Source organism: Enterococcus sp. DIV0703 (assembly GCF_051711065.1).
Lineage (GTDB): Bacteria > Bacillota > Bacilli > Lactobacillales > Enterococcaceae > Enterococcus_B > Enterococcus_B hirae.
In genome coordinates this window covers 2,143,601-2,258,943 of the sequence record NZ_JBIOLX010000001.1, presented here as the reverse complement: position 1 = coordinate 2,258,943, position 115,343 = coordinate 2,143,601, and the positions used below count along the sequence as shown (strand labels likewise).

The window sequence follows — 115,343 nt, the reverse complement described above, 5'->3', positions numbered from 1 at the left end:
CGGCTGTCGGAATCGCTGCACTTATTTTAGTTGTTGGTGGTGCTTTTGGAATTATCATGCGCACCGGGGCAATTGATGCAGGGATCTATGCTTTCATCAGTAAGACAAGGGGACTGGAGCGTTTAGCCTTACCGCTATTATTTTTTGCTTTTTCATTCGGTGGCGCGACATTCGGCATGGCAGAGGAAGTCATTCCTTTTTCTATGGTGATGGTCCCATTTGTGATAGCTCTTGGTTATGACTCGATCGTTGCAGTAACAGTCACGTATGTCGCCTCTCAAGTCGGAAATGCGACTTCCTGGATGAGTCCGTTTAGTGTAGCAGTTGCTCAAGGGATCGCTGGCATTCCAGTGTTATCGGGTGCGACGTTCCGATTGATCATGTGGGTCGTTATCACAGCGTTATCTGCTGGCTATTTGATGATTTATGGGGAGAAAATCCGTAAAAACCCTGAAAGCTCATTGACGTATAAATCAGATGATTATTTCAGAAGTCATTTGAAAAAAACAACCGACGAGAAAAAAGCGTTTATGTTGGGACACAAATTGATTTTACTTGAAATGCTCATCGTATTGGTTTGGATCGTTTGGGGTGTTACGCAAGAAGGGTATTATATCCCAGAAATTGCTTCACAATTTTTTGTTATGGGATTAGTCGCAGGGATCATTGCAGTAATCTTCAAATTGGATGGCATGCGGATCAATGATATTGCCTCTTCTTTCCAATCGGGTGCTGCTGATCTAGCTGGAACAGCAATCGTTGTAGGGATGGCAAAAGGGATCTTATTAGTATTAGGTGGCTCAGATGCTTCTGTTCCTTCTGCTTTAAACACCATTCTACATGGTATCGGTACAGCTTTAGCAGGAGTACCAGCGGCTATCGGAGCGTGGGCAATGTATATTTTCCAAAGCCTGTTTAATTTAGTCGTGACATCCAATTCTGGTCAAGCGGCGTTAACGATGCCAATCATGGCACCACTTGCTGACTTAGTAGGGGTCTCTCGTCAAGTAGCTGTATTAGCTTATCAATTAGGCGCTGGATTTATGGATGCCTTTACCCCTGTATCAGCTAGTTTGATTGGTGTCTTAGGTGTTGCACGTATCGAGTGGGCAAAATGGGCAAGATTCCAAATCAAAATGCAAGGATTCTTTTTTGTCCTAGGTACTATCTTTATCATGATTGCGATAGCAATCGGCTTACAATAGCGAAGCAATAAAGTTAAGGCTAGTGAAGAATACACGAATCGTGTTTTTTCTGATGACAGAGGAACTCGATGCTTTTTCAAACTTACTAGCCAAAAAGTTGACTTATAGAAAGCAAGCCGAAGAGACTGAAAATAGTTTGTCTTATTTTCATTATTCTTCGGCTTTTTTATACTAAAAATAGTTACTTTTGAAACAAAGAAAACCAAAATATCGGTATCAGAAAGGATGAAGTCAAATGAAAATCATTCGTCAAATTGAGGTCTATGCACCAGATTATTTAGGGGTCATGGATGTATTGATTGCCGGGGATAAAATTATTGCGCTTGAAGAAGCGTTGACCGGTGGCTATGCTGAGTTAGAAGTGGAAGAAATTTCCGGTAGTGGGAAAGTGTTGACACCGGGCTTTATTGATTGCCATTTTCACCTTTTAGGTGGAGGTGGAGAGGGCGGTTTTCAAAATCGTACGCCAGAAGTAACTTTAAGCCAATTGACGACAGCGGGTGTAACAACAGTTGTTGGGTGTTTGGGAACAGATGGTGAAGGTCGTGACATGACTGCGCTTATCAGTAAGGCAAAAGGCTTAGAAGCAGAAGGAATTTCAACTTACGTCTATGAAGGTTCTTATCGGTTACCACTCAAAACGGTTACGGACTCAATCATCAAAGATTTTTTGACAATTGATAAAATCATCGGAATTGGCGAAATTGCTGTTTCTGACCATCGATCATCTCAGCCTACATTTGAAGAATTTTCTCGAGCAACTGCTGATGCCCGAGTAGGAGGTATGTTGTCTGGTAAAGCTGGTATCGTCAATGTCCATTTAGGTGGAGGAAAACGTAAACTAGAGTTATTAACACGGGTAGTTGAGGAAACCGAGATTCCGATTACGCAATTTTTACCTACCCATGCCAACCGCACGCCAGAACTTTTAACAGCTTGTATCGAATTTGCGAAAAAAGGTGGGACAATTGACTTCACAGCGAGCGAAGATCCTGATTTTTGGGAACGAACAGATGGGGAAGTCCGCTTTAGTAAAGCTTTAAAACAGTTGATCGAAGCTGGAGTTTCCCTTGATCATTTTACAATGTCATCTGATGGACAAGGAAGTTTACCTTACTTTGATGAAAAAAATCACTTTCTTGGTATGGGTGTCGGAAGCGCAAAATCACTACTGGTAGGTATCAAAGAAGCGGTAGAAAAAGAAGAGATTCCACTTGAAGTAGCCTTGCGAGCAATCACAGTCAATCCCGCTCGTGTGTTAAAGCTGGAGCGAAAAGGAACAATCAAAGTAGGGAACGATGCTGATTTATGTATACTTGACAAAGAAACCTTAGCCATCGAAACAGTGATCGCCAAAGGACAAGTAATGGTTGAAAACAAAGAAGTTAAAGTGTGGGGAACCTTTGAAAAAACGATCTAAGAGCATACTGTTTGTCTGTTTTTCAAGTTGATGATACCCTGATAATAGTTAGATAGTTAGAAATGAGAAATTCAAGGGAGGAATTAAGATGGCAGATTTAAAAGGACGTTCTGAAGATGCAAAAGACAAAGTAGTTGGTAAAGGAAAAGAAGCTTACGGTAAAGCAACAGATGATAAAAGCAAAGAAGCAGAAGGAAAAGCACAATCACTTGGTGCAGATATCAAAGAAAAAGCTCGTAATTTAGGCGATGATATCAAAGAAGGCTTTGAAGATGTCAAAGAAAAATTCTCCAAAAAAGATGATAAAAAATAGTTTCTCCAAAAGAGAAGTTTGGTTAAAACTTTGAGAATGATCCTCTGGTTTTGTCCAAAGCGAGTTCTTAAGGAAGATTGATTGTAAAAGACGATAGATTGGTTTATTGTGTTTTGCACCTCTTATAGTTAGTAAACGAACTTTTGAGGTGCGTCACGATACCAATTCTACCGTCTTTTTTAGTATGCGTTCCAGCAAATCTATCGATGTACTCTCTCGAATTATGATAAGTATAATTATAAGTCAATGAACTTAATAGAGCTTTGAAGTGATTTGTAGTAAGAAAGCTTTTATTGAGATCGAAAATCCTACTATAGTTATTTCTAAAAATATGGTAAAATAGACGGAGTATGTTTGTAACAGAAGAACGGATAAAAGTAGACAGTTTGTTAAATTGAGACTGTTTTAATCAACGACTTGAGGCAAGATTGGTTGTGCTGTATAAAACCAGGCTTTTTTTCTTGAAAATAGCAGATGCTAGCGATTTATCTAATTTGTTGTATAATGATGGGGAGTAGTCGAATCCATTGCTTTCGACTTTTGTGTTAAAAATAATCGATTCATCGCTTTAATGAAACTTATTCAAAAATGGCAGAAGATAAACAAGAGGACTGTCAATCAGCTGCTTTTTCTTGCTAAGCAATAGAAGAAGTCAGCTAAAATTTTGTGAGTTGCTCATTGAGATGAATCATCTATTTAGTTAAAGAAGAGAATCGATGTCTTTAAACTTGGGCATCATAAGAAGAGGTGAAATTTGTGAGTACCATTAAAATTATCCCTTTAGGCGGCGTACGTGAAAATGGAAAAAATATGTACATCGCTGAAGTGGGAGAAGATATTTTTGTTTTAGACTGTGGTTTAAAATATCCTGAAAACGAATTGTTAGGTATTGATGTAGTCATTCCTGACTTTACGTATCTGGAAGAAAACATTGATCGGGTAGCGGGAGTCTTTTTGACACATGGACATGCAGATGCGATCGGAGCGTTACCTTATTTACTTTCTAAGCTCTCTGTACCAGTATTTGGAACCGAGTTAACGATCGAGCTTGCTAAATTGAGTGTGGGACGAAATGATGCAGCAAAAGGTTTCAAAGATTTCCATGTAGTCGATGAACACACGGAGATTGATTTTGGCGAGACGATCGTCAGCTTTTTCCGAACCACCCACACGATTCCAGACTCAGTCGGGATCAACTTGAAAACCAAAGAGGGCAGTATCGTCTACACAGGCGATTTTAAATTCGATCAGACAGCTATTCCAATGTATCAAACTGATTATGCTCGTTTGGCAGAAATCGGTAAAGAAGGCGTATTGGCATTACTTAGTGAATCAGCGAACGCTGAAAACCCAGTTCCTGTAGCATCAGAGCTACAGATTGCGGATGAAGTCTTCGATACGATCAAGTATTGGGAAGGTAGAATCATCGTTGCTTGTGTGGCAAGTAATCTACAGCGGGTTCAACAAGTCTTGGATGCAGCCGAAAAGGCACAAAGAAAAGTAGTATTGACAGGGCAAGATTTTGAGCGGATCATCCGAACAGCAATGCGTCTGGAAAAACTACAACTTCCGAGTGAAGATTTGCTTGTGACCTTGAAGGACATGAAGAAATACAAACCAGAAGAAATCATCATTTTAGAAACTGGACGGATGGGTGAACCAATTAAGTCATTGCAAAAAATGGCCAATAAAACCCACCGTAATATCAAAATCGAAGAAGGCGACTTAGTCTATATCACAACTACTCCAAGTATTGCGATGGAAACGATGGTAGCTAAAACAGAAGATATCATTTATCGTGCAGGTGGTACGGTCAAATTGATCTCTGAGAACATGCGAGTGTCTGGACATGCGAACCCTAACGATCTTCAGTTGATGCTTAATTTGATGAGACCAACTTATTTTATTCCTGTTCAAGGTGAATATCGTGAATTAGCTGCTCATGCTGATTTAGCTCATGCCGTCGGGATCCCTTACAAAAACATTTACATCACAGGACGTGGTGATGTGTTGGAATATAAAAATAAACGGATGAGTGTCGCTGGAACGATCAGTGCTGAAAATGTGATGATCGATGGTTTAGGAATTGGTGATATTGGTAATATTGTGTTACGTGACCGTAAAATCTTGTCAGAAGATGGTATTTTTGTAGCTGTAGTTACTATTAGTCGCCGTGAAAAGAAAATTGTCTCAAAACCACAAATCACATCTCGCGGTTTCGTTTATGTCAAAGCTAGTCGTGATTTGATGAAAGAAAGTGGGACGATGATCGAAGAAATCGTGGAAAAACACTTGGAAAGTAACGACTTTGAGTGGAGTAAATTAAAACAAGACATTCGAGATCAATTAGGACGCTACCTATTTGAACAAACAAAACGTCGTCCAGTGATTTTACCAGTGATCATGGAAGCAACACAACGTAGAGGCAAAAAATAATTGAAACAATAATGGTGTGGAAAAGGTCGTAATCTTTTAAAGAGGCGACTTTTCCATACCATTTTTTGTATCAGTTGAACCAAAGTTCTTGCTCGTTCTTTTTTTTCTATTTTTTTGTAAAATAAAAGAGAAGGAAATGGAAGGAAGATAGTAGATGAAAACAAAAGTAGAAGAATATTTAGAAAAAGAAAGAATTTCTTACGAAGCTCTGACATTTAATCAGACAGAATGGAATGATTTTCAAAAAATACTCAAGCAAAAACAGATTGATCAAAACAGTGTTTGTAAAACATTAGTTTTGAAAGGGGATAAAACAGGTGTAATCATTGCTGTTGTTCCATTGTCGGAACATTTAGATTACAAAAAAACCAGGAAAATTTCTGGTGATCACAAAGTCGGTTTTCCCGGAATGGATTTTGTGATGGCATCTACTGGTTATCCACATGGTGCAAATACACCGATCGGCATTTATCGTAAACACCCAGATTATCTTTTTTTAGTTGATGCATCTTTCAAAGAAAAGCAAATGTTGGTCATGTCAAGTGGCGAAATTGGCAGAAGCATTAAGATCGCTAGAACAGACTTCGAAAAAATAGTTCCTTTTACGTATGCAGAGTTAGTGGAGTAGCGTACTTAGAGTGGTTTGAGCTGATTTGCCACTTGGTACAAACTGTATTATCTGTTACAATGATTACGTATGTACTGTACTATTATTTAGGATTATTCTCTAAATGAAATCGGTTTATTTAATGTATGAAAGAAAGTAAAAGGAGTGAGAAAAGTGAAAATTACTTATCACGGACATTCATGTGTGTCGATCGAAATGAAAAATGGTGAACGCTTGATTATCGACCCGTTTATTACAGGCAATCCGTTAACAGATTTAACAGTGGATAAGGTAGAAGTAGACTGGGTTTTAGTTACTCATGGGCACAACGATCATGTAGGAGACATGGTGCCGATTGCTAAACAAAATGATGCAACGATTATCAGCATTGTTGAGATTACAAATTATGCGGAACAGTTAGGTGCCAAAGGACATGGGATGAATATTGGTGGAAAATATGAATTTCCATTTGGGATCGTAAAATTTGTTCCTGCCCAGCACAGCTCAAGTTATGAGGTAGCTGGCACACCGCTTTATATGGGCGAACCTAGTGGGATTGTGATCCAAGCAGAAGGAAAAACGATCTATCACGCAGGAGATACCGCTGATTTTAGTGATTTGGCTTTACTTGCCGAACAATTTACCATTGACGTTGCCTTTTTACCAATTGGTGATAATTTTACAATGGGACCAGAAGATGCAGCGAGAGCAGCAAAACGGATTGGCGCTAAGCTAGTCGTTCCTATCCATTACAATACATTTCCTGTTATCCAACAAGATCCTCAACTATTTATTGAGAAGTTGGCAGGGAACGAAGGAAAAATAATGAGCGTTTCTGAAACGCTGGAAGTGTAGGTTAAAGATATGGCGACGAAACATGACTTGATTTTAGAATATATCGAAAGCTTACCGGTTGGAAATCGTATTTCAGTCAGAAGTATAGCAAAAGAATTAAACGTAAGTGAAGGAACGGCCTATCGTGCCATCAAGGATGCTGAAAATATCGGATTAGTTTCAACGATCCAACGTGTCGGAACAATCCGGATTGAGCGGAAATTGAAAAAACATATTGAACGACTGACGTTTGGGGAAGTCGTCAGGATCATTGAAGGAGATGTATTGGGAGGCGCAACAGGATTAGACAAAGTATTGAATAAATTTGTGATCGGTGCGATGACGAAACATGCGATGGAACGCTATATCACACCAGGATCACTGATGATCGTCGGTAACCGCTCGGAAGTTCAAAAATTAGCTTTAGAAGATGGAGCCGCCGTGCTGATTACTGGTGGATTTGACACTACCCCCGAGATTGCTCGCTTAGCAGACAAATTAGCGATGCCGATTCTTCGTACGACTTATGATACCTTTACCGTAGCAACGATGATCAACCGTGCTTTGAGTGATCAATTGATTAAAAAAGACATTATGCTTGTCAGTGATATCTATATGTCAGCAGAAAAGACACACTACCTGCTACAAACAGATACGATCGCCGATTATCAAAAACTATCAGAGGAAACGCACCATTCACGATTTCCAGTAGTGAACCGTCACATGCGCTTGATGGGAATTATTACTGCTAAAGATGTACTTGGTAAAGCAGATACACAAGTAATTGAGCGGGTCATGACAAAAGACCCGATCAGTGTGAAAAAAACCATGAGTGTTGCTTCTGTCAGCCATCAAATGATCTGGGATGGTTTAGAAGTCATGCCAGTCGTTTCGGATGATTTGACACTTGAAGGGCTGATTACTCGGCAAGATGTGATGAAAGCCATGCAGTTAGTTCAGCGACAACCGCAAATTGCAGATACGATCTCTGACCAAATCTCAGGAGGAATCCAAACGATCGATCGAGACCGAGACGGGAATCTTTTGGCAAATCCAAAGTTTAAATTTGTGGTTACCCCTCAAATGGTCAATGGGGTCGGTACGATTTCATTTGGTGTATTAAGTGAGATCCTTTCTGATGTTGCACAAAAAACCATGGTATTAAATCAACGCAGAAATATCATGATCGAACAGATGAGTCTCCATTATCTGCGTTTAATCCAACTTGAAAGCGAATTGGATATTCGTCCAAGAGTGCTTGAAATTGGTCGGAGATCAGCCAAACTAGACATTGAAGTATATATCGAAAATACGATCGTTTCCAAGGCAATCGTTGTTTGCCAAGTAATGGAACGTTCATAGAAAGCAGGGAAATAATGACTGTCCAATCTGAAATTTTAGCAGAAATAAAAACATATGATCGAATCATCATCCATCGACATCAACGTCCTGACCCAGATGCTTTAGGTTCTCAAGTAGGTTTAGCAGAGATTTTAAGAGCAACGTTTCCTCAAAAAGAAATTTACCAAGTCGGGGAAACTGTGGAGGGCTTGCGCTTTTTAGCAGAAATGCAAATAGTTGATGATCAAGTGTATGAAGGAGCTTTGGTCATCGTCACTGATACAGCAAATGCGCCTAGAATCAGTGATAATCGTTTTAAGTTAGGTGAGAAATTGATAAAAATTGATCATCATCCAAATGATGAACCGTATGGTGATCTGGTCTGGGTCGATACGAAAGCTAGCAGTTGTAGTGAGATGATTACGGAGTTTGCCCTCATGTTTCCAAATGAGTTAACGTTGAATACCAGTGCAGCGCGTTTGCTTTATGCTGGGATTGTAGGAGATACAGGACGCTTCCTATATCCAGCTACAACCGCCAGGACGTTGGAAATTGCAGCAGATTTAAGACGTTATTCTTTTGATGCCAGTGCATTGAATCGTGAAATTGAACAAATGCCGATGAAAGTTGCTAAACTTTCAGGTTATTTATACCAAAATATCCAGGTTGATGAAAATGGCGCAGGAAAAGTGATTTTATCACAAGAACTCCTTTCGCAATACGGAATTGATGATTCTGAAACAGCAGCTGTTGTTTCCTTGCCTGGTGTCATTGATGAGGTATTAGCTTGGGGAATCTTTGTGCAACAACCAGAAGGATATTACCGTGTACGGTTACGTTCGAAAGGTCCGATCATTAATGAATTAGCGAAAAAGCATCATGGTGGTGGGCATCCGCTCGCAAGTGGCGCAAGTGCGAAAGATTTAGCGGAAGTGGCAGAAATTTATGACGAAATCAAAGAGATTTGTCATGCGTATCAAAGATAGTAACTATTTTAGAAGAGAGAGTTGTTCGTTGTAAAAATGATTTTTACTAAACTTTGTTTTAAAAATCACAAGTCTCTCTTTTCAAAAGACACGTTATCCGTTACAATAATGCTCAACGCTATTTTTAAAGGAGAAAGAAGATGACATTACCAAACTGCCCACAATGTGGCTCTGAATACACTTACGAAGATCGAGGATTATTTATTTGTCCTGAATGTGCAAATGAATGGACAAATGAAGAACAGGACCAAGTAGATGGCTTGATCGTTCTTGATGCTAATGGTAATCCTTTGGCAGAAGGCGATAGTGTGACAGTGATCAAAGATTTAAAAGTGAAAGGTGCATCTGGTGCCATCAAACAAGGAACAAAAGTGAAAAATATTCGTCTAGTGGAAGGCGACCATAACATTGATTGTAAAGTCGATGGATTTGGACCGATGAAATTAAAATCAGAATTTGTTAAAAAACTCTAATACACTCAAGGTATTTTCACCTTCTTTTTAGATCACTCATGGTAAAATAAGTTAAAATAAAAAGGAGTGGATTTATCATGTATGGATATGGCATGTATGGCTTTTTTGATCCTACATTTTTGTTAGTGATCATCGGATTAGTTATTTCCGGTATTGCCTCAGCTTATGTGAACAGTACTTTTCGTAAATATGACAAAATCAGAAGTAAGAATAACGTGACGGGTACTCAAGCAGCGCAATACATTTTACAAAGTCAACAAATTAATGATGTCGGTGTCCAACAAATTGCAGGAGATTTGACCGATAATTATAATTCAGGAAATAAAATGTTGAGCTTATCACAAGCAACGGCACAGTCTACTTCGGTAGCTGCAATTGGTGTTGCTGCCCATGAATGTGGGCATGCGGTACAAGATGCTGTTGGTTATGCGCCACTAAAGATTCGTGCCGCACTGGTTCCAGTGGCTAATTTTGGTTCGATGATTTCATTTCCATTGATTTTGATTGGTGTTTTACTGAGCTGGAATGATACATTGATCAACATCGGTATTTTTGCTTTTTCACTTGCGCTTTTGTTTCAGCTAGTTACATTACCAGTCGAATTTAATGCATCCAGACGAGCCATTCAAATTCTAAGCGAAGGTGGTCTTCTGACAGCAGAAGAAGTACCAATGGCTAGACACGTACTCTTTGCCGCAGCATTGACATACGTAGCTGCAGCACTTGCCACTTTCTTACAATTGCTTCGTTTGATCTTATTATTCGGTGGTAATCGTAGAGACTAGTACATGGGACATTATTAAGGTCCTTACTAGCAATGAAAAATCGTAAGTAATTATCGTTAAACCGCTTTGACCTGGTTCAAACGCGAAGAGTTGAATAAGATAGGGCTATCTATCAAGATAATAGTTAAGTATAGGACAACAGGCTGTCCTATACTTTTTTGGCTTGTTTCAGCTATTTTCCAGCTTAAGGAAACAAAAGGATTATTTTTGGTGGAGTCTTTGTATTAGATGGAATAAATGGAGCCAAAGTTCATCTTCACGTTCAGGGTCAAGATAAAAGATATCTGCCGTTTGTTGTTGGGTATCGAACCAATCAGTGACGATTAAATCAGCTTCTTCAGGGTTTTCGGTGATTTGTAAAAACTGATGATTAAAAATATTTTTTAATAATTTTTCGATGTGGTAGTTTCCCGAAAAGACCTTGCTTATCTGTAGATGTATTGCTAATTTTTTATTTTCTTCCGATTTTAAAAGTGTATAGATCAGGCGACTAAGATGTTCGTGCAGTAAATTTTGGCTTGGTTGAGAAGTAAACGTGTCAGCGATGATCATTTGTATTTTTTTTAATCGTTGATCCGAGGCATCGATTTTCATATTTTCAGAAGGATAATAAAGTGCATGGAAGTAATCGATTTTTTCTTGGAATAAAAAAATAAACGTCGTCAGCATCATAATCAAATAATGGTAATAATATTTCTTTTCACCAGCAGATATCGAAGGGAATGACTCAGCTATTTTTTTGATCAGAAAAGAAACTTGTCGACAAAGCGAATGATTACTTTTAGAAAACTCATAGCCAAAGAGTGTTTTTTGTTGTTCGGGAATGAGGTTAGGAAAAAAATAGCAAAGTAAAAAATTAAAGTATAGTACTTCATTTTGGACAAGACTTTCAGGCAAGGATTGGGACAATTGTTTTTTCAATTCGCCGCTAAAATCTTTTGTAGAAGTTAAAATTTTCATTGTTTCATAGCTTTCTAAGAGGCTAGCATCTGGTAATTGATGATGAGCAGATCGCATTAAAAAGATTGCCACTAATAAGTAAACTTTTTCTTGTATCTTTGATGTTTTCTTGGTCATCAAAAGCTCATTGGATAAATGAGTATGCTTTACTTGGGAAAGTTTCATATTTGTCAAAGGCCAATCAATCCCCTGAAAAGCATCAGAAAAAAAGAAATACATATAAATTCTAATCGATAATTCATCGCCTTTCAAAATGTAACAATTTTGGCGAGAGATGATTTGCAGATGGAACTTTTTAAGTGATTTGTTTAATTGATTAGTTAGTTTTTCTAAATAAGAAGGAGATATGTACAACTTTTCCAATAATATTTTTTTTGAAACACGACTGTGTGGCGAATCAAAAAGTAACAATAAAAAATTAAAACGATTTGATTCGCGTAGAAAAAACAATTTTATATAATGAAAGATCGCCATTTTTTCATCTTTATGTTGTGAATCTAATTTCAATTCGCCTTTGGCAGTTGAGTAAATGAATCTAGGGATACTTAGTTGTTGAAAAATAGTCCCGTTTAATTTGCGGATGATTTCTTTGATCGTTCTCTTAGGGATTGATAGAACCTGAGATAATTCACGTAAGGAACATTTATTGGTTTGAACAATGGTATAGAATACTAACAATTCTTTCTTTTTTGCGTCCGTTAACATAAGTTGCTCCTTTTCCTTTTATTTTTTGTCCATGGGAGGACATAAACTGTGAGTGGAAAGAGTTTTTAATGTATGTTATTCTCACATAGTAGTAGTTGTTGTATGTACATGTTGTTATTTAAATGGTATATAACAATCGTTTATTCTATTGTTGTTTTTTTCGCTCATTTTGTCAAGTTATAACAGATTAAATAATCAATTTATATAACAAAAACATTGTTATTTAGCTGATTTTGTTATGTTGGGTTTTGAGTATTGAAGAAAGTTATTAATAAAATAAGCTTCTTGTTGAAATTGTACCTAAATATATTTTTTTGATGTTATGTTGTTATTTTTAATGGGGGATTATTACTGTCCTCTAAATAATAATACCTTTAATTTAGAGATGACTAAAAATAATGTCTTTTTAAAAAAAATGATCAAAAGTGAGAAAGGAAGAATTGTATGAGTAGAGTAACAAATTTTAGCAAAGAGTATTTACTCTTTAAAAGTATGGTATATGCTGAAGAAAATGGCTTATCAAAGATAACAGCTAGGAGTTTAGCTTCTTTTTGTGGCTGTTCCACTTATCCGATTTATGCCCACTTTAAATCAATACGTATATTAAAAGAAAAAATACTTGAAGAAATAACGATCTGTTTTGATCGCTATTTATCAGAATATGTCATTGATGATTTCTTCAGTATCGTCCATCTACTAAAAGAGTTCTTTTCAATCCATGAAAGTATTCGTGGAGTAGTGATTAAGTCTGAGTTAGATATGGCTTCCTTATTTAAACGTGCGTTTTCAGAATATGTCAAAGAACATACTGGGATCAAAGAGCCTTACTTATTAGAATTACTTTGGCTCAATGCATTAGGCAGTTTGAACTCAGATCGATCTTCTCATGAATTTTTTGAAACAATGACATTGATTTGGAATAAATTGGCTGAGTTGGAAGAGAACTTGCCTGAAGTATTAACAAATATTGAATATTCCCCTAAGTAAATGGATGAAACGATGCTGAAGCGTCCTTTCATATAGATGATTAGAAAAATTGGTGGTAGCGTTTTATCTTTCGGCGATTTTGAAAGTGAAAAAGGGTAAATAGTTCGTTTATCTTTTTATCTATGCTATGATTAATATAGATAAAAGGAGCTGATAATGATGAAAACATCAACAAAAGTAACAATTGGATTAGGTGTCGCAGCAGCAGCAAGCGTAGCGACAGCAGTAGTTGTTTCGGGAAAAGTCATTGAAAAAATCCATCATTTGACGAACCGGGCAAAAGTAAAAAAGTTCGTTAATGAGACATTTGATGGAAACGAAAAGCTACTAGATATCGTTGAACATTTATCGGATAGTGATTTAGATTCTTTGATGGGAATCCTGGCGAAGATCAAGTCAGGCAAAAAGAAAATTTCTGTCTACGGAGATTCTCTAAAAGGATCAACGGAAGATGTGAAAGACCGTTTACTCCATTACGTTGATAAAATCATGTGATGCAACAAAAAAAGTAAAGTTAAAAGTACAAAAAGAGCGAAAGTATTAGAAAATGGGACAAACATTATTGGTTTGTCTCATGAACGAATACTTTCGCTTTTTGTGTTCAATGTGTTTGTTCTTGCAGTAAGAGCAAATGACAAAACAGTAAATCATTTGCTTCTTTTAAGTTGAACCCAGTTTGTTCTTGGAATTTTTCGATTTTGTATTTCAATGTATTTCGATGAAGAAAGAGTGATTTAGCTGTCGAACTAATATTACCTAAATTTTTCCATAACACTGAAATGATCTCTTCCATTTCTGTCCGTTTGACCATCTCCTGATAACTTGCAATTAACTGATTGTTGTTCATTGTTCCTTTTGTATAATGATGTAAAGCCACCTCCGATAATGAGATTGCGCCACCATGTAAAGCAAAGTGCTTTTTTTCTTCAAAAAATATTTTCCGCTCTTCAAAAAACAGTTCTGAAAAATTGGGAGAAGGCAAATGAAATGAGCCAATAAATACTTGGGTAGTAATTTCAAAGTCTGCATCTAATGAAAGAAAAATACCTCTTAGCTCAGAAATTTCTAGATAACTAGGACATTTTTTTTCAATCAGTACAGCATCGGTTTCTGTATAAAAGAAAAAATCTTCTAAGTGGAAAAACATTTCACCGATTGTTTCTTGCCATTGGCGCTTAAGAAATTCTCCTCTTGGATCAATGTGAAATTGAATCATGCGAAAGCTTTCTTCTGCTACTAGCGGTTTATTTTCAAATAGATAATGATACCATGGATGATTATCTTCGACAGTAGCTACAGGGAATAACGCTTTCAAAATATTTGTTTCTTGTGTCGAAATCGTCGATTGATCGATCCATAAAAAATAATCATCAATTGCTAAAGAGAGAATTCCTTTATCGGAAGCAGGGGAATTTTTTTTCTGTGCATTAGGATAAAGTGTTATCAGTTTTGTCAAGTCCATCAAAGTCACCTCATGTTTTATTTTACCATAAGACAAAAAGCTAGTTACAACCTTTTTGACTTATGCTAAAGTTAAGCAAGAAAACGAAAAGTAGGGGATCGATTGGAAATGAAGGAAATCGATAATGAAAAACATGAAAAATGGATGCGTTTAGCCATTGAAGAAGCTCAGAAAGCCCAACAATTAGCGGAAGTACCAATTGGAGCGATTGTTGTTTTAAATGATGAAATCATTGGAAGAGGCTACAATTTAAGAGAAACCACGCAAGATGCAACCACGCATGCGGAAATGATTGCGATCCGTGAAGCTTGTCAAAATGTTGGAAGTTGGCGTTTAGAAGAAGCCCAATTATATGTGACACTCGAGCCTTGTCCTATGTGTAGCGGTGCGATGATTTTATCTCGAGTCAAAGAAGTATACTTCGGTGCGTATGATCCAAAGGGCGGAACAGCGGGAACATTAATGAATTTGTTGACAGATGAACGCTTTAACCACCAAGCCCATGTAGTAGGAGGCGTTTTGGAAACGGAATGTGGCCAACTTTTAACGGATTTTTTTAGAGAGTTGCGCTTAAGAAAAAAGAAATTAAAAAAAGGCTAGCCAAATAAAAAAAAATCAGGTATACTATTATTTGCCGAAAGGCTAGGACAATGGCGGGCTTGTGAAGCGTGTCAGATCTGGAAGGAAGCAGCACTAAGCAGGATCCGCCATGTGTCTGATTAAAACGAATCTTAAAAGCGTGATAGGTAGTACTTTACTACTTGTTACGTTTTTTTTGTCTAATGAACCAGAGCCTCTTTAGTTTTTTAGGTACTTTATTTGTATTTTATAGAGAAGTAAATAGCTATAGAGAGTATAATTGTTATTGGCAGAAAGATACAGTTTCATACCAATGACCTAAAAATAAATAATCGAAAGAGGTACATATTGATGGTATTAACGTATCCAGCTGTTTTTTATTTAATGACCGATGATAAAGAACCATACTATTTTATACATTTTCCTGATATTGATGGAAACGGAACACAAGCAAATGATATAAACGACGGTATACAGATGGCTAGTGACTATCTTGGGCTACAATTGTCTTATTATATTGAGGAAGAAAATAAATTGCCGTCTAGCTCAAGTGTAAACAATATTAATGTAGAAAACTATTTCCCTTTTGAGCAGACGAATACATACAATAAAGAGGATTCATTTGTCACGCTTGTTTCAGTTAATATAAAAGAATATCTGGACATGGAAAAGAGAGAACGTAAAAATGTGTCTATTCCTAAGTGGGCAGATAAATTAGGCAAAGAATTGAAGATCAATTTTTCTGAAACATTGACACATGCGATTTTAAAGAAAGCAGAAGAAGTAAAAAATAATTAAAATAAATGACAAGAAAAAAGCCTGGAATAAAATTTAACTTTAGTCCAAAATATGGATTTTACAAATATTCACAACGAATATTTTGTAAAATTCTTTTTTTGAATAAGCAGAGAACTTGATAAAATGACAGCTCTAAATTTAATAGTGAACGAATAAATTGACTTAAGAACAGTGAAAAGTTGAAAGAATCATTTGAGTGATTTTGCTCAAATGATTCTTTTTTTTGTCACAAATTTTATTATTTTCCAACATATCTAAATGGAAACAAAAATCTTTAGCAAAGTAGTGAAAGGAAGGTCTGACAATGTAAAAAGAAGAATAGTGTATCAAACAAATGATGAAAGCTAAAAGCAAGGGACTCAAAACTGCAAACTAATGTCTGTTATGGAGGGCATTTCTTTCGCAGTCATTACGTTTAAAAGGAGGTGTTAGTATGACGGCATTAACGAAAGTCTTTGCTAGTGATCAAGCATTAATTCACAGTTTTTTTCTAATGGTTCTATTAGATCTCATAACAGGTTGGCTTAAAGCAAAAGTCAATCATGTTTGGTATTCAACGCTAAGTCGGCGAGGACTTTGGAAAAAACTCAGTCATTTTGTGTTATTGATCCTGACGGGAGTCGTTGATTTTGTGTTGATCCAAAACGGCGTTCATTTTGAATTTACGTTAGTAAAGGTTTTTACGACTTGCCTGATTTTCACTGAGATTGGGAGCATTTTGACTAATATTGCTGAGTCAGAAGTAACGACTTATTTTGAGGGGATTTTAAAATCAATTCAAGACAAAATGAAACCAAAACAATAACGAAATAGAGAACGATTAGGAAGAATCAAAGTGAATTTACCGAGATACTACGTGATAATGACTTTTTTATTTACTAACAAAGCAACCTAGGCACAGCTTTTTAGAAAAAAGTGAAAGATTTTATTTTTTCTGTCACAAATCACTAAAATAGCTCACATATCTATGTGATTCGAATCAAATGATCAAAATAATTTTTTAGGAGGATGAAAGATAACAGTAAGTAATAAGCTGTGTACATTTAAAGGCGCAACTAATATGAAAAAATGATTGAAAGTAAGGAGCGAACAACTATTATGGGACAATTTGAAACAGCAAAAACAATTTGGGATTACTTGGTCAGTCAAGGTTGGTCAAAAACCGCAGTTGCTGGATTATTAGGGAACATGCAATCAGAAAGTGGCATTATTGCCGACCGATGGGAGAGCGACATTGTCGGAAATATGTCTGGTGGATACGGACTAGTGCAATGGACACCAGCATCTAAATATATCAATTGGGCAAATGCGAATGGATTAAATTACAAAGACGTCATTTCTCAATGCAAACGTATTGAGTGGGAGGTAGCAAACAATCAACAATTTTATAATATATCTATGACGTTTCAACAATTTAAGACAAGTAACAAATCTCCAGAAGAACTGGCGAATATTTTCATTCAATACTATGAAAGACCGGCAAATGCAAACCAACCAGCAAGAGCGCAACAAGCTAGATACTGGTACCAACAATTAAACCGAACAAAAGTCGTGGATTGGTTCAATAAACATCGTGGACAGATAACCTATTCCATGACTGGCTCAAGAAACGGTACAGATGGAACGGCAGATTGTTCTGGAAGTATTACTCAAGCAGTCAAAGACAGCTCTGGAATTCCTTATAGCTATTTATATAATACGGTTACCCTTGGTGGTTATCTCCAAAGATGTGGTTATATATTAGTTTTAGTCGGAAATTCAAACGCTTCCAATCTCTCTCAGCTGAAAGATGAGGATATTGTTTTACTTTCTGGTGGGTCCTCGATGGCTGATTCAGGTGGTGCGATTGGACATACAGGTGTGATTACTGGTGGTGGTAAAAACATCACTTCAACTTGTTACTATACGCAAGGAGAAAAAAATACTGCGATTCAAGAATTACGTTTTGATAAAAATTATATCGTTGCAAATGGGTTTCATTATTATGAAGTTTGGCGTTTTTCTGGCGGTTTTAATCAATCAAGTTCAACAGGAATAACTAATGACCCAACGCCACCTTCATTTTCGACAAATGTTCATTATAGTTTACGAGTGTTGGGGGGAGCTTGGTTAGGAGAAATCACTAACTTTAACAATTCAGATTCTAATGGTTTTTCAGGATTACCGAATCATCAACACGATATGCTATACATCAAGGTTGATAAAGGAACATTACGTTATCGAGTACACACGATGACAAGCGGTTGGTTAGATTGGGTTAGTAAAGGTGATCCAAATGACATGGTCAATGGATGTGCAGGGAATCCTGGAGAAGCGATTGATGGTGTACAAATTTATTACACAACACCTGCTGGAGAAACTTATTCACAAGCATATTACCGTTCACAAACGACCGCTCGTGCTGACTGGTTACAAACTTGTTGCGATGATGGAACATCGATCGTCGGTTATGATGGTTGGGCGGGGATGTTTGGCGAACCGCTAGACCGTCTGCAAATCGGGATTGCGAAATCCAATCCTTTATTTACTTATTCACCAGGGGTAAATAATGGGGGAAGTTTTTCTACCAATGTTCACTATGGGTTACGTGTGTTGGGCGGAAGTTGGTTAGGAGAAATTACCAATTTCAATGATGTCGATTCCAACGGTTTTTCAGGATTGCCAAATAATCAACATGACATGCTTTATATCAAAGTAGATGCGGGAACGATTCGTTATCGAGTCCATACGGTAAAAAGTGGTTGGTTAGATTGGGTCAGCAAAGGTGATCCAAATGATATGGTCAATGGATGTGCAGGAAATCCTGGTGAAGCCATCGATGGTGTGCAACTTTACTATACAACACCTACAGGTAAGACATTATCGCAAGCCTACTACCGTTCCCAAACGACTGCCCGAGCTGGTTGGCTAGGAGTATGTTGTGATGATGGCACCTCTATTGCTGGCTACGATGGCTGGGCAGGAATGTTTGGCGAACCATTGGATCGTCTACAAATCAGCATAGCTGCATCTAATCAATTTTTTGATTAAAAAAACTTTAATTAGTTGTCTGAAAAGAGAAAAATGAGAAACTGATTGCTACTTGATTACTACTTGATTATTACTGAAGAAGTAGTGATAGAAGAGTTAGTTTTAAGAAATAAGCCGAAGAATTCCGACATTCGTCCTGCGTATATTGGAAATTCTACGGCTTATTTCTGTCGATTTGATTGAACGTTGGTTGACGAATAAATGGGCAATACCGATAGAATTATATCTATTGATCATGTTTTGCTGTAACGTATTTTTTCATCACTTTTCTACCCCGAATCGCTAGCTAGAGATAGACTGATTATTAGCTTGATCCGATATTATCCACAAGGCTAACGTTTAGAATGGAGTCTATTCACAGCGGAGGAATTTGATTTTCTTTAAAATCTTTCAAAGTGAACAAAGAAAAAGCCTATGGTATGATAAAGAAAAGTGAGGCGAAAGAATAAGATGGAAAAAATAGTTCTATTACATACGAATGATTTACACTCGCATCTAGAAAACTGGCCTAAAATCAGAAGGTTTATTGAGCAAAAAAAGCGTGAAAACGAAAAAAAAGAAAATACCACGACCATCACTGTTGATTTAGGTGACTTTGTTGATCGCTGGCACCCGCTATCAGAAGCAACCGATGGACAAGCAAATGTTGAACTAATGAATAACGTAGGCTATGATGCTGTGACGATAGGTAATAATGAAGGCGTGGGAAATGCCAAGGATCAATTGAATCATCTTTATGATCAGGCAAACTTTGATATTTTATTGGATAATTTGTTTGATAAACATCTGTTGCAACCGCCGGAATGGGCAAAAAAGTACAAGATCATTGAAACTCCTCAACAGACTAAAATCGGCTTACTGGCTTTGACGGCTCCTTTTCCCTTAACATATAGTCCAAATGGTTGGGATATCAGAAACCCTTATGATATTTTGCCTGAATTGGTGGAAGAACTAAGACCAAAAGTAGACATCTTGGTATTGATGAGCCATCTAGGTATCCAAGACGATCGTCAGATTGCCCAAGAACTTCCGTCAATCGATGTAATCTTAGGCTCACATACGCATCATTTGCTGATTGATGGTCAAATCGTTAATGGTGTTCAGCTTGCAGCAGCGGGAAAATATGGACAATACGTTGGAGAGGTTCACCTCACCGTTGATGAGCATAAAAACATCATCCAAAAATCAGCTCGGGCTATCCCAACAGAAACGATGACGACGTTTATTGAAGATGAGCAGGAAAGCCATGATTATTTAACTAAAGGGCACGAACTATTAGCGGCAAAAAAAGTAGCCAAGTTACCTTATGATTTATCAGTAGATATTTTTTCGGAACATTCTTTTATCTATGAGGCGTTAGAAGCAGTCAAGTATCGTGGGCAAACACAAGGCGCAATGCTAAATAGTGGGTTGTTTTTAACTGGATTACCAGCAGGGCTGATCAATCAGGATCAACTGCATACGGCATTGCCTCATCCAATGCATTTACTGAATGTCACACTTAAAGGAAGTGATTTGATTCGATTGGTATTAGAAATCGAAAAAAATCGTGCCTTTTTACGCAATTACCCAATCAGAGGTATGGGATTTCGGGGAAAAATTTTTGGACAAGTAGTTTATAGTGGGATCTCTTATGATGCAGTGAATCATCAAGTTCACTGGCTGAATCAGCCGATAGATAACGAGCGTCGATATACATTTACAACAGTGGATCATTTTATGTTTGTACCTTTCTTTCCAACGATTGAGATTGCTGGTGAAAATGAATTTTTATTTCCGGAATTTATTCGTAGCGTAGTAGGGGAATACTTAAATGCTCACTATCCAATAAAATAAAAACAAGGTATAATAGGAACGATAGGTGGTGAAAGCATGTCGGCAAAACAAAAAGAGCAACACGCCGTTGAAGCTAAAACAAAAGAAAAACAGACAGCGAAAAATGTCGAGGACCATACGGTGACAGAAGAAATCACCGCCGTGTTAGAAGAAATTATCGAAGAACCCAAACCGGAGAAAGTAAAGGGAGAAATCATTACTTTCATCGATGAGAAGAATTTTTTGATTGGCGAACAGCACTATCGCCTAGTAAAGGATCATCGAGAGGGGTTCAATCCAGAAAAACTTGGCGAAAGATATAGTGAAGTCTTGTCGCGTTATGACTATATCGTTGGTGATTGGGGCTATGAACAATTAAGATTAAAAGGATTTTTCCGAGTAGATAACAGACGTGCTCATCCCGACCAACGAATTGATGCTTTGGAAGATTATTTGTATGAGTATTGTAATTTTGGTTGCGCTTATTTTGTGATTGAACAAATCGGAGGTAAGAAGGAAAAAAATACTCCTCGCCGAAGAAAAAAGAAAAATCAAAACCAACATCGTGCGTACATTGATGAGAAAAAAGGACCCGTTTCTTCAAATCACAAAAAACCGGTCATCAAAAAAAGAAAAACAGAACAAAAAAAGACTGAAAAAACATCAACTAAACCAAAAGCCAACACTAATTTTACGATAAGACAAAGGGAAGAGTAAAGATGGATTATAAAGGATATTTGATTGATTTAGATGGAACGATTTATCGGGGGACTGAACCTATACCTGCTGGGAAACGTTTTGTGGAGGCTCTTCAGGCAAAAAAACAGCCTTTTCTGTTTGTTACGAATAACACCACAAAAAGTCCACAGGCAGTAGCCAATCGCTTGGCAGATGAATTTGATATACACGTTAGCCCAGAAACTGTTTATACAGCTTCTTTAGCAACGATCGATTTTATGCACGCTGCCGGGAAAGGAAACACGTTTTATGCCATAGGTGAAGCTGGTTTGATCGATTTGATTTTAGAAGCAGGGTTTGTCTGGAACGAAGAAAATCCCGATTATGTAGTAGTCGGTCTAGATAATTATCTGACGTATGAAAAAGTAGTCAAAGCGACTCTTGCGATCCAAAAAGGGGCAACATTTATTGGAACAAATCCAGATAAAAATATTCCAACTGAGCGTGGGTTGTTGCCAGGTGCAGGATCGGTTATTTCGTTTGTGGAGACAGCTACGCAGACGCCGCCGATTTATATTGGCAAACCAGAAGCGATCATTATGGATAAGGCGGTAGAAAAATTAGGTTTAACGAAAGCAGATGTCATCATGGTTGGAGACAACTATGAAACAGACATCCAAGCAGGGATTCGAAATGGGATTGATACGTTGTTGGTGCTCTCAGGATTTACGAAAGCTGAGGATGTACCTTTATTACCGGTACCTGCTACACACGTTCTCTGTTCGTTAGATGAGTGGAGTTTCTAGAATGAGAAAAACAAAATGGGTGTGGGGAGAATATGCTGGTTTGGTTTGTCTATTCTTCATGCTGATCAGTCTGGCGATCGCGATAACAATCAATTTTCGCTTTCTCTATGAACTAGACATCAAATATCTGAACATATTGGATCATACTACGCTTGATCAAGAAACTTTATTGAAAAATTTTGATCAATTAATGGCTTATTTAAATAATCCTTTTCAGAAGGAATTAAGTCTGCAAAATTTTCCTATTTCTGCAAGTGGAGCACATCATTTTTATGAAGTCAAAAAACTTTTTTTACTTAACTATTTTGTGCTGCTGTTGACGTTGATACCTAGTATCTACTATCTCTTTTATCTGAAACGTCATAAGCGTTTTTGGCGTTTAGTTCAACCGTTTAAGATTGGAATGCTCGTACCGATTGTTTTTGGCTTTTTTATGTTGGTAGGATTTGATCGCTTTTTTATCTTGTTCCATGAAACATTTTTTAACAACGACGATTGGCTGTTTGATCCGACAACCGATCCAATCATTAACGTCTTACCAGAACAATTTTTTATGCATAGTTTTATTTTATTTTTTATTTTAATTGAACTCTTTTTTGCTTTTTTTGTGATCATTGGAAAAAGAGAGCTAAAAAGAAGTTAAAATCAAACATAGAATAGAACAAATCATAATGCCTATTTTGTTTCAATAGAATAAAAAAAGCCCGAGACAAGGAGATTGTCTCGGGTTTTTGCTTTAAACGGTGTTCAAAGAGCTGTCCTTCGGTATTAAGTCAAAAAATCTCAAAACATGAAAAGCTGTTTCGAGATTTTCGTCCTTAATACTCAGGACAAAACGCTCTTTTCACAACCTCTTTCTCTAAACGGTGTTCAAACATCAGCTCCTTGAAATAAGCCTGAATTTTTCAAAATATGAGAAGCTATTTTAAAAAATTCTTTCTTATTGTCATCGGAGCTATACGATGTTTTCACAACCTCTGATTCACGGTGTTCAAAGAGCTGTCCTTCGGTATTAAGTCAAAAAATCTCAAAACATGAAAAGCTGTTTCGAGATTTTCGTCCTTAATACTCAGGACAAAACGCTCTTTTCACAACCTCTTTCTCTAAACGGTGTTCAAACATCAGCTCCTTGAAATAAGCCTGAATTTTTCAAAATATGAGAAGCTATTTTAAAAAATTCTTTCTTATTGTCATCGGAGCTATGCGATGTTTTCACAACCTCTGATTCACGGTGTTCAAACATCAGCTCCTTGAAATAAGCCTGAATTTTTCAAAATATGAGAAGCTATTTTAAAAAATTCTTTCTTATTGTCATCGGAGCTATACGATGTTTTCACAACCTCTGATTCACGGTGTTCAAGAAGCAACTCCTCAGCAATAAGCGATGATTTTCTAAAATATGAGAAGCTATTTTAAAAAATCCTCTCTTATTCGCTCGGAGCTGATCGCTTCTTTCACAACCTCTTATTGAGTCAAACGACTGCGTTTTTCTGGCTCTTGGTGAGCAAGACGACTGGCAGCAGAGGCAGCGATTGCACCCACGATGTCATCCAAGAAAGTATGCACATTTTTTCCGTCATGGCTATTTAATTTTTGTAAAATACCAGGCTTTACTTTATCGATATAGCCATAATTAGTGAAACCGATTGTCCCATAGACATTTACAATTGATAAGGCTAGTATTTCATCGATCCCATACAGTCCTTCATCATCTTCAATGATATGTTGGAGCGGTGACATCAACTTATTTTCTTCTGCTAAAATATCTAATTGAACCCCAGTTATGATCGCGTTATGGACTTCACGTTTGGTTAAGACAGCGTGAACACTTTGGATACAATCTGCTAAAGTAAGATCAGTAATGTAATCTTTTTGTAAAAACATCACTAGCTCAGCAATGTCTTCAAGGGTTACTCCACGCTCATTGAGCAATTCACGTGCTTTTTCTTCTAGCGTTTCAGTTTTGATAACCATTTTCTTCCTCCTTTTGCTTCTGTGAATCAACTATATTGTTAGCCTACCAAATAAAAAAGCAAGAAACAAATGTTGTCTCCTCTGCTTTGGACAAAATGGTCAAAAATCATACAAGCTATCCTATTTAGGAGGAACTTTTTTATCGTATAAACTGGTACTGTGTCCAGGTTGTGTGCGTTCTTTAGGGTTAATAAAGTGTAACGCATTATTGACAGCTGTAGGTGCTTCGCCAAATCCAGTAGCGATCAATTTTACTTTTCCTTTGTAAGAACAGATATCGCCAGCAGCATAAACGCCTGGTATCGAGGTTGACATATCTGAGTTTACTGAAATTGCATTTCTGGTACTTTCAAGTCCCCATGTTGAAAGATGTTCTAGATTTGAGGTGAACCCATAATTAACAATCAATGAATCAATCAGTAACTCAATTGTTTCCTCGCTTTTTACCCGTTTTAAGCGAACAGCAGTCAATTCCCCATTTTCTCCAGATAATTCATCAATGAGATAGGGAGTTAAAAGATTGACTGATGAAGCTTTCAATAAGTTTACACTATGCTCATGAGCTCTAAATTCTGGCCGGCGATGGATAAGATAAACTTCACTCGCAATCGGTTCTAGCATCAACGCCCAATCAATTGCTGAATCACCACCACCTGCAATTGCTACTTTTTTACCAGCATATTTCATTAAATCGTTCACAAAATAATCGAGACCGTGATGCTCATAAGTTGTTGCTTCTGGTACATTTAATTTTCTAGGTTGAAAAGAACCGCTTCCTAAAGTCAAAATGACTGCTTTTGAATAGTGGATTCCTTTAGTAGTTGTGATCTCAATTATTTCATCTTCTTTAGTAATAGAAAGAACTTCCTCATTCAAATGAAAAGAGTGATTGAATGTGGTTAACTGTTTTTCCAGATTTGCTACTAAGTCACTGGCTTTCACGGCGGGGTAGCCGGGAATATCATAAATATATTTTTCTGGGTAAAGCGTTGCTAATTGCCCACCTAGTTGAGGTAAACTGTCAATGATCTTAGTTTTTGCTTGACGCATACCTGCGTAAAACGCTGCAAACATCCCTACTGGTCCTGCACCGATAATTGTAATATCATAGATTTCCATAGAAAACTTCCTCCTCATACCCACACTATAGCAGAATTTAATTGAGAATACTTCTCAAACAAATGATTTATTTCTAATTCTTAAGGAGGTTGGGGCAGAAGCGAAAACGATCTCTCGTGAAATCTACTGGTTCACATATTTAAAAATACTCGTGGATTATTTTTTAAGTCAGAGAAACGCAGAAAAGTATCTATCATTTGATAAAAAGTATATAATCATTTTTACATAAGGATGAGTCTTTTTGTTTTCTTAAGTTTCATGTAACAGCGAATAGAGAGAATATGTTATTATTACCAATGAAGGAATAATTTTTAGGAGGAAAAAGATATGGTATTCCCACAATTAAGCTTAGAAAATGAAAAAGGACCAAAGGCAGTAATAAAAACAAACCGTGGTGACATTACGGTCCAATTATTCCCAGAATTAGCGCCTAAAACAGTTAAAAATTTTATTGAACTTGCTAAAAAAGGATATTACGACGGAGTAATTTTCCACCGTGTCATCCCTGATTTTATGATTCAAGGTGGCGATCCAACTGGTACAGGTATGGGTGGCGAAAGCATCTATGGTGAAAGTTTTGAAGATGAATTTAGTCGTGAGTTGTTCAACTTACGTGGGGCGTTATCGATGGCTAACTCTGGACCAAATACAAACGGTAGCCAGTTCTTTATCGTGAATAATGAAAATGTACCAGCGAATATGCTAGATCAATTAGAAGGTGCAGGCTTCCCGGCTGAAATCATCGAAGCATACAAAGGTGGTGGGACACCTTGGCTAGATTTCCGTCATACTGTATTTGGTCATGTGATTGATGGCATGACTACCGTAGATGAAATTGCTAACGTACAACGTGGTCCACAAGATCGTCCAGTACATGATGTAGTGATCGAGAAAGTTGAAGTATCAGAATAATCACTCGCAATAGTAAGGCATCTTAATTACTAACTAAGCACAAAATAAACCAACTGGTTTCAATCATTGACCCAGTTGGTTTATTTTATTTCTAATTAGAATAGAACCTCGTTTAAAAGTCGTCAAAAATGCTTTTGTTTTTTTATGTGAAGGCTTTTTTTATCCGCATCAATCCATCTAGTAGTGTTTCTTCCGGACAAGCTAAATTCAATCGCATATGAGCATGACCGGCAGGACCAAATGAGATGCCAGGATTTAAAACAACTTTTCCTTTGGTAATCAATGTTTGTTCTAGCAACTCGTCATTCGCTTCATAAGCAGAAAAATCTAACCACATCAAATACGTTCCTTCAATCGTCATCACACCTAGTTGAGGTAAATGTTTTTCAAAAAAAGAAGTGGCAGTGGCCGCGTTTTTTTCTATATAAGGAAGCAGTTGACTAAGCCATTCTCTACCCGTTTCGTAAGCAGCTTGTGTACCGATTAGACCAAAAGTATTTATATCTTGTTGCTGATTCATTAGTAACCGCTGTTCAAATTGTTCTTTTAATTTAGGATTTTTTATAAACACCATTGAGTTTTTAATCGCTGCTAAATTAAAGGTCTTGGTTGCCGAAGTAAACGTGATTAAAGACTGACTTAGTGTTTCATCAATCGTTAACATCGAGTTAAAATGGTTCGTTGAAAAAACTAAGTCTTGATGAATTTCATCACTAAAAAGCAGCACTTTGTGTTTCAAACATAGTTCGCTTAGTTGTGATAATTCTTCTTTAGTCCAAACACGCCCCCCTGGATTGTGGGGATTACAAAGGATTACCACTTTTACTTGTTGTTCAACGATCTTTTTTTCCATATCTTGAAAGTCCATCATGAATTTATTGTTTTGTTCAATTAATTGACTCCGTATAAGCTGACGGTGATTACTCTCGACGATTGCAGAAAAAGGTGGGTAAACGGGGTCATGGATCAGCACACTGTCACCTGGTTCAGTAAAAGTTTGAATTGCAACAGCTAAACTAGATAAAACACCGCTAGTAAAGACAATGTGTTCTTTTGTTAAAGATACCTGATGCTGTTGTTTTTCCCAATTGATGACTGCGTGATATAATTTTTCTGAAACGGTAGAGTAACCAAAAAGACCTTGAGAAACATAATTTTCAAAAGCTTTTTTTACTCCAGCAGGTGATAAAAAATCCATGTCTGCAACCCATAAAGGCAATAAGTCGTCTCTTTGATAGGTTTCTTTAATTGAATCCCATTTTACGCTATCGGTATGTCTTCTTGAAACTTTCTTGTCAAATTCACTCATCTAAAGGACCCCTTTTTCTATTGAGTATTTTCAAAACTTCTTTTTTTAAATCATTTACAGTATAATGATAAATGCAAAGAGAGGGAAGTACATGACATATAAAATTGGACAAATAATTAAAGGAAAAATAACTGGAATACAGCCTTATGGTGCATTTGTGTCTTTAGACGAGGAAACACAAGGCTTGATTCACGTATCAGAAGTACAATCAGGTTACACGAAAAGTATTCACACATTGTTAAAAGTTGGTCAACCAGTAACTGTTCAAATCATTGATATTGATGAATATTCAAAAAAAATTAGTTTGTCGTTACGTACGTTGGAGAAGAAGAGCCCTGTTATTCCTTATCGAAGGAAAAGATACTTTACGAATAAAAATAAAAAGATCGGGTTTGCCACGATTGCGGAACAACTACCAAAATGGGTGGACGAAGCACTAGAAGAACTAGAACAGAAAGAAAATAAGAAATAAAAAGTGTATTTTTTCTGAAAATGTGCTAGAATTTTTATGTAAACCACAGAACAAGTTGATCGAGGTGGAAATTTTGGCAAGCAAAAAAGTAGCTGGTACAATCATGTTGCATTTGGAGGATGGATCAAAAAAATTTTTAGTCCATTCAATTGATGACAAGCTGGAGTTTGCATTAGCAGAGCTTTCAGAAGAAAAGACGGGGTTAGCAAACATACTTAGCTTTTTAAAAGAAATCGTTCATATTGATGTTAGCAAAATTAATTTGATGGAGTTGACCAATACACATATTAATCACGAAAATGTTCCATTGTTTGTTTTTGAAACTGAGCAAAAAAGTCAAAGTGAAGACTTAGGTAAAGGCTATCTTTGGGAAGACCCAGATCAAATGCGCTCTGTCCTTGGCACTTACGAAGTGGAAGGAGTTCCTTTCTTTTAATGTAGAATTAGACACCAAAAGAAACTTGAAAAAAAATTCAAGTTTCTTTTTTTATGGTAACCGACCCTCCTTAAAGGATGAAACGTTCAGTTTATCATGGATTATATTCGATAATGCAAACTTTTTTATGCTTCTTTTGAAGTAAAAGCGAATGATGATCTTTTGCTTGAATATTTTTTTGAAAAATTAAGTGAAAATGCTTGTTGACGTACCTTGGTTTACGTGATAAATTTATTAACGTTGATTTAAGAAACAGCGTAATGAAACTTTCTAAAAAAATAGCAGAAAAGTTCTTGACGTTTCTAAAAACACATGATAAGATAACTAAGTCGTTAAAAAACGACAGCTTACGAAGCTTGATTCTATCGAAAAAAACTTCAAAAAAGTTGTTGACAAATAACAAACGACGAGTTATGATAAATGAGTTGCTGAAACACTTCTAAAAAATGAAGTCGAAAAAAACTTTTAAAAAAGAGTTGACAAACAAACGTCACTCTGATATGATATAAAAGTTGCTACGGCAATCTCAACTGATTAGCTTTTAATCAAGTAGACCTTTGAAAACTGAACAAAGCAAAGACAAACCAAATGTGTAGGGCGTCTTGATTGATTCAAGACAACAAACATTTTTAACAAGCAAGCAATATGCTAGCAAACAATTGAGCTTAACAATCGCAAGATTGTTCGAACTTTTTATGAGAGTTTGATCCTGGCTCAGGACGAACGCTGGCGGCGTGCCTAATACATGCAAGTCGAACGCTTCTTTTTCCACCGGAGCTTGCTCCACCGGAAAAAGAGGAGTGGCGAACGGGTGAGTAACACGTGGGTAACCTGCCCATCAGAAGGGGATAACACTTGGAAACAGGTGCTAATACCGTATAACAATCGAAACCGCATGGTTTTGATTTGAAAGGCGCTTTCGGGTGTCGCTGATGGATGGACCCGCGGTGCATTAGCTAGTTGGTGAGGTAACGGCTCACCAAGGCGACGATGCATAGCCGACCTGAGAGGGTGATCGGCCACATTGGGACTGAGACACGGCCCAAACTCCTACGGGAGGCAGCAGTAGGGAATCTTCGGCAATGGACGAAAGTCTGACCGAGCAACGCCGCGTGAGTGAAGAAGGTTTTCGGATCGTAAAACTCTGTTGTTAGAGAAGAACAAGGATGAGAGTAACTGTTCATCCCTTGACGGTATCTAACCAGAAAGCCACGGCTAACTACGTGCCAGCAGCCGCGGTAATACGTAGGTGGCAAGCGTTGTCCGGATTTATTGGGCGTAAAGCGAGCGCAGGCGGTTTCTTAAGTCTGATGTGAAAGCCCCCGGCTCAACCGGGGAGGGTCATTGGAAACTGGGAGACTTGAGTGCAGAAGAGGAGAGTGGAATTCCATGTGTAGCGGTGAAATGCGTAGATATATGGAGGAACACCAGTGGCGAAGGCGGCTCTCTGGTCTGTAACTGACGCTGAGGCTCGAAAGCGTGGGGAGCAAACAGGATTAGATACCCTGGTAGTCCACGCCGTAAACGATGAGTGCTAAGTGTTGGAGGGTTTCCGCCCTTCAGTGCTGCAGCTAACGCATTAAGCACTCCGCCTGGGGAGTACGACCGCAAGGTTGAAACTCAAAGGAATTGACGGGGGCCCGCACAAGCGGTGGAGCATGTGGTTTAATTCGAAGCAACGCGAAGAACCTTACCAGGTCTTGACATCCTTTGACCACTCTAGAGATAGAGCTTCCCCTTCGGGGGCAAAGTGACAGGTGGTGCATGGTTGTCGTCAGCTCGTGTCGTGAGATGTTGGGTTAAGTCCCGCAACGAGCGCAACCCTTATTGTTAGTTGCCATCATTTAGTTGGGCACTCTAGCAAGACTGCCGGTGACAAACCGGAGGAAGGTGGGGATGACGTCAAATCATCATGCCCCTTATGACCTGGGCTACACACGTGCTACAATGGGAAGTACAACGAGTCGCAAAGTCGCGAGGCTAAGCTAATCTCTTAAAGCTTCTCTCAGTTCGGATTGTAGGCTGCAACTCGCCTACATGAAGCCGGAATCGCTAGTAATCGCGGATCAGCACGCCGCGGTGAATACGTTCCCGGGCCTTGTACACACCGCCCGTCACACCACGAGAGTTTGTAACACCCGAAGTCGGTGAGGTAACCTTTTGGAGCCAGCCGCCTAAGGTGGGATAGATGATTGGGGTGAAGTCGTAACAAGGTAGCCGTATCGGAAGGTGCGGCTGGATCACCTCCTTTCTAAGGAATATTACGGAGACTACACTGTTTGTTTTTCACTTTGTTCAGTTTTGAGAGGTTTACTCTCAAAGATATATTTTTGTTCATTGAAAACTGGATATTTGAAGTAAATTAGTAATACAAACCGAGAACACCGCGTTGAATGAGTTTTTTAATAAGTTCAATTGCTTATTTTCTTGATCGGACTTCTATCGCTAGAAGAAAGATCAAAACCCAACCGTAAGGTTGATAAGGTTAAGTGAATAAGGGCGCACGGTGGATGCCTTGGCACTAGGAGCCGATGAAGGACGGGACTAACACCGATATGCTTTGGGGAGCTGTACGTAAGCTATGATCCAGAGATTTCCGAATGGGGGAACCCAACATCTTTTATAGGATGTTACGTTTGCGTGAATACATAGCGCATTCGAGGTAGACGCAGAGAACTGAAACATCTAAGTACCTGCAGGAAGAGAAAGAAAATTCGATTCCCTGAGTAGCGGCGAGCGAAACGGGAAAAGCCCAAACCAATGAGCTTGCTCATTGGGGTTGTAGGACTCCAATATGGTAGTTCTTTCAGATAGTCGAATGACTTGGAAAAGTCAGTCAAAGAGGGTAAAAACCCCGTAGATGAAATTTGGAAGGCACCTAGGAGGATCCTGAGTACGGCGGAACACGAGGAATTCCGTCGGAATCCGGGAGGACCATCTCCCAAGGCTAAATACTCCCTAGTGACCGATAGTGAACCAGTACCGTGAGGGAAAGGTGAAAAGCACCCCGGAAGGGGAGTGAAATAGAACCTGAAACCGTGTGCCTACAACAAGTCAAAGCCCGTTAATGGGTGATGGCGTGCCTTTTGTAGAATGAACCGGCGAGTTACGATTGCATGCGAGGTTAAGTTGAAGAGACGGAGCCGCAGCGAAAGCGAGTCTGAATAGGGCGTTTGAGTATGTAGTCGTAGACCCGAAACCATGTGATCTACCCATGTCCAGGTTGAAGGTGCGGTAAAACGCACTGGAGGACCGAACCCACGTACGTTGAAAAGTGCGGGGATGAGGTGTGGGTAGCGGAGAAATTCCAAACGAACTTGGAGATAGCTGGTTCTCTCCGAAATAGCTTTAGGGCTAGCCTCGGAATTGAGAATGATGGAGGTAGAGCACTGTTTGGACTAGGGGCCCATCTCGGGTTACCGAATTCAGATAAACTCCGAATGCCATTCATTCATATCCGGGAGTCAGACTGTGAGTGATAAGATCCATAGTCGAAAGGGAAACAGCCCAGACCACCAGCTAAGGTCCCAAAATATATGTTAAGTGGAAAAGGATGTGGGGTTGCACAGACAACTAGGATGTTGGCTTAGAAGCAGCCACCATTTAAAGAGTGCGTAATAGCTCACTAGTCGAGTGACCCTGCGCCGAAAATGTACCGGGGCTAAACATATTACCGAAGCTGTGGAGTACACCTTTAGGTGTATTGGTAGGAGAGCGTTCTAAGGGCGTTGAAGGCAGATCGTGAGGACTGCTGGAGCGCTTAGAAGTGAGAATGCCGGTATGAGTAGCGAAAGACAGGTGAGAATCCTGTCCACCGAATGACTAAGGTTTCCTGGGGAAGGCTCGTCCGCCCAGGGTTAGTCGGGACCTAAGCCGAGGCCGACAGGCGTAGGCGATGGACAACAGGTTGATATTCCTGTACTCGTTGTTTTTGTTTGAGCAATGGAGGGACGCAGGAGGCTAAGGAATGCAGACGATTGGAAATGTCTGTCTAAGCAGTAAGTCTTGATAGGAGTCAAATGCTTCTATCTGTACGGATAAGCTGTGATGGGGAGGGAAATAATAGTACCGAAGTTCCTGATGTCACACTGCCGAGAAAAGCTTCTAGTGAGAAAACAACGACCCGTACCGCAAACCGACACAGGTAGTCGAGGAGAGAATCCTAAGGTGAGCGAGAGAACTCTCGTTAAGGAACTCGGCAAAATGACCCCGTAACTTCGGGAGAAGGGGTGCTGATCTAAGATCAGCCGCAGTGAATAGGCCCAAGCGACTGTTTATCAAAAACACAGGTCTCTGCAAAATCGTAAGATGAAGTATAGGGGCTGACGCCTGCCCGGTGCTGGAAGGTTAAGAGGAGTGCTTAGCGTATGCGAAGGTACGAATTGAAGCCCCAATAAACGGCGGCCGTAACTATAACGGTCCTAAGGTAGCGAAATTCCTTGTCGGGTAAGTTCCGACCCGCACGAAAGGCGTAACGATTTGGGCACTGTCTCAACGAGAGACTCGGTGAAATTTTAGTACCTGTGAAGATGCAGGTTACCCGCGACAGGACGGAAAGACCCCATGGAGCTTTACTGTAGTTTGATATTGAGTGTCTGTACCGCATGTACAGGATAGGTAGGAGCCGTAGAAATCGGAACGCTAGTTTCGATGGAGGCGCTGGTGGGATACTACCCCTGCGTTATGGCCACTCTAACCCGCACCACTGATCGTGGTGGGAGACAGTGTCAGATGGGCAGTTTGACTGGGGCGGTCGCCTCCTAAAAGGTAACGGAGGCGCCCAAAGGTTCCCTCAGAATGGTTGGAAATCATTCGAAGAGTGTAAAGGCAGAAGGGAGCTTGACTGCGAGACCAACAAGTCGAGCAGGGACGAAAGTCGGGCTTAGTGATCCGGTGGTTCCGCATGGAAGGGCCATCGCTCAACGGATAAAAGCTACCCTGGGGATAACAGGCTTATCTCCCCCAAGAGTCCACATCGACGGGGAGGTTTGGCACCTCGATGTCGGCTCGTCGCATCCTGGGGCTGTAGTCGGTCCCAAGGGTTGGGCTGTTCGCCCATTAAAGCGGCACGCGAGCTGGGTTCAGAACGTCGTGAGACAGTTCGGTCCCTATCCGTCGCGGGCGTTGGAAATTTGAGAGGAGCTGTCCTTAGTACGAGAGGACCGGGATGGACTTACCGCTGGTGTACCAGTTGTTCTGCCAAGGGCATTGCTGGGTAGCTATGTAGGGAAGGGATAAACGCTGAAAGCATCTAAGTGTGAAGCCCACCTCAAGATGAGATTTCCCATTTCTTTAAGAAAGTAAGATCCCTGAGAGATGATCAGGTAGATAGGTCAGGAGTGGAAGTACAGTGATGTATGGAGCGGACTGATACTAATCGATCGAGGACTTAACCACATTGGTAAAGAAAAAAACTCGGTAGAGTTTACGAAATACTTCAAATCCAGTTTTGAGTGAGCAAAAGCAAACTCAATAATGATAACACCACAGTGTGGTGGCGATAGCGAGAAGGATACACCTGTAACCATGCCGAACACAGAAGTTAAGCTTCTTAGCGCCGATTGTAGTGAGGGGTTGCCCCTTGTGAGAGTAGGACGTCGCCACGCGGTTTATATAAACCCCCATAAGATTATCTTATGTGTGTGTTCGTTGTAAAAAACGAACAAGGTGATTCCGGCATAGCTCAGTTGGTAGTAGCGCATGACTGTTAATCATGATGTCGTAGGTTCGAGTCCTACTGCCGGAGTATTTAGACACGATAGAATTTCTATCGTGTTTTTTTTGTCTGTATATATTTTGGGCACAGTATAAGACTAGTTAATTTATCAGTGCGATTGAACAATAGGTTTTTCTTAATGGATGCGATTAGTCTGGTATTTCAAAAGATAACTTTTAACAAAAGGAATAGTTTAGGCGGGAACTGAGCAGATGGTTCGCTTCATAGAAAGAAACGTGCTAGCATCGTAAGGTAATGAGAGTTGGAGGTGGAAGGTAATATGTATTTAAAAATCACTGAAAAAGCGCAGGAAAGATTAGAAAAGTATATCCAAGAAGGTGCCACCATCATTCTTGACCTAGATGATGGTGTGGGTAAGTATTCTAAGATGGGTGTGTGTTCGTTAGATACGAGCTTCCGTCTATTGTTATTAGCTAGCAAACAAGAGAAAACAGACTATCCAATGAAGATTGACAGTGATATGGGAGCCATTTATATCAAAGACTATTCAAAAATGTACATGGATGAAACGATGACGTTAACTTTAGACCCCCGTTTAAATAGTTTTAAACTTGAATCCCCTAGTGGAACTTTGGATAACCAAGTCCCTCTAGTTGATTTACGCCCTTAAAGACATGCAGTTGTGACAGCAGCGTTTAGCACTGAGAAATAAGCTGGAGAATCCAAAAATAGTTCTTCTTATTTTTTGGATTCTCCAGCTTATTTTCGATACTACTTGGAACATCGTAGATCAGAGGATGTGAAAAGAGCGTTTTGATCTGAGCGCTCACTAAGTAGAAACTGCGATGAGTAATTGCAGGGCCAATAAGGATGGGGATCTTGAAACAGCTTCTCATATTATGAAAAATTCAGGCTTATTGCAAGGAGTGGTTGATTGAACACTGTTTACTCGTTATTAGAGTAAACGTAAGATTTATATCTAAGGCTCTAGTCCTTTACGTTTATTTACAACTAGCTATTCATTACAGCTTAGTTTTATTAGCTATAAAATCATATAGTATTTAAAAAAATGAAGATAAAAAAACAACGTAACCTTATTGTTAAAACAACAGGTTACGTTATCTAAGTAAGCCACTTGCCGGGCTTGAACCGGCGACCTCTTCCTTACCATGGAAGCGCTCTACCAACTGAGCTAAAGCGGCATGATTTCTTAATACAAGTAATAGAATAACGAAAATAATCAATTTTGTCAATATCTAAAACAAAAAAAATTGGTTTCATAGGATGAACATTCTAAATTGTATAAATAACAAATTTTGGGCAGTGATTTTTGTGAAAAAACAAAAAAATATGTAAAAAAAGTATTGCGTTATTTAAGATAAATTGATATTATATACATGTACTTGATTCCGGCATAGCTCAGTTGGTAGTAGCGCATGACTGTTAATCATGATGTCGTAGGTTCGAGTCCTACTGCCGGAGTACTTCAACCACAGCTTAGAGGCTGTGGTTTTTTTGTTATTCTCAAAAACTTTTGAGAATAACAAAAAAGGGTTGTCGTGAGGGGGATTCAGTCGATTTGTTGTAACGATTAAAAGTGAGTCGTTGTATTTCAAACCACTTAAGGGTAGAATTAAAGATATATTTTTGATTGGAAGGATGATTGGATGAAAGCTATTACACCTGAAATGACGAAAAAATTTGCAAAAGGTTTTGAAGAAAACAACAAACAACAAGCTCTACAAAGAGCGGTAGTAAAAAATGGGATCACCGCTTCTGCTGAAAATGTGGCTGCCCATGTGTCTAATACACCGGTTTTTTCAATTGATTTATCAACGGGAAAGGTTTCAAATCAGAAACAATCTGGTCGTTGCTGGATGTTTGCAGCATTAAATACTTTCCGACATAAATTGCTCAATCAATTCCATTTGAAAGAATTTGAATTATCACAAAACTATACATTTTTCTGGGACAAATATGAAAAAGCTAATTATTTTTATGAAAATATTATCGCAACAGGGAATGATGCCTTAGATAGCCGAAAAGTAGCCTTTTTATTAACAACCCCACAACAAGATGGCGGACAATGGGATATGATCGTTTCCCTCTTCCAGAAATATGGTGTAGTTCCTAAATCTGTTATGCCAGAAAGTGCAAATAGTTCAAATTCACGAGATTTAAATAATTACTTGAATAAATTGTTGCGTAAAGATGCGACGGTCTTACGTGAAATGATTGCCGGTGGTGAAACTGCTGAAGCGATTCAAGCAAAAAAAGAGGAAATGCTAGAAGGAATCTATCAATTTTTAGCCATCTCCTTAGGAACACCACCAAAAGAATTTGATTTTGAATACCGTGACGAAGAAAACAATTATCATATTGACCAACAGCTTACACCTCAACTCTTTTATGATAAATATATTGGTGTAAAACTAGATGATTACGTTAGCATCATCAATGCACCGACAAAAGACAAACCTTTTGATCGTTCTTACACTGTAGAAATGTTAGGTAATGTGGTTGGCGGGAAAGAAGTTCGTTACTTGAACGTAGATATGTCAACGTTTAAACAGTTGGCTATTGCCCAACTGGAACAAGGAGAGTCCGTTTGGTTTGGTTGTGATGTTGGACAATCTTCAACTAGAGATAGTGGGGTCATGGCACTGGATGTTTACGACATGGATGACTTATTCGATGTAGATTTTACGATGACTAAAGCACAACGTTTAGATTATGGTGAAAGCTTAATGACCCACGCGATGGTATTGACGGGAGTCGATCTTGTTGATGGGAAATCAACGAAATGGAAAGTCGAAAATAGCTGGGGAGAAAAAGTTGGCAATAAAGGATTTTTTGTAATGAGTGACGATTGGATGAACGAATACACGTATCAAATCGTTGTTCGCAAAGATTTGTTGTCGAAAGAGCAACTCCAAGCCTTCAATGAAGAACCAATCGTTTTAGCTCCTTGGGATCCAATGGGCGCATTGGCTTAAAAAACTGATTCTACTCAAAGTATGAAGAAAATAGACGAATTGGTGTCTCAGATTACTGAAAAAGAAAGTAAATAAGGGATTGAAAGAAAGACGAGGTTAGTCTTCGAAATTAGTAGGGTTACTAATTTTGAAAGAAGCCTCTCTTTTTTTGTCTATAAATATGAGCAACGGACTTTTACTGTTGAACAAAGAGTTACTAGACTTATTTTCTTTGTTTTAGATTCTCTGTGATATAATGATAGCTAACAAATAGGTTGGAAAAGCATGTAAGGAGGAGTAGAGATGAATATTCAGTCGGTGTTAGCAGAAATCCAATTAGAAGGCAAAGTGATACCTATCACTGGTGGGGACGTTAATCAAACGTATCGAATTGAAGAGCAAAATAAATCATATTTCTTAAAGCTTCATCCTAATATTGGAAAGTCTTTTTTTGAAGCGGAAGTGGATGGGTTAAAAGAACTAGCTCCCTACGTTCGAGTACCTGAAACTTACATGCTGGGCGAACAAAAAGATGGTGCCTATCTTTTGATGGAATGGATCGAACCTGGCAAAGGAGATCAAAAAGATCTAGCCGTTTCTTTGGCGAAATTGCATAAGGTAACCGCTCCTCAATTTGGGTATCGAAAGGATAACTATTTAGGGACCGTTCCGCAATTCAATCACGTGGAAGAAGATTGGTGGCTTTTCTTCTTCAAAAATCGTCTAGAAAGTCAAATTGCTTTGGCACAAAAAAACAACCATTGGAATCAAAACCGCCAAGAAACATTTATTTCTTTTAAGCAATACGTGTTAGAAAACTTTAGTGATAAAAAGATTGTCCCTAGCCTCTTGCATGGCGACTTGTGGAGTGGTAATGTGTTCTTTGATCAGCAAGGAGAACCAGTCTTCGTTGATCCAGCCGTTTCTTACGGTGATCGTGAGCAGGACATAGCTATGAGCCAGCTATTTGGTGGGTTTCGTCCAGAGTTTTTACAAAGTTATCAAATGGTCTATCCTTTGGAAAAAAATTGGGAAAAACGATTGCCGATTTACCAGTTATATTATTTGTTAGCCCATCTAAATATGTTTGGGGAAAGTTATGGTTCACAAGTGGATCAATTATTAGCGAAAAGATAAGAGGAGGGTGTTTTTTTGGCAAAGAGATATACAAAAAAACATGAAGTTTCATATTATGAATGTGACATTAATCAGACCATGACATTTCCATCAATGTTAGGAATCGTGATCAAGACATCGGAAGATCAAAGTGATGCGCTTGATCGTGGCAGTAAATTTGTCAATAGTTTTGGACTGACTTGGGTCATTACCAATTATTCAATGACAATCACTCGTTTGCCTAAAGTAGGAGAGACGATTTCTATAACAACACAAGCCATGGAGTACAATAAATTCTTTTGTTATCGTAATTTTTGGATTCATGATGAAGAAGGTACAGAACTGGTAAAAATAGAATCAGTTTTTGTATTAATGGATTTTGTGAATCGGAAAATGAGTAGCGTCAATGAAGAAATTATTGCACCGTTTGAAAGCGAAAAAATCAAAAAAATCAAACGGCAAGAAAAAATAGAAAAGATCGAATCGGGCACGATGTTACCTTATCGCGTGCGTTTCTATGATATCGATAGTAACCAACATGTGAACAATGCCATGTATTTCAACTGGATTATTGATGTCTTAGGCTATGATTTCTTGACGACACATGTACCAGAAAAAGTTTTGATCCGTTTTGACAAAGAAGTGGAATATGGAAATGAAATTGAAAGTCATTATGAACAAGTAGAGATGGAACATGGTGTGAAAACAAGACATGAAATCAGAATGCAAGAACAACTCTATTGTGAAGCAAATATCACTTGGAAAAATAAATAAACTGCTAATAGCAAACGATGTTCCAATCGGAAAGAGGTTGTCGCAGAAGTGTCTAGCTCTGGGAAATAAGCAGGAACAACAAGGGAAAAAAGGGACTGAGACAAAAGTTGTCTCAGTCTCTTCTAGTATCTCTAAAAACGGATAAACGGTGTTCAAAGAGCTGACCTTCGGCGATAAGTCAAAAAATCTCAAAACATGGGAAGCTGTTTCGAGATTTCCATCCTTAACGCTCAGGTCAAAACACTCTTTTCACGACCTCTTGTTCACGGTGAGACAAAAGTAGCATCTTCGGAAATAAGCCGAAATTTACCAAAAATTTGAGAAGCAATTTTCGGAAATTCCTTCTTATTTCTTGATGCTGAACACTTTTGTCTCAACCTCTTTTTTGATTGATTGCCGAAGTGCTGAATAATAAAGAATTCTTTAGTTGTTCATACTTTTGGACATTCTAACATGGAAATAAGACTTTTGGATATCCAGTAATAGGTAAGGATCGATAACCTTCCATGATTGAAAAAAGAATGCGCAAAATTGGTTCAATTGCTAAACGAACTCTGGATTTTTTTAGAACGGAATTTTAATGTCAGGAATTTTCGTATGTGATTTAGCTATAACTTATTGAGTAATAAACGAAATCAATGATTGATCTTTTAACCCGTGATTCAAGGCAATCAGTAGTTTGATGCGAGCTTTTTGGCTATTGATGCTATTACAAAAAATAATCCCCATGTTTGCTAATTCTTTTCCGCCACCCTCGTAGTCATAAACAGGTTCTGCTATCCCATTAAAACACCGGGAAACTAAGACCACTGGGATTTTTTGTACTAATAATTTTTTCAAAGCTGTTACAGCTTGTGGTGGTAAATTGCCAGCTCCTAAAGCTTCGATCACTAGGCCATCTACTTTGGTATGGGCGATAGCTTCTAATAGATCACCTTGCATCCCCGCATAAGCCTTAACGATTGGGATCGTACCATTGACTGAAGTGATATCTAAGCGTGTAGTTTCTAGTAATTCTTGCATAAATAAGATCCGATGTTTTGTTACTAGACCAATTGGACCTAATGTGGGTGTACGAAAAGTGGCAACATTTGTCGTGTGGGTTTTGGTCACGTAACGCGCGGAGTGGATCTCATCGTTCATTACGACCAATACACCTTTTCCATTTGCTTCCTTACAACTAGCGACTCGAATAGCACTCTCGAAATTGTACAGCCCATCGCTCCCTAATTCGTTGCTGGATCGCATAGCGCCAGTTAGTACGATCGGCAGTTTATCTCCAATCGTCGTGTCTAAGAAAAAGGCGGTTTCTTCTAACGTATCTGTTCCATGAGTGATTACAACACCGTCAAACCCCAAATGATAGGCTTCATTAATCCGTTTTTTTAAAATTAACATATGTTTAGGCATGATATGAGGTGAAGGAAGATTAAAGATATCTTCTATTACTAAATCAACATCTTCTGGAATTTCAATTTCAGCATCTAGCAAAGGATTCACAACATCAGGACTCACTCCACCAGTTAAAAGATTTTCTCTCATGGCAATCGTTCCGCCAGTGTGTAAAATTAGAATTTTTTTCATTTTTTTTCGGACTTCCTTACATATAATTTTGCATAGGCTTTAACGCTTATTGTATACTATATGAAAGAGTTTTGCTATCCGCGGCATTGAGCAATGAGTAGTAAATCTCACTATACATAGTTGATTTTTGGATGGAAAAGCAAAGGTGGCTTGAAATGATACGAATCGGATTAACCTCATTTAAAGAACATGATAAATTGACTGGAAAAAAGAATAACACACTTTATGAGTATGCTAGATATTTGCCATTAGTGGAGCTTGATACAGCTTACTATGGAATCCCAAGACGAACTTCGGTAGAAAAATGGGTGCAAGAGGTTCCAAATGATTTTCGTTTTGTTGTTAAGGCGTATCAAGGGATCAGTGGTCAAGGAGACTGGGAAAAATATTATCAAACAGAAGAAGAAATGATTGCTAAATTTCTGGAAGTAATGAAACCAATGAGTGATGCGAACAAGCTTTTTTGTTTTTTAGTCCAATTTCCAGCTTCCTTTAAATGCACCAAGGAAAGTGTACAATACCTACGTAAGCTTCGAAAATGGTTTGCTGGCTATCCGGTAGCAATCGAACTTCGGGACTTTTCGTGGTACAGTGAGGAATTCGTTGAGCGCACGAGAAGCTTCATGACTCGAGCAGAATTTTCTTTGGCAGTAATTGATGAACCACAGTTGTTAAACACAACAGTTCCTTTTGACCCATTCATCACGAATCCAGACTTTGCTCTTTTCAGGTTTCACGGAAGAAATGCTCAAGGTTGGCAGGCCAATGATAAAGATTGGCGTAAAAAAAGAACTCTTTATCGCTATTCTGAGCAGGAACTGATAGAACTAGCAACTGCTATTGACTCTGTTAGCTCAAAAACGAAAGAGATCGGAATTATCTTTAACAACAATTCTGGTGGAGATGCTGCAGAAAATGCGTTAGCTTTACAAAAAATATTAAAAATAAAACCGGAAGGCTTAAACCCACAACAAATGGATTTATTTTAGAGAGGGAGCGTTGAATGATCAAAGCAATTTTTTTTGATATTGATGGCACATTAGTCAACGACCGTTCAAAAGCACTTGCTTCGACTAAACGTGCGATTAGCTATGCTAGAAAAAATGGGATATTGTGTGGTGTAGCAACTGGGCGGAGTCCAGTTAAAATCAAAGAAGTGATTGATGAATTGGAATTAGATATGTATGTTGTCTATAATGGACAATTGGTATTTACTGCCGAACGAACGATTGTAGATCAACCATTTGATCAAGTCGTTTTAAGTAAGATCGTGGAATATGCTGATAAGAACCATCGCCAGATCATTTTTGGTGGAAGAGATCAACTAGCTGGTTCGACCACGATGCTATTAGGACAGTCGATTTTGATCAAACGTTTAGTTAGTTTATTACCAAAAAAATTTCCCGTTCGATTGATGAAAAAAGGACTGCAAATTTTTAGCCCACATCGACAGAAAAAGCGATATGAGGCACTGGAGATTCTTGATGAGCCAATTTACCAATGTATTTTATTGAGTCAGGAATCAGAACAAGAAAAATTAGAAGAGCGGTTTCCGGAGTGCAGCTTTCAACGGTCCAATGCGTATACCGTTGATATCATTCCAAAAGGTGGTTCAAAGCTTTCAGGAATTGCAGCCTTTGCCAAAGACATGGGGATCGAAATGACCGAGATCATGGCATTTGGTGATCATTATAACGACATTGAGATGCTGGAAGGTGTCGGAATCGGGGTTGCTATGGGGAATGCTCAAAAAGAAGTTAAGCAAGCTGCTGATTATGTGACTGATACCAATGAAAAAGACGGAATTTATCAAGGACTGAAGCATTATGGTTTGATTTACTAAAACAGTTGATAGACTAGACTTCAGTTAAAATGTTAAGAGAAGTAAGAAAAGAAGGTAGAAAAAGATGTCTGAGAAAACACCCTTTCAACAAGTAGAAGAGTTTCATAAAATTTTTGACCCTCGTTCACCTGATGTACCGACTGCATTTTCGAAACAAGCAGCCATTTATCGTGCAGAATTTAAAATCGAAGAATTAGTCGAATTGATTGCGGCCAATTGTCAGGGAGATCAGGAACAATTACACGAAGGAGTAACAGCTCTTCACGAAGCATTAGAGAAAGCAGAACAAAAAATGTTGACTAAAAAAGAATGGGGACAAGCACCTTTGATCGAGCAAGTCGATGCTTTAACCGATCTTTTATATTTTACTTATGGTTCTTTTTCATTATTGGGTGTTGATCCTACGAAGATATTTGAGATCGTTCACCAAGCAAACATGGGGAAATTATTCCCAGATGGTAAACCACATTATCATCCGGTCACGAATAAGGTATTAAAACCTGATAACTGGGAAGAGCAGTGTGCCCCTGAACCTAAGATCGCCAAAGAAATTCAACGGCAAATCGCCCAAGCGACTCGAAAGAAACAGTCTTGAATGGACGAAACAAACCAAAATAAACCGGCGTTTCATACTGGTTATGCTATTTTCTAGGTAGGAATAAAAGATTTTCGATGAAGTTAGTGAATGCTTAAAAATTGTGTGTTATAATTTACAATAGATGTCTTTTGCACGGAAGACGTATTTATTGTTTTATGCACACAAATTATTTAACTAAGCATAAAAAATAGATGCATATTGAAAACGGAGGTACCTTAAATGGGAAATAATGTTATCATCGGAATCGTCATAGCAATCATTATAGTCGCCCTAGTCGTCTTTTTGGTTAGTTACTATATGAAGAAAAAAAACCAAGATCGATTGGACGCCTTGGAAAAGCGCAAGGAAGAATTATTCGACTTGCCTGTGATTGAAGAAGTCGATGATGTTAAAAAAATGCATCTGGTGGGGCAAAGCCAAAATACCTTTCGTGAATGGAGTCAAAAATGGAATGACATATCCACTTCCTCGTTTGCTGAGTTAGAAAGTCAAATTTTTGAAGTAGAAAATCTTAATGAGAGTTTCCGATTTTTAAAAGGTAAAAAAGCTGTGATCGAAGCAGAAAAAACCATGGACCAAATGGAAAAGAAAGTTTCTGAGATTCGTGATGGACTAAAAGAGTTACGTGAAACAGAAGAACGTAATTCACTAGCGGTTCAGCAAGCTTTGGATGTCTATGAAGAACTGAAAGAAACAATCAGAGAAGATGAGCAAGAATACGGTCCTGCGTTTCCTGAATTACAAAAGCAAGTCAAGATGATCGAAAATGAATTCACGCAATTTGTTGCATTGAATACTTCAGGTGATCCTGTTGAAGCTCGAGAAGTTTTGGATAAAGCAGAAAAACATACGTATGAAGTTGAAGCTTTGATGAAAAAAGTTCCGCCGCTATTTGAAGATTTGAACACTACTTTCCCAGAACAACTGGAAGAAATCCAGCAAACTTATGAAAAATTGATGCAGGAACAATATGTTTTCCCAGAAGAAGATCTTGTTGGTGAGATTGAAAAAGTAAGCCATCGTATTGAAAGTTCATTAGCAAATCTTGAAAAAACAGAAGTTGAAACGGTTGAATTCGAGAATCGTGAAACTGCTAGTATGATTGATTCGCTCTACGACATTCTAGAGCGGGAAATGGAAGCCCAAAATTATGTCACAACCAATCAAGCAACCATTGAACAATACATCAAACATGCCACAAAAAACAATCGTCAATTATTGATTGAGTTAGATCATACTGCTCAAAGTTATGCGTTGAATCATAATGAAATTGGTCGAGTACGCGGATTCCAAACAGAAGTGGAAGAAATCGAACGTCAAAACGAACAGATGAAACCACAAATCCAGCAACACTTGTTACCATATTCTGAAGTACGGACTTTCTATAAAAAAGTATTCAAAGTTTTAGAAGATATCGAAAACCAACAAGTTGAAATCGATGACTCACTACACGAGTTAAGAAAAGGTGAAAAAGAAGCGCAAGAAAAAATCGATACTTTCGAATTTAAATTGCGTAATTTAAAACGTTTTGTGGAACAACAACGTTTGCCTGGTCTACCAAATGATTATTTAGAATTTTTCTTTGTGGCAACTGATCGGATTGAAGAGCTAAGTATCGTGCTAAATAAAATCAGAGTCAATATGGAAGAAGTCAATCGCTTAGTTACGTTATGTGAAGAAGATTTAGACTTACTTGATAAGAAAACGCATGATTTAGTGGATGCTGCAGCACTGACAGAACAAATGCTACAGTATGCAAATCGTTATCGCCACACACATGAAGAAATCAGAGAAGCAATTGATAAAAGTTATTACTTATTCAATAAGGAACATCATTATCAAGAAGCTCTGGATGAGATCGGTACAGCACTCGAACGTGTTGAACCTGGTGCTTTCAAGCGAATTGAAGATTTTTATTTTAAGAATCCTGATTTAGTTTAATAAAACTAACTAAAAAGGCAACACTGGTCAATCCACCAAGTGTTGTCTTTTTGCGTGTTCAATTACACGAAACTTTCTGAAAAAACAACCTCCTCTTGAAAGCAATTGGGACAACCGTTATAATAGTAAAGAATTTCAAAAAAGAGGGGTTTCTTATGATATATTTTGATAATAGTGCGACAACCCCAATCTTTCCGCAAAGTTTAGATGCCTATATAAAGACAAGTCAGCGGATTATTGGGAATCCGTCAAGTTTGCATGATTTAGGCAATCAAGCAAACCGTTTGTTACAACAAGCTAGAAAACAAATTGCTGAGCTGATCACTGTTACTCCAGATGAAATTTATTTTACTTCTGGTGGGACAGAAGGCGATAATTGGGTACTTAAAGGGACGATGATTGAAAAACGTGAATATGGAAACCACATGATCATCTCTGGGATAGAACATCCTGCTGTAAGTGAAACAGCTGAACAACTTAAATCTCTAGGGGTAGAAGTTAGTATAGCGCCAGTAAATAATCAAGGATTTGTCATTGTTGATGAATTGAAGAAACTAATTCGTAAAGACACAGTATTGGTTTCAATCATGGCAGTCAATAACGAAATTGGATCAATCCAACCAATTTTAGAAATTAGTGAGTTGCTAAAAGAATACCCTAAAATCCATTTTCATGTGGATGCTGTGCAAGCAATCGGAAAAGTTTCTTTATCTGAATGGCTGACCGAAAGAGTTGATTTTGCGACGTTTTCAGCTCATAAATTTCATGGACCACGTGGTATAGGTTTTATTTATTGGAAGAAGGGACGACGTTTAGCACCGCTTCTTAATGGTGGTGGCCAAGAAAAAAATCAACGAAGTGGAACAGAAAATGTTCCTGCGATTGTCGCAATGGCGAAAGCCTTACGAATTGCATTGGATCGAAAACTTCAAAAGCCAGATCACACCAAACATTTAAAAGAGGCATTGATCAACGCTTTGAAAGCCTATGAAAAAGTGACTATTTTTTCAGAGGGAGAAGATTATGCACCACATATCTTATGTTTTTCACTCAAAGGGATTCGAGGAGAAGTCCTTGTTCATGCGTTAGAAGAAAAACAAATATTTATTTCTACAACTAGTGCTTGTTCTTCTCGTAAACACCTTGCAAGTAGCACGTTGCATGCCATGCATGTGCCTGATGATTTAGCTACGTCAGCTGTTCGCATTAGTTTAGATGAAAGTAATTCTATGGCAGAAGTAGAACAATTTATGATCATTTTTAAACAATTATATAAGAAATTTTCAACCATCAATTAATCAATAAGGAGTGTTTTTGTGAAATATAGTGAAATCATGGTCCGCTATGGTGAACTGTCAACAAAAGGAAAAAACCGTAAAAGTTTTATTATGCAACTTGCTCAAAATGTTCGTCAAGCATTGAGTGATTTCCCCGAAATCAAGATCCATGCTGATCGTGACCGGATGCACCTACTGTTAAATGGTGCTGATAGTGCATTAGTTATACCTAAATTGGCTAAAATTTTCGGTATCCAAAATTTCTCACCAAGTATTCGAATCGAAAAAGATGTTCAAAAGTTAAAAGATGCAGTTCAAGCTATCATGAAAGAAGTCTATACAGGAAAAGAAACCTTTAAAATTATTGCGAAACGTAGTGACCACGACTTTGAATTAACAAGTAATGAATTAAATCAAACGTTAGGAAATGCGGTGGTAGATATCTTCCCTGATATAGAAGCACAAATGCGCAAACCAGATATTCCACTACGGGTAGAAATCCGTCGAGATGCTGCTTACCTATCCTATGAAACGATTAAAGGAGCAGGCGGATTGCCAGTGGGAACGAGTGGTAAAGGCATGTTGATGTTGTCTGGTGGAATCGATTCACCTGTGGCTGGTTATTTTGCCATGAAGCGTGGTGTCGAAATTGAAGCGGTCCACTTTGCTAGTCCACCTTACACGAGTGAGCAAGCATTACAAAAAGCAAAAGATTTAACAGCAAAATTGACTCCTTATGTCGGTAAAATCGAGTTTATCGAGGTACCGTTTACTGAGATCCAAGAAGAAATCAAGAAAAACATTCCGCAAGGGTACTGGATGACGATTACTCGACGGATGATGCTGCGATTAACGGATGAGATCCGCCGATTACGCCATGGGTTGATTATCCTTAATGGGGAGTCTTTAGGACAAGTAGCTTCGCAGACCTTACAAAGCATGGTTGCTATCAATGAAGTAACGAATACGCCTATCATTCGTCCAGTTGCTACGATGGATAAATTAGAAATCATTGAAGTAGCTGAACAAATCGATACCTTTGAGCTTTCAGTCCAACCATTTGAAGATTGCTGTACGATTTTTGCCCCACCTCAACCAAAGACCCGACCACGACTTGATAAAGTTCATCAATACGAAGAACGTTTACCAATCGAAGAAATGATCGAACGAGCTCTTTCTGGTTTAAAAATGGAAACGATCCATACAGCTACCGAAGCTGAACAAGTAGAAGAATTTGCTGATTTGTTATAAGAGTCTTGAAATTATCGTGAGCTTTGACAAGAATAAGAAAGTAGATTGAACCGTTTTTTTATGTTTAATAAAACATACTTTAAAAACATTACTTTTTATTTGTTCTTACACTTATTTAAGAGTCTGGGATCAATCCCAGACTCTTTTTTATGTTCCCTACTGTTGCTCTAAGAGAGGATAAATGATAAACTGACTATGTGAAGAAATTAACAAAGGAGTTTGAAGATGGGAGAAAAAATAGCGGTTTTACCAAAAGCAACAGCTAAAAGACTACCTTTATATTTACGTTATTTAAAAATGCTCAATGATTCAGGTGTGAAGCGGATTAAATCAAATGAATTTAGTCAAATCACCCAAGTACCTTCTGCGTCGATCCGTAGAGATTTTTCATATTTAGGGGAGTTGGGGCGCAGTGGCTATGGTTATGAAGTGCCTTATCTGATCGAAGTATTTGATCGGATCTTAAAGACGGAAGAGGAAAAACGAATTGCCTTAGTTGGGTATGGGAATCTAGGGAAAGCTTTAAAGCACAATAATTTTAGAAGAAATGAAAATTTGAATATCGTCTGTGTATTTGACAATGACCCTAAAATCGTCAACCAAGAAATCGATGGTCAATTTATTTATCCAATCGAACAGTTTGGCGAAATCGTCAAAAAAGAAAAAGTAACAGTTGCGATTTCAACGGTTCCAAGTAAACACTCCCAGTCAGCAATCGATGAAATTGTGAAAGGTGGCGTATCAGCGATCTTAAACTTTGCTCCTGACCGAGTGATCGTACCCAAACATGTGAATATTCAATACATTGATTTGACGACAGAATTGCAAACGCTTATATTTTTTAATGAGAAATATTCAGAAGTTTTTTTATGACAATCCATAGTTTTAGCGCTTAGAGCCAATGTTTCTAAGCGTTTTTTTATAACGCATGTTTATATCTATTTTTGTTTGTTTACAATCATAATACTGATATAATAGCTTTCAGTTCATTGTATCATCGTGTGCAGGGATTATAAAATAACTGGTTTTTTTGAAAGAAGAAACCTTTTTTTAGGAGTGAATGACAGTAATAAAGATGAATGCAATGGATAGAATCACTGTTGTAAGAAAAAAGTTAACCTGAAGGAGGCGGTTATGAAACAAGTTGGAGTAAAAAATACTAATGAAGTTTAAGATTTGATTGAATGTACATAAAAGGAACAATCCTTAATTCTTATGATTTAGGCTAGATATGAATGTCTAGCAAAACAGACAAGCCACGGATGCTATAACGAAAAAAATGTAAAGGATGGTAAAAATGAATCAAGAGAAGGTAAAAAATACAATTCTTATGGAAATGGAGCGGTTTTCGGACAAAACAAGTGAAGGATACCACCAAATGAAAGCAGTGTTGAATAAATTCCCTTACAAAATAACTGCAGACTATCAGCAATTACTGGATACATTAAGGGGGGGACGGCAATTAACAGATTTGAAACTCTTGATGAGCTGATAATGATGCTAAAACAAGAGAGAGTAATAACGAGAGAGATCGTGGAATCTTGTCTCTATTTTCAACAAAATTCTGATAATGTAATAAATCAGATTCATCTTTTTGATCTTCTAATGGTTCCAACTAGAAATCTGACAGAACAGCTCAACTTATTAACATCTTTAACTAATAGTTTATCTGTGGATGGTGAGAAATTTTTTCATGAGAATGTTTTGTTTAGTATTAATAAAATAAAATTATCGACAGATGAAATCGAGAAAAAAATTAAAGAGATATGTATAGAATTACAATATGGCATGGACTCAGCTAAAGTCAAAGAGGATATTTTAGCTCGTACATTTGAACTATTAAACGAGGGCAGTGTAAACTATCAACAATTAGTCAATATGGAGCTAGATTATGAAGAAGGATGTAGAGAAATCGTAATTGATGGATTTTTTGAAACGATGAATAGATCTTCTAAGAATAATGAGTATAAATGGTTTTTTGACTTTTTGAGAGATGATAAAATAATTTCTAAACTTCTCCAAAGAAAGAATTTATCAGAAGCTGAAAAAAAAACATATATTTCTATAGCTACAAATCATAGTGATTCGCCGTTTATTGGTAATAGCATTCCATATTTTAAAAAAATAAATTTAAAAGAAAGTACCATAATCACAAAAAAAAGAATCCTTGATCAAGAGCTCGTTTATTTGATTGCTAAAGAAGTAACCCCAGAGTTGGCTGTAAAATATGATGAAATATTAAGAGGAGAAGAACAAGGAACAGTTGAGGTGATGACACAAATTTATGTTGAGTCTCAGTCCACATTAGTAAAAGAGTCTGTTAGGCAACATGTCAATACTTCCTTCAAAGAAACGGACCGTTTAGAATTTTATAAAAAAAGTATCATCGAAAAACTAAAAAAAGAAAATCGATCAGATTTAGGGAATCAATTAGAAGATTTATTGAATAGTGGGGCAAAAATAGACCGATTTGATAGATTCTATAGATTATTGAATTCTCCAGAGTCAAAAAAACAGTTATCCTATCTAGGGAGACTTGTTTTTGGTGAAAATCAATGGCACAAATTTGAAACAGTTCAGGCATTTAAAGAAGAATTAAAGGAGACAGAAGCAAAAAAAAATAGTTCCTTATCGGAAATGATGAAAAAAGATCTGAGTGAAATCGAAAATCAGCGACACATGAATGGACTTCGATCAATTGATAATAAACTGGAGAACAATGACTATCTCAAACAATTAAAACCCGAGCAGATCGCAACGATTATGCTTCAGTTAAAAGTTAATTACCCAAACTGGACGGAAAAAAACTTTGAACAAGTCAATAATCAATTAAGCACTTATTTAAATGAAGAGGATAAGATTCAAACAAACAAAATTTTGAATGAAAAAGAAGTGATCTTAAGAATATCCGCAATAAGCATGGAAATGGGAGAAAAAGCACAAACTATAATACTTGCCCCTATTGATAAAATAAAAGGTCTTGATATAGTGGGGGAAGTAAGAAAAGATTTAAAAAAACAAAAAGTAGATTACCTTTTTCCTATAATACTGGAAACGATTAATCATACACTAAGTGAAGAAGGAATTGATTGTTCGAATCGTTCGGATAGGGAAAAAGCATTAAATCTATTACAAGATTATCAGACAAAAAAAGAAATACTTCCAAAAATCGAAGAAGCACTCCAGCAAAAAAAGGAGGGAGAGACTTTATCAACAGTCATTTATTCTGTAATGAGTAGAGAATGGGGAAATTCAAGTGATGTAACTGATTTAAAAAAAAGGTTTGGGGATGACGGAGAAGGACTATTAAAGGAAACCAAGGACCTTTCACAAGCTGAGTCTCTCCTTCAATCAATTAAAGAAGCACTTCGTTCACAAAATATTAATTTTACTGAATCGGATGTCATCAATTGGACGGAAAAATGTTTATCAATGGATGAAAAAAAGCGGCAAAATGAATCCCAAGTTGTAATAAATAAGATTAAAAATAGTTTATTGAAGATAAAAAATAAAAAAAATACAAAACAAGTCAGAGTCAATAAAGTAATTGAGACGTTTCAAAAAGATTTAAATAATAAAAAAGAAGAAATTAAAAAACAAATGAAATATAGTGTGATTGAGGTGTACGAATTTAGAGATGATCGACTTAGTATAGAGGAGCAATTTTCAAATATCCTTAATCAAAAAAAAGAGATACAACATTTTATACATACATATCCCAAATTAAAAAGTGTCATTGACGATTGTAGCAAACAAATTCCTTTAGTTTCTGTTGATCTTAAGAAGGTAACGATTAATGAAGTTGAGAGTAACAATAATAAATATTTTAAAAATCTTAATAAGGTGCTGACTCCATTCGAAAGGGAGTGGTGGCAACAGGAAAGCGATAAGATTAAGCAGTTTATAAATACTTACGTAAGTCCGAAAAACCTATTAGTGTCTGATGTGAATCGACAGATTGAAGAATTACTAATCAAGGATGAGCATTGTTGTTCCCAGGTTGTTTTGTCTTTCTTGGTATATTCATCTGGTGTATTTAAAAATATAAATCCTAAATACACGGCAGGGTATCTTAATAAAGACTCAGAATACCAACAGAATCGATGGAAAATTAAAAGACTAGTTGAGAGTTTCGAGAAATTACACTCACATAGACAGGAAATGAAGCAACTTAAAGAACTGAATATAGATGTTGAACCAACTCCAATGCCTCAGGGAACAAGTAATCAGTCTCTAATAAGTAATTCAGTAAAGGAACCAGAGAGAAAAAAGGAACAACCTAAAGAAAAGTCTGAAGGTATTGAACCAACATTAACACCTCTCGGAATCAGTAATCACTCTCTAACAGATAAACAAACCAAAACGCCCCTTGTAATAAAAAATCAAACATTCGAGGAGCAAATGAATCAGTCTACAAATGTGGCTGATAGTCTAAATCAAGAGAAGTCCGCTGGTATTCAACCAACACCAATTCCCAAGGAAATCAGGGATCAATCTCTAACAAATAAATCACCTCAAACGGCTAATAGTCACCCTGTAATAAAAATTCAAACACTAGAGGAGCGAATGAATCAGTCTACAAATAAGGCTAATAATCTAAATGAGATGAAGGAAGCAGGAAAAAATCAGTCTTCTGTAAGAGAGTTAAAAAATTAATTTGAACAGTCACGTTCTGAATAAGCAAACATTGTCACTACTGCTTATTGTTTAGTCAATTCTTTATAATAGGCGAATCATAAGCCTAAAGAGGTACTATTTTGGGAAATACGATTCTTACCGTCTTTTATTGACTTTAAAATTGAACCATTGTAAAATGAGGCATGACGTTGATCAAGAGGAGTAACTAGTTACAGCCTTTTAGAGAGAGAACGAGATGGTGGGACGTTCTTAGGAGAGACTAGTGAAGGTAGCTTGGGAGTTTTTATCTTGAACCCTTTATCGTGTACAGCAAACCGATAAAACCTAGAGATAAACGAGTCGTGATCGTTAACTCACATGAGAGGTAGTAGGAAACTGCTACAAATTAGGTGGTACCGCGTAAATCAATACGTCCTAAAATACGAAAGTATTTTAGGACTTTTTTTATTTTTAAGGAGGACATCAGTATGACGGAAGAAAAAAATCTATCAACAAAATACAATCCGCAAGAAGTTGAAGCTGGCCGTTATGAAAAATGGTTGGAACAAGATTTGTTCAAACCAAGTGGCGATCAGAAAGCAAAACCCTATTCAATCGTAATCCCCCCACCAAATGTCACAGGAAAACTTCACTTAGGACATGCCTGGGATACGACTTTACAAGACATGCTGATTCGTCAAAAACGGATGCAAGGCTTTGATACCTTATGGTTACCTGGGATGGACCATGCTGGGATCGCTACACAGGCAAAAGTAGAAGAAAAGCTTCGTCAACAAGGAATTTCGCGTTATGACTTAGGACGTGAAAAATTTGTGGATCAAGTATGGGAATGGAAAGAAGAGTATGCAAGCCATATCCGTGAACAATGGGCAAAAATGGGCTTATCTCTCGATTATAGTCGTGAACGTTTTACACTAGACGATGGCTTGTCAGAAGCTGTTCGTAAAGTATTCGTGACACTTTATGAAAAAGGCTTGATTTACCGTGGTGAATACATTATTAACTGGGACCCACAAGCACGCACTGCTTTATCGGATATCGAAGTGATCCACAAAGAGATTGAAGGTGCTTTCTACCACATGAGCTATGAACTGGCTGATGGTTCGGGTGTAGTGGAAATTGCAACGACTCGTCCAGAAACTATGTTGGGTGACACAGCGATTGCTGTACACCCAGAAGACGAGCGTTATCAAGCGTTGATCGGCAAAAAAGTAATTTTACCATTAGTAAATAAAGAAATTCCGATTATTGCAGATACGTATGTTGATATGGAATTTGGAACAGGCGTAGTGAAAATTACACCTGCGCATGATCCAAATGACTTTGAGGTAGGTAACCGTCATGATCTGCCACGTGTAAATGTGATGAACGAAAATGGAACGATGAATGACTTAGCTGGAAAATATGCAGGTATGGATCGTTTCGAAGCACGTAAAGCGATTGTCTCTGATTTGAAGGAAATCGGACGATTGATCAAAATTGAAAAAATGATCCATAATGTTGGGCATTCAGAACGTACGGGAGTAGTCATTGAACCACGCTTGTCCACACAATGGTTTGTTAAAATGGCTCCATTAGCTGAGAAAGCAATGAAAAATCAAGAGACTGATGATGCAGTTGAATTTTTCCCACCACGTTTTAATCAAACATTTTTACGTTGGATGGAAAATGTTCACGATTGGGTTATCTCTCGTCAATTGTGGTGGGGACACCAAATCCCGGCTTGGTACCATAAAGAAACGGGTGAAATGTATGTAGGGATGGAAGCTCCAGAAAATAGTGAAGAGTGGGTACAAGATCCAGATGTATTAGATACTTGGTTTAGTTCAGCATTATGGCCTTTTTCAACGATGGGATGGCCAGATGAAAATAGTGCTGATTATCAACGCTATTTCCCAACAAGCACATTAGTAACTGGCTACGACATTATCTTCTTCTGGGTTAGTCGAATGATTTTCCAAAGCTTAGAATTTACAGATCGTCGTCCGTTTGAAAATGTTTTGATTCATGGGTTGATTCGGGACGAACAAGGACGTAAAATGAGTAAATCTCTTGGAAACGGCATTGATCCAATGGAAGTGATTGAAAAATATGGCGCTGATGCCTTACGTTGGTTCTTATCAAACGGTTCAGCACCTGGTCAAGATGTCCGTTTCAGCTATGAAAAAATGGATGCAGCTTGGAATTTCATTAATAAAATTTGGAATGCTTCACGTTTTGTTATTATGAACAGTGAAGGCATGACAGTTGAAGATATTACGCTAACTGGCGAGAAAACTGTGGCAGACCGCTGGATCTTGACACGTCTAAATGAAACGATCACTAAGGTTACTGAACTCTTTGATCATTTTGAATTTGGGGAAGCTGGGCGTCAGTTGTATAACTTTATTTGGGATGATTTTTGTGACTGGTATATCGAGATGAGTAAAGAAGTCTTGTATGGTGATGATGCTGTCTCAAAACAAACAACACAAAGTATTTTGGTGCATACGTTAGATCAAATTTTACGTCTATTGCATCCAATTATGCCATTTGTTACTGAAGAAATTTGGCAACACATCCCACATCAAGGTACTTCTTTAGTAGTTGCTGATTATCCGGTGGTTCATCCGGAATTTAATGATGAAACAGCTTCAAAAGGGATGGAAGTACTCAAAGAACTAATTCGTTCCGTACGTAATATTCGTTCTGAAGTGAATACACCATTATCCAAACCAATTACATTAATGATTAAGATCAATGATCCGAAAATCGGTCAATTCTTAACAGAAAATACCAGCTATATCGAGCGTTTCTGTAATCCAGAAGAGCTAACGATCTCAAGTGAAATCGTTGCGCCTGATCTAGCAATGTCAGCTGTATTGACAGGGGCAGAAATTTTCTTACCATTAGCAGGTTTGATCAATATCGAAGAAGAAATCAAACGGTTAGAAAAAGAACTAGCGAAATGGACAGATGAAGTGAAACGAGTACAAGGAAAATTAGGCAATGAACGCTTTGTTGCCAATGCGCCAGCAGAAGTGGTTGAAGCAGAGCGGGCAAAAGAAAAGGATTATTTGGACAAACAAGCAGCAGTTACAGAAAGAATCCGCAGCTTAAGAACAATCCAGTAATCTGACATTCGAACAATCGTACAAATGCAAAAGAGAGCGGAAAGTAGTTGAAAAACATTTCCGCTCTTTTTTTAAGTAAAAAGCAAGACGTCAGCACAAATAAGTAGAATCAGAATGGGCTATTCAGTATTTCTTCTTCTTTTACATACACTACGTCTTTTCCTGTGTTTCCGCTTGCTTTTTGCTATAATAAATATGGAATGGGGGAAATGTTGATGAAAATAGAAGAAGCAATCGCCTGGATCCATAGCCGCTTGCCATTTGGCTCTCGTCCGGGACTAGATCGAGTGGAGGCATTATTAGAGATAGTCGGGCATCCAGAAAAACAGGTGAAAACGATCCATATCGCAGGAACCAACGGAAAAGGTTCGACGGTTACGTATCTGAGATGTCTACTAGAAGAAGCAGGACTGACAGTGGGGACATTTACTTCGCCGTATATTGAATCTTTTAATGAACGAATCTCGATCAATGGACAAGAAATTCCAGATCAAGACTTAATCAAGCTTGTACAAAAATACCGACCACTTGTTGAACATTTGGATCGATTTGAAGCAGTTGCCGGAATCACTGAGTTTGAAACGCTGACAGCAATGGCATTTGATTATTTTTTGTGTCAAAAAGTCGACGTTGCTATTATTGAAGTTGGGTTAGGCGGTTTACTAGACTCAACAAATGTTGCCGTACCATTACTTACAGGAATCACCACGATTGGCTTGGATCATACGGATATTTTAGGAGAAACAATTGAAGAAATTGCTGCCCAAAAAGCAGGAATAATCAAGCAAGGGGTGCCTGTCGTTACGGGAAATATCGAAGAAAGAGCTTTAGAAGTAATCAAAAAACAGGCTAGACTAAGAAATGCCCCCCTTCATATTTTTGGCGAAAACTATCAAGTTACTTATCAACATCCAGCTGAGCAATGGGGAGAAGTATTTTCATTTCATAATGAGCATGGAAAAATGACCTCGCTTACGATTGGTATGATTGGACAACATCAGACAGAAAATGCTGGTATGGCAATTGAACTATATCAAGTTTACTGCAAGATGACAGGTATACCATTTAGTGAAAAAGAAATTCGCAAAGGGCTGAAAAAAGCGCACTGGCCTGGACGAATGGAAAAATTAAGTGAAGAACCTTTTGTTATTTTAGATGGCGCTCATAATACACATGCAGTCAGCCGTTTGGTTCAAAATTTGAAGAAAGAGTTCAAAGATTATCGGATCAATATTTTATTTTCTGCACTAAGTACAAAAGATGTAGAAGCAATGCTAACCCAATTAAAAGCAGTTCCTAATGCGCATTTGTATTTAACGACGTTTGAACACCCGAAAGCATTGGATTTAAGCACCGTGACTGATCTTGTAGATGAAACAGTTTCAATTGTTTCATTATGGCAATTTGGTTTAGCTGAAATATTAGAAAAAATGACCAATGAAGATGTCTTAGTGGTTACAGGTTCCCTTTACTTTATTTCTGAAGTACGAACACTATTGTTACAGTTAGGAGGAAAAAATGAATTATAAAGCTGTCATTTTTGACATGGATGGGTTACTCTTTGACACAGAAATCGTCTACTATGAAGCCTCGCAAATGGTTGCTGATCAAATGGGCTTTCCTTACGACAAAGAATTGTATTTGAAATATCTAGGTGTATCAGATGAAGAGGTTTGGGCAAATTATCATCAGATCTTTGCAAGTTTTGGGAAAAATAATGTCCAAAAATTCATTAATGATGCTTATGAAGAAACGATCAGACGGTTTTCCTTAGGTGCAGTGCAATTAAAACCAGGAGTAATCGAATTACTGGACTTTTTAGAAGAACACCGAATACCTAAAGTTGTCGCTTCTAGTAACCAACGTCATATTATTGAGCTATTATTGGAAAAGAACCAACTGACAAACTATTTTGAAACGATTGTTTCAGCAGAAAATGTCAAACGTGCTAAACCTGATCCAGAAATCTTTTTGCTTGCCCATGAATATCTAGGAACGAAAAAACAAGAAACATTGGTTCTGGAAGATTCTAAAAACGGGATACTTGCAGCAGCAAGTGCGGAGATCCCAGTGATTATGATTCCAGATTTGTTGGCTCCTTCAGAAGACTTGCAACAAAAAACGTTAGCAGTTTTATCTTCTCTACACGAAGTACCAGGATATCTAAAAAAATAAAAATAGCTCCCCCCTTTTTTCGTATCTTATTAGTGAGAAGAAGAAAGGGGGGATTTTATGGAAAAAAATTTGCTGGATGCTGTGCCAGCAACCTCACTTCCAAGGGAGCGAATGTTGCTTTACGGAGAGAAAGCACTCTCTGATCAAGAATTACTTGCTATTTTATTACGCACGGGACAGCATCCCTATAATGTCTTGGAACTAGCAGGTAATTTGTTGAAAACATTTGGTGGACTTGCACTGTTAAGACAGGCAACGCTGTCGGAGCTGGAAAAAATACGAGGAATTGGTCAGGTTAAGGCTCTTGAAATCAAAGCACTGATCGAGCTAGGAAAAAGAATCCAAACACAGCATGTAGCGGTACAACCCACGATCCATGCCAGCTATGAATTAGCGCATCAATTAATCATAGAATTAAAGGATCACAAACAAGAACATTTGATTTGTATTTATTTGGATACTAAGAATCAAGTATTGTTGAAAAAAACGCTATTTATTGGTTCCCTGGATCAAACGATCGCACATCCAAGAGAAGTGTTCCATTATGCTGTTCGATATTCTGCAGCGAGAATTATTTTAGTTCATAATCATCCCTCGGGGAATGTTCTTCCATCTAAACAAGACTTGCTTTTTACTAAAAGAGTTCAAAAATGTGGGGAGATGATGGGAATCGATGTCTTAGATCATTTGATCATTGGATGCAAACAGTATTTTAGTCTGAGAGAGGAGGGATTGATGGAAGAGGAATAAATTGAATAAGTGGAAGTAGCTTTCTTGCAAAAAAAAAGAACCAAGTGTACAATTATATTGTAATTTTGTTTGGGAATAGAAGTTGAAACATCTGTTGCACCTCTATCGTACGCGAGCAATGTTACAATCAATTAAGTGCTTAGGCACGAGGAGGGTATTATTAATGGAAAACGGAACAGTTAAATGGTTCAACGCTGAAAAAGGATTTGGTTTTATTTCACGTGAAGACGGAAGCGATGTTTTTGTTCACTTTTCAGCTATCCAAGGTGACGGATTCAAAACTTTAGAAGAAGGTCAAGCAGTGACTTTTGATGTTGAAGAATCAGATCGTGGCCCACAAGCTGCTAATGTTGAAAAAGCTTAAGTAGAGCGAGTAAACTAAATAAGTGTTGTTCACCTATTTAAACATGTTAAGAGCGTAAGTGATTACGCTCTTTTTTGTTACAAAAAAACTTATAATGGACAACTGCGCCGAACTTTACCCATCTATGTAGGTAGTCGGCGCATGCAGCCATTATAAGTTTTTCATTTATTTTTCTTCATCAGGTGTCATCACCATTGGAAGGATCATTGGATGTCTTTCTGTTCGTTCAAATAAGAAAGGTTGTAAAGCGCCTGTCATGGCTTCTTTCAGTTTATGTTCAGAGCAATCAGGAGCATTTAACACTTCACGCAATGCATGGAAAAGGATGCGTTGCGCCTCATTGATCATCTCACCTGATTCACGCATATAAACAAAGCCACGTGATAAAATATCAGGTCCCGCTAAAATTTCTTTCTTTTTGATGTCGACAGTAGCAACTGCCAGAACTAGTCCTTCTTCAGATAACAAATGACGGTCTCTCAAAACAACATTTCCAATGTCACCGATCCCGCTACCGTCGATATAGACGTCACCGGCAATAAAATGTCCGGCTGGACGAGCGGTTTCGCTAGTCAAAGCCAACACATCTCCATTTTCCATAATAAAGCAATTTTCAGCAGGTACACCGGTATCTTGAGCAAGGGAAGCATGGATCTTCAACATTCTGAATTCTCCGTGGACTGGAACAAAGTATTTAGGCTTCATCAAACGAAGCATCAGCTTTTGTTCTTCTTGACCACCGTGTCCAGAAGTATGGATATTGTTGATTTTCCCATGAATGACTTCTGCACCAGCTTCAGATAATAAATTGATCAAATGGTTGACGCTGGTAGTATTCCCAGGAATTGGTGAGCTTGAGAAAATGACGGTATCATCTGGTTGGATCTGGATTTGGCGATGGGTACCATTAGCAATACGACTTAAAGCAGCCATCGGTTCACCTTGAGAACCAGTACATAAGATCATCGTTTCATTCGCAGGTAATCGATTGATTTCATGTGCATCAACAAAGGTTCCTTCTGGGACTTTGATATAGCCTAAACGTTGGCCGTTAACGATCGCATTTTCCATACTGCGTCCAAAAACAGCAATTTTTCTGCCGGTAGCAACCGCTGCATCTGCTGCTTGTTGTAGACGGAAAATGTTTGAAGCGAAGCTGGCAAAAATGATCCGACCTTCGATTTTCTCAAAAATCTTTAGGATCGAAAGACCAATCGTTTTTTCTGATTTTGTAAATGTTGGGATCTCAGCATTTGTACTGTCTGATAGCAAGCAGAGTACGCCTTCTTCACCGATCCGTGCCATTTTGTGCAGGTTAGCAGGTTCACCAACTGGGGTGAAATCAAATTTAAAGTCACCTGTTGCAACGATATTACCAGAAGGTGTTTTTACAACGACACCCAACGCATCAGGGATACTATGGGTTGTTCTAAAAAAGCTGACCGATGTTTTTCTGAAACGAATCACGGTATCTTCATTGATTTCATGCAATTGTGCATCTCTAAGCAAGCCATGTTCATCCAACTTATTGGTAATCAGTGCAAGCGCTAATGGCCCAGCATAAATAGGGATATTCGCTTGTTTCAACAAATAAGGAATGCCACCGATATGGTCTTCGTGTCCATGCGTGATCACCAGTGCTTTCACTTTGTGTATATTTTGAACGATATAGTTGTAGTCAGGAATTACGTAGTCAATCCCAAGCAGATCATCTTCTGGAAACTTGATTCCAGCATCAATGATGATAATCTCATCTTGGAATTGTACCCCATACGTGTTTTTCCCGATTTCACCTAATCCACCAATAGCAAAGACGCCTGTCTCATTATTTTTGATGGAAAGTTTCATTTTAAAACTCCACTAATGTGAATTCAGCATTTTCTTTTTCGTATTCTAGATGACTGCCTTCTAGAAGTTGAACGAATTCAATGTTGTATGGGGTATTTTCTTCCACTTGTTGACGTGCGTCAACATCACTATTTGCTTCAATGTAAAGTGATTTTGTTTCTTCCCGTTTAGGATTACGGATTTTTGATTCTTGATAATATACTTTGTAAATCATGTTTATGTCTCCTTTATCTGCATGTCGCAGTAATTTAGCTAGTTGATTTTTTAGACAACACAAAACGAGGGGTCAAGCCACCTGTTTTTTGATATGCTTTGATTAAAATGAGCGATTCTAATCAAAGAGACAAGCCTCGTTTTGCTTCTCTGTTCGGAAATTTTTTCAACCGTACCTTCTGTATGAATTCATACAATAGTTAATTGCTATTTTAGCATAAAAAAGTGGATAAGTATAGAAATCAACAAGGTGGAAAGGAAAAATGTTTTTTATCATTTAAATGTAATAAAAAAAATTTTTGATGAGAGAGGTGTTCTATATACTATAGGAGTGTGCTATTATTTTTATTAATAGCTAAATTTATTCTAATTAAAAGGAGATGAGAGTTTGAAGTTGATGTGGCACTATACCATGCGCTATAAGAAATATTTGTTATTAAATTTCATCTGCGTATTTGGTTTTATTTTAATTGAGTTAGGCTTACCAACGATTTTAGCTCGTATGATTGATGTCGGGATTCGTAACAACGATTTTGGTTATGTAAAACAACAAGGGATCTTGATGGTCGTGATTACTGTGGTTGGGATCATTATGAATATTCTATTAGGCTATTTTGGTTCACGGATCACGACGAACATCGTTGCGGATATTCGTGACGATCTATTCAAGAAAATCCAAAGTTATTCTCACCAAGAATATGAAACATTAGGGGTTGCTTCGTTGATCACGCGTACGACGAACGACGCTTATCAAATTATGCTGTTCTTACAAAATATCTTACGGATCGGATTTATGACACCGATGATGTTTGTTGTCAGTCTTTATATGGTTATGCGGACCAGTGTTTCATTGAGTTATTATGTGATCGGAGCTCTACCGTTTTTACTACTTTCAGTGGTTGCGATTGCGAAATTTTCTGAACCATTATCAAAAAAACAACAGAAAAATTTGGATAAGATTAATAGTATTTTACGTGAAAATCTTTCAGGATTACGTGTTATCCGGGCATTCGTTAATGAAAAATTTGAAGAAAAACGATTTGCGAAAGTTAATGATAACTATACAAAAAGCTCGAAAAGCTTGTTTCGTTTAATGGCCGTTGCACAGCCTGGATTCTACTTCCTGTTTAACATTGTAATGGTCTTGATCATTTGGAGCGGAGCAGTTCAAATCGATGCTGGTTCTCTTCAAGTGGGGGATCTGATTGCATTTATTGAATATATTTTCCATGCATTATTCTCCTTCATGCTGTTTGCAAGTGTCTTTATGATGTATCCACGGGCAGCTGTTTCAGCAGGGCGTATCCAAGAAGCATTAGATGCCTCACCGTCGATCAAAGAAGATCCAAATGGTGTATCTGAAACAAAAACCAAAGGATATATTGAGTTTAAGAATGTGACATTTGCTTACCCTGGACATTCACAAGAACCCGTGATCCGTAATGTGAGTTTTACTGCTTCGCCAGGAGAGACAGTCGCATTCATCGGTAGTACAGGTAGCGGGAAGTCAACGTTGATTCAATTGATTCCTCGATTTTACGATGTAAGTGATGGGGAAATCCTTATTGATGGCGTAGATGTCAGGGACTATCGCTTGAGTAAATTAAGAGATAAAATTGGCTTTATTCCTCAAAAAGCATTGTTATTTACTGGGACGATCGCAGATAATTTAAGATATGGAAAAGAAGATGCTACGCAAGAGGAGATGGAGCGAGCAGCTGAAATCGCACAAGCAACGGACTTCATTTCGAAGAAAACGGATGGGTATGATGAACTTCTTTCCGAAGGTGGAGCTAATTTCTCTGGAGGACAAAAGCAGCGTTTAGCGATTGCCAGAGCTATTATTCGACGTCCGGAAATCTATATTTTTGATGACAGCTTCTCGGCACTTGATTATCAAACGGATGCAAAACTTCGGGCTCGCTTGAAAAAAGAAACGACCGAATCAACGGTGTTAATCGTGGCGCAGCGAGTGGGTACGATCATGCATGCTGATAAAATCATCGTCTTGAATGAGGGAGAAGTCGTAGGTATCGGGACACACCGTGAATTATTAGAAAACTGTCCAATCTATTATGATATCGCAGCTTCGCAATTATCGAAGGAGGAATTAGCATGAAACAAACATTATCTTCCTTAAAACGATTAGCTCGATACATCAAACCTTATCAGTTAACATTTTTCTTTGTGCTGTTGTTTACTGTTTTGACGGTGATTTTCAACGTTGCTTTACCCTACGTTGTCGGATTGCCAACTACTGAGATCAGTCACAATATTGCAAACAACGAAGCGATTAATTTTTCTTATATTTTCAATTGTTTGATTTGGATCACGATCGTGGGCGTTGGTTATTGTGTTTCGCAATTACTTTCAGGTGTTTTGATGACGAATGTCGTGCAAAGTGCAATGCAAGATTTGCGAAGAGATATTGAAGAAAAAATCAATCGATTGCCTGTTTCTTATTTTGATAAAAATCAACAAGGAAATATCTTATCTCGGGTGACGAATGACGTAGACGCAGTCAGTGGAGCGTTACAGCAAGCGTTTATCGGTGTGGTGAATGCTATTTTAGGGATCACACTGGCAGCAGCGATGATGTTTTATATCCAGCCATTGATGGCGTTGATCTCGATGATCATGATTCCTGCATCTATCTGGATTTCAAAACGTGTGATCAATGCTTCGCAAAAATATTTCCAAGAAATGCAAAATTCGTTAGGGGATTTAAATGGTTATGTCCAAGAAAATATGACTGGTTTTAGTGTGTTAAAAGTTTATGGACGTGAGCAAAAAACGTTTGAAGGATTCAAACAAGTCAATCATCGATTGAAACATTATGGATTTAGAGCAGCCTTTATATCTGGATTGATGATGCCCTTAGTTCAGTTGACCGCATATGCTACTTATATCGGTATGGCTGTATTGGGAAGTTTTTACGTCATTACGGGTGTCATCGTTGTGGGGCAATTACAAGCATTTATCCAATATATTTGGCAAATCAGCCAGCCAATGGGGAATATCACACAGTTATCTTCTGTATTGCAAAGTGCATCTGCGGCTACCAGACGTGTCTTTGAGATTTTAGATGAACCAGAAGAAAAAGAAAATAAAGTGGATGTCACTTTACCAGAAACAGTAGCAGGAAATGTTTCATTTGAACATGTTGATTTTGCTTATGACCCTAAAAAACCGTTGATTCAAGATTTGAACTTTGAAGTAAAAGCTGGTCAAACAGTTGCGGTAGTCGGACCAACCGGTGCAGGGAAAACCACTCTGATTAATTTATTGATGCGTTTTTATGATGTGAGTCATGGGGCAATAAAAATCGATGGTATTGATACTAAAACGATGAGTCGTAGTGATGTCCGCTCATTATTTGGGATGGTTCTTCAAGATGCTTGGCTCTATGAAGGGACAATCGCTGATAATATTCGTTTTGGTAAATTAGATGCGACGGATTATGAAGTCGTTGATGCAGCAAAAACAGCTAACGTTGATCATTTTATTCGGACAATGCCTGATGGGTACGAAATGGAAATCAACGCTGAAGGTGACAATGTTTCGTTAGGGCAAAAGCAATTATTGACTATTGCCAGAGCCGTGGTTTCTGATCCTAAAATCTTGATACTTGATGAAGCTACTAGTTCTGTCGATACTCGTTTAGAAGCATTGATCCAAAAAGCAATGGATCGTGTAATGGAAGGACGAACAAGTTTTGTTATTGCTCATCGCCTTTCAACGATTCGTGATGCGGATTTGATCTTAGTGATGGATCAAGGACAAATTATCGAAAAAGGAACGCATGAAGGGCTGTTAGCTCAAGGCGGATTCTATGAAAAACTGTACAATAGCCAATTTGCTGAAGATGTTGCTGATGCTTGATACCGATTAAACCAAGAGGTTGTGAAAGAAGCGGGTAGCTCTGATGACAATAAGAAAGAATTTTTTGAAACAGCTTCTCATGTTTTGAAAAATTCAGGCTTATTTTAAGGAGTTGCTTCTTGAACACCGTTTAAACCAAGAGGTTGTGAAAAAAGCGTTTTGACCTGAGCGTTAAGGATGAAAATCTCGAAACAGCTCTCCATGTTTTGAGATTTTTTGACTTATCGCCGAAGGTCAGCTCTTTGAACACCGTTTAAACCAAGAGGTCGTGAAAGAAGCGATCAGCTCCGAGCAAATAAGAAAGAATTTTAGAATAGAGAGACTGAGGAAAAACTTTCCTCAGTCTCTTTTAGTATCTCTAAAAATCGAATAAACAGTGAGATAAAAGTAGCATCAAGAAATAAGAAGCACCAAGTAGGTAACGATCAACAGCAAAAAACGAGTGTTTATGCTTCTTGTTAATTTTCAGAAATCCCTTCTTATTTATTAAAGCTAAACATTTTTGTCTCACCTCTTTTTTTATTTGTTGGACTACTATACAAAATAAAAATAATAGGATCTGAGCGTTACGATAATTTTGTAGTAGAAAAAAGATCAAGGGAGGCGAAATAGCATTCAAAAATGCTTCTACTACTGGATGCTTGCTAGTAAATGAATTTTACGCGTAATTGTTTACTAAAAGAATGAAAAGAGATGGTGAAATGCAGATAAAACGGAAAAGGATAGTGTATAAAAAATAACTATATGAATGGGAGTGTTATTTATTATGAACAAAAAGACCTTTTATAAAAAAGTATGTGCAGGAACTATTGGATTAATTGGGGTAAGTGTTGTTGGATTGTCAGTAAATGCAGAAACTAGTAATGTTTTAGTCAATAAAAATATTGCTATCTCCCAAAATGTGGATCAAAATAATTTTGATTTGAAAGACATCGTCGCATTTAATGGAAGTGCCGTCCAACTTGATTCCCATACAGCTCGTCTTACTCAATCGAAACAATTTCAAAAAGGAACAATATCTGGAATCGTCTCCCTTGATATGAACTATGATTTCTTGTTGGATATGGATGTCAATTTAGGTGATAATGTAAATGGTGCTGATGGGGTAGGTGTGGCTTTCCACCAAGGAGCAATTGGCGACATTGGAGCTAATGGTGGTGGTCTAGGTATCAGAGGCCTGAAAAAGGGAATTGGATTTGAATTGGATACCTATTCTAAAGCGCCAGATAGAGATGATGCGGATACTTCTTTCAACCATGCTCAAATGGTTGGTGCTCATGGAGGCTTTGTTTCAACAGATGCCAACAGCGGATTTTTAACCGCTTTAGCTCCTATGCAACAAATTAAATTCACGCCAAATACTTTTAAAAAATTAACGTTAAAATGGAATAGCAAGCAACAACTTATTACTGCAGATTATGATGGGCAACATTGGGAATTGAAAAATCCAAACATCGATAAATCAAAGAAATATACTTTTACGATTGGAGCTGCAACAGGAGAACACTTCAATACGCATACTGTCAGAATCAATCAATTTGCAGCTGTTTTTGAAAAACCAGAGTTACATGCAAATGATATTGAAATTTTGCACGATGAGTTATTTGATCCATATGACAAACGAATCAATCTAAGTGCTTATGATCGTGTTGACGGAGACATCACAGACAAAATCAAAGTGGTAGAAAACAACGTTGATTCCTCTATTCCTGGAAAATACCAAGTCACTTATGAAGTGAAAAATAGTGTAAATGAAGTGGCTAGAAAAACGATTAATGTAACGGTGAAAATCAATGATACTTGGCCTGACGGACAAACTGCTGGATGGAAAATGTTCTCAGGTGATGATATTGAACTAGTGAAAGATCCTGTGAATGCTTTAGTAGGTGACTATACTTTCTTTGCTGATCAGCATGCTAGTGTATATAAAATCTTTAACGGTAGTGAAGCTTTAGAAGAAAATGCAACTTATCGAGTAACCGTTTATGTGAAACCGGTGGTAGATATGTTGAGTGACCATTATGTAAAAGTGGCATTGAAGGAAGATACTTCGTCTAAAGATAGTCGTGAACTCCTTAACACCACATTGATGAGAGATGGGGTTTTAGAAGAAAAAGGATACTATCGACTTACAACTACTTTTAAAGTAAATAAAGGAGAAACAAGCCCACTAATCAATGTGGAAAACTATAAAGCTGGCTATATCGGCTCAATCAATATTTCTAAAGTAAATGGATAAAATTTAGCTACCAGTTTAGATAGCATATAGATAAAAGGAAAGAGCTTGGAACACGAAAGATTGTTCTGAGCTCTTTAGTTGTGTAAAAACGAGAGGTTGAGACAAAAGTGTTCAGCATCAAGAAATAAGAAGGAATTTCCGAAAATTGACAAGAAACACAAAAACTCGTTTTTGATGTTGATTGTTACCTACTTGGTGCTTCTCAAATTTTTGGTAAATTTCGGCAAATTTTCCGAAGATGCTACTTTTGTCTCACCGTGAACAAGAGGCTGTGAAAGAAGCGTTCAGCTCCGAGCGAATAAGAGAGGATTTTTTAAAATAGCTCCTCATATTTTAGAAAATCATCGCTTATTGTTGAGGAGTTGCTTCTTGAACGCCGTTTATTCGTTTTTAGAGATACTAGAAGAGACTGAGACAACTTTTGTCTCAGTCCCTAGAGAGTAGGCGTGCTTGAAGGGACTATGAAATAATAGCTGCTAGTCTTTTTGAAGGAGAAATCCATCTTCTGCTATAATTGGAAATAAGCCAAAAAAGGAGATGTGTAAAAATGAGTCAAAAATTTATTGCACCGAATGCAACTGTTGTTGGCGATGTAGAGCTCGCAGAATCGGTCACAGTTTGGTATCAAGCGGTGATTCGTGGGGATAGCAATACGGTTAAAGTTGGAGCAAGAACGAATATTCAAGATGGTACTGTTATTCATGTGGACCATGATGCACCAGTTGAAATTGCTGAAAATGTAACGGTAGGACATCAATGTATGCTTCATGGTTGCACCATCGAAAAAGGCGCGTTGATTGGTATGGGATCAACTATTTTGAACCATGCAGTGATCGGTGAAAATAGTTTGATTGGTGCTGGTTCTTTAGTGACCGAAGGCAAGGTCATTCCGCCCAACGTATTAGCGTTTGGTCGGCCAGCTAAAGTCATTCGTCCTTTAACGGAAGAAGAGATTGAAAAGAATCGCCAAAATATTCAACATTACGTTGAACTTGGAGAACAATATAACGAAGGGAAGTTTAAAGAACAGCATTGAAAAACCGAGCTTTCGTTCCAACTGAAAAAAGGACGATGAGCCGCTCAATCGAGCAGTCCCATCGTCCTTTTAGTTTACAAATGATATTAGTTTAATCCAGCACTGTTTTCCATCACTTCATCAATCAAACCGTATGCTTTCGCTTGTTCAGCAGTCATGTAATTATCACGGTCGGTATCTTTTTCGATCACTTCAAGAGGTTGACCAGTACGTTCTGCTAAAATTTTGTTCAAGCGTTCTCGTGTTTGTAAAATGTGACGAGCTGCGATTTCGATTTCTGTCGCTTGACCTTGTGCGCCGCCAAGTGGTTGATGGATCATGATTTCAGCATTTGGTAAAGCAAAACGTTTGCCTTTTTTACCTGCTGTCAGTAAGAAACTACCCATAGAAGCAGCCATACCCATCACAATGGTTTGGACATCTGCTTTAACAAAATTCATCGTATCATAAATCGCCATTCCAGCAGTAACAGAACCGCCAGGAGAGTTGATATAAAGATAAATGTCTTTTTCAGAATCTTGTGCATCTAGGAAAAGCAATTGAGCAATGATCGAGTTTGCAAGATCATCAGTCACTTGACCACTTAACATGATAATGCGGTCTTTTAATAAGCGTGAATAAATATCATAAGCTCGTTCGCCACGAGAGGATTGCTCAATAACTGTAGGGATTAAATTCATAATTTGGTTCCTCCTTAAGTTCTTTACAAATAGTGTAACACAAATTCATTTCTTCTACCTAAAAAGTAGTATACATTCTTGGTCAATAAAGGTCAAATAAAAAAATTTTAGAAAATAGTCTGTGCTTGCACGTTTATGTTATGATGAAATAGAAGAATACAGCAAGGAGGAACACTAATTGGTAGTTGGCATCGTAGGCTTAATCGGCGTTTTATTAGGAGCTATTTTAGTATATATCGGGATGGTTGTTCAGATGCGCCATCTTGAAAACAAAGAGCAACGAAGACGGGAGTTAGAATTAAAAGTCAAAGAGATTGAGACTTTGAATCAACTAAATAAAAAAATCAATGAAATCTTGCAAAAAAGAGCAACACTGTTAGATGAATATGTCAGCTTTGATGCATTTGATGATTGTTATATCACTATTGATGATTTTGCTTATTTACAGTCATTTGCTGCACAAAATAATTTTTATCTTCCAAATTACATCTTAGAGGAGTTATTTAAAAACATTGCGCACCGTAAAGTCGTTCTTTCTCCTGACGAAACGATGAAAATAGGCGGTTATGCTTATAAAGGTGGACGTGTGATCTTAGAAAACTTCACGGATAATCTGACGGAAATGATCAATGAAAAAAAAGCGCAATTAAAAAGTGTCACGCGACAACCCATTGGCTTTTTCTCAAATGATAATGTGTGGAGCTAATTGTTTTTTGAGTTGAGATCGAAGAGGATCAAAAAACTTTTATAATTTGTAAAGTCAAGGTTGTGACAGAATTGTCTAGCTTTTAGAAATAAGCCGAAGAATCCAAAAGTAGTTCCTTATATTTTTGGTTTTTTCGGCTTATTTTTCGATAGATGAAACACTATGAATGAGAGATTGTGAAAACAGCAGTTTGCCCTGAGTATGAAGAATGAAAATCTCGAAACAGCTCCCCATATTTTGAGATTTTTGTCTGATCGTCGAAGAATAGCTTTAAGCGAATGAGAGAGGACTTTTATAGCTTTTCATATTTTAGAAAATCATCGCTTATTGCTGAGTAGTTCTTTATTGAATACCGTTTACTCATTTTTTAGAATGACAAGTCAACCTCATTCTTAACCATTTGAAGTATTACGACTTTTTCACAGCCTTTTTCCTATGGTACAATCAAAGAGACTGAAAGTGGTGATGAAATGGTTCAGATTTTTGCGCATCGTGGAAGTAGTGGTACCCATCCAGAGAATACATTGCCTGCGTTTGCCGAAGCTGTTCGAATAGGTGCAGATGGGATTGAACTAGATGTTCATTTGACGAAAGATGAGCAGATCGTGGTGATTCATGATGAGGAAGTGGATCGGACGACGGATGGCAAAGGATTGGTACGGGAAAAAACATTAGCAGAGATAAAAAAGTTGAATGCAGGAAAGTGGTTCAATACAGAGTTTCAGGCAACAAAAGTGCCAACTTTGAAAGAGGTCTTGCATCTTTTTTGGGAAATGAATTATCGTGGAACGGTAATGATCGAGATCAAAACAGATAAATATGAGTATGCTGGCATCGAAGAAAAAGTAGTTCAACAATTAAAAGCAGTGGAATGGCCTTTTCGACATGCGTACTGCAGTTTTAACTTTCATACATTGGAACGAGTAGTAAAAATTGATCCTCAGGCACAGCTGGATCTTCTTTTAAGTACGTCACAAAAGAAAGTACAGTTAGCTGAAGATACTCCTTGGATAGAAGGGATTCATCCTAGAGGTGACTGGTACTTGGAGCATTTGCCATCCATGGAGACATTCCCCAAATCGATCAGATGCTGGACCATCAACGACGACCAGCAGATGACACGATGTTTCGATCAACAACTAGATGCAATAATCACAGACTTTCCCCAAAAAGCATTTTGGATAAAACAAACAATGAAAAAGTAGGATGATAATGGAAAAAGTATTAGTAATCGTTGGACCTACAGCGGTAGGGAAAACAGCGCTTAGCGTGGAATTGGCTAAAAAATTTAACGGTGAAATTATTAGTGGGGATTCACTGCAAGTTTACAAGAAATTAGATATCGGAACAGCTAAAATAAAGACGTCAGAAATGGAAAGTATTCCCCATCATTTGATTGATATCATCGAACCGAATGAAACTTATTCCGTAGCAGATTTTCAAAAAGCTGGACGAAAATTGATCACAGAAATCACAGAACGTGGCCATTTGCCGATGATCGTTGGCGGAACAGGGTTGTATATTCAATCTTTGCTTTATGATTTTCAATTGGGTGCAAAAGAGGAAAGCGTCACAGCGGTACGAAAAAAATATGAAGAATTAGCTGAAACACTCAGTAAAAAAGAACTTTGGGAGTATTTGAAAACAAAAGATCCGCTAGCAGCGGAAAAAATTCATTGGAACAACCAACGAAAAGTGATTCGAGCTTTAGAAGTATTTGAAGTGACTGGCTATAGTATCACAACACCGCAAGAGGAACCCGCACGTCTTTATGATTATTGTATGATTGGTCTTAATACCGAAAGAGCCTTGTTATACCAGCGCATCAATCAACGTGTAGATAGTATGTTAGAGGAAGGCTTATTAGAAGAAGCACGTTTTGTGTATGAACTTGGTGAAGTCCAAGCGAGTCAAGGTATTGGATACAAAGAATTTTATCCGTATTTTAAGGGAGAAGAATCTTTAGAAAACGTTGTGGAGCAGTTGAAGATGAACTCGAGACGGTATGCAAAGCGACAATTAACATGGTTTCGTAATCGTCTTGATGCACATTGGTTTGACTTATTAGCAGAGTCCAGTAGTATGGAGCAAATTGATCAATTGATCAGAACGTGGTTGGAGGATAAAGATGACGAATAAAAAAGAAAAAGTGATCATCGTAGGTGTTGAGACAGAACAGAATCAACGATACTTCACAGAATCGATGGCAGAATTGAGCAAGCTGACCAATACAGCTTCTGGGGAAGTAGTATTTACGTTGACGCAAAAACGACCGCAAGTCGATCGTCAAACCATTATCGGTAAAGGTAAATTACAAGAATTGATCCAACAAGCGGATGCTCATGAAGCGGATCTGATTATTTTTAACCATGAAATGACCCCTCGCCAGAGTCAGCTAGTCTCAGAAGCAGTAGGAATCCCTATCATTGACCGAGTTCAGTTGATTTTAGATATTTTTGCCATGAGAGCCCGTTCGAAAGAAGGAAAGTTGCAAGTAGAGCTAGCTCAATTAGAATACCTTTTACCACGCTTAGCTGGACAAGGAAAGTCATTGTCTCGATTAGGTGGTGGAATTGGAACGAGAGGACCTGGGGAAACCAAATTGGAAACGGATCGACGTCATATCCGTAATAAAATATTAGGGGTAAAACGTGAGTTGAAGGCTGTAGAAGCGCATCGAGCGAGAAACCGCCAAAAAAGACAGTCTAGTGAAATCTTTCAAATTGGTTTGATTGGGTATACCAATGCGGGGAAGTCAACCATTCTTAATTTGCTTACGCAAGCGGATACGTATTCTAAAGATCAGTTATTTGCTACTTTGGATCCCTTAACAAAGAAATGGCGATTTGCAGAAGGATTTGAGATTACGGTTACTGATACGGTTGGATTTATTCAAGATCTTCCGACACAATTAATTGATGCGTTTCATTCAACATTGGAAGAAAGTCAATCCATGGATCTATTGTTACATGTAGTTGATGCAAGTTCGCCAGATCGTATTTTGCAGGAGCAGACTGTATTACAGTTGATGGCGGAACTAAAGATGGAAGAGATGCCTGTATTAACAGTCTATAACAAAGCGGATCAAATTGATCCAGCCTTATTTACTCCCTCACTCTTTCCCAATGTATTGATATCGGCGCAAAGTACCGATGGGAAAGAAAAGCTAGTACAAGCGATCAAACAACAGTTGTTGGAATTGATGGTGCCATACACGCTCTTTGTACCCAGTCAGGATGGGCAAACGTTAAGTGCTTTACGAAGACAAACCCTCGTTTTGAAAGAGCATTTTGTAGAAGAAAAAAATGGATATGAAGTAAAAGGATTTGCAAAGTCAACTTCTAAATGGCTGAATAGTTAAATGGTCGTTGTCTCTTTCTTATCAGAGTGACCTATGTATTTTCTCTTTTTTTAAAAGTTAGAAAACTTGAGCAATGAATCGTTGCTCAAGTTTTTTTGTAAAAAAAACCAACCCTCATGTTAGAAAACCTGACATAAGCGGTTGACAGTAGTTTTTTTGATTGGTATACTTTACCCAACTTGTTAAACGAAAGGGGACGTCTGATGGGAGAAAAGGAATTGCGCCGTTCAATGTCTGTATTTCCAATTGGTACAGTAATGAAACTGACTGATTTATCCGCACGACAAATTCGTTATTATGAAGAACAAGATTTTGTTCATCCTGAAAGAAGCGAAGGAAATCGTCGAATGTATTCATTAAACGATATTGACTTGTTGTTAGAGATCAAAGATTATCTTTCTGATGGATTAAATATGGCTGGTATCAAACGAGTTTACGAAATGGCTCAAGCCAAAAAACAGGAAGAAAAGAGCAAAAAACCGCTAACTGATCATGACGTTCGACAAATTTTTCGTGATGAGATATTGGCGCAAGGTGGGCTAAGTAAAACTGGGCATTATCAGTCGCAAGGAATGCAACGACAATTCTTTGACTGAATAATATAAACAAAAAGAAAGAGGGATACCATGGTAAAGAAACAAATAACTGGTGATGAAATTAAACGAATCATTGAAGAAGAGAACGTTCGCTTTTTAAGATTAATGTTCACAGATATCTTAGGAACAATCAAAAATGTCGAAGTACCCGTTAGTCAAATCGATAAAGTACTTGAAAATAAAATGATGTTTGATGGTTCTTCGATCGAAGGATTTGTTCGGATTGAAGAAAGCGATATGTATTTGTATCCTGATCTTTCAACATGGATGATCTTCCCTTGGGAAAGTGATCATGGCAAAGTAGCTCGTTTAATTTGTGATATCTATAACCCAGATGGCACACCTTTTGCAGGTGATCCACGCGGGAATTTGAAACGTGCATTAAAAGATATGCGCAACCTTGGATTTACCTCTTTCAACTTAGGTCCAGAACCAGAATTCTTCTTATTTAAGTTAGATGAAGATGGTGGGATCACGACCACGTTAAACGATAAAGGTGGATATTTTGATTTTGCACCAACAGATTTAGGTGAGAACTGTCGTCGTGATATTGTTTTAGAATTAGAAAGCCTTGGGTTTGAAGTAGAAGCTTCTCACCACGAAGTAGCTCCTGGGCAACATGAGATTGATTTTAAATATGCAGACGTTGTGGATGCTTGTGACAATATTCAAACATTCAAACTAGTCGTTAAAACAATTGCTCGTAAACATGGGTTACACGCAACGTTCATGCCTAAACCATTATTCGGGATCAATGGTTCGGGGATGCACTGTAATATGTCCTTGTTCAATGATGAAGGAAATGTCTTTTATGACAAAGATGGCGATTTAGAACTTAGCCAAACAGCGTATCATTTCCTAGGTGGGCTATTGAAACATGCTCGTGCCTATACAGCGGTTTGCAATCCTACCGTCAACTCATATAAACGTTTAGTTCCTGGCTATGAAGCACCAGTATATGTGGCATGGAGCGGTCGTAATCGTTCACCATTAGTCCGTGTTCCAGAATCACGTGGCTTATCCACACGTTTGGAATTGCGTTCAGTTGATCCATCTGCTAACCCATATCTAGCAATGGCTGTTTTATTACAAGCTGGATTAGATGGCGTTCGTAATGAAATCACACCACCAGCAGCGGTGGACCGAAATATTTATGTGATGAACGAAGAAGAACGAGAAGAAGCCCACATTCAAGATCTTCCTTCAACGATCCATAATGCAATCAAAGAATTAAGAAAAGACAAAGTGATGATCGATGCTTTGGGACAACATATCTTTTCGAACTTTGTCGAAGCAAAACGCTTAGAATGGGCAGCCTTTAGACAAACTGTTTCAGAATGGGAAAGAGAACAATACTTGGAATTATATTGATTATCGCTACCCAATTAGAATACGAATAACTGGAGTTGGAGAGATCCATCTCACTTCACTCTAAAAACGAGTAAACGGTGTTCAAGAAGCAACTCCTCAGCAATAAGCGATGATTTTCTAAAATATGAGAAGCTATTTTAAAAAATCCTCTCTTATTCGCTCGGAGCTGAACGCTTCTTTCACAACCTCTGATTCACGGTGTTTAAGCATCAGCTCCTTGAAGTAAGTCTGAATTTTTCAAAACATGAGAAGCTGTTTTAAAAAATTCTTTCTTATTGTCATCGGAGCTGACCGATGCTTTCATAACCTTCTCAACTTGATAAACAGGACAATAAGCCAAAATTTTACGAAAAATGAGTACGACTGAAAAGAAAGACAGTTTGTTTTAACTGATTTCTTAGTCGCTGAAGACTTATTTTAGGAAATTTTGGCTTATTTTGTTCGCGCATTGTTTGGTGAGTAACTTATGTGGTGGGACAACAAAAAACTCCTGAAGAATACACTTCAGGAGTACGAGAATGAGAAACGGATGATGTTAAGTTATTCTGAATCACAAATAACTGGTTGGATTGTGTAATGAAATCATTCTCTACGAGTAGTATACAGCTATTTCTGATTGAAATTTTTTTTAAAATTTTAATGGAAAGAAAATTATTTGCAAAATATGAATAACACACCTATTCTATAGTATAAAAAAATTTTTTTCATTTTTTTGTGTGTAGAATTTTTCTAAGAATATTCTTGTCTTACAGTGATTATTGCACTCCTGGATACGCACAAGTAAAAAATGAGTTCATTGAAGATTGTATATGATGATAAATAATTGAATTTTTTTAATTTGAGCATACCTATTTCTTCTGGGGGGAAAATTAGGTATGCTCAAATTAAAGTTATTGCCTTATTATTATATTATAAAGGAGGCATAAATTTATGAATAAAGTTGAATTAGATCAAATAATCAAAGATATGAATGAAGGATTAGAGGAAGATAAAGAAGAAATATTTTTATTAAACCTACGTACTTATTCTAAAGATGAAATCAATTACGTAGTAGATCGTCTTAATCTGGATGATCATACTCGTGAACAGGTTAGAACATCACAAATTAATTCAATGAAAAAACATCAAGTGCGAAAAAAAAATTTATTAAGAGACGAAAAACTTAGAGCTGTTCATAAAAATTTAAACAAACAAAGTGAGGAAGTCAATTCATTCTCTGATCGCTCAAAGATGATAGATACAGTTGTTGCATCTATCAATCAATTGATTCATGATCCGGAAATTAATGTTATTCAACCAATAGACGATATTGATATAAGTGAGGCATTAGACGTCTTCTTTGAAAAAACCTATTTTACACCAGATGAAATAAATTCTACTATTGATAAGCTAGAACTAGCAAATAAAGAAAATCTTCGTGAAACAATTAGAAAAAGGGAGATTGAAGAAGAACCTCGACGTAAAATCAAGTTTTTAAAAGAAGAACGAATACAAAAAATTAACGAAATGGTGCAACAGTCGATGACATCAAGGACGTTCACAGAGGTTGCAGAGAGTCTTAAAAAAATGTATTCAGAGTTACCTTACAAAGTTAATGAGGCTGATTTAAGTGAGGATATAGAATTTGTAATAGAAAATTTTAAGATGAAACCTAATGATATTGGTTCTTTCGTGGACTTGTTTGACCTCAGTCCTGATACTCGTAATAAAATTAAAGAATCACAAAAGAAAAGAATTGAGGAGATGAAGGCAATAAGGGATACTGAACTTTCAATAAAAATAGAAAGGTTGAGAATGCGCCGTCCTTTTACCCTGATACAGGATATCACTTCAGTACTTCGTGAGCAAATGAATGACCCAGTTATTCCACTTGCACAACACGAGGTTGTATCTATATTAGAAGAGAATTTAGATATACCACATAGTACAACAATAGAAGGTACTTCAAGACGTGTTTTGCCTCTTAGGCAGAATGAATATAGGGAAATTATACATAATCTTGGTTTGAGCGTGGAAAACGTAAATGAACGTTGGCAGTTTAACCGCCATGCTGTAGAACTGCTGACTAACTATGCTGAATTCAATATGTTACAGCATCCACAAACAGATCTTGTGCATGGCAATCCACAGGAACTTTCAAACCTTGAATTATATAAAAGAGAATTTAGAGAGTTGGTTAAAGAAAGTGTAGGCAAGGTGGGAACTAAAGCTGAAGATAAATCAGGTTTTCAAGCTGAAATTTCTAATTTGACCCCCGAACAACAGGAACAGGTAATGAAAAAAGTGGAGGATTTGAAGAAAAGAAGACAAGAAAATTGGAAACAATTAGATGTAGAAAAAATGTCACCGTTAAAAAATAGGACAGAAAAATTCAATGCTGCAAGAACGAGAAGTACAAACACATCTGAAAAACAAGGACAAAAATCTTCTAGAGATCATCAAAGATAGTCTAGTGAATGAGTAAAGAAGTCGTATGGCTAATCGTTCTTACTAAAAGAATGAGTGTGCTATTTTTCGTGCAGTTTTTTATTAGAGAGTGAACTACCTGTTTTCATTTATCAATGACGTTGGATTATTCTTATGACTAACGACATCTGCAACGTTAAATTAGAGGCTTGACTTTCTTCAAATTTGCTTGTAGTATACTCATTGGGCACCCTTTTAAAGGGTCAGAAGTTCACAGAAATTTTGCTCCCTATTCTAACTAGAATAGGGAGCTTTGTTCATTTTCTGGGACTTTTCCTGCAGATAAAAGAAGAAGGAGTTTTTGAACTTATGACAAAATACATTTTTGTAACGGGCGGCGTAGTTTCATCGATTGGTAAAGGAATCGTTGCAGCTTCTTTAGGTCGTTTGTTGAAAAATCGTGGCTTAAAAGTAACCATCCAAAAATTTGATCCCTACATCAACGTAGACCCGGGAACGATGAGTCCGTACCAACACGGAGAAGTTTTTGTAACAGACGACGGAGCAGAAACTGATTTGGATCTAGGCCATTATGAACGTTTTATCGATATCAATTTGAACAAATACTCCAATGTTACTACAGGGAAAATTTATTCAGAAGTACTTCGTAAAGAACGAAAAGGGGAATACTTAGGAGCAACTGTTCAAGTCATCCCTCATATCACAAATGAAATCAAAGAGAAAATCATGCGTGCAGCAAAGATGACTGATTCAGACGTGATCATCACTGAAGTTGGCGGAACAGTCGGCGATATCGAATCTTTACCATTTTTAGAAGCACTACGCCAAATGAAGGCGGATGTTGGTGCTGATAACGTGATGTATATCCACACCACATTGATTCCTTATCTAAAAGCTGCGGGAGAAATGAAAACTAAACCAACTCAACATAGTGTAAAAGAATTACGTGGTTTAGGCATCCAACCTAATATCTTGGTGGTTCGAACAGAGCAACCTGTTTCACAAAATGTGAAAAATAAATTAGCACAATTTTGTGACGTAGAACCCGAAGCGGTCATTGAATCACCAGATGTGGACACTCTTTACTCTATTCCGTTGCTTTTACAAAAACAAGGCATGGATCGCATCGTTTGTGAACATTTGAAACTAGAAACGCCAGAAGCTGATATGGAAGAATGGAAACAATTAGAAGAAAAAGTATTGAATCTGAAGAAAAAAGTCCGAATTGCTTTAGTAGGTAAATATGTAGAATTACCAGATGCTTATATCTCAGTTGTTGAAGCGTTGAAACATTCAGGCTTTGCTTTTGATGCGGATATCGAACTTGACTGGATCAAGGCTCAAGATTTAACTAAAGAAAATGTTGCAGAATATTTGAAAGATGCAGATGGTATCTTAGTACCTGGTGGTTTTGGCGATCGTGGGGTCGAAGGAAAAATCGAAGCCATCCGTTACGCTCGTGAAAATGATGTGCCTTTCTTAGGTATTTGTTTAGGCATGCAAATGGCGTGTGTGGAGTTTGCTCGTAATGTGGTTGGCTTGGAAGATGCTGCTTCAGCAGAAACTACACCAGAAACAACGAACAATATCATTGATTTGATGGCAGACCAAGAAAATATCGAGAACTTAGGTGGAACGTTACGTCTAGGTCTTTATCCATGTAAAATTAAAAAAGGAACGAAAACAGCGGAAGCTTATGACGGAGCCGATGTAGTACAAGAACGTCACCGTCATCGTTATGAATTCAACAATAAATACCGTCAATTATTTGAAGAAAAAGGATTAGTATTCTCAGGTGTTTCTCCTGATAATCGTTTAGTGGAAATCGTGGAATTAACAGAGAAAAAATTCTTTGTTGGCTGTCAATTCCATCCAGAATTGATCTCAAGACCAAATCGTCCACAAAAATTGATCAAAGGATTTGTCGGAGCTGCTTTGTCTGAACGTGAAGGAAAATAAGCGGGACAAATACGCTTTTATTGTTTCAGATGAATTTAGAGAAAACAGTTATAAATAAATTGTTATTGTTTGAACAATAAAAAACGATAAACTAGCCATTTTTGACTAAATCAGCCAACTGAAAACCTTATTTTTTGCAAAAAAGTTCTTGAAAATTTTCATTTTCATTGATTTTAGTAGAAAACTCTGAAAATGTTTGGTAAAATAGGTTCGTTGGTTAAGGATAGTCTTAACAAATTTAGTTTTACAAAACTTAGGAGGAATTTATTATGCCAGTAGTATCAGGAGCTGAATTTTTAAAAGCTGCTCGTAAAGGCGGTTACGCTGTCGGCGGATTCAATACAAATAACTTAGAATGGACTCAAGCAATCCTTGAAGCAGCTGAAGCAAAACAAGCACCAGTACTTATCCAAACTTCAATGGGTGCGGCTAAATACATGGGCGGCTACAAAGTTGCTAAAGATATTATTTGTGACTTAGTTGAATCAATGAACATCACTGTTCCTGTTGCCATCCACTTAGACCATGGTGACTATGATGCAGCTATGGAATGTATCGAAGTAGGCTATACTTCAGTTATGTTTGACGGTTCTCACTTACCATTTGAAGAAAACTTGAAATTAGCGAAAGAAGTTGTAGAAAAAGCTCACGCTAAAGGAATTTCTGTTGAATGTGAAGTTGGTTCAATCGGCGGAGAAGAAGATGGAATCATCGGTAACGGTGAATTAGCAGATATCGAAGAATGTAAACAAATGGTTGCTACAGGAATCGACTACCTAGCATGTGGTATCGGTAACATCCATGGTCAATATCCAGAAAACTGGAATGGTTTAGCATTTGATCATTTACAAGCAATCGCTGATGCTGTAGGTCCAGATATGCCTTTAGTATTACATGGTGGATCAGGTATTCCTCAAGAACAAATCCAAAAAGCAATTTCAATGGGTGTTTCTAAAGTAAACGTAAATACTGAATTCCAATTATCATTTGCTAAAGCTACTCGTGAATATATCGAAGCTGGCAAAGATAAAGAAGGAAAAGGTTTTGACCCTCGTAAATTGTTAGCACCAGGTAAAGCTGCAATCATTAAAGATGCAGAAGAACACATTGATTGGTTCGGTTCAGCTAACAAAGCTTAATTAATCGATTAAGAATGCCGTAAAACAGGTTCAACCTGTTTTGCGGTTTTTTTTTCGCAAATTGATAATCGTTCACTTTGATAAACATTTGTCCATCTTTTTTCAGAATAGACCTTTGATTTTTGAGGAAATAAAAAAGAATGGGAACTCGTTTCTTTATTTCATCTATGATAAAATACAAGCATGTGTAATAAAATTGAACAATAACAAGGTGGAAATCAATGAAAAAAATCATAATTGAAGGAAATCGTCCGTTAACTGGTGAAGTAACGATCAGTGGGGCTAAAAATAGTGCAGTGGCTTTGATTCCTGCAGCGATTTTAGCAGATTCTCCGGTTATTTTAGAAGGCGTACCTGATATTCAGGATGTTCATTCACTAATCGAAATTTTAGAAATCATGGGAGCAAAAATCCATTTTTCACAAAATATTTTAGAAATTGATCCCCGCGGTATCGTCTCTGTGCCCATGCCAAGTGGTAAGATCAATAGTCTACGAGCTTCCTATTATTTTATGGGGGCACTGCTTGGAAAATTTGGTGAGGCAGTGGTTGGTTTGCCAGGTGGTTGCTATCTAGGACCACGACCAATTGATTTACATGTCAAGGGTTTCGAAGCATTAGGTGCTTCAGTCAATAATGAACATGGTGCAATGTATTTACGGACCGACCAACAGGGATTACAGGGAAATCGGATTTTCATGGATGTCGTTTCAGTCGGTGCAACGATCAATGTGATGTTGGCTGCTATTAAAGCGAAAGGTCAGACAGTAATCGAAAATGCCGCTCGTGAACCAGAGATCATCGATGTTGCTACTTTGTTGAATAATATGGGTGCCAAAGTGCGAGGAGCAGGGACGGATGTGATCCGAATCGAAGGTGTAGACAAACTCCATGGTTGTCGCCATTTCATGATCCCTGATCGAATCGAAGCAGGGACTTATCTAGCGCTTGCTGCAGCAGCAGGAAATGGTGTTAAGATCAAAAATGTGATTTACGAACATTTAGAAAGTTTTATTGCTAAACTTCAAGAAATGGGCGTAAACATGACAATTAGAGAAGATGAGATTGAAGTGTTTCCGTCTAAAGAGTTAAAAGCGGTGAATGTGATGACTTATCCATATCCTGGGTTTGCAACAGACTTACAACAACCATTGACTCCCCTCTTATTAATGACCAAAGGAACAGCTGAAATCACAGATACGATCTATGCTAAACGTGTGAATCATGTGCCTGAATTAGCACGTATGGGTGCTGATATATCAGTGGAAGGGAATTTGATCATTACAAATGGACCAAATAAACTTCATGGAACAGAGGTAGTCGCTTCTGACCTTCGAGCAGGTGCTTGTTTAGTTATTGCAGGTCTCATGGCTGAAGGAACAACTACTATTTATAACGTAGAATATATTTTACGTGGTTATGATCATATTATTGAAAAATTGACGGCATTAGGTGCTGAAATCCAAATGGTGGAGGAAGTGGAAGCTGAATGAGTGATTATTTAACGATGGCGGAACTGGAAAATAAGACATTAAAAGAGGTCTACAGTTACGCAAAAGAATTTAAGATTCCTTATTATAGCAAAATGAATAAAAAAGAATTATCTTTAGCTGTGATTCGGGCGCAAGCAGAAAAACAAGGGTTTTATTATATGGAAGGAATCTTAGATATCGTTGGACAAGATGGGTATGGATTTTTACGACCAATCAATTATGGACCAAGTGTAGAAGATATCTATATCTCTGCTTCACAAATAAGACGGTTTAGTTTGCGAAATGGAGATAAAGTAGCAGGAAAGGCTCGCCCACCTAAAGAGTCAGAACGTTATTATGGGTTGATGCACGTGGAAAGTGTAAATGGAAAAGACCCAGAAGAAGCCAAAGAACGTCCGCATTTTCCAGCTTTGACACCTCTGTATCCTCAAGAACAGCTTAGGTTAGAAACAACCTCTCAAAGACTAGCAACAAGAATGATCGATATCTTCTCACCAGTAGGTTTTGGTCAACGTGGCTTGATCGTAGCACCTCCTAAAGCCGGAAAAACTTCTGTGTTAAAGGAAATCGCCAATGGAATCACTGAAAATCATCCAGAAGTAGAACTGATCGTTCTTCTGATCGATGAACGCCCAGAAGAAGTCACGGATTTGGAACGCAGTGTCAAAGGAGATGTCGTTTCATCTACTTTCGATTTACAACCACAAAATCATACAAGGGTATCTGAGTTGGTCCTGGAAAGAGCGATGCGTTTAGTCGAAGATAAACGAGATGTCGTGATCTTGATGGATAGTATTACCCGATTAGCTAGAGCTTACAATTTAGTCGTACCACCAAGTGGTCGTACATTGAGCGGGGGAATCGATCCAGCCGCACTATATAAACCAAAAAAATTCTTCGGAGCAGCTAGAAATATCGAAGAAGGTGGAAGCTTGACGATCTTAGCAACTGCCTTAGTCGATACGGGTAGCCGAATGGATGATGTGATCTATGAAGAGTTTAAAGGAACAGGGAATTTAGAACTTCAACTGTCTCGTGAACTATCTGAGCGTCGTATCTTCCCTGCCATTGATATCAAGAAATCTGGTACGAGAAAAGAAGAGCTTCTAATGCCAGAAGATCAATTAGAAGAAATTTGGAAGTTACGAAAGAATATGGTCGGCGATTCATTGGAATACACCGAACAATTGATCCGTTTTTTAAGAAAAACCAAAAACAATCAACAATTTTTCAAAGAATTCCAAGATGTCTCGTTCGGTAAAAAAAATCAGACAAGAAATCTAAAAAGATAATTGCAACGTTGTTAGAAACATGTTAAGATGTTACTGTTGTATATCGACAAATCAACTCTGGTTCAGCAAATGGGTCAGGGCAAAGGAGCGAAAACGCATGAAAGAAAACATCCATCCAGATTACCATCCAGTAGTGTTCTTGGATTCAACAACTGGCTTTAAATTCTTGTCAGGTTCAACAAAAACTTCACAAGAAACAGTTGAATGGGAAGACGGTAATACATACCCAGTCATCCGTGTCGAAGTTACTTCTGACTCACATCCATTCTATACTGGACGTCAAAAATTCACACAAGCAGACGGACGTGTGGACCGTTTCAACAAAAAATACGGTCTCAAAGACGCAAACGCTGCAGAATAATCAAAACATTGTTCATACGATGTTTAGCAGACTATCTGATAAGGGTAGTCTGTTTTTTTTGTGTTTTCTGTTTCTGATAATCAAAAAATGGTCACTAAAAATTTATCATACCATATTTTTTAAAGTTCTGATTTTCATTATTTCCTTTCGTTGGAAAAAAACGACAACATTTATAAAATAATGCATGTTAATGTTATATTATAAATAAAAAATAACATTAAGGGGTGTTAATATGAGTAAGAAGAAAGCAATGATCTTGGGGTCTTTACTGTTCAGTATGGTTATTTTATCAAATGACCTAAATGTTGAGGCAACAGTAAATGAACCGACTATTGGGACGGAAGTCGTTCTTTCAGAGCGAAGTAATGAAAACGTTTCAACGGTTTTGAATGCTTATCAAAGTGAGGATGTTGAGAGTTATCGGGAAGAAATCGGTAATTGGTTTGGTCCTAGTAGCAATCAATCTACAGGGATCTATAAACGTAAAAATGATACGATCGAAATTTATGTAGATGAAACGGCGCAACAACTACCGACGTATACGATTACCAGGGCTAGTCTGAAAGATTATCTCGAAGGGGCAACGAAAGGGAAACGACTAAATAGAGGAAGAAACGTCATTTCCGGTACTCAAGAAGGTGTGATCCATATCCAAAATGAATCCACTCGCATCACGCAACAAAAAACGAGAATTGAAATACGTGGTGGTATAACAATTCCACGTTTTATTCTAGGAAAAATGACCAATAAAGATTGGCAGAATGAAGTAAGAAATCATTCAAATGCACCTGCTTATGAATTGGTCAGTGATCGAGTTTTGGTTACAGGATCCGACAAAACAATTAATTATGTGAAGGACCCAACTAAAATTTTAACAACGAAAGAAAAAGTAATTGATCTTCACGATCAAACAGCCGGACTAGATAATAGCGCTACAATCCATCGTCAACCAACTGGCTTAGTTCAACATATGCGTGAAACGAGTGCCAGAGAAGATTATATGTACGCGTATGAACAACATACTGGTTTTAATTATGCAGATGGAATGAGAGTCTTGTTAGATCCAGACGGTTCCTCACAGTGGGGGATTTGGCATGAATTAGGTCATACCTATCAAATTGATGATATGGGTTGGGAGGATATGACCGAAGTGACCGTGAATATCTTTTCGATGCGGGTACAAAAAGCATTAGGACAGCGTAGTCGTTTAGAAGAAGATCGCGTATATACGGATATTTTCAATTATTTGAATCGAAGTCAATCGAAAAATTTTGATAAACAAGATGAATTTGTTCGACTAGGAATGTTTTGGCAGTTGGAATTAGCATTTGGCAGCGACTTCTATCCTAAACTACATCAGTTATACCGTGAAGAAAGTCCACAGCTATGGACAGAACAAGACAAGCGACAACATTTTATCTTATCTGCTTCAAAGATCAGTAACAAAAATCTAACGCCATTTTTTGAAAAATGGGCTATCGAAGTTACTGCTGATACTAAAAAAGAATTAGCAAGACTACCAAAATTAACGAAGAAAATCTGGGAATATCGTGATGAAATGAAAGGTGATGTAGGAAATATCACCGATGATGATAATAACAATGGCAACACGGAAGATCCTTCAATTGAAACTTGGGATAAAGATAAAGTGTATGTTGCTGGGGATATTGTCATGTATAAAGGTGTAAAATATCGTGCAAAATGGTGGAATACCGATAAAGTTCCTGGAGAAACGATTGACTGGGAAAGAATTGATTGATCATCAATAAACACAACGTATTTTGATTGTAACGGTCAAAATACGTTGTGTTTTTTTATATAAGTAAGGCCTGAAACACATGAATCTCTAATTTTGATGAACGCTATCGATCATTTTTTTGACTGATTTTTTAAAAATTTGATCCATTTTTCGTTATTCGTTCAAAGCGTTGAATGGCTGAATTAGGGATGCTATACTTGCCACAGTTATTAGAAAGCGTTAACAAATAGTGAAAGGAGGCTATATGGAGTGGAGATTAGTCAACTGATTTCAGAAGAATTGATTCTTTTCGATGACTCAATTCGATCAAAAAAATCATTATTTGAATGTATCGGTACTACACTTGAAACCACACATAGAGTAAAAAGTGCAAAAAAAATAATCAAAGCATTATTCAAAAGAGAAGAGGAAGTGCCTACAGGGATTGAAGCTGGATTTGGTATCCCACATGCTAAAAGCAAGGCTGTCATTACACCAACCATTTGTTTTGTTTGTAGCAGCCAGATTACAGAATATCTTGGCTTAGATGGGGAGCCAATTGCATATACTTTTGCAATCGTGGTTCCTGCAAACGCTGCTGACAGTCATCTTGAGATTCTCAGTGCGTTGTCAAGGCGATTAATTGATCCAAACTTTAGAAAACAAATCAAAGAAGCAAATTCAGCCTCAGAAATTATGACCGTTTTAAAAAATGAAGAAAAAGCAATCCGTTAAATGAATCATCGAATAATGTCACACGCATCAACTGAGACCGTTATTGAATAAGCAGATAGGGGAGAATAACGATGAAAATAATTGGTGTAACCGCATGTCCTACGGGAATTGCGCATACGTATATGTCCGCTGAGAAATTAGAAGGGACTGCTAAAAAACTAGGCCATGATGCAAAGTTTGAAACGCAAGGAATCAAAACGGAAAATAGGTTAACTACAAAAGAGATTGCTGAAGCAGATGCGATTATTCTAGCAGTTGATAAAGAAATTGATATGCAACGTTTTACGGGTAAAAGAATCAAAAAAGTTTCAACGAGTCGAGCAATTAAAGAACCAGAATTGGTAATTGATGAAGCATTAAAAGGGATCAATACGTTAGAAATTGCTCAATCAGTTGAACAAACAAAAGTCACGAAACAAAAAGCCACACTTTATAACCATTTTATGAGTGGTGTGAACTATATGTTACCGTTTGTGATTGCGGGCGGAATTATTATCGCATTAAGTTTTGCTTTTGGGATCACTGCAGCGGATCCTAAATCAGCTGACTATAATGTCCTAGCTGCCGCATTTTCTAGAATTGGCGGAGACACCGCTTTTGCCATGATGGTGCCAGCTTTAGGGGCAGGGATTGCGACCTCTATCGCGGGGAAAGCTGGCTTTGCACCTGGGATCGTGGCAGGGCTACTGGCATCTACTGGTGGTTCTGGATTTCTTGGAGGAATGATCGGGGGGCTGTTAGCAGGGTATGTGACAGATTTTCTGGCAAATAAAATTCCTGTAAAAAAAGGTATCTTAGCGATGTATCAATTGATCGTCGTTCCGTTAATATCTATCTTGATCATTGGTTTAGCAATGGTTTTTGTAATAGAACAACCCATTTCGTGGTTATTAGAAGTATTAACCAATTGGTTGAATAGTTTAGGTAATACTTCCGGATTAATGTTTGGCTTGATCATCGGCGTGATGATGGCAGCTGATATGGGAGGGCCGATCAATAAATCGATTTCAACTTTTTCCATTGGTTTGATGTCTGCCGGAGTCAATGCACCGATCGCAGCATGTATGGCAGCTGGAATGACCCCACCACTGGGGATCGCTTTAGCCACACTGTTGTTCAAGAAAAAATTTACGAAAGAAGAACGGACTTCTGGTCAATCCTGTTGGGTGCTTGGTGCTTCTTATATTACAGAAGGAGCGATTCCCTTCGCAGTTTCAGATCCGATTCGAGTCATTCCGAGCTTGATTCTTGGCTCTGCTACTGCAGCGGGTATCTCAATGGCTGCCGGTGTCACATCCATTGCTCCTCATGGTGGGATTTGGGTCATGCTGATACCTAACGTGATCAATCACCTACCCATGTATTTGCTAGCGATTGGTGCTGGGACAGTAGTTACGGCTCTTTCACTTGGATTATTAAAGAAATCAAGCGAAGAACAAGTCGGAAATGAAGAAAAAATAGTGAAGCAAGAAAAAATAATAAATGAGGTGGAAGTATAATGTTATATACAATGAAAGAGTTATTGAAAGTAGCTAAAGACAATCAATTTGCGGTTCCTGCTTTTAATATTTGTAGTTATGATATGTTAAAGGCAATCATGGAAGAAGTAGAACGGTTAAATGCACCAGTGATTTTAGAGATCCATCCCGATGAGATTGCTTACTTGAATGATGAATTTGTTGCTGCTGTTCGAGCTTATGCGCATAAAAGTAAAGTACCTGTAGTGATCCATCTTGACCATGGCGGTAAAGTAAGTGATGTGTTACGGGCTATCCGCAATGGCTATACCTCGGTTATGATTGATGCCTCCTTGCAATCCTTTGACGATAATATAAAGATAACTAAAGAAGTGGTGGCTCTAGCTCACGAGGTAGATGTGTCAGTCGAAGCAGAAATTGGTACGATTGGGAATAATGGGTCAGCAGAAGGTGGGGCAGCTAATATTATTTACACAGATCCTGAACAAGCAAAACAGTTTGTTGAAGAAACGAATATTGATACATTAGCTATCGCTATTGGAACAGCACATGGCTTATATCCTAAAGATAAAACACCAAAACTGAATATCGAGTTATTGAAAGAATTGAATGAGACCATCGATTTGCCGTTTGTTTTGCATGGTGGTTCAGGAAATCCGGATAAAGAAGTAAGCGAAGCAGTTAAATATGGTGTAGCTAAGGTCAACCTTAGTTCGGATCTAAAAAGTGTCTTTTTCGATGCTTTAAGAGAAATATTAAATGAAAACCCGGAAATGTATGAACCGAATATGATCTACCCTTATGCGAATCAAAAAGTACAGGAAGTAGTGAAACATAAAATGACGATCTTAAACACGATCGATCAAGCCAAGTGTTATAAATAAGACGAATTTCTCACCGTTTATTCGTTTTAGAGATACTAAAAGAGACCGAGACAAGTTTTGACTCAGTCTCCAATGAAATCGAAATCGAGTGGTCATGAAAAAATGCTCAGTATTTCTAGGAATAAGCCAATGAATCGCTAATTTTAGTTGTTTCGGCTGATGTCCTATAGCGAAGCATTTTCATTCTAACCGCTCGATTCTGTTTTTGGATGTAGGTGGAGGCATCTTTGTTTATGGTAAAATAAAGCGAAAGAGAAAGGAGTGGGGAAGATGTTAAGTGACGTAGAAGAGCGACAACAAACGATTGTCAATCATTTGAAAATCAACCAATTTGCCAGGATTACTGAATTGATCGATTTAGTAAATTACAGTGAAGCGACAGTGAAACGAGATCTTGTTGTCTTAGAACAAAGTGGTCTGATCCGAAGAGTCCGCGGTGGGGCTATGTTAGTAGATAATCAGAAAATCGATGTACCATATATGATGAAAATCACCCATTTAGAGGAAGAAAGTGAAAAACGTTATATTGCGGATATTGCAGCTAATTTGATCAAAGATGATATGGTTTTATTTTTAGACTCTAGTACAACTAGTTTGCATTTAGTTCGAAATTTAGGTCGATTTGAGGGGCTGCAAATCATTACGAATGGGGTCATTACTGCTGCTATGCTAAGTGAATTTACTTCAGCAAAAGTATCGATCGTCGGTGGTAAAATCGTTCAAAAACGAGCAACGATCAACGGAGCAAAAGCGTATAATGATATTTTGACTTATGCTGCTGACCTTGCAATCATCAGCTGTCGAGGATTTGATTTTAATCAAGGCGTGACGGAAACGCATGAAGGAGAAGCGTTAGTAAAAAGAGCGTTTCGTAAACAAGCCAATCATTTGATGGTGTTAGCTACACAAGATAAATTAGAACAACGCTTCATTCATCAAGCAATTGCTAGTCATGAAATCGATTATTTAGTGACCAGTCAGAAATTAACGAACGAACAATTGAAAAAAATCCATGAACACCACACAGAGTGTTTTTATTAATCAGAAAGACCAATAAAAGTGTATGTTCTCATAAAATTCATTCATTGATAACACCTATAATTTGTATCAAGAAAGCTATAGTTTGTTCATGTACACCCTTTTTGGTAAGCGCTATCATAAATTATGGAAGATAATAATTAAGAAAGGAGTAGCGAGTGGACAGTTGCAGCAAGCGATTAGATAAGAACAAATCATAGGAGGTAGCGATGAAGAAGTTAGAAGGTACTTTAGCTGGATTGTTGGTAACGGTGATGATGGGAATTGCACTGAAAGAACCGGTCGTTTATGCACAAGTAGATGCCACAAATCCCGAGGTAAGGGTTTCGATGGATAATCAACCGGAGTCCTCTTACTGGTTCCCTGATGAATTGCTTAAATGGACGTTTGATCAGGATACAGATGCGAAATACAATGTTAGTGTTGAGCCTTTAGCCACACGAGTGGAGAAATCGCACTTATTAAAATCGAATACTACCCAAAACGAAAAGATGAAGGTTGTCGCACTTTCGATCATGAATAATAGCACTAGTGGAAATGCACCAAGAGGGAGCAATCAGTTTGATGCAAATGTTTTTTCGAATTGGCAATATATTGATCAATTGGTTTATTGGGGAGGCTCAGCTGGCGAAGGTATTATTGTTCCGCCAAGCCCAGATGTTACCGATGCGGCGCACAAAAATGGTGTGCCTGTTTTAGGTACGATCTTTTTTCCGCAAGGGGCCCATGGCGGAAAAATCGAATGGTTGAATACCTTTTTAGAAAAAGATGCTCAAGGTCATTTTCCAATCGTGGACAAGATGATCGAAGTCGCCCAAAGATATGGGTTTGATGGATGGTTCATCAATCAAGAGACAGAAACCAATCTAACGAAAAAGCACGCTGATTTAATGAAAGAACTGATTGGGGAATTTAAACAAAAATCAGCTGGAGCGTTAGAGGTTATGTGGTACGATTCCATGACAAGTGATGGGAAAATGGATTGGCAGAATGCGTTGACTGATCAAAACCAAGATTATTTAGTGGATGCTGATTTGAATCCAGTAGCAGATAGCATGTTTTTGAATTTTTGGTGGAATACCTCTAGCTTAGCAGGCCAAGATCTATTGCGTAAATCAAAAGAAAAAGCAGAAAGTTTAGCCATTGATCCCTATGATTTATTTGCGGGAATCGATGTCCAAGAAAAAGGGTACGATACACCGGTCAGATGGGATTTGTTTACGGATAAGAAGGGAATACCCTATACTTCACTAGGGCTTTACGTCCCAAGTTGGACCTATTCTTCTTCCAATGATCCAATGGACTACCAACAAAAAGAAGAAAAATTCTGGATCAATGAACAAGGGGATCCTACTAAAAGTACACTACCAACCGGCACAAGTTGGCCTGGAATCTCTACTTTTTCGGTTGAACAAACCGCTATTACGCAATGGCCTTTTATCACCAATTTCAATGTTGGAAATGGTTACAGCTATTTTAGCAATGGGCAACAAGTTTCAACAAATGAATGGAATAATCGAAGTCTCCAAGATATCATGCCGACTTACCGCTATATTATCGAAGAAGGAGCTGGCAATAAATTAGCTGGTAGTGTGGACTATACTACTGCTTTTAATGGTGGGAGTTCCTTGGCTTTTAAAGGAAAACTTGCGGAAAAAGTAACAAGTAAGATCAAACTGTATCAAACAAAAGTCAAAGTCGAGAAAAACATGTCATTTACGACGACAGCCAAAGCATCTGATCGAACCACGTTGAAACTAGTGTTAGGTTTTGCTGATGGTACATTTGAAACGTTTAATGGCAATAAAAAAATAGGGAATGACTGGACAACGGTTTCTTATCCTTTGAATAAAGCAACTGGAAAAGAAGTAACGTCGATTGCCTATGAGGTAACCTCAGCAAAAGCAAATGAGAATTATGAGTTATTCTTAGGTCAAATTTCTGCGACACCTAAAAAAGTGCTGCGTCCAACAGCAGTCAATGATGTTACATTCGATGATTTGTCATTTGACGAAGAAGCAATGTTTGCCGGGATCAGATTATCTTGGACTAGTCCACAAGCAGATCGCATCAAACATTATGAAATTTACCGAGTTCTAGACGATGGAACACGTGTCTTTATCGGAGCCACACCTGCTGAGAATTATTTTATCAATGGCTTAGAACGTCAAAATGCAACAGCTACAGCTATCGAAGTTGTGCCAGTTGATATCTATGGCAACAAGGGTGAACCTTCCAGACCAATCAGTTTTGACTGGCCACCTGTTCAGTTACCACGTGCTTCCTTTACTGTCTCAAAAACTTTGGTAGCGCCAGGAGAACCGATCACTTTCACGAACACCTCTTCACGAAATACCCAAAGCTTAAAGTGGACATTCAAAGGTGCTGATGTAGAGTCAAGTACGGAAGAACAGCCTCGTGTCACTTATTCAAAAGAAGGAAGCTACGATGTAGAATTGACAGCGATCAATGAAGCAGGAGAAACGACAACTGAAATGAAAGGGATCGTTACGGTTACCAAGAATGCCCAAGCTGGTCTGAGTTTATTATCTAAAGGTGCCAAAGCAGAAGCCTCTTCATATGTGAATGAATCAGAGGCACCAAAGTTTGCTGTCGATGGTGATCTTGGAACAAAATGGTGTGCTGTAGGGAGTGCCCCACATACCATCACGATTGACTTAGGAACAGCTAAATTGATCAGTGAAGTGCGCATGGCTCATGCTTCTGCAGGAGGAGAAAGTGTAGGCATGAATACCAAAGCTTATACTATAGAAGTGAGTGCAGACGGAGAAAATTTCCAAGAAGTTTCGCGAACAACTAATAATACGCAAGGTTCAACGCTAAATACCTTTGCAGCAACGACTGCCCGATTTGTAAGAGTCATCATCGATCAACCAACTCAAGGCGCAGATACAGCTGTCCGTCTTTATGAACTAGAAGTTTATGGGTTAGCAGAATAAAAGTTGAGTGATTGTTTCTGAACAAAAAGGAGTTCTGACAGAAGTATCTATTCATGAAAATAAGCCGAAGAATCCAAAAATAGTTTCTTCTATCTTTGGATTCTTCGGCCAATGTTTTGCTAGAGGTGAATACTTCAACACCTTTTATTCGTTTCTTGAATCAGTTTCAGTTCATCACTAATTCCATTCAAGTTTTGCTGAGTGGCTCTTTTTTTTATTATAAATGATATAGAGAACTGTACAGATCAAAGGAATGATACCAGAAACAATGTATAATCCTCTAAATGACGTATAAGATTTCAATATTCCCATCAAGTAGGGGCCAACACCTAGACCTAGATCTAATCCGATGAAGTAAGTTGAAAGAGCGATACTGATACGGTGTTCTTTGACGATTTTCAAACAAACTGCTTGTCCGTTTGACATGAAAGTCCCGTAACCTAAACCAACGAGTGCGCCTGAAATAAGTAAGGTGATGCTGTTCGTTGTCGCACTTAGTAGAAACAAGCCAGCAGTCAAGAACAAATAGCTAGGATACATGACATACTGTTCACCTTTGGCATCAAAAATACGTCCCGTCAATGGGCGAGTGAAGGTAATAACTAACGCATAGACCACAAAGAAAAAGGAGCCTGCAGCGACTAAATGAATGACTTTCGTATAAGAAGACAAGAAGGACAAAACACTTGAATAAGAAAGACCCATTAAAAAGGCGATTCCTGTAATGAACAATGCTTTTTTCTCAATGAATCCATGGATACTCCAAGATTGTAGTGATTTTCTTTGAATATCAGATAAATCAATGTTTTTGACTGGGAACATCAGACAGGCAATCGTTACAAGAAAAACTAAAACGATAGAAAACCAAATAATAAAATGAAAATCAGTCAGATTAAGCAAGATCATTCCTAAAAAGGGTCCGATAGCAGCAGCTAAACTAGTACTTAAACCATAATAATTGATCCCTTCTCCTTTTTTTGATTCAGGAATATAGGCAGTGACGATCGCATTGGTTGCTGTCGAAACGGTCCCGTAGCCAAACCCATTTAAAAAACGTACCAGATATAATACGCCGATCGTTGGGGTGAAAAGATAGGCTAAAGTAGAGAGTAAATAAAAAATCGCTCCACCACGCAAAGTAAACTTGCGCCCAAATAATTCAAGTTGTTTACCCATAAATAAACGAGCCAATAGTGTACCTATGATGTAGATACCAGAAGCAAAACCTGCTTGGCTCATACTAGCATGTAAATCATCTTGAGCAATAACGGCAATAATGACCATCAGTAAATAATAAATTAAATAGACAATGAAATTAATAAGAGTGATTCCGATAAAATGTTTATTGAATAATTTTTTTTCCATTTGCTTTGTGTTTACCCCTTAATCTGAATAAGCTTTTAATTTTTGGATTTGTACTTCAACATCGTGGTAATTTGATGGGTAGCGATCGACCAATTGACGAATGAACAAGTCTCGAGTCGTCATAAATAATTCTAAAAATTCTTCTAATTCATTCGATGGTTTTTCATCGACTGCTTTGATCAATTCAATCGAATTTTGGTAAGCATCATTTAAGAAAACCAAAGAAGCTTTCATGTCAAATCTTGTTTGATATGCTGTTTCAAGTCGATTAATAATTGTTTTCATCCAGTAGTTCATATTTTTTTCCTCAATTCTTTCATTTTTTTTTACATTCGCAGTATAACGAAACGAAAAGAAGAAAAAAATCACAGACATAATTTAAAATGGTACTTAACAAATGTTAATATCATTAGTAAAATACCTTTGGGCTTTAAAATACTTAGAAATCTTGTATTATTTTTTTAGATAAATGTTTGGATGGGGGAGCATGATTGGACAGCAGAGTGCTAAAGGAATATTTAGAGAAAAATCAATTTCCAATTGTACGAAAAAGATATCATAAGTATCTAACTTTTGAAGGAGTAGAGGATTGTTACACGTATATTTTAAAAGAAGGCACGGTCAAAGCAAGTGTCATCTCGAATGATGGTCGTGAGTTCAACTTGAGGTATATTAAAGATCTAGAGATTGTTTCACTTTTAAAAGATGAATATTCGCAGTTTATTGATTCGCCGTACAATATTCGGATTGAATCTGAATATGCAGAATTTTATCGAATCAATCGAGTGAAATTTTGGGAACATATCAATGAAGATCCAAAGATGCAACATTATGTAAAAGAGTACTATCGTTATCGTTTACTGTATTCCATGAAAAAAATGCAACAAATGCTTTTAAATGGGAAATTAGGTGCCGTATGTACGCAACTTTACGAGTTATATGATTTATTTGGGGTTCGGACAGAGGAAGGCATGATGATCGATTTTGTGATCACTAATGAAGAAATCGCCAAGTTTTGCGGAATCTCTACCGCTAGTAGTGTGAGTAGGATCTTAAAACAACTGAAAGAAAATGGGATAATCACCGTTAAAGATCATCGGATCATTATCACCAATATGGATTTATTAGAAGACAATATTATCTTTTAAACAGGATCAGTGGAAAACATAAGATGCTTCCTTCATGTAGTTGTATCAGCTTTAGCTGACGACAATGCATGAAGGAAGCATCTTAATTTATGGATGATTGTTCCTATTGTGGTGCTTTAAAAGCTTCGACCACCACCACCGAAAGTCCCGCCACCGCTGGAATGAGTCGTACTTCCGCCACCGCCGCTGCCAGGAGGTGGGCTTTTTGGAATCCTGCGTGTAGTGACAAAGGAGTTGGTTAAGCGATCTGTTTTATCCGTTAATTTTACGTTTGATTTTTCTCTAAATGGGTATTTATAAGTTCCTGATTTCAACTGATACCTCGAAACTGTTACAAAGTAGAATACGAGGCTCAATGCCAGGGCTAAGATAATAGAAATCACTATTTCAGTCGTCGTCAACACTTTATACCGCTTGATCTTACCAGTCTCTTCATCAATTTGATAATGTCCTCCAGGAACTCCAGCTTCTACATATTCTGAAGTTTTAGTCAAATAGGCTTGTGCTGCTGCAAAATAAGCCGAATTCGTCATTTGGTCGTAGACATCATCTAATGTGTCATTGATCCGAGCATCATCAAGATAATCGATCATATTACCAGAAGTTGAAATGTAAATCTCACGTTGCCCCATATCTAACAACAGAACAGCCCCATTTTGATCATTACCGATCGCATTTCTTAAGTAATCATCTGCAAACGTTCGAGGTTCTTCTGAGTTGGAAGTCGTCGTTACGATAAAGATTTGTCCTTTGATCTTCTCATCGATAGGCTGGATTTGTTGCTCTAAAGATTGGATCTGCTCTTGCGTGAACAAACCAGCTTCATCGTTCACTGCGGGTGTAGCAGCGTCAACGGAAGAACTCCAAAAGAAACCGAATAGGACTAGAAAGAAAAGTAAAATTCTTTTTTTCATATCAAGTATCCTCCAATTATAAAGAGGATCGCCAATACAGCAAAGATTCCAAAAGCCGTCAAGCCCAGTTTTTTATGACTGATGGGTAAAACACCGCTGACTTTACCTGTTTGACCATTCATGGCGTAATAATAGACTTTCTTATTGGCATCACTACTGCGATAAGTGACTAACCATACCGGTAAAAGAACATATTCATTATTCTCACTAGTGATATCTGTCGAAGTCCGAACATTGGTCAATGTGGTATAACCATTTGCGGTGTCACGTAACAATTTCTCGGAGTAATCTTGCAGTTCATCTTGCACTTGTGATTTGATTGCTTCATATTCGATATCTCGTTTTTCTGCTTGAAACCCTGCCAGATACTGACTTTTGAAGTCAATTGCCTTGTTCAAAGGAAACGGTTGGACTGCTTCCACCATTTTTTGTTGGGTATTCTTGGACAATGCATTTTTTACTAGTTCTTTAAAGGAAAGTGAGCCTTCTCGATGAACAGCAAACTGTTTGGTTTCTGTATACTCGATGTCACCCACTCGCCAAATACGAATCACTGTTCCGGTCGCTTGCATAGAGCCGTCAACGGTTGCATCCGTTGTCCAATAAGGAAAATAAACGCCAGTTAGTTTGTCGATTTGGTCTTTGTTGAAAAATTCTTTGGGTACAAACCATTTTTTCTTTGTCCAAGCTAAGAATTTTTCGACCGCCTCTTCTTTTTCGACTGCAAACGGTAAGACTTTATTTGGCAGTAATTTTCCACTTAACCGTCCGGATAAAACAACTGGATTGTGACAATAGTAGCAGTAAGTAGCAGCCGTTGTTGCATCGGTCACGATCTCTGCTCCACAGCTTGGGCAAAGAAATAGTTCCATCGTTGCTTCTGTTTCTTCTTCCACTGATTCAGCTGGTGTTGCTTGATCGCTAGGATCAGAAAAACCACCAGCTTCTTCAAACGCTTTTCGTTCTGCTTCATCCATCTGCTCCAACTGTTCATCTGCAGTAAAAGTAAAATCTTTTTCAGAATCTTGTTGGGAGGGCGGTTGATTTTCTGAGTGAATCCCTCGGGCTGCTTTTTGTTCTTGTTCGTACTGACTGACTTCTTCCTCAGTGTAAACATTTAAACAATAGTCACAGTGGAATTTTTGATCTTTTGGATCAAACGTGAGAGGACCCCCACAGTTTGGGCATTTATGTGTAAGAACGTCCATTCTATCCACACCTTTCTAAAACTTAGTCGAGTGGGATTCCTTTGAATGGTTTTCCACAATTTGGACAAAACTTAGGGATACCATTTGAAAGATCGACCACTTCGTTACATTCACTACATTTCATTTGTAACTTTGGTTGGACATTTGCAACTGGCTTGGCTGCCCCACAGTTAGAACAGAATTTTCCCGTATTTTCAGTTCCGCAGACTGGACATGTCCAAGTATCATTGCTCCCTTGAGCGGTTTGTTGGTTTTGTTTTTCAGCTTGTTGTTTGATTTGTTCCTGGTTATTTTGTGCTGCTTGTGAAAGGTAAGAACCATTAGCATTCATTCCCATTCCCATGCCCATAAAGCCAGTCATCGCGCCGGCATCATTTTTACCAGCTGCTTCCATCCCACGAGCAATCGAACCTTGAACATAGCCTTCACGGACACTTGGATCTCCCAACATCGCACCTTCATTACGCATATTGATCAATTTCACTGAATCATCTGTGTAAGAAATACTTGCTACTGCGACAGAAACGATTTCCATACCACGTAATTCATTCCAAGATTCATCTAAAACATTGCCCATGTATTTACTTAATTCTAAGCTTTTTGATGGAACATAAGAAATGCGCTGACCATCAGCAGACATTTGGTTAATCGCAGCTTGAAGAGCTGTTAAAAATTCTGCCAGATACTGCTCATTAATATCTGAGATTTCTACTTGCGTTTTGTTTTTAGGAATAGCGTTGGTATAAAACAAAATTGGATCAGTAATATGGATCGAATAAGTACCATGAGCTCGTAAGAATAATTCAGCATTGTAAAAATTGTCAAAATAGTTCAGTGGCGCACTGGTACCAAACTTGATTCCTTTGATTTCTTGAAGATTGATATAAAAGACTTGTTGCTTTTGAGGTGTCACGCCACCGAATTTAAAACGTTCAAAAGTTTCTGCGATCGCACCTTTCAATGAACCATTGAACATGGAAGGAGCAGAGTCATTTTTGATCGTATAGTAGCCTTCTTCGGCAGTATAATCAATGATTTTACCACCATCTACAAGGAGCATCATCATATTCGGATAGACATGGACAACGGTTCCGTCAGTTAGAACATCCTCTGTTCCTTTACGATTGGAGCCACGTTTATCATCTTTACGTACTTTCACACCTTTTGTCATAACTGTTGTATCGCTCATATCCGCTGGTTCGATTACTTCGATCCATTGATCTGCTAATCCACCGCCGATCATGCTTGTTGCTGCTTTGATAAGACCCATAAAAAATTCCTCCCTTTATGAATGTTGATTGTTAAATGAATGACTCTATTATACCATAGGAGCAATGAAAAACTCTCAGACGGAAGATGGATATTAGCTGTTTAGCTGATTTTCTTTCAGTTGCAAAAAGCAAGGAAGATCGAGAAAGCTGTTTGTGAGTATTTATTTGAAAGAATCGGGGAATACACAAGTAACTACAAACGACAAATCATGATTCTTCTCATAACTATAGTAGTTTTTTTTAGCAAAATCACGTATAATAAAAGATAGTGAATTTTTCAAAAAAGGGGGATCTTCATGGCATATCAAGCACTCTATCGTGTCTGGCGTTCACAGCGTTTCGAAGACATTGTCGGGCAAAAAGCGGTGACACAGACGTTGAAAAATGCTATCGTTTCCCATAAAACTTCTCATGCTTATCTATTTACAGGACCACGAGGAACTGGTAAAACGAGTGCAGCTAAAATTTTTGCAAAAGCTATCAACTGTCCGAATAGTCAAGATGGAGAACCTTGTAATCATTGTGAAATGTGTCAGTCGATTACAGCGGGAACACAAGAAGACGTGATTGAAATCGACGCAGCAAGTAATAACGGAGTCGAAGAAATACGTTTTATTCGAGATCGAGCGAACTACGCACCGACAAAAGCAACTTATAAAATCTATATCATAGATGAAGTGCATATGCTTTCTACCGGAGCGTTCAATGCATTGTTGAAAACTTTAGAAGAACCTAAAGAAAATGTTATTTTTATTTTAGCAACAACCGAGCCACATAAGATACCAGCAACGATCATTTCCAGAACACAACGCTTTGATTTCAAACGAATCAATGCAGCAGATATCGTTGAGCATTTGGCATACATTTTAAAGCAATCAGACGTACAATATGAAGAACCAGCACTAGGGGTTATTGCTCGAGCAGCAGAAGGCGGGATGCGTGATGCGCTAAGTATCATGGACCAAGCGATTTCTTTTAGTAATGGGATCGTAACTGTGGATGATGCGATGCAAGTTACCGGTAGTCTAACCAACGAGATGATGGATGAATTTTTAGGCGCTTGTGTGAATAATGAAGTGCCCAAAGCGTTAGAATCATTAACAGATATCTTAGCTGCTGGTAAGGAAGCACGGCGCTTTTTAGAAGATCTTTTACAGTATTGTCGTGACTTACTGATGTACCAACAAGCACCAAATCTCGTAGCAGAACGAACAACTTCACTTCGAGAACCATTTGTCGAACTAGCAAAAGAAGTACCTGCACCTCGACTTTTTCAGATGATCCATATTTTGAGTGAAACACAAAATGAGATTCGTTTTACTAATAGTGCTACGATCTATCTGGAAGTAGCAACCGTCAAGCTAGCTCAAGCTTCTGGTTCAGCTGCTCCTTCAAGTAGTAACCAAGCAAGTGAAGTAGACAGTCAGTTAATTAATCAGCTACAAGCAGAGATCAAAGAGCTGAAAAAAGCGATCAACGAGATCAAAACGAATGGGGGAACCCCTTCAACTACTGCCAAGCAAACACAAGCTCCTGTTCAAAAGAAACAAGCAAGTACGTATCGGATACCAACTGAACGAGTGTATCAGGTTCTAAGAGAAGCGACCAGAAAGCATTTGAATGAAGTCAAAGAAGTCTGGGACGATTTGTTGATGAGTTTGTCTGTGACACAACGAGCGATGCTTAAAGCAAGTGAACCAGTTGCGGCTAGTCCTACTGGGTTAGTCATTGAGTTTGATTACGAGATCGTTTGTCAACGAGCTGCTAACGACGAAGAATTACAGTTGGCGATCCATAATAATTTAAGTCGAATGATCAAAGACTATGCACCAGATTCAGTCTATATCACGAGAGAAAGCTGGCCAACGATCCGCAAAGACTATTTAGTCCAAGCAAAAGACGGGAGTAATGATGATTCTTTTGCTCCGGAAGATTCAGATGAAGAGATCGAACTGATCCCTCAACAAGCACCAAGTGAAGAAACGATCGTCACGAAAGCCGAAGAAATCTTTGGCACAGATGTTGTGACAATCATTGATGATTAAATAAAAAAAGGAGAATGATCAATTATGATGCGCGGAATGGGAAACATGCAAGGGATGATGAAACAAGTCCAAAAAATGCAAAAAGAGATGGTTCAAGCACAAGAACAATTGAACGAAACAGAGTTTACTGGTGTAGCAACCAATGAGTTAGTGAAAGTTATTTTTACAGGTGATCGTCGGATGAAAGACATCCAAATCAGTGAAGGTGTCGTGGATCCTGAAGATACAGAAATGTTGCAAGACCTGTTGATGATGGCTGTCAATGATGCTTTGACAAAAATCGATGCAGAATCTGAAAAAACAATGGGAAAATACACTAAGGGGTTACCCTTCTAATTTTTCCTAAAGGGGTAATGAAAATGCAATATCCAGAACCAATTGCTAAATTGATCGATAGTTACATGAGACTGCCAGGGATCGGTCAGAAAACAGCCACAAGATTAGCTTTCTACACGATCGATATGAAAGATGAAATCGTGAATGAATTTGCTAAATCGTTGTTAAGTGTCAAACGAGATCTTCATTTTTGTAGTGTTTGCGGCAACATCACAGAAGAAGACCCATGTGAGATTTGTAAAGATCCTTCAAGAGATCGGGGGGTTATCTTAGTTGTCGAAGAACCAAAAGACGTGATGGCGTTAGAAAAAATGCGGGAATATCGTGGGCTTTATCATGTTCTACATGGGGTTCTTTCTCCAATGGAAGGGACTGGACCTGAAGATATCAACATTTCTTCGTTACTTGAACGCCTACATGATGATCAAGTGAAAGAAGTGATCATTGCAACAAATGCAACCACTGAAGGAGAAGCTACTGCCATGTATCTTTCACGATTGATCAAACCGGCTGGTATCAAAGTCACTCGATTGGCCCACGGCTTATCCGTTGGTTCGGATATCGAATATGCTGATGAAGTGACCCTGTTAAAAGCGGTAGAAGGCAGACGCGAGTTATAAATTTTCTATAAAAAAGAATTTCGGCTACAATAAAGAAGTAACGCAAGAGATGGGGGCAAAAATGTGAACGGACTATTTATTACGATCGAGGGACCAGATGGAGCTGGGAAAACCAGTATTCTAAATGAGTTATTCCCTCTTTTGAAAAAAGTAGCAAAAACAAAGATCATTCAAACAAGAGAACCAGGTGGGATCCCGATTGCCGAAGAGATTCGGGCAGTTATCCTTGATCCTAAAAATGATCGGATGGATGAACGGACAGAAGCTTTGCTATATGCTGCGGCTAGAAGACAGCATTTGGTCGAGAAAGTCCTACCTGCTTTATCAGAAGGAAGCATTGTTTTATGTGATCGATTTGTAGACAGCTCATTGGCTTATCAAGGGGCGGGACGTAGAATTGGTGTTTCTGAGATTGCCCGCTTGAATGAATTTGCTACAGAAGGTACGACACCTGACTTTACCCTTTATCTCGATATTGATTCAGATACTGGATTGCATCGCATTAAAGAGAACCGAAGAGGTCAAATCGATCGATTAGATTCAGAAGGATTGGAATTTCATCAACGAGTACGTCATGCGTATTTAAAAATAGCTGAAGAGAATCCTGAACGTATTTATAAAATTGATGCAAGAAAGAGCTTTGAAGAGGTACTTCAAACAAGTTACAGAGCCATTGTTGAACAATACCCACAATTTTTTGAAAACTAGGAAGGTGACTGTATATGAAAATTATTTTAGCAATTATTCAAGACAAAGACAGTAATCGTTTATCCAATGAATTGATTGATGCCAATATCCGTGCAACAAAATTATCTTCAACTGGTGGCTTTTTGAAAGCTGGCAACAGTACATTTATTGTTGGGATTGAAGACGAACGTGTAGAAGAAGCATTAGAAATCATCAAAAAAACTTGTGAATCAAGAAAACAATTTGTTTCAACACCTGTCACGTTGGATATCTCTATGGACGGTGGAGTCCCTTATCCAGTAGAAGTTGAAGTCGGTGGAGCAACCGTCTTTGTGTTACCAGTTGAAGGATTTCATCAATTTTAGGAGGCGCCATGGATCAAGAATTTACGCTGGATCAAATGCAACCTATCGTGTATCAACAGCTTCAACGAAGTTTTGAGCATGGGCGCCTCGCTCATGCTTATCTTTTTGAAGGCGAAAAAGGAACGGGAAAACACGAAATGGGGATTTGGTTAGCACAACACCTGTTTTGTACGAATCTGCAGGAACAACTTCCTTGTGGAGTATGCAATAATTGTCAACGAATCCAAAACCAAGAACATCCAGACGTTTTAACGATCGTACCAGAAGGGCAAACGATCAAAGTCGATCAAATTAGACGTTTGCAAACCGAATTTAGTCGTAGTGGTTATGAATCTCGGAAGAAAGTTTTCCTTATTCAAGAAGCAGAAAAGATGAATGCAAGTGCAGCAAATAGTTTGCTTAAGTTTTTAGAAGAACCACCAGGCGATTTTCTAGCGATCTTAGAAACGGATTCGATTGGGCGAATCTTACCAACGATTCAATCACGCTGCCAAATCTTGCATTTTCAGGAGCTGGCTAAAGATGCGTTGATTTATAAATTACAACAAGCACAGATTCCTTTAGAAAAAGCGAAACTTTTGACTTTCTTGACGAACAGTTTCACAAAAGCAGTTGAAATATCGCAAAATGAATGGTTTAATGATGCTAAGGATTCGATTCAACAGTGGTTTGTGTATTTGCAAAAAAATGATACACAAGCATTCATTTATGTTCAAAAAAAGTTAATAAAGACTTTTAAAGAAAAATCGCAACAATTTACTGGTTTATCGATCTTAATGTTTTATTATCAAGAAGCTTTACAACAAGCTTTAATAGCAGAAAATCTTAGAAAAGTAACACGTATTAATCAGACGATTGAGCGTATTTTATTAGCGGAACAGAAATTAAGAAGCAATGTCAGCTTCCAAGCAGTAGCGGAACAGTTTGTTTTACAAACAATTACTGGCTGAGACAGCAGGAAAAATGAGGGGCAAGGGGGATGGAAATGGTCGAAGTAGTAGGTGTCCGTTATAAAGAAGCAGGTCCTATCTATTATTTTAAACCTGGTCAATTAACGTATGAATACAACGAGAAAGTAATCGTTGAAACTCAAAAAAACTTACATATTGCAACTGTCGCCATTCCTAAAGCAGAACTTGATCCGGAAGAATTGCCTGAGCAAATCAGTTCAATTTTGCATAAAGCGACACAAGCAGAACTCGAAAAAGAGCAAAAAAATAAAGAAGATGCAGAACAAGCCAGGCTGATTGCGAAAGAAAAAGTCCAAAAACATGGGTTAGAAATGAAGATCATTCATGTAGAATATACGTTAGATCGTAGTAAACTCATCTTTTCATTCACAGCAGATGGACGAATTGATTTTCGGGAATTAGTCAAAGACTTAGCTGCCGTGTTTCGTACTAGGATTGAACTTCAACAAATCGGGGTACGAGATGAAGCAAAATTGCTAGGTGGGATTGGTCCATGTGGACGGCCTTTATGCTGTGCTTCATTTTTAGGAGATTTTGTCCCAGTTTCAATCAAAATGGCAAAAAATCAAAATTTGTCCTTAAACCCGACTAAGATATCTGGGTTGTGTGGACGTTTGATGTGTTGCTTGCAATATGAAAATGAAGAATATGAATTAGCAAAAAAAGCACTTCCAGATTTTGGAACAGTGGTTAACACTCCTGATGGTAAAGGGAAAGTTGTCGGCTTGAACTTACTTAATCGACTAGTAAATGTTCGATTAACAGGTCGGGAAAATCCAATCGAATATGAATGGGATGAATTGAAAAACTTCATCCAGGTAGGTGAGATAAATGGATAAGAGATCATTATATGATGGCTTGAACCAATTAGAATCAGAGCTAAGAAATACATTAACTGAATTGGTGGAAATGAAGCAAGCATTACATGAGATCGTTGAAAAAAATACAACGTTGGAAATGGAAAATCAACGTTTAAGAGAGCATTTACGGGAATTAAATCAAGTACAAACACCAGCAGATAATGTGAAACAAGAACTTTCAAAATCTCGTATGAACTTAGAAAAGATTTATGAAGAAGGCTTTCATGTTTGTTATGATCTCTATGGCTCAAGACGTGAGAATGACGAACCTTGTGCCTTTTGTTTAGAAGTCATCTATCGAGAAAGCGGACGGTAAACAAAGAGATTTGAAACAAGCCTGATATTGCTTATTTTTAGCGATCAATAAACGGCACTCACAGTATCACTTCTACGGAATTAAGTCCGAAAATAAAAAATAAGAAATGCTATTTTTCAATGTTTCGCCCTTAATTCTTAAAGGAGGCCGTGTTGTTCACGACCTCTTATATGGCGTTCAAAGCATTGCTTCTGCGGAATTAAGCTCAAAAAATTAAAAATATGAAAAGCTATTTTCAATTTTTCGTTCTTAATTCTTGAAGCAGCCCATGCTTTTCACGACCTTTACACGGCGTTCAAGAAGCAACTCCTCAGCAATAAGCGATGATTTTCTAAAATATGGGAAGCTATTTTAAAAAATCCTCTCTTATTTGCTCGGAGTTAACCGCTTCTTTCACGACCTCTTACACAGGAGAATAAATCATGCTTAATCAAAAAAGTTTTAAAGGACATCATGAAACTGGCTCGCTTTATTTAGTACCGACTCCGATTGGCAATTTAGAAGATATGACTTATCGTAGTGTACGGATATTACAAGAAGTAGACTTGATTGCCAGTGAGGATACACGAAATACCCAAAAATTACTGAATCATTTTGAGATTCAGACACCGCAAAAAAGTTTACATGAACACAACTATAAGGAACGAATTCCGCAATTGATTGCTGAGTTGATGTCTGGTCGCTCGATTGCACAGGTAAGTGATGCTGGGATGCCTTCTATTAGCGATCCAGGACATGAGCTGGTACTTGCTTGCATCCAAGCGGGGATTCCGGTAATCGCTATTCCAGGACCAACTGCTGGGATGACTGCGTTGATTGCTTCAGGCTTGTTACCTCAGCCATTTTTATTTTATGGTTTTTTAGGAAGAAAGAAAAAAGAACAACAAACATCGTTAGAAACATTGAAAGAATACACAGCTACATTGATTTTTTACGAATCTCCTTATCGGATCAGTGCAACTTTAACGAATATGTTGACTGTTTTTGGTAACCGTCAAGTTGTTTTGTGTCGAGAATTAACAAAAATCCATGAAGAATATTTACGTGGAAGTATTGAAGAGTTATTAGACTACATTGAAGAACACCCTGTAAAGGGAGAATGCTGTTTATTGGTTGAAGGAAATACTGGAAGTGAAGAGCCACAAACACAAATTGAAGGATCATTGAAAGAACAAGTCGAACAGTTGATTGCTCTTGGGGAAAAAACAAATGCAGCTATTAAAGCTGTTGCTGTAAAAAATGGACTCAAAAAGCAAGAAGTATATCGACAATTTCACGACTTAGACTAGTTGTATCGAAAAAGATATTTTTTGAAAGAAAGTTATGTCCGAATTGCATAGGAAAGAACGTTTCTTTCCTAGTAATGACCATTTGCTTTCAATGAAAATTTAACTGATTTGAGACTTTTTCTAAAGATTATCGAGGTGATCAATGTGAAAACATATGTAGGTTTACTTGATAAGATCAGAGTGATAAAGACGCAACCATTGCTTGTTCGGTTTACATTGGAAACCATTCATCAGCCTCTTAATTGTATTGTTGCAAATGTCGAGATTGCGGATAAGTTGATGATGATGGAAGAAAGAAAATATAACATTGCTGTTACAGGACACTTGAATCGACGTAATCAGCTAGTTGTTGAGAGTTTGCAAGTGAGAAACCCAGATCAATATACACGAAATCTCAAAATCTAGAGCGAGTGCGAGAAGTACTATGAAATTAGTGTGGTGCAACGCTACTCGTAGATTTCAAATATTAAAACACCATGGAGATTGAATGAAGTTCAACCTCTATGGTGTTTTTACGTAATGTCAACTACATAGCTAAATAAACCATAGTGAAAAAAATACTGGAACGAATTTCTAAAATTTCGCCCATAGTAAGATGAAGGGAGCTTAGCAAACCTAAGTAAACCTAAGAAGTATTTTATCCTATCTAAAGGTTAGCGCGCATTAATTGTCTTCATATAGGTATAGTATAGGTTAAGACAACGATTACTGAAACAATTCTTCATAGCTGATCGTTTCATCAGAGTTATTTAACTGATCCAGCAGCGTTTCTAGTTTCGCAAAATTGATAAAGCGTGCTTGTCGTTCGACTTCTTTATTTTTATGGTAGATCAAAATAACTGGAGCAGTCAATATTTGAAAAGCACTAGCTACTTCAGGTGTTTCCACAGCATCTAAATGAAAACTAGGAAAATCATACTGATTCAATAATTTCTTCAAACGAGGAAGAACAGCATGACACACGCTGCAATTTGGCATAGATAAGTAAAGAACTACCGTTTCATCTTGTGCTAATGTCTGATGTACTTCTGATAGATTCGTGGTTTTTTTCATATAAAAAACGTCCTTCCTAATCAAAACAGCCTTTCACAATAAACGTTGTGAAAGATTTCGTGAACCCATTTAATCACAATAAGAAAAAAAGTCAATTAACTTGTCTTATTTTTATCAAATAAAAGATAAGAGTTAGGTAAGAAATAGAAGTAACCTTGTTTTTTTTTAGCGAAAAGCGTATATTATTCTGGCAAATGATGTTTATAGTAAGGAGCGAAAAAATGTTTTCTTTTATACCAAATTCGGTATTGCAGATGAGTACGATTTTTCTATCAATCGTTATTGAAGCTTTACCATTTGTTCTATTAGGCTGTCTCATCTCTGGGGCACTACAAGTCTTTTTAACACCTGAGCGAGTCAAACGCTGGTTACCAGATAATCGCTTTTTATCCATTTTGACTGGTTCTGTTTTAGGATTTTTCTTTCCATCCTGTGAATGTGGGATCGTACCGATCGTTCATCAGTTTGTCAAAAAAGGAGTTCCTGTGCATACCGCTTTTGCATTTATGTTAACAGCACCTATTATCAATCCAATCGTCATTTTTTCTACTTTTATTGCATTTGGGAACTCTTGGGAAATGGCCGGTTGGCGAATGGTTGGAAGCTTTGTGGTAGCGTTGATCATTGGTATCTGGCTCGCTTATTTTCAAAAAGAAAGTGTATTGAAAACGAAGATCCAACAAACAATCGATCATAACCATCATCACAACCATCATCATGACCACACCCATGGTACCAATAAACACGAGGAGGTCAAAATTGGGAGAATCAAGCAACTTAGTCAGCAAACAGGTCATGTCCTCACACATTCGATCGATGAATTTTTTGATACGGGTCGGTATCTGATTGTCGGTGGTCTGATTGCCGCTAGTATGCAAACTTACTTGCCAACTCGTGTCATGTTGACACTGGGCTCAACCAAACTACTAGCAATTATTATCATGCTTCTTCTAGCTTTTACGATGTCCCTATGCTCGGAAGCAGATGCGTTCATCGGGTCATCCTTACTCAGCCTTTTTGGTACAGCTCCTGTGGTGGCATTCTTAGTATTTGGACCAATGGTGGATATCAAAAACCTTTTGATGATGAAACGCTATTTTAATGGTCGCTTTATTTTGATGCTCATTGGTTTGATAGCCGTTAGTGTGATTGGTTTTACATTATTTATCTAGGAGGAGCAGTATGATACGATTTTTGATATTATCTGGTTATTTTGAGCTAATGATGTATTTACAAGTATCTGGGAAATTAGATCAGTACATCAATGTTCATTATCGTTATTTGGCTATTTTATCGATGATTTTATCTGCTTTACTTGCATTGGTCCAATTGTATATTTGGGTCAAGAGTGATTCAGTAAAAGGGAAAAAACAGGTAGATGAAGAAGTACACCATCACCACGATCATGATCACGATCACGGGTTAACCAAACCCTCACAACGAGTGATCGCTTATGTTCTGTTGGCTTTACCTGTTATTGTCGGTACTTTATTTCCGACAGTCAGTTTAGATACGACGATTGTGGAAGCAAAAGGATTCAATTTTCCAATAAGTAAGGAGTCGGTTGGGGACCCTGAAATGCAGACACAATATTTAAAGCCTGATACGAGCATTTATTTTAACAAGTCTGACTATTTGGATCAGATGAAAAAATTAAAAGAAAAATATGATGACAAACAGCTTATTAAGATCACTGATGAGAATTACTTGGAAGTCATGGAATTGATTTATAATTACCCAAGTGAATTTATTGGGAAAAAAATCTCTTATGAAGGCTTTGTGTATAAAACGCCAGATGGGGAAAAAGAAGATAATTTCTTATTCCGTTTTGGAATCATCCATTGCGTTGCTGACTCAGGTGTATTCGGTCTATTGACACATATGCCGGAAGGAACGAATGTCAAAAACGATGAGTGGTATAAAGTAGAAGGCACCATCCAATCTGACTACTATGAACCCTTCAAACGGGACATTCCAGTTGTAGAGGTCAATACTCTAACCAAAATCGAGGCACCTAAAAATCAATATGTGTATCGGTCATTTTAAAGCAAAGACTAAAATTATTAGTGACAAAAACAACTGATGTGACAATAAAAAACCAAAGTACTTGAAAATAGCTTGTAGCTTGCCTATTTTCTAGATACTTTGGTTTTTTATTCATGGCACGATTATTTTCGCCGTTACTTTTTCATTTATGAATGTTTTTAGTTGTTCTTTTTTTTCGTTTCAAAAAAATGGCTTCTCGTTTTAATTTGAAGTTTCGGATATTGTGGTTGAAGACCTCTGATAAAACGAGTCCTAAAGCAATAGCACCAGCAATCATGATCGCTTGAACTGTATAACTTGCAGCTGCCTGATACGAGCCAGTTACTAGATTTCTCACTGCTTGATAAGCCAGACCTCCAGGAACTAGTGGTACCATGCCAGGGATATTAAAGATGGTTACAGGCATTTTTAATCGTTTAGAAAAAAGATCACTGATAAATGCAACACCTAAAGAACCCAGTAACGAACCAAAAGCCGGCGTACCACCCAAATCCACACATACCCAATAGATCATCCAGCCAAAGGCACCAGAGAGCCCGCAACAAATCAAGGCACGTCTAGGAACGTTGGTGATGATCGCAAAAGCCGCTGTGGCTAAAAAGCTAAAAGAAAATTGAATAAATAGATTCCACATCATCATGTTCCTTTCTCAATAAAAAAGTTGGAAGATAAAGGCAATCGCAAATCCGATCATTGTGGCAGTCATCATGGCTTCTGTACCACGAGAAACTCCAGAAACATAGTGTCCAGCTAGTAAATCCCGAATAGCATTTGTAATCTGTACTCCAGGAACAAGGGGCATGACACAACCGATGATGATCAAATCCTGATTGGCACCTAATCCGACACGAACGCTGAGAATAGCTGTAAGACCAATTAACAAGGAAGATAAGAACTCTGACAAAAATTTGATCCGAAAAAATTTTAAACTATATAAGTAAATCGCATAGCCGATACCGCCGATCATCAAAGTGATTGGTAGATCACTCATTTCTCCACCAAATAATACCATGATCGTTCCGCTAATCACCGCAGCACTTAAAATTTGAAGCCATACTGGGAAAAATGACCGATCTTTTTCAATGGCTTGTAAGGCAATGTAGAGATCATTCAAAGTTAACTCACCAGCAACATATTTTCTAGAAAGATTATTGACATTGACAACTTTTTCCAGATTAATGGAGCGATTGGTGATTTGTTCCATTCTAATGGTTGACGTACGGTCAAGACCAATAAACAAACCCGTTTGAGTAACATAGCTGACCAGGCGATAATTGCCAGAAGCAAGAGCGATTCGGCTCATTGTGTCTTCTACTCGGTACATCTCAGCGTTGCTTTCCATCATGATTTTGCCAGCTAATAAACAAGTATCAAGTAATAAATCCAACTCTTTTTCTGTCATAATATTTTCTCCAATAGTTCATTTGTTGCTTTTATTTTACTACAAATGACTAAATAAAAGAGAAATAAATAAATACTTGAGTATGAAATGAAAGAGGCGTATACTGATTTTTGTAAGATGCGGGTGTAGTTTAGTGGTAAAATCCCAGCTTCCCAAGCTGATGTCGCGGGTTCGATTCCCGTCACCCGCTTAAACGAACGATAGGAATGAAGAGAAACAGTATTGATCACATTTTGTTTGATCAATACTGTTTTTTGTTTTTGAGTCACAAGGTATTTTTTGCTTGATTAAGTGAAAACATACTGTTTTAAGATCAATGATTTTTTATGACGTATTCTTTTTAAGAAGAGATCAATTTTTACTTAGTATAGAGAATTAAAGGTAGAAATAAATGGAATAAAATAAGTTTAAATATTTTAAAAAAGGGGAACGTATGTTAAAGTTTAGAATAGTTGTTTAGAAAAGGAGTAAAGAAATGCAGAAAAAATCAACAAAAGCCATTATGGGTGTGGTTGTTGCTGTTTTAGCAGGGGCACTAGGACTATCAACACAAAAAAATTCAGATATCGTTCAACAAATTACTGGGTTATTTGACTCAACCCCACAAGCGTCAAAAGTAGCAGACGTACCAGAATATGATGGGAAGCATCAAGAAATTGAGATCAATCAGAATCGTCCGGATTTCACTGAAGAAGATTTGAGCTTAGCTAAAGGAACATGGCAAAGCTATTCAAATATTGATCGATTGAACCGTGTAGGTGCGGCCAACGCGTTATTGGGAAAAGACCTTTTTCCCAAAGAAAAACGCGAGCCGTTGTATATTGATCCAACTGGTTGGAAACAAAAAAAATTAAGCGATGGCCAATGGCTTTATAATCGTAGCCATTTGATTGGTTATCAATTGACTGGACAAAACAACAACATCAAAAATTTGATGACAGGTACTCGTTCATTAAATGCGCCGTATATGCTAGTCCATGAAAATGATATTGCCGCTTATATCAAAGAAACCAATCATCACGTTCGTTATCGTGTTACTCCACATTTTAAGGGAGATGAATTAGTTGCCAGAGGAGTACAATTAGAAGCAGAAAGTATTGAAGATAAAAAAATAAAATTTAATGTGTTTATTTATAACGTTCAAGAGGGTTATGAAATCAACTATGATACCGGACAGGCGAGAAAAAAATAGCTAATGACATTTGATAGTATACGAAAAAAGTATGAACTTTTTGAAGAATTATCGAAAAAGCTTATATTTATTTAAATATAGCGTATACTTTGGTTAAGATACGATCAAGTAACTGAACATTTGATCACAAATATGTTAAAGTAATGAGAAGTCTGTTTATTAATTTAACCGGAAGTTTTTTAAGATTTATTTGTAGTTTTAAGGTAATTCGAGTAAAATAAAAGTGTAGAAGGTAAATGAATACCTTGCGGGAAAGAGGTGTAGAATCATGGGTTTTACAGATGAAACCGTACGTTTTGGTTTTGACGATAGTCGTAAAAAAGAAGTAAGTGAGACATTAGCGATCGTTTATCGGGCTTTAGAAGAAAAAGGCTACAATCCAATTAATCAGATTGTTGGCTACTTGCTTTCTGGAGACCCGGCCTACATTCCTCGTTATCGTGATGCAAGAAACTTGATACGTCGTCACGAACGCGATGAAATCATGGAAGTAATTGTTAAAGATTATCTAACAAACCATGGGGTAAGTATATGAGAGTAATGGGCTTAGATGTGGGCTCAAAAACAGTTGGTATTGCTGTTAGCGATCCATTTGGTTGGACCGCTCAAGGAGTAGAGATCATTCGTATTGATGAAGAGGCGGAAGAGTTTGGCTTTGACCGTTTGAAAGAACTGGTCGATCAATACGAAGTAGACCGATTTGTCGTAGGCTTACCTAAAAATATGAATAATACAATTGGACCAAGAGCAGAAAGCTCAATGGCTTATGGAGAAAAAATTAAAGAATTATTCTCGTTACCAGTTGAATATCAAGATGAACGACTAACCACAGTTCAAGCTGAACGAATGTTAGTTGAGCAAGCCAATACATCAAGAGCTAAAAGAAAAAAAGTGATTGATAAATTAGCTGCTGTCATGATTTTACAAAATTATTTAGACGGTTCAGGAAAAAAATTATTTTAATTTCAATGAAAAGAGGGAGACTTATGACAGAACATAACCACACACATGACCACGATCACGAAGGGCACGAGCATATCACCTTAGTAGATGATCAAGGAAACGAAACATTATATGAAATCTTATTAACAGTTGATGGACAAGAAGAATTTGGCCGTAACTACGTATTGCTTTATCCAGCTGGTGTACCAGAAGATGAAGATGTTGAGTTACAAGCCTATGCTTATGTCGAAAATGAAGACGGCACAGAAGGCGAACTAGAACAAATCGAAACTGATGCAGAATGGGACATGATTGAAGAAGTATTCAACACGTTCATGGCTGAAGAAGAAGAATAGTCTTCAAATGACGGCTGAACCCTTGATGGATAAGGGTTCAGTTTTTTTTTGTTTTGCTTTGACCAAGGTTATTAAAAATCGGCTCTTTGTCAAGAAGGACTGATGAGTGGAGTAAAATCAAATCTGAGTCTGAACAATCAACTCGGTTTCATCAGTCCCATAAATTATAGAGCCAGTAAAACAAATACGGCGACTTTATCCAAAAAGAGGAGCCCTAGAGTATCCTATTACACTTATTTTGCGACATACCCATCCAAAAGGACGATTGGAGTGGGAAATATGGATTTTTGGGTAGAACGAATCATAGAAGTAGAGGATTATGTAAAAGAACAAGATGAAAGACGTTTAGACATAATTTTGTTGAATTTCGTTTCGTATTTAAAAAAGTGCAAAATATCCACATTTTTCAGTAAGTAATGTAGGCGTATACATTTAGTTTGAAGATTTTATAGTGCCTATCTCTTTGTGACTTGGGAAGCAATCGAAGCTTTTCGAGAAAAACAAAAAATGATTTTAACTTTAAAAATGTTTTTTTCCATCGATTATTTATTGCAGAAAAAATGTTTGGCGTTTATACAAGAAAAAATCAGAGAAAACCAACGATAAACAGGGCATTACTTATGCAAGTGGGTATTGGCAAATGATCGATGAGTCCAATGACTGCTTTCCAACCTGTTTTTTAGACGAGAGTGCATTGATGATCAAAGAGATTTTAATGAAGTATCAGGTAATTGCTCCTGATGATGCGCAGTTTTTTCCTTTGTTTGTCGACGGATATTCGTGTGCTGAAGCGGTGAGCTATTTGTTTTTTGAAGAATATAACACACGTATGCGGAAAAAGATTGAGTGAATGAAGTGGAGATTCAAGAAATACTTGGAAAAAGAAAATTTTTTTCTATTTCCAGTCACAAATGACGAAAATCTCCGACATATCTAAGTGATTCGAATCAAAAAAAATTTTTAGGAGTGAAAAAAATGAACGTAAATGATAAACAATTAAGAGAAGATCCATGGGTATTAGAAGTACAACAATGGTTGAATAAAACTTATGGAAATGTACTTGGTTTTGGTTCAGTTCCGGAAGATGGCCGTACTGGATGGGATACGGTCTATGGTTTGATTCGTGCAGTACAACATGAGTTAGGTATTACAGAACTGGTCAATAATTTTGGTGAGACTACTTCAGCACTATGGGATCAGCAAGTGACGCCCAACTTAATTAATACGTATGAAAGCCCAATTGTAAAATTGATTGATGGTGCTTTTCGTTGTAAAGGGATGGGAAATGGGAAATTTGACACAGTTTATACGCTCGATAATGATGATGCAACTAAAGGCTTGAAAATAGCTGCTGGATTTGAGAATCCAACCAGTACGTTAGACTCAATGTGGGCCAAAGCCTTGTTTGATATGAGTGCCTTTGTATTAGTTCAAGGAGGCGATGAACGAACACGGGAGATGCAACAAACTTTAAATAGAAAGTATTCGGAATGGACAGGAATCTTGCCTTGTGACGGGATCTATCAACGTGCCACAAATACTGCCTTGATTTATGGTATTCAAGTGGAGATTGGTTTATTTAATGTGGCCAATGGTAATTTTGGGCCGGCTACACAAGAAACTTATGGTACGTTGGCGGCAAATCACCAAATTGAAGTATATAATGATTTGGTATTATTAATTCAATACGCTCTTTATCAAAATTTAAGAGCCATTGATCCTAGCACTGCATCATTTACTGGTAGCTTAGATGGGCCTATGATTTTAAATTTAATCCTATTTCAACAATTTATGATGTTGACAGATGTAGAAAAAGGCTATCCCGATTTAAAAACGATGATGTCATTAGTACTTTCATCTGGTTCTTCTGATCGGAGCTTTGAAGCTGTTGATACCGCCTTACAGCTAACAACACCTCAAATCGAATATTTATATAATTACGGAATTAAATATATTGGGCGGTATCTGACAGGAACAGTTGGGAATGACTTTGTTCCGAAGTATTTAACACGTGAAGAAGCAAATTATATTATCAGTAAAGGGATGGCAATTATACCAATTTATCAAGATAATAATCCGGAAGTCTCCTATTATACTGCAGCTCAAGGGATTTCTGATGCTAAAGCAGCTATTAAAGCAGCAACTAAACTAGGGATGCCAAGCGATACAATTATCTATTTTGCGGTAGATGTTGATGCTTTAGATTCCGATATTACGACGAATATTATTCCTTATTTTCAAGGTGTTTCTTCCCTACTTCGTTCCGGAACAACCGGAAATAAGTACTCTATGGGTGTTTATGGTACTCGGAATGTTTGTACAAGAGTAAGTGAAGAGGTAGGAGCAGTAGCTAGTTATGTATCGAATATGTCAACTGGTTGGTCAGGAAATCTCGGGTTTTCGCAACCAACCAATTGGACGTTTGACCAGTTTGCAGAACCAACAAATGGAATCGATGGGATTTTTGTCGATCAAGTGGCAGTTTCACACAATGATTCAGGAGTAGTTTCTTTAGATAAACGCGAAAATGAAGCAGAAAAAGCCTTATTACAATCAATGGGATGGGATATTTTAAACAAAAAATTATTAGATACGTCTTATGAGTTTGACAAAGAACAACTATTGGTTGATTATGGCGCTATTGAAGTTTCAGGAGTATCTTCAACAAAAATTTCTGATCCAGATCCATCAATGTTGGTAGTGAATTTTAATAACGGTACACCAGAAATAGAAGGAAATATTGATTTAGGTGATACTTTAGAAGCAAAAGTGATTTCTTCTCTTGGAGGAATTGGTGGAGAGATCTCTGCTGGGCGATTAAGCTTTGGCTTGTCTTCAGAAAAGGATAACTTAGTGTTAGACATGAACGCAGTGATTGAAGACGAAGAAACTAGTTCTGAAAAAATTGAAGTCAGTCAAGGATTTACTGTAAAAATTGATATGAATAAGATAAGTAGTTATGTGAAAACACTTTTTGGAAAATTATGGGAATTTATTAAGGAA

At 37.8% G+C, this 115,343-nt stretch carries 98 protein-coding genes, 4 tRNA genes, 3 rRNA genes, 1 other RNA gene, 2 pseudogenes and 1 other annotated feature (2 of these 109 running past the window's edge); of the genes and pseudogenes, 90 read left to right on the top strand and 18 right to left on the bottom strand.

The window, feature by feature from the left end; all coding sequences use genetic code 11:
* The 10 genes from yfcC to IGK81_RS10305 form a co-directional block, all read left to right on the top strand.
* Window positions 1-1,205 carry the 3' portion of a putative basic amino acid antiporter YfcC gene (yfcC, locus tag IGK81_RS10350; RefSeq protein ID WP_010720745.1) on the top strand. 535 nt of this gene lie to the left of the window's left edge, so only the last 1,205 of its 1,740 coding nucleotides appear in the window; its start codon lies off the left edge, out of view; its stop codon occupies window positions 1,203-1,205.
* A 235-nt stretch (window positions 1,206-1,440) separates the two neighbouring features.
* A complete protein-coding gene (gene iadA, locus IGK81_RS10345; RefSeq protein WP_034700585.1) occupies window positions 1,441-2,625 on the top strand; it encodes a beta-aspartyl-peptidase in 1,185 nt (394 codons plus the stop codon).
* A gap of 88 nt (window positions 2,626-2,713) precedes the next feature.
* Window positions 2,714-2,938: a CsbD family protein gene (locus IGK81_RS10340; protein WP_010720743.1), complete on the top strand. Its 225-nt coding sequence runs from the start codon at window positions 2,714-2,716 to the stop codon at window positions 2,936-2,938.
* A gap of 756 nt (window positions 2,939-3,694) precedes the next feature.
* Window positions 3,695-5,374 (top strand): ribonuclease J, encoded by a 1,680-nt coding sequence (locus tag IGK81_RS10335; protein ID WP_034700583.1) that lies wholly within the window; start codon window positions 3,695-3,697, stop codon window positions 5,372-5,374.
* Window positions 5,375-5,528: 154 nt separating this feature from the next.
* Window positions 5,529-6,002 (top strand): YbaK/EbsC family protein, encoded by a 474-nt coding sequence (locus IGK81_RS10330; protein ID WP_034700582.1) that lies wholly within the window; start codon window positions 5,529-5,531, stop codon window positions 6,000-6,002.
* A gap of 153 nt (window positions 6,003-6,155) precedes the next feature.
* The gene (locus tag IGK81_RS10325) at window positions 6,156-6,836 is read left to right on the top strand and encodes a metal-dependent hydrolase (RefSeq protein ID WP_010720740.1); all 681 of its coding nucleotides are present in this window, start codon (window positions 6,156-6,158) and stop codon (window positions 6,834-6,836) included.
* Window positions 6,837-6,845: 9 nt separating this feature from the next.
* Window positions 6,846-8,177 (top strand): DRTGG domain-containing protein, encoded by a 1,332-nt coding sequence (locus IGK81_RS10320; protein WP_034700581.1) that lies wholly within the window; start codon window positions 6,846-6,848, stop codon window positions 8,175-8,177.
* A gap of 14 nt (window positions 8,178-8,191) precedes the next feature.
* Complete coding sequence (locus IGK81_RS10315) at window positions 8,192-9,142, top strand: DHH family phosphoesterase (RefSeq protein WP_034700579.1); 951 nt, start codon at window positions 8,192-8,194, stop codon at window positions 9,140-9,142.
* A 140-nt stretch (window positions 9,143-9,282) separates the two neighbouring features.
* Window positions 9,283-9,615, top strand: coding sequence for a zinc ribbon domain-containing protein YjdM (locus tag IGK81_RS10310; RefSeq protein ID WP_010720737.1), 333 nt, complete (start codon window positions 9,283-9,285; stop codon window positions 9,613-9,615).
* Between the two features lie 77 nt (window positions 9,616-9,692).
* The gene (locus IGK81_RS10305; RefSeq protein ID WP_010720736.1) at window positions 9,693-10,400 is read left to right on the top strand and encodes a zinc metallopeptidase; all 708 of its coding nucleotides are present in this window, start codon (window positions 9,693-9,695) and stop codon (window positions 10,398-10,400) included.
* 201 nt (window positions 10,401-10,601) lie between these two features.
* On the opposite strand, the gene IGK81_RS10300 is transcribed toward IGK81_RS10305, so the two are convergent.
* On the bottom strand, window positions 10,602-12,065 hold the full coding sequence (locus IGK81_RS10300; RefSeq protein ID WP_010737192.1) for a helix-turn-helix domain-containing protein: 1,464 nt from the start codon (window positions 12,063-12,065) through the stop codon (window positions 10,602-10,604).
* Window positions 12,066-12,509: 444 nt separating this feature from the next.
* Here IGK81_RS10300 and IGK81_RS10295 point away from each other — a divergent pair, with 444 nt between their 5' ends.
* Complete coding sequence (locus IGK81_RS10295) at window positions 12,510-13,052, top strand: hypothetical protein (RefSeq protein ID WP_010720734.1); 543 nt, start codon at window positions 12,510-12,512, stop codon at window positions 13,050-13,052.
* A gap of 159 nt (window positions 13,053-13,211) precedes the next feature.
* Window positions 13,212-13,547, top strand: a complete 336-nt coding sequence (locus IGK81_RS10290) for a hypothetical protein (RefSeq protein WP_010737193.1) — start codon at window positions 13,212-13,214, stop codon at window positions 13,545-13,547.
* A 106-nt stretch (window positions 13,548-13,653) separates the two neighbouring features.
* Here IGK81_RS10290 and IGK81_RS10285 read toward each other — a convergent pair whose 3' ends face one another.
* Window positions 13,654-14,514: a helix-turn-helix domain-containing protein gene (locus IGK81_RS10285; RefSeq protein ID WP_010720732.1), complete on the bottom strand. Its 861-nt coding sequence runs from the start codon at window positions 14,512-14,514 to the stop codon at window positions 13,654-13,656.
* A 108-nt stretch (window positions 14,515-14,622) separates the two neighbouring features.
* Between IGK81_RS10285 and tadA the strand changes: the two genes are divergently transcribed.
* From tadA to IGK81_RS10235, 10 genes and pseudogenes are all read left to right on the top strand, one after another.
* The gene (gene tadA / locus IGK81_RS10280; RefSeq protein ID WP_010720731.1) at window positions 14,623-15,114 is read left to right on the top strand and encodes a tRNA adenosine(34) deaminase TadA; all 492 of its coding nucleotides are present in this window, start codon (window positions 14,623-14,625) and stop codon (window positions 15,112-15,114) included.
* Window positions 15,115-15,154: 40 nt separating this feature from the next.
* Window positions 15,155-15,239: signal recognition particle sRNA small type (gene ffs / locus IGK81_RS10275), an RNA gene on the top strand.
* A 205-nt stretch (window positions 15,240-15,444) separates the two neighbouring features.
* Entirely contained in the window at window positions 15,445-15,891 is a 447-nt protein-coding gene (locus IGK81_RS10270) for a type II toxin-antitoxin system HicB family antitoxin (RefSeq protein WP_034700578.1), read from the top strand.
* A 433-nt stretch (window positions 15,892-16,324) separates the two neighbouring features.
* Entirely contained in the window at window positions 16,325-16,696 is a 372-nt protein-coding gene (locus tag IGK81_RS10265) for a phage holin family protein (RefSeq protein ID WP_412003979.1), read from the top strand.
* 263 nt (window positions 16,697-16,959) lie between these two features.
* Window positions 16,960-17,367 (top strand): annotated as a pseudogene (locus tag IGK81_RS10260) (phage tail tip lysozyme); the annotation flags it as partial.
* A 75-nt stretch (window positions 17,368-17,442) separates the two neighbouring features.
* Window positions 17,443-18,411: pseudogene (locus IGK81_RS10255) on the top strand (peptidoglycan amidohydrolase family protein); the annotation flags it as partial.
* Between the two features lie 960 nt (window positions 18,412-19,371).
* Entirely contained in the window at window positions 19,372-20,757 is a 1,386-nt protein-coding gene (locus IGK81_RS10250; protein WP_034700573.1) for a bifunctional metallophosphatase/5'-nucleotidase, read from the top strand.
* Between the two features lie 36 nt (window positions 20,758-20,793).
* A complete protein-coding gene (locus IGK81_RS10245) occupies window positions 20,794-21,453 on the top strand; it encodes a YutD family protein (RefSeq protein WP_010720726.1) in 660 nt (219 codons plus the stop codon).
* Window positions 21,454-21,455: 2 nt separating this feature from the next.
* Window positions 21,456-22,220 (top strand): TIGR01457 family HAD-type hydrolase, encoded by a 765-nt coding sequence (locus IGK81_RS10240; protein ID WP_034700572.1) that lies wholly within the window; start codon window positions 21,456-21,458, stop codon window positions 22,218-22,220.
* Window position 22,221: 1 nt separating this feature from the next.
* Window positions 22,222-22,863, top strand: coding sequence for a TIGR01906 family membrane protein (locus IGK81_RS10235; protein ID WP_034700571.1), 642 nt, complete (start codon window positions 22,222-22,224; stop codon window positions 22,861-22,863).
* Window positions 22,864-23,684: 821 nt separating this feature from the next.
* Here IGK81_RS10235 and IGK81_RS10230 read toward each other — a convergent pair.
* Both IGK81_RS10230 and IGK81_RS10225 read right to left on the bottom strand, forming a co-directional pair.
* A complete protein-coding gene (locus IGK81_RS10230) occupies window positions 23,685-24,194 on the bottom strand; it encodes a phosphatidylglycerophosphatase A family protein (RefSeq protein WP_010720723.1) in 510 nt (169 codons plus the stop codon).
* 120 nt (window positions 24,195-24,314) lie between these two features.
* Entirely contained in the window at window positions 24,315-25,313 is a 999-nt protein-coding gene (locus IGK81_RS10225; protein WP_034700569.1) for an NAD(P)/FAD-dependent oxidoreductase, read from the bottom strand.
* A gap of 327 nt (window positions 25,314-25,640) precedes the next feature.
* Between IGK81_RS10225 and IGK81_RS10220 the strand changes: the two genes are divergently transcribed.
* Window positions 25,641-26,225 carry a peptidylprolyl isomerase gene (locus IGK81_RS10220; RefSeq protein ID WP_010720721.1) on the top strand — a complete coding sequence of 195 codons (585 nt, stop codon included), beginning with the start codon at window positions 25,641-25,643 and terminating at the stop codon, window positions 26,223-26,225.
* 142 nt (window positions 26,226-26,367) lie between these two features.
* Here the strand turns inward: IGK81_RS10220 and IGK81_RS10215 are convergent, their stop codons facing one another.
* Window positions 26,368-27,534, bottom strand: coding sequence for a MalY/PatB family protein (locus IGK81_RS10215; RefSeq protein ID WP_034700567.1), 1,167 nt, complete (start codon window positions 27,532-27,534; stop codon window positions 26,368-26,370).
* A 91-nt stretch (window positions 27,535-27,625) separates the two neighbouring features.
* Here IGK81_RS10215 and IGK81_RS10210 point away from each other — a divergent pair, with 91 nt between their 5' ends.
* The 7 genes from IGK81_RS10210 to IGK81_RS10180 all read left to right on the top strand — a co-directional run bounded on the left by IGK81_RS10210 (window position 27,626) and on the right by IGK81_RS10180 (window position 34,789).
* The gene (locus IGK81_RS10210) at window positions 27,626-28,006 is read left to right on the top strand and encodes a CvfD/Ygs/GSP13 family RNA-binding post-transcriptional regulator (protein WP_010720719.1); all 381 of its coding nucleotides are present in this window, start codon (window positions 27,626-27,628) and stop codon (window positions 28,004-28,006) included.
* 73 nt (window positions 28,007-28,079) lie between these two features.
* A complete protein-coding gene (locus IGK81_RS10205; protein WP_010720718.1) occupies window positions 28,080-28,442 on the top strand; it encodes a hypothetical protein in 363 nt (120 codons plus the stop codon).
* A 691-nt stretch (window positions 28,443-29,133) separates the two neighbouring features.
* A 16S ribosomal RNA gene (locus IGK81_RS10200) occupies window positions 29,134-30,693 on the top strand.
* Window positions 30,694-30,925: 232 nt separating this feature from the next.
* Window positions 30,926-33,839: ribosomal RNA gene (locus IGK81_RS10195) — 23S ribosomal RNA — on the top strand.
* Window positions 33,840-33,932: 93 nt separating this feature from the next.
* Window positions 33,933-34,048 (top strand): 5S ribosomal RNA (rrf, locus tag IGK81_RS10190).
* The 16S, 23S and 5S rRNA genes sit together here with 1 tRNA gene alongside, the layout of an rRNA operon.
* A 66-nt stretch (window positions 34,049-34,114) precedes the next feature.
* Window positions 34,115-34,188: transfer RNA gene (locus IGK81_RS10185), tRNA-Asn, on the top strand.
* A 250-nt stretch (window positions 34,189-34,438) separates the two neighbouring features.
* Window positions 34,439-34,789, top strand: a complete 351-nt coding sequence (locus IGK81_RS10180) for an iron-sulfur cluster biosynthesis family protein (RefSeq protein ID WP_034698924.1) — start codon at window positions 34,439-34,441, stop codon at window positions 34,787-34,789.
* A 459-nt stretch (window positions 34,790-35,248) separates the two neighbouring features.
* Here the strand turns inward: IGK81_RS10180 and IGK81_RS10175 are convergent.
* Window positions 35,249-35,321, bottom strand: a tRNA-Thr gene (locus IGK81_RS10175).
* A gap of 206 nt (window positions 35,322-35,527) precedes the next feature.
* On the opposite strand from IGK81_RS10175, the gene IGK81_RS10170 reads away from it, so the two are divergent.
* The 4 genes from IGK81_RS10170 to IGK81_RS10155 all read left to right on the top strand — a co-directional run bounded on the left by IGK81_RS10170 (window position 35,528) and on the right by IGK81_RS10155 (window position 38,984).
* Window positions 35,528-35,601, top strand: a tRNA-Asn gene (locus IGK81_RS10170).
* Between the two features lie 185 nt (window positions 35,602-35,786).
* A complete protein-coding gene (locus IGK81_RS10165; RefSeq protein ID WP_010718740.1) occupies window positions 35,787-37,115 on the top strand; it encodes an aminopeptidase C in 1,329 nt (442 codons plus the stop codon).
* Window positions 37,116-37,397: 282 nt separating this feature from the next.
* Complete coding sequence (locus IGK81_RS10160) at window positions 37,398-38,231, top strand: fructosamine kinase family protein (protein WP_010718739.1); 834 nt, start codon at window positions 37,398-37,400, stop codon at window positions 38,229-38,231.
* Window positions 38,232-38,246: 15 nt separating this feature from the next.
* Window positions 38,247-38,984: an acyl-ACP thioesterase domain-containing protein gene (locus IGK81_RS10155; protein WP_034698929.1), complete on the top strand. Its 738-nt coding sequence runs from the start codon at window positions 38,247-38,249 to the stop codon at window positions 38,982-38,984.
* A gap of 615 nt (window positions 38,985-39,599) precedes the next feature.
* Here IGK81_RS10155 and IGK81_RS10150 read toward each other — a convergent pair.
* Window positions 39,600-40,568, bottom strand: coding sequence for an asparaginase (locus tag IGK81_RS10150; protein ID WP_034698932.1), 969 nt, complete (start codon window positions 40,566-40,568; stop codon window positions 39,600-39,602).
* Window positions 40,569-40,723: 155 nt separating this feature from the next.
* On the opposite strand from IGK81_RS10150, the gene IGK81_RS10145 reads away from it, so the two are divergent.
* From IGK81_RS10145 to IGK81_RS10080, 14 genes are all read left to right on the top strand, one after another.
* Complete coding sequence (locus tag IGK81_RS10145; protein WP_034698934.1) at window positions 40,724-41,557, top strand: DUF72 domain-containing protein; 834 nt, start codon at window positions 40,724-40,726, stop codon at window positions 41,555-41,557.
* A gap of 14 nt (window positions 41,558-41,571) precedes the next feature.
* Window positions 41,572-42,411 carry a Cof-type HAD-IIB family hydrolase gene (locus IGK81_RS10140; protein WP_034698936.1) on the top strand — a complete coding sequence of 280 codons (840 nt, stop codon included), beginning with the start codon at window positions 41,572-41,574 and terminating at the stop codon, window positions 42,409-42,411.
* Between the two features lie 64 nt (window positions 42,412-42,475).
* Window positions 42,476-43,006: a haloacid dehalogenase gene (locus IGK81_RS10135; RefSeq protein ID WP_034698938.1), complete on the top strand. Its 531-nt coding sequence runs from the start codon at window positions 42,476-42,478 to the stop codon at window positions 43,004-43,006.
* Between the two features lie 222 nt (window positions 43,007-43,228).
* The gene (locus tag IGK81_RS10130) at window positions 43,229-44,950 is read left to right on the top strand and encodes a septation ring formation regulator EzrA (protein WP_010718733.1); all 1,722 of its coding nucleotides are present in this window, start codon (window positions 43,229-43,231) and stop codon (window positions 44,948-44,950) included.
* 155 nt (window positions 44,951-45,105) lie between these two features.
* The gene (locus IGK81_RS10125) at window positions 45,106-46,248 is read left to right on the top strand and encodes a cysteine desulfurase family protein (protein ID WP_010738070.1); all 1,143 of its coding nucleotides are present in this window, start codon (window positions 45,106-45,108) and stop codon (window positions 46,246-46,248) included.
* A gap of 18 nt (window positions 46,249-46,266) precedes the next feature.
* Window positions 46,267-47,478, top strand: coding sequence for a tRNA uracil 4-sulfurtransferase ThiI (thiI, locus tag IGK81_RS10120; RefSeq protein ID WP_010718731.1), 1,212 nt, complete (start codon window positions 46,267-46,269; stop codon window positions 47,476-47,478).
* Window positions 47,479-47,703: 225 nt separating this feature from the next.
* A complete protein-coding gene (locus IGK81_RS10115) occupies window positions 47,704-48,351 on the top strand; it encodes a redox-sensing transcriptional repressor Rex (protein ID WP_010718730.1) in 648 nt (215 codons plus the stop codon).
* A gap of 424 nt (window positions 48,352-48,775) precedes the next feature.
* Complete coding sequence (locus tag IGK81_RS10110) at window positions 48,776-48,970, top strand: hypothetical protein (RefSeq protein WP_034698940.1); 195 nt, start codon at window positions 48,776-48,778, stop codon at window positions 48,968-48,970.
* 2 nt (window positions 48,971-48,972) lie between these two features.
* Window positions 48,973-52,134 carry a hypothetical protein gene (locus IGK81_RS10105; RefSeq protein ID WP_034698942.1) on the top strand — a complete coding sequence of 1,054 codons (3,162 nt, stop codon included), beginning with the start codon at window positions 48,973-48,975 and terminating at the stop codon, window positions 52,132-52,134.
* Window positions 52,135-52,295: 161 nt separating this feature from the next.
* Window positions 52,296-52,536: a binding site (T-box leader), on the top strand.
* A gap of 47 nt (window positions 52,537-52,583) precedes the next feature.
* The gene (locus IGK81_RS10100) at window positions 52,584-55,229 is read left to right on the top strand and encodes a valine--tRNA ligase (RefSeq protein ID WP_034698944.1); all 2,646 of its coding nucleotides are present in this window, start codon (window positions 52,584-52,586) and stop codon (window positions 55,227-55,229) included.
* A 215-nt stretch (window positions 55,230-55,444) separates the two neighbouring features.
* Entirely contained in the window at window positions 55,445-56,758 is a 1,314-nt protein-coding gene (locus IGK81_RS10095) for a bifunctional folylpolyglutamate synthase/dihydrofolate synthase (RefSeq protein WP_010738066.1), read from the top strand.
* On the top strand, window positions 56,748-57,404 hold the full coding sequence (locus IGK81_RS10090; RefSeq protein WP_010718726.1) for an HAD family hydrolase: 657 nt from the start codon (window positions 56,748-56,750) through the stop codon (window positions 57,402-57,404). The genes IGK81_RS10095 and IGK81_RS10090 overlap by 11 nt, the downstream gene beginning before the upstream one ends.
* 57 nt (window positions 57,405-57,461) lie before the next feature.
* On the top strand, window positions 57,462-58,154 hold the full coding sequence (gene radC, locus IGK81_RS10085; protein WP_034698946.1) for a RadC family protein: 693 nt from the start codon (window positions 57,462-57,464) through the stop codon (window positions 58,152-58,154).
* A 163-nt stretch (window positions 58,155-58,317) separates the two neighbouring features.
* Window positions 58,318-58,518, top strand: coding sequence for a cold-shock protein (locus tag IGK81_RS10080; protein ID WP_010718724.1), 201 nt, complete (start codon window positions 58,318-58,320; stop codon window positions 58,516-58,518).
* Between the two features lie 165 nt (window positions 58,519-58,683).
* On the opposite strand, the gene rnjA is transcribed toward IGK81_RS10080, so the two are convergent.
* Window positions 58,684-60,366, bottom strand: coding sequence for a ribonuclease J1 (gene rnjA, locus IGK81_RS10075; protein WP_010718723.1), 1,683 nt, complete (start codon window positions 60,364-60,366; stop codon window positions 58,684-58,686).
* Window position 60,367: 1 nt separating this feature from the next.
* A complete protein-coding gene (locus tag IGK81_RS10070) occupies window positions 60,368-60,580 on the bottom strand; it encodes a DNA-directed RNA polymerase subunit epsilon (RefSeq protein WP_010718722.1) in 213 nt (70 codons plus the stop codon).
* A 387-nt stretch (window positions 60,581-60,967) separates the two neighbouring features.
* Between IGK81_RS10070 and efrA the strand changes: the two genes are divergently transcribed.
* From efrA to IGK81_RS10050, 4 genes are all read left to right on the top strand, one after another.
* Window positions 60,968-62,698, top strand: coding sequence for a multidrug efflux ABC transporter subunit EfrA (gene efrA / locus IGK81_RS10065; protein WP_010738063.1), 1,731 nt, complete (start codon window positions 60,968-60,970; stop codon window positions 62,696-62,698).
* Entirely contained in the window at window positions 62,695-64,461 is a 1,767-nt protein-coding gene (gene efrB, locus IGK81_RS10060) for a multidrug efflux ABC transporter subunit EfrB (protein WP_010718720.1), read from the top strand. Before efrA ends, efrB begins: the two co-directional genes overlap by 4 nt.
* Window positions 64,462-65,227: 766 nt before the next feature.
* A complete protein-coding gene (locus IGK81_RS10055) occupies window positions 65,228-66,700 on the top strand; it encodes a lectin-like domain-containing protein (RefSeq protein ID WP_034698948.1) in 1,473 nt (490 codons plus the stop codon).
* 547 nt (window positions 66,701-67,247) lie between these two features.
* Window positions 67,248-67,736: a gamma carbonic anhydrase family protein gene (locus IGK81_RS10050; protein ID WP_010718718.1), complete on the top strand. Its 489-nt coding sequence runs from the start codon at window positions 67,248-67,250 to the stop codon at window positions 67,734-67,736.
* Between the two features lie 86 nt (window positions 67,737-67,822).
* Here the strand turns inward: IGK81_RS10050 and clpP are convergent, their stop codons facing one another.
* Window positions 67,823-68,416, bottom strand: coding sequence for an ATP-dependent Clp endopeptidase proteolytic subunit ClpP (clpP, locus tag IGK81_RS10045; RefSeq protein ID WP_010718717.1), 594 nt, complete (start codon window positions 68,414-68,416; stop codon window positions 67,823-67,825).
* 178 nt (window positions 68,417-68,594) lie between these two features.
* Between clpP and IGK81_RS10040 the strand changes: the two genes are divergently transcribed.
* The 18 genes from IGK81_RS10040 to IGK81_RS09955 all read left to right on the top strand — a co-directional run bounded on the left by IGK81_RS10040 (window position 68,595) and on the right by IGK81_RS09955 (window position 91,954).
* Complete coding sequence (locus tag IGK81_RS10040; protein WP_010718716.1) at window positions 68,595-69,122, top strand: hypothetical protein; 528 nt, start codon at window positions 68,595-68,597, stop codon at window positions 69,120-69,122.
* A 470-nt stretch (window positions 69,123-69,592) separates the two neighbouring features.
* Complete coding sequence (locus IGK81_RS10035; RefSeq protein ID WP_034698950.1) at window positions 69,593-70,327, top strand: glycerophosphodiester phosphodiesterase; 735 nt, start codon at window positions 69,593-69,595, stop codon at window positions 70,325-70,327.
* A 7-nt stretch (window positions 70,328-70,334) separates the two neighbouring features.
* Window positions 70,335-71,261 (top strand): tRNA (adenosine(37)-N6)-dimethylallyltransferase MiaA, encoded by a 927-nt coding sequence (gene miaA / locus IGK81_RS10030; RefSeq protein ID WP_034698953.1) that lies wholly within the window; start codon window positions 70,335-70,337, stop codon window positions 71,259-71,261.
* Entirely contained in the window at window positions 71,251-72,483 is a 1,233-nt protein-coding gene (hflX, locus tag IGK81_RS10025) for a GTPase HflX (RefSeq protein ID WP_034698955.1), read from the top strand. The genes miaA and hflX overlap by 11 nt, the downstream gene beginning before the upstream one ends.
* 203 nt (window positions 72,484-72,686) lie before the next feature.
* Window positions 72,687-73,079 carry a MerR family transcriptional regulator gene (locus tag IGK81_RS10020; protein WP_010718712.1) on the top strand — a complete coding sequence of 131 codons (393 nt, stop codon included), beginning with the start codon at window positions 72,687-72,689 and terminating at the stop codon, window positions 73,077-73,079.
* 30 nt (window positions 73,080-73,109) lie between these two features.
* Complete coding sequence (gene glnA / locus IGK81_RS10015; protein ID WP_010718711.1) at window positions 73,110-74,450, top strand: type I glutamate--ammonia ligase; 1,341 nt, start codon at window positions 73,110-73,112, stop codon at window positions 74,448-74,450.
* A 930-nt stretch (window positions 74,451-75,380) separates the two neighbouring features.
* Window positions 75,381-76,898 (top strand): hypothetical protein, encoded by a 1,518-nt coding sequence (locus tag IGK81_RS10010; RefSeq protein WP_232622382.1) that lies wholly within the window; start codon window positions 75,381-75,383, stop codon window positions 76,896-76,898.
* A 327-nt stretch (window positions 76,899-77,225) separates the two neighbouring features.
* Entirely contained in the window at window positions 77,226-78,836 is a 1,611-nt protein-coding gene (locus IGK81_RS10005) for a CTP synthase (protein WP_010718709.1), read from the top strand.
* A 269-nt stretch (window positions 78,837-79,105) separates the two neighbouring features.
* Window positions 79,106-79,975, top strand: coding sequence for a class II fructose-bisphosphate aldolase (locus IGK81_RS10000; RefSeq protein ID WP_010718708.1), 870 nt, complete (start codon window positions 79,106-79,108; stop codon window positions 79,973-79,975).
* A gap of 221 nt (window positions 79,976-80,196) precedes the next feature.
* Entirely contained in the window at window positions 80,197-81,468 is a 1,272-nt protein-coding gene (locus IGK81_RS09995) for a UDP-N-acetylglucosamine 1-carboxyvinyltransferase (RefSeq protein WP_010718707.1), read from the top strand.
* Window positions 81,465-82,760, top strand: a complete 1,296-nt coding sequence (rho, locus tag IGK81_RS09990; RefSeq protein ID WP_010718706.1) for a transcription termination factor Rho — start codon at window positions 81,465-81,467, stop codon at window positions 82,758-82,760. The genes IGK81_RS09995 and rho overlap by 4 nt, the downstream gene beginning before the upstream one ends.
* Window positions 82,761-82,857: 97 nt before the next feature.
* The gene (locus IGK81_RS09985; protein WP_010718705.1) at window positions 82,858-83,121 is read left to right on the top strand and encodes a type B 50S ribosomal protein L31; all 264 of its coding nucleotides are present in this window, start codon (window positions 82,858-82,860) and stop codon (window positions 83,119-83,121) included.
* A gap of 232 nt (window positions 83,122-83,353) precedes the next feature.
* Window positions 83,354-84,880, top strand: coding sequence for a M60 family metallopeptidase (locus tag IGK81_RS09980; RefSeq protein WP_232088597.1), 1,527 nt, complete (start codon window positions 83,354-83,356; stop codon window positions 84,878-84,880).
* A 249-nt stretch (window positions 84,881-85,129) separates the two neighbouring features.
* The gene (locus IGK81_RS09975; protein ID WP_034698959.1) at window positions 85,130-85,594 is read left to right on the top strand and encodes a PTS sugar transporter subunit IIA; all 465 of its coding nucleotides are present in this window, start codon (window positions 85,130-85,132) and stop codon (window positions 85,592-85,594) included.
* Window positions 85,595-85,665: 71 nt separating this feature from the next.
* Window positions 85,666-87,093: a PTS fructose transporter subunit IIC gene (locus IGK81_RS09970; RefSeq protein ID WP_034698962.1), complete on the top strand. Its 1,428-nt coding sequence runs from the start codon at window positions 85,666-85,668 to the stop codon at window positions 87,091-87,093.
* Window positions 87,093-87,956 (top strand): ketose-bisphosphate aldolase, encoded by an 864-nt coding sequence (locus IGK81_RS09965; protein WP_034698965.1) that lies wholly within the window; start codon window positions 87,093-87,095, stop codon window positions 87,954-87,956. Before IGK81_RS09970 ends, IGK81_RS09965 begins: the two co-directional genes overlap by 1 nt.
* A gap of 270 nt (window positions 87,957-88,226) precedes the next feature.
* Window positions 88,227-88,997 (top strand): DeoR/GlpR family DNA-binding transcription regulator, encoded by a 771-nt coding sequence (locus IGK81_RS09960; protein ID WP_010718700.1) that lies wholly within the window; start codon window positions 88,227-88,229, stop codon window positions 88,995-88,997.
* A gap of 251 nt (window positions 88,998-89,248) precedes the next feature.
* Window positions 89,249-91,954, top strand: coding sequence for an endo-beta-N-acetylglucosaminidase (locus IGK81_RS09955; protein ID WP_438758189.1), 2,706 nt, complete (start codon window positions 89,249-89,251; stop codon window positions 91,952-91,954).
* A 177-nt stretch (window positions 91,955-92,131) separates the two neighbouring features.
* On the opposite strand, the gene IGK81_RS09950 is transcribed toward IGK81_RS09955, so the two are convergent.
* Both IGK81_RS09950 and IGK81_RS09945 read right to left on the bottom strand, forming a co-directional pair.
* Window positions 92,132-93,319, bottom strand: coding sequence for an MFS transporter (locus IGK81_RS09950; protein WP_034698987.1), 1,188 nt, complete (start codon window positions 93,317-93,319; stop codon window positions 92,132-92,134).
* 18 nt (window positions 93,320-93,337) lie between these two features.
* Window positions 93,338-93,616, bottom strand: a complete 279-nt coding sequence (locus tag IGK81_RS09945; protein WP_010718697.1) for a hypothetical protein — start codon at window positions 93,614-93,616, stop codon at window positions 93,338-93,340.
* 194 nt (window positions 93,617-93,810) lie between these two features.
* Here IGK81_RS09945 and IGK81_RS09940 point away from each other — a divergent pair, with 194 nt between their 5' ends.
* Window positions 93,811-94,467: a Crp/Fnr family transcriptional regulator gene (locus IGK81_RS09940; protein ID WP_010738044.1), complete on the top strand. Its 657-nt coding sequence runs from the start codon at window positions 93,811-93,813 to the stop codon at window positions 94,465-94,467.
* A gap of 116 nt (window positions 94,468-94,583) precedes the next feature.
* Here the strand turns inward: IGK81_RS09940 and IGK81_RS09935 are convergent, their stop codons facing one another.
* The 3 genes from IGK81_RS09935 to IGK81_RS09925 are packed head-to-tail and all read right to left on the bottom strand — an operon-like array spanning window position 94,584 to window position 97,859.
* Window positions 94,584-95,381 (bottom strand): TPM domain-containing protein, encoded by a 798-nt coding sequence (locus tag IGK81_RS09935; RefSeq protein WP_034699002.1) that lies wholly within the window; start codon window positions 95,379-95,381, stop codon window positions 94,584-94,586.
* Window positions 95,378-96,589 carry an ATP-binding protein gene (locus IGK81_RS09930; RefSeq protein WP_034699012.1) on the bottom strand — a complete coding sequence of 404 codons (1,212 nt, stop codon included), beginning with the start codon at window positions 96,587-96,589 and terminating at the stop codon, window positions 95,378-95,380. The genes IGK81_RS09935 and IGK81_RS09930 overlap by 4 nt, the downstream gene beginning before the upstream one ends.
* 22 nt (window positions 96,590-96,611) lie before the next feature.
* Window positions 96,612-97,859, bottom strand: a complete 1,248-nt coding sequence (locus IGK81_RS09925; protein WP_010718693.1) for an SPFH domain-containing protein — start codon at window positions 97,857-97,859, stop codon at window positions 96,612-96,614.
* 297 nt (window positions 97,860-98,156) lie between these two features.
* On the opposite strand from IGK81_RS09925, the gene dnaX reads away from it, so the two are divergent.
* From dnaX to IGK81_RS09875, 10 genes are all read left to right on the top strand, one after another.
* Window positions 98,157-99,905: a DNA polymerase III subunit gamma/tau gene (dnaX, locus tag IGK81_RS09920; protein ID WP_431393398.1), complete on the top strand. Its 1,749-nt coding sequence runs from the start codon at window positions 98,157-98,159 to the stop codon at window positions 99,903-99,905.
* A 24-nt stretch (window positions 99,906-99,929) separates the two neighbouring features.
* Window positions 99,930-100,241 carry a YbaB/EbfC family nucleoid-associated protein gene (locus IGK81_RS09915; RefSeq protein WP_010718691.1) on the top strand — a complete coding sequence of 104 codons (312 nt, stop codon included), beginning with the start codon at window positions 99,930-99,932 and terminating at the stop codon, window positions 100,239-100,241.
* Between the two features lie 23 nt (window positions 100,242-100,264).
* Window positions 100,265-100,861: a recombination mediator RecR gene (gene recR, locus IGK81_RS09910; RefSeq protein ID WP_010718690.1), complete on the top strand. Its 597-nt coding sequence runs from the start codon at window positions 100,265-100,267 to the stop codon at window positions 100,859-100,861.
* Between the two features lie 63 nt (window positions 100,862-100,924).
* Window positions 100,925-101,569: a dTMP kinase gene (gene tmk / locus IGK81_RS09905; protein ID WP_010718689.1), complete on the top strand. Its 645-nt coding sequence runs from the start codon at window positions 100,925-100,927 to the stop codon at window positions 101,567-101,569.
* Between the two features lie 14 nt (window positions 101,570-101,583).
* Window positions 101,584-101,913 carry a cyclic-di-AMP receptor gene (locus tag IGK81_RS09900; RefSeq protein WP_010718688.1) on the top strand — a complete coding sequence of 110 codons (330 nt, stop codon included), beginning with the start codon at window positions 101,584-101,586 and terminating at the stop codon, window positions 101,911-101,913.
* A gap of 8 nt (window positions 101,914-101,921) precedes the next feature.
* Complete coding sequence (gene holB / locus IGK81_RS09895; RefSeq protein ID WP_010718687.1) at window positions 101,922-102,863, top strand: DNA polymerase III subunit delta'; 942 nt, start codon at window positions 101,922-101,924, stop codon at window positions 102,861-102,863.
* Between the two features lie 35 nt (window positions 102,864-102,898).
* Window positions 102,899-103,723, top strand: a complete 825-nt coding sequence (locus IGK81_RS09890) for a PSP1 domain-containing protein (protein WP_034699017.1) — start codon at window positions 102,899-102,901, stop codon at window positions 103,721-103,723.
* Window positions 103,716-104,060 (top strand): DNA replication initiation control protein YabA, encoded by a 345-nt coding sequence (locus tag IGK81_RS09885; RefSeq protein ID WP_010718685.1) that lies wholly within the window; start codon window positions 103,716-103,718, stop codon window positions 104,058-104,060. Before IGK81_RS09890 ends, IGK81_RS09885 begins: the two co-directional genes overlap by 8 nt.
* 422 nt (window positions 104,061-104,482) lie before the next feature.
* The gene (rsmI, locus tag IGK81_RS09880; RefSeq protein ID WP_034699020.1) at window positions 104,483-105,349 is read left to right on the top strand and encodes a 16S rRNA (cytidine(1402)-2'-O)-methyltransferase; all 867 of its coding nucleotides are present in this window, start codon (window positions 104,483-104,485) and stop codon (window positions 105,347-105,349) included.
* A gap of 144 nt (window positions 105,350-105,493) precedes the next feature.
* Window positions 105,494-105,754, top strand: coding sequence for a hypothetical protein (locus tag IGK81_RS09875; RefSeq protein ID WP_002328071.1), 261 nt, complete (start codon window positions 105,494-105,496; stop codon window positions 105,752-105,754).
* Window positions 105,755-106,054: 300 nt separating this feature from the next.
* On the opposite strand, the gene IGK81_RS09870 is transcribed toward IGK81_RS09875, so the two are convergent.
* Window positions 106,055-106,402 (bottom strand): thioredoxin family protein, encoded by a 348-nt coding sequence (locus tag IGK81_RS09870; RefSeq protein WP_034699023.1) that lies wholly within the window; start codon window positions 106,400-106,402, stop codon window positions 106,055-106,057.
* 221 nt (window positions 106,403-106,623) lie between these two features.
* On the opposite strand from IGK81_RS09870, the gene IGK81_RS09865 reads away from it, so the two are divergent.
* Entirely contained in the window at window positions 106,624-107,574 is a 951-nt protein-coding gene (locus IGK81_RS09865) for a permease (RefSeq protein ID WP_010738040.1), read from the top strand.
* Between the two features lie 10 nt (window positions 107,575-107,584).
* On the top strand, window positions 107,585-108,448 hold the full coding sequence (locus IGK81_RS09860) for a TIGR03943 family putative permease subunit (RefSeq protein WP_010718682.1): 864 nt from the start codon (window positions 107,585-107,587) through the stop codon (window positions 108,446-108,448).
* A gap of 142 nt (window positions 108,449-108,590) precedes the next feature.
* On the opposite strand, the gene IGK81_RS09855 is transcribed toward IGK81_RS09860, so the two are convergent.
* Together IGK81_RS09855 and IGK81_RS09850 are read right to left on the bottom strand one after the other, a co-directional pair.
* Window positions 108,591-109,082, bottom strand: a complete 492-nt coding sequence (locus IGK81_RS09855) for a threonine/serine exporter family protein (RefSeq protein WP_034699026.1) — start codon at window positions 109,080-109,082, stop codon at window positions 108,591-108,593.
* A gap of 15 nt (window positions 109,083-109,097) precedes the next feature.
* Window positions 109,098-109,850 carry a threonine/serine exporter family protein gene (locus IGK81_RS09850; protein ID WP_010718680.1) on the bottom strand — a complete coding sequence of 251 codons (753 nt, stop codon included), beginning with the start codon at window positions 109,848-109,850 and terminating at the stop codon, window positions 109,098-109,100.
* Between the two features lie 119 nt (window positions 109,851-109,969).
* Here IGK81_RS09850 and IGK81_RS09845 point away from each other — a divergent pair.
* The 7 genes from IGK81_RS09845 to IGK81_RS09815 form a co-directional block, all read left to right on the top strand.
* Window positions 109,970-110,040, top strand: a tRNA-Gly gene (locus tag IGK81_RS09845).
* A 285-nt stretch (window positions 110,041-110,325) separates the two neighbouring features.
* A complete protein-coding gene (locus IGK81_RS09840; protein WP_034699030.1) occupies window positions 110,326-111,042 on the top strand; it encodes a DNA/RNA non-specific endonuclease in 717 nt (238 codons plus the stop codon).
* 268 nt (window positions 111,043-111,310) lie between these two features.
* Window positions 111,311-111,577: an IreB family regulatory phosphoprotein gene (locus IGK81_RS09835; protein WP_010718678.1), complete on the top strand. Its 267-nt coding sequence runs from the start codon at window positions 111,311-111,313 to the stop codon at window positions 111,575-111,577.
* On the top strand, window positions 111,574-112,005 hold the full coding sequence (gene ruvX, locus IGK81_RS09830; protein ID WP_010718677.1) for a Holliday junction resolvase RuvX: 432 nt from the start codon (window positions 111,574-111,576) through the stop codon (window positions 112,003-112,005). Before IGK81_RS09835 ends, ruvX begins: the two co-directional genes overlap by 4 nt.
* Window positions 112,006-112,028: 23 nt before the next feature.
* The gene (locus tag IGK81_RS09825) at window positions 112,029-112,340 is read left to right on the top strand and encodes a DUF1292 domain-containing protein (protein WP_010718676.1); all 312 of its coding nucleotides are present in this window, start codon (window positions 112,029-112,031) and stop codon (window positions 112,338-112,340) included.
* A gap of 640 nt (window positions 112,341-112,980) precedes the next feature.
* Window positions 112,981-113,190: a hypothetical protein gene (locus IGK81_RS09820; RefSeq protein ID WP_252703166.1), complete on the top strand. Its 210-nt coding sequence runs from the start codon at window positions 112,981-112,983 to the stop codon at window positions 113,188-113,190.
* Window positions 113,191-113,315: 125 nt separating this feature from the next.
* Window positions 113,316-115,343, top strand: partial view of a glycoside hydrolase domain-containing protein gene (locus IGK81_RS09815; RefSeq protein WP_051641766.1) — the 5' portion only. Its footprint extends 129 nt past the window's final position; only the first 2,028 of its 2,157 coding nucleotides appear in the window; the start codon lies at window positions 113,316-113,318; the stop codon falls past the right edge of the window.

Coding starts and splice junctions, on each gene's coding strand:
- tadA (WP_010720731.1), top strand. CDS start 14,623: ATGAAGGAAATCGATAATGAAAAACATGAAAAATGGATGCGTTTAGCC.
- IGK81_RS10140 (WP_034698936.1), top strand. CDS start 41,572: ATGATCAAAGCAATTTTTTTTGATATTGATGGCACATTAGTCAACGAC.
- IGK81_RS10150 (WP_034698932.1), bottom strand. CDS start 40,568: ATGAAAAAAATTCTAATTTTACACACTGGCGGAACGATTGCCATGAGA.
- IGK81_RS09820 (WP_252703166.1), top strand. CDS start 112,981: ATGATCGATGAGTCCAATGACTGCTTTCCAACCTGTTTTTTAGACGAG.
- IGK81_RS10000 (WP_010718708.1), top strand. CDS start 79,106: ATGCCAGTAGTATCAGGAGCTGAATTTTTAAAAGCTGCTCGTAAAGGC.
- IGK81_RS10320 (WP_034700581.1), top strand. CDS start 6,846: ATGGCGACGAAACATGACTTGATTTTAGAATATATCGAAAGCTTACCG.
- IGK81_RS09955 (WP_438758189.1), top strand. CDS start 89,249: ATGATGGGAATTGCACTGAAAGAACCGGTCGTTTATGCACAAGTAGAT.
- IGK81_RS10080 (WP_010718724.1), top strand. CDS start 58,318: ATGGAAAACGGAACAGTTAAATGGTTCAACGCTGAAAAAGGATTTGGT.
- hflX (WP_034698955.1), top strand. CDS start 71,251: ATGACGAATAAAAAAGAAAAAGTGATCATCGTAGGTGTTGAGACAGAA.
- ruvX (WP_010718677.1), top strand. CDS start 111,574: ATGAGAGTAATGGGCTTAGATGTGGGCTCAAAAACAGTTGGTATTGCT.
- holB (WP_010718687.1), top strand. CDS start 101,922: ATGGATCAAGAATTTACGCTGGATCAAATGCAACCTATCGTGTATCAA.
- IGK81_RS10010 (WP_232622382.1), top strand. CDS start 75,381: ATGAATAAAGTTGAATTAGATCAAATAATCAAAGATATGAATGAAGGA.
- IGK81_RS10290 (WP_010737193.1), top strand. CDS start 13,212: ATGAAAACATCAACAAAAGTAACAATTGGATTAGGTGTCGCAGCAGCA.
- IGK81_RS09890 (WP_034699017.1), top strand. CDS start 102,899: ATGGTCGAAGTAGTAGGTGTCCGTTATAAAGAAGCAGGTCCTATCTAT.
- iadA (WP_034700585.1), top strand. CDS start 1,441: ATGAAAATCATTCGTCAAATTGAGGTCTATGCACCAGATTATTTAGGG.
- rho (WP_010718706.1), top strand. CDS start 81,465: ATGAGTGATTATTTAACGATGGCGGAACTGGAAAATAAGACATTAAAA.
- IGK81_RS10270 (WP_034700578.1), top strand. CDS start 15,445: ATGGTATTAACGTATCCAGCTGTTTTTTATTTAATGACCGATGATAAA.
- IGK81_RS10110 (WP_034698940.1), top strand. CDS start 48,776: ATGAATCAAGAGAAGGTAAAAAATACAATTCTTATGGAAATGGAGCGG.
- IGK81_RS10305 (WP_010720736.1), top strand. CDS start 9,693: ATGTATGGATATGGCATGTATGGCTTTTTTGATCCTACATTTTTGTTA.
- IGK81_RS10295 (WP_010720734.1), top strand. CDS start 12,510: ATGAGTAGAGTAACAAATTTTAGCAAAGAGTATTTACTCTTTAAAAGT.
- IGK81_RS09950 (WP_034698987.1), bottom strand. CDS start 93,319: ATGGAAAAAAAATTATTCAATAAACATTTTATCGGAATCACTCTTATT.
- IGK81_RS10020 (WP_010718712.1), top strand. CDS start 72,687: ATGGGAGAAAAGGAATTGCGCCGTTCAATGTCTGTATTTCCAATTGGT.
- miaA (WP_034698953.1), top strand. CDS start 70,335: ATGGAAAAAGTATTAGTAATCGTTGGACCTACAGCGGTAGGGAAAACA.
- IGK81_RS10310 (WP_010720737.1), top strand. CDS start 9,283: ATGACATTACCAAACTGCCCACAATGTGGCTCTGAATACACTTACGAA.
- IGK81_RS10235 (WP_034700571.1), top strand. CDS start 22,222: ATGAGAAAAACAAAATGGGTGTGGGGAGAATATGCTGGTTTGGTTTGT.
- IGK81_RS10105 (WP_034698942.1), top strand. CDS start 48,973: ATGATGCTAAAACAAGAGAGAGTAATAACGAGAGAGATCGTGGAATCT.
- IGK81_RS09980 (WP_232088597.1), top strand. CDS start 83,354: ATGAGTAAGAAGAAAGCAATGATCTTGGGGTCTTTACTGTTCAGTATG.
- IGK81_RS10215 (WP_034700567.1), bottom strand. CDS start 27,534: ATGAGTGAATTTGACAAGAAAGTTTCAAGAAGACATACCGATAGCGTA.
- IGK81_RS10300 (WP_010737192.1), bottom strand. CDS start 12,065: ATGTTAACGGACGCAAAAAAGAAAGAATTGTTAGTATTCTATACCATT.
- IGK81_RS10100 (WP_034698944.1), top strand. CDS start 52,584: ATGACGGAAGAAAAAAATCTATCAACAAAATACAATCCGCAAGAAGTT.
- IGK81_RS09900 (WP_010718688.1), top strand. CDS start 101,584: ATGAAAATTATTTTAGCAATTATTCAAGACAAAGACAGTAATCGTTTA.
- IGK81_RS09870 (WP_034699023.1), bottom strand. CDS start 106,402: ATGAAAAAAACCACGAATCTATCAGAAGTACATCAGACATTAGCACAA.
- IGK81_RS10180 (WP_034698924.1), top strand. CDS start 34,439: ATGTATTTAAAAATCACTGAAAAAGCGCAGGAAAGATTAGAAAAGTAT.
- IGK81_RS09840 (WP_034699030.1), top strand. CDS start 110,326: ATGCAGAAAAAATCAACAAAAGCCATTATGGGTGTGGTTGTTGCTGTT.
- efrB (WP_010718720.1), top strand. CDS start 62,695: ATGAAACAAACATTATCTTCCTTAAAACGATTAGCTCGATACATCAAA.
- IGK81_RS10240 (WP_034700572.1), top strand. CDS start 21,456: ATGGATTATAAAGGATATTTGATTGATTTAGATGGAACGATTTATCGG.
- IGK81_RS10285 (WP_010720732.1), bottom strand. CDS start 14,514: ATGGACTTGACAAAACTGATAACACTTTATCCTAATGCACAGAAAAAA.
- IGK81_RS10245 (WP_010720726.1), top strand. CDS start 20,794: ATGTCGGCAAAACAAAAAGAGCAACACGCCGTTGAAGCTAAAACAAAA.
- IGK81_RS09930 (WP_034699012.1), bottom strand. CDS start 96,589: ATGGACGTTCTTACACATAAATGCCCAAACTGTGGGGGTCCTCTCACG.
- IGK81_RS10135 (WP_034698938.1), top strand. CDS start 42,476: ATGTCTGAGAAAACACCCTTTCAACAAGTAGAAGAGTTTCATAAAATT.
- IGK81_RS09935 (WP_034699002.1), bottom strand. CDS start 95,381: ATGAAAAAAAGAATTTTACTTTTCTTTCTAGTCCTATTCGGTTTCTTT.
- IGK81_RS10055 (WP_034698948.1), top strand. CDS start 65,228: ATGAACAAAAAGACCTTTTATAAAAAAGTATGTGCAGGAACTATTGGA.
- IGK81_RS10265 (WP_412003979.1), top strand. CDS start 16,325: ATGACGGCATTAACGAAAGTCTTTGCTAGTGATCAAGCATTAATTCAC.
- IGK81_RS10090 (WP_010718726.1), top strand. CDS start 56,748: ATGAATTATAAAGCTGTCATTTTTGACATGGATGGGTTACTCTTTGAC.
- dnaX (WP_431393398.1), top strand. CDS start 98,157: ATGGCATATCAAGCACTCTATCGTGTCTGGCGTTCACAGCGTTTCGAA.
- IGK81_RS09995 (WP_010718707.1), top strand. CDS start 80,197: ATGAAAAAAATCATAATTGAAGGAAATCGTCCGTTAACTGGTGAAGTA.
- IGK81_RS09915 (WP_010718691.1), top strand. CDS start 99,930: ATGATGCGCGGAATGGGAAACATGCAAGGGATGATGAAACAAGTCCAA.
- recR (WP_010718690.1), top strand. CDS start 100,265: ATGCAATATCCAGAACCAATTGCTAAATTGATCGATAGTTACATGAGA.
- IGK81_RS10220 (WP_010720721.1), top strand. CDS start 25,641: ATGGTATTCCCACAATTAAGCTTAGAAAATGAAAAAGGACCAAAGGCA.
- IGK81_RS10340 (WP_010720743.1), top strand. CDS start 2,714: ATGGCAGATTTAAAAGGACGTTCTGAAGATGCAAAAGACAAAGTAGTT.
- rnjA (WP_010718723.1), bottom strand. CDS start 60,366: ATGAAACTTTCCATCAAAAATAATGAGACAGGCGTCTTTGCTATTGGT.
- rsmI (WP_034699020.1), top strand. CDS start 104,483: ATGCTTAATCAAAAAAGTTTTAAAGGACATCATGAAACTGGCTCGCTT.
- IGK81_RS10095 (WP_010738066.1), top strand. CDS start 55,445: ATGAAAATAGAAGAAGCAATCGCCTGGATCCATAGCCGCTTGCCATTT.
- IGK81_RS10230 (WP_010720723.1), bottom strand. CDS start 24,194: ATGGTTATCAAAACTGAAACGCTAGAAGAAAAAGCACGTGAATTGCTC.
- IGK81_RS10330 (WP_034700582.1), top strand. CDS start 5,529: ATGAAAACAAAAGTAGAAGAATATTTAGAAAAAGAAAGAATTTCTTAC.
- IGK81_RS09860 (WP_010718682.1), top strand. CDS start 107,585: ATGATACGATTTTTGATATTATCTGGTTATTTTGAGCTAATGATGTAT.
- IGK81_RS10115 (WP_010718730.1), top strand. CDS start 47,704: ATGGGAGAAAAAATAGCGGTTTTACCAAAAGCAACAGCTAAAAGACTA.
- IGK81_RS09965 (WP_034698965.1), top strand. CDS start 87,093: ATGTTATATACAATGAAAGAGTTATTGAAAGTAGCTAAAGACAATCAA.
- IGK81_RS09855 (WP_034699026.1), bottom strand. CDS start 109,082: ATGTGGAATCTATTTATTCAATTTTCTTTTAGCTTTTTAGCCACAGCG.
- IGK81_RS10035 (WP_034698950.1), top strand. CDS start 69,593: ATGGTTCAGATTTTTGCGCATCGTGGAAGTAGTGGTACCCATCCAGAG.
- IGK81_RS09970 (WP_034698962.1), top strand. CDS start 85,666: ATGAAAATAATTGGTGTAACCGCATGTCCTACGGGAATTGCGCATACG.
- clpP (WP_010718717.1), bottom strand. CDS start 68,416: ATGAATTTAATCCCTACAGTTATTGAGCAATCCTCTCGTGGCGAACGA.
- IGK81_RS09825 (WP_010718676.1), top strand. CDS start 112,029: ATGACAGAACATAACCACACACATGACCACGATCACGAAGGGCACGAG.
- IGK81_RS09945 (WP_010718697.1), bottom strand. CDS start 93,616: ATGAACTACTGGATGAAAACAATTATTAATCGACTTGAAACAGCATAT.
- IGK81_RS10160 (WP_010718739.1), top strand. CDS start 37,398: ATGAATATTCAGTCGGTGTTAGCAGAAATCCAATTAGAAGGCAAAGTG.
- radC (WP_034698946.1), top strand. CDS start 57,462: ATGGAAAAAAATTTGCTGGATGCTGTGCCAGCAACCTCACTTCCAAGG.
- IGK81_RS09850 (WP_010718680.1), bottom strand. CDS start 109,850: ATGACAGAAAAAGAGTTGGATTTATTACTTGATACTTGTTTATTAGCT.
- IGK81_RS09960 (WP_010718700.1), top strand. CDS start 88,227: ATGTTAAGTGACGTAGAAGAGCGACAACAAACGATTGTCAATCATTTG.
- IGK81_RS10050 (WP_010718718.1), top strand. CDS start 67,248: ATGAGTCAAAAATTTATTGCACCGAATGCAACTGTTGTTGGCGATGTA.
- IGK81_RS10250 (WP_034700573.1), top strand. CDS start 19,372: ATGGAAAAAATAGTTCTATTACATACGAATGATTTACACTCGCATCTA.
- IGK81_RS10145 (WP_034698934.1), top strand. CDS start 40,724: ATGATACGAATCGGATTAACCTCATTTAAAGAACATGATAAATTGACT.
- IGK81_RS10125 (WP_010738070.1), top strand. CDS start 45,106: ATGATATATTTTGATAATAGTGCGACAACCCCAATCTTTCCGCAAAGT.
- IGK81_RS09885 (WP_010718685.1), top strand. CDS start 103,716: ATGGATAAGAGATCATTATATGATGGCTTGAACCAATTAGAATCAGAG.
- IGK81_RS10070 (WP_010718722.1), bottom strand. CDS start 60,580: ATGATTTACAAAGTATATTATCAAGAATCAAAAATCCGTAATCCTAAA.
- IGK81_RS09985 (WP_010718705.1), top strand. CDS start 82,858: ATGAAAGAAAACATCCATCCAGATTACCATCCAGTAGTGTTCTTGGAT.
- IGK81_RS10210 (WP_010720719.1), top strand. CDS start 27,626: ATGACATATAAAATTGGACAAATAATTAAAGGAAAAATAACTGGAATA.
- IGK81_RS10225 (WP_034700569.1), bottom strand. CDS start 25,313: ATGGAAATCTATGATATTACAATTATCGGTGCAGGACCAGTAGGGATG.
- IGK81_RS10005 (WP_010718709.1), top strand. CDS start 77,226: ATGACAAAATACATTTTTGTAACGGGCGGCGTAGTTTCATCGATTGGT.
- IGK81_RS10130 (WP_010718733.1), top strand. CDS start 43,229: ATGGGAAATAATGTTATCATCGGAATCGTCATAGCAATCATTATAGTC.
- IGK81_RS09865 (WP_010738040.1), top strand. CDS start 106,624: ATGTTTTCTTTTATACCAAATTCGGTATTGCAGATGAGTACGATTTTT.
- IGK81_RS09925 (WP_010718693.1), bottom strand. CDS start 97,859: ATGGGTCTTATCAAAGCAGCAACAAGCATGATCGGCGGTGGATTAGCA.
- IGK81_RS09835 (WP_010718678.1), top strand. CDS start 111,311: ATGGGTTTTACAGATGAAACCGTACGTTTTGGTTTTGACGATAGTCGT.
- IGK81_RS10165 (WP_010718740.1), top strand. CDS start 35,787: ATGAAAGCTATTACACCTGAAATGACGAAAAAATTTGCAAAAGGTTTT.
- IGK81_RS10315 (WP_034700579.1), top strand. CDS start 8,192: ATGACTGTCCAATCTGAAATTTTAGCAGAAATAAAAACATATGATCGA.
- glnA (WP_010718711.1), top strand. CDS start 73,110: ATGGTAAAGAAACAAATAACTGGTGATGAAATTAAACGAATCATTGAA.